The sequence below is a fragment of the Streptomyces sp. NPDC099050 genome (assembly GCF_044759865.1).
Classification (GTDB): Bacteria; Actinomycetota; Actinomycetes; order Streptomycetales; family Streptomycetaceae; genus Streptomyces.
Genome location: NZ_JBIWAE010000007.1, coordinates 66,595 through 181,177, shown reverse-complemented (window position 1 = coordinate 181,177; position 114,583 = coordinate 66,595). Strand labels below are relative to the sequence as shown.

Here is a 114,583-nt window from a genome sequence, read left to right as displayed (position 1 = left end):
GGGGACATCCTGACCTCCGCCGGGGTCGCCGCCGGCGTGGACCTCTGCCTCTACATGATCCGCCGGGACCACGGCACGGCCGTCGCCAACCGTGCCGCGCGGCTGTGCGTCGTACCGCCGTGGCGGGACGGCGGCCAGGCCCAGTACATCGACCGCCCCGTCCCCGAACCCACCGTCGCCACCACCACCGCCACCCGGGCCTGGGCCCTGGAGCGCCTCGGAGAGCCGATCGCCCTGGCCGAGCTGGCCGCCCACGCCCGGATGAGCCTGCGCACCTTCACCCGGCGCTTCCGCGACGAGGTCGGCATGACCCCGGTGCAGTGGCTCACCGGCCAACGCCTGGAAGTGGCGCGCCAGTTGCTGGAATCCAGTGACCTCCCCGTCGACCTGGTCGCCCACCGCTCCGGCTTCGGCTCGGCGAACTCGCTGCGCCAGCACATGCGTTCCGCACTCGGCATCTCGCCGATCGCCTACCGGCGCACCTTCCAGCCCGACTCGACCGCTCTCGCCCGCCCTTGATGCTCCGGCGGTGCGTTCGGCGCACCGATGACCCCGAAGGTAATCGACTCCGGGGCCACCGGCGGGCAGGATCGGATCAACAAGCCGATCCCGTACGGAAGAAGAGGCCGGAGATGACCGCCTACGCCATCGCCCACATACGCCCCGAGACCATGAACGAGGACATCCTCCGCTACATCGAGGAGATCCAGGCCACCATGGACCCCTTCGAGGGCCGCTTCCTCGTCCACGGCCGCGAAGTGGAGGTCGTGGAGGGCAGCTGGCCCGGCACGATCGTCATGATCGCCTTCCCCGACCTGGAGGGGGCCCGCGCCTGGTACGCCTCCGCCCCGTACCAGGCCCTGATCCCGCTGCGCGCCGATCACATCGCGGGCGACATCATCCTCGTCGACGGCGTCCCCGCGGACTACGACGCCTCGAAGACCGCGGCGGCCCTCCGCGAGGCGGCGGGGCTGTAGCCGATCGCCGGGACGCCCCCGCCGGGGTTCGGGGCGGGTGGGGCCGGGCGGCCGGGCCGGGGTGCGAGCATGGCGGCATGCCTACTCATCTCATCACCGGCGCCGGCTCCGGCATCGGTGCCGCCGTCGCGGCGCGGCTGCACGCCCGCGGCGACGACCTCGTCCTCCTCGCCCGCGACGCCGCCCGCGCCCGGCAGCTCACCGACCGGTACCCCGGATCGAGCGCGCTCGTCGGAGACCTCGCCGACCCCGACCGGCTGTCGTGGGCCTTCTCCAAGCAGGCGATCCCGGAGCGGATCGACTCGCTCCTGCACATCGCCGGCATCGTGGACCTCGGCCCGGTGGGGGAGCTGCGCCCCAAGACCTGGCACCAGCAGCTCAACGTCAACCTCATCGCCCCCGCCGAGGTCACCCGGCTGCTGCTGCCCACCCTGCGGGCCTCGCACGCCACCATCGTCTTCGTGAACTCCGGCGCCGGACTCGCCGCCCACGCCGAATGGAGCGCCTACGCCGCCTCCAAGCACGGGCTGAAGGCGCTGGCCGACTCGCTCCGTGCGGAGGAGAAGGAGAACGGCATCCGCGTCACCTCCGTCTACCCCGGCCGCACCGCCACCCCCATGCAGGCCAAGGTCCGCTCGCAGGAGGGCGAGGCCTACGACGCCGCCGACTGGATCGACGCCGAGTCCGTCGCGACCACCATCGTGATGGCCGTCGACCTGCCCCGCGACGCCGTGGTCAGCGACCTCACCGTCAGGCCCGGCCGATGAGCGCGAGCCGCACCGGCGGAGCCACCGGGATCGGCTCGCTCCCCGGCGGCGACGCCCGCGAGGCCGCCAAGACCGTCACCGGCTCCTTCGAGGAGTTCCCGTACCTCGCCGAGCTGCCCGCCCGGGGCCCCGGCTCGGACATGATCGGCCGGTCCCTCGGGCTGCTCGTGGACATGTACGCGCACGTCGAGCCCAGCGGCTGGCGGATCAGCGACCGCCCCGGCCGCGACAGCAAGCGGGCCCGCTCCTGGCTCGGCGAGGACCTGGACGCCCTGGAGGAGTTCACCCAGGGGTACGAGGGCCGGCTCAAGGTCCAGGCCGTCGGGCCGTGGACGCTGGCCTCCTCCCTCGAGCTGCACGGCGGCGAGGCCGTCCTCCAGGACCCGGGCGCCTGCCGGGACCTGGCCGGGTCCCTCGCGGAGGGGGTGCGCGAGCACCTGGCCGACGTCCGCAAGCGGATCCCCGGCGCCGAGATCGTCCTCCAGTACGACGAGCCCTCGCTCACCGCCGTCCTGCTCGGCCGGGTGCGCTCCGCCAGCGGCTACCGCACGTACCGCGCCGTCGACCGGCAGGTCGTCGAGGGGACGCTGCGCGAGCTGTTCGCCGTCCACGACGGAGAGGTCATCGTCCACTCCTGCGCCCCCGAGGTGCCCTTCGGACTGCTGCGGCGCGCCGGGGTCTCGGGCGTGTCGTTCGATTTCTCCTTGCTCACCGAGCGCGAGGATGACGCCATCGGGGAAGCGGTCGAAGCCGGCATGAAACTCTTCGCCGGAGTGGTGCCGGGGACCGACGGCCCGTTGTCGGACCCGGGCGGTAGCGTCATGGGTGTCAGGAAGCTCTGGCGCAGGCTGGGGCTGACCCCGGGGACTCTGGCGGAGTCCGTCGTGGTCACCCCTTCGTGCGGTCTGGCGGGCGCTTCGCCCGCCTACGCACGGGCGGTTCAGGCGCACTGCGTCAGGGCGGCGAGGTCGCTCGCCGACAACCCTGAGTGATGGATCGAGACGGGTCACGGGAGGACACGGCATGGCAGCCGAACAGAAGCAGGGCAGCGATTCGGCCGTACCGGCGGAACTGCGCGAGCAGCACGCGCTGATCGCCGAGCAGGTCGAGGAGCACCGCTTCCGGTACTACGTGAACGACCAGCCGGTCGTCAGCGACGCCGAGTTCGACAAGCTGCTGCGCTCGCTGGAAGCGCTGGAGGAGCAGTACCCGGAGCTGCGCACGCCCGATTCGCCCACCCAGAAGGTGGCCGGGGCGTACGAGACGGACTTCGCCTCCGTGGAGCACCGCGAGCGGATGCTCTCCCTCGACAACGCCTTCGACGACGAGGAGCTGGCGGCCTGGGCCGAGCGCGTGGCCCGGGACGCGGGCACCTCCGACTACCACTATCTGTGCGAGCTGAAGGTGGACGGCCTCGCCGTCAACCTCACTTACGAGAACGGCCGTCTGACCCGCGCCGCCACCCGCGGCGACGGCCGCACGGGCGAGGACATCACGCCCAACGTCCGCACCATCGCCGACATCCCCGACCGGCTGAAGGGCGACCGGATCCCCGCCCTGGTCGAGATCCGCGGCGAGGTCTACTTCCCGATGGAGAAGTTCGAGGAGCTCAACGCCCGGCTCGTCGAGGCCGAGGGCAAGCCCTTCGCGAACCCGCGCAACGCGGCGGCCGGTTCGCTGCGCCAGAAGGACCCGAAGGTCACCGCGAGCCGTCCGCTGCACATGGTCGTGCACGGCATCGGCGCCCGCGAGGGCTTCGAGATCGAGAACCAGTCGCAGGCCTACGAGTTGCTGCACGAGTGGGGCCTGCCCACCGCCCAGCACAACAAGGTGGTCTCCACGCTCGCCGAGGTCCGCGACTTCATCGTGTACTTCGGCGAGAACCGCCACTCGGTGGAGCACGAGATCGACGGCGTCGTCGTCAAGCTCGACGAGATTTCCCTCCAGGGCAGGCTCGGCTCGACCGCGCGCGCCCCGCGCTGGGCCATCGCCTGGAAGTACGCGCCCGAGGAGGTCAACTCCAAGCTGATCGACATCAAGGTCGGCGTGGGCCGCACCGGGCGCGTGACCCCGTACGCGCAGGTGGAGCCGGTGACGGTGGCGGGCTCCGAGGTGGAGTTCGCGACCCTGCACAACCAGGAGGTCGTCAAGGCCAAGGGCGTGCTCATCGGGGACACCGTCGTGCTGCGCAAGGCCGGCGACGTCATCCCCGAGATCCTCGGGCCGGTGGTCGACCTGCGGGACGGCAGCGAGCGGGAGTTCGTCATGCCCGCCGAGTGCCCGGAGTGCGGGACGCCGCTGCGGCCGATGAAGGAGGGCGACATCGACCTGCGCTGCCCCAACGGGCAGACGTGTCCCGCGCAGTTGCGCGAGCGGCTCTTCTACCTCGGTGGCCGCCAGTGTCTGGACATCGAGAACTTCGGCGCGGTGGCGGCGGCCGCGCTCACCCACCCGCTGGAGCCGGCCGAGCCGCCGCTGCGGGACGAGGGCGATCTCTTCGACCTCACCATCGAGCAGCTCCTGCCCATCAAGGCGTACGTGCTCGACCCGGACAGCGGCCTGCCCAAGCGGGACCCGAAGACCGGCGAGGAGAAGATCGTCACGGTCTTCGCCAACCAGAAGGGCGAGCCGAAGAAGAACGCCCTGTCGATGCTGGAGAACATCGCCGCCGCCAAGGACCGTCCGCTCGCCCGCATCATCAACGGCCTCTCGATCCGGCACGTCGGCCCGGTCGCGGCGGAGGCGCTGGCCCGCGAGTTCCGCTCCATCGAGCGGATCGAGCAGGCGACGGAGGAGGAACTGGCCGCCACCGACGGGGTCGGCGCGATCATCGCCGCTTCCCTCAAGGAGTGGTTCGCCGTCGACTGGCACCAGGAGATCCTGCGCAAGTGGCGGGCGGCCGGCGTCCGGATGGAGGAGGAGGGTTCCGGGGAGGACGAGGGGCCGCGCCCGCTGGAGGGGCTGACCGTCGTGGTCACCGGGACTTTGCAGAGCCACACGCGGGACGGCGCCAAGGAGGCCCTGCAGAGCCGCGGCGCCAAGGTGACCGGATCCGTCTCGAAGAAGACCTCCTTCGTCGTGGTCGGCGACAACCCCGGATCGAAGTACGACAAGGCCGTGCAGTTGAAGCTCTCCATCCTCGACGACGCCGGATTCGCCGTCCTGCTGGAGGAGGGCCCCGACGCGGCGCGCGCGGCCGCGCTCCCGGTGGACGGCGACGCCGGAGCGGAGTAGCGAAGGCGAACGGATGCGTGGCGTGCGGCCGTACGAGCGGGCGCGCGCCGGGCGCGGCCGGCGGTGGCACCGGTGGGGCCACGGCCGGTACCGGCTCCCCGAGAGGCCGGTACAAGGCTGGTGGCGGGCCCGGGACCTGTCGGATCATCGGACGGGCGGCCGGTGGGCCTGGTCCAAACTCACCCGTTCGGCGGATACCGTACTGATGAGGATGGCTGGGTCGTATTCGGGCAACCGCCGCCGACCGCTGCCCCTGGGCGCCTCCCGCGTCCTACTGTTGAGGGGTGCGCCTGTCGTGCACGGCTGCTTGACGCGTTTCCAGCCGTGATGGCACGGCATCGGGGCCATCGCGTGGCATCGGCATCGCCGGCTGTGAGAGGGACGGGCATGAAACCCACCGAAAGCGCCGACCCGTCACCAGATTTCGGCGGGGACTTCCCGTCCATGCGGACGGGCCGGCTCGGTGTCCTGGGTTCCAGGACACCGCAATCACGACCGCTCGACACCGGCGTGGGCGCGGGCCGGCCGGATCGCGGCACCGTGCTGCCCCTCGCCATCGTCGGTCTCGCCGCCGTCGTGCTCGGCGTCGGCATCGTCACCGCACTGACCAGCCGTCACGCCCTGTTCCCCGGCGGCCCGGTCGGCTGGGCGCTCGCCCTGCTCACCGGCATCATCGTCGGCCACCTCGTCGCCCTCGGCCGCGACCGGTGGTGGGGCGGCACCGGATCGGGCGCTGCCCTCACCCTCGGCGTCCTCATCCTCTACGGATGGGTCCCCGCAGGCCTGGTCTCCCTCGCCGTGGTCTCCCTCGTCGGCGCCGCCCGCAGGCACCGCTGGCGCCAGGGCCTGCTGCACGGAGCCACCGACGTCCTCGGCATCGGCGCGGGCGCCCTCGTCCTCGCCGCGTTCGGCGAGTCGCCCTCCGTCGAGGCCCCGTGGCTGCCCACCGGCTGGGAGCTCGACGCGGTCCCCGAGGTCATCCTGGTCGCCCTCGCCTACCTGCTCGTCACCCGCGTCCTGCTGTGGCTCGCCCTCGCCCCGAGCGGCGGGGGACTGCCCACGGTCGCCCGTACCGCGCTGCTGCGCCAGGCGCTGGTCGCCGTCGCGCTCCTCGGCATCGCCCCGCTGATCTGCGTGGTCGCCGAATCGCAGCCGGTGCTGCTGCCGCTGTTCGCCGTACCGCTGATCGCCCTGGACTCCACCCTGTGGATCGCCCGCGCCCGCGCCGAAGAGCAGTTGCGGGACCCGCTCACCGGACTCCCGAACCGCCAGTGGCTGCTGGAGCGCGCCCGGAGCGCCCTCGACCAGGCCGAACGTTCCGGCAACCGCGCGGCGCTGGTCCTGATCGACCTGGACCGTTTCCGTGCCGTCAACGACACCCTCGGCCACCTCGCCGGAGACCGCCTCCTCCTCCAGATAGCGGACCGGCTGCGCCAGGCCCTGCCCCCGGACGCCGAGGCGGCCCGGCTCGGCGGCGACGAGTTCGCCGTCCTCCTGCCCGTCGCCGACTCCACCACCAGCGCCCAGCGGATCGCCCGCAACCTCGTCGCCGAACTCAGCTCCCCCCTCGACCTGGACGGCCTGACCCTGGTCCTGGAGGCCAGCGCCGGCCTCGCCGTCTTCCCCGACCACGCGCTGGACGCGGAGGGACTGCTGCGCCGCGCCGACGTCGCCATGTACCAGGCGAAGCGGGACCGGACCGGAGTCGAGGTCTACGAGTCCAAGCGCGACAGCAACACCCCCGACCGGCTCGGCCTGCTGGGCGACCTGCGCAGGGCGCTGGACGCGGGCGATGTGGAACTGCACTACCAGCCGAAGGTCTGCTTCGACGGCAAGGTGGCCGGGCTCGAAGCACTGGTGCGCTGGGTGCACCCGGAGCGCGGGCGGGTCCCCCCGGACGAGTTCATCGCGATCGCCGAGACCTCCGGCCTGATGCCGCACCTGACGGAATACGTACTGGAGACCGCGCTCGCGCAGGTCGCCCGGTGGCGGGCCCAGGGCCTCAAGGTCCCGGTCGCCGTCAACGTGTCGCCGCGCGACGTCCACACCCCCGGCTTCGCGGGCGCCGTGGCCGCGCGCCTCGCCCGGCACGGGGTCCCGGCGAGCGGGCTCCAGCTGGAAATAACGGAACACGTCCTGCTGGAGGACCCGCAGCGGGCCGCCGACACGATGGCGGGGCTGACCGGCCACGGCGTCAAGATGTCCCTGGACGACTTCGGCACGGGCTACTCCTCGCTCGTCCACCTGCGGCGGCTGCCCGTCAGCGAACTGAAGATCGACCGGTCGTTCGTGGCGCGACTCGCCGTGGACGCCCAGGACGCGGAGATCGTCCGCTGCACGGTCGACCTCGCCCACTCCCTCGGCCTGCTGGTCGTCGCGGAGGGCGTCGAGGACGACGAGACGTGGGAGCGGCTCCGGGACCTGGGCTGCGACGCGGTCCAGGGCTGGCTGGTCGCCGCCGCGATGCCTCCGCAGGAGGCCACGGCATGGCTGCTGGCCCGCGGCGAGCGCGGCTGGCGGCGGCCGGCGGACATCACGGCGGAGCTCGCGGCGGAGACCGCCGCCGCGGCGGCGGCATCCCAGACGCCATGAGGTAGTGGAGGCACCGGCGCGGTACCGCCCCGCGCCGGGGGACCCGCCGTTCCCGGGGCCGGCCCCCGGAGCCCCCGGGGGTCCGGGCGCAGCCCGGGGAACGGTGGAAGGGCGGGTAGGGGACTTCGCCCCGCGCAGCGGCCGCCCGGCAGCCGGGCACGGGCTCGGGGCTCCGTACAAGCCGCCGCAGGCGGCCCCGCCGCGGAGCGGAAACCGGCCCGCGCGAAGGCTTCGTACCGCCCCGGGGGAAACCGGGGCGCCGGGCGGGGGCGGGGCCCCATAGGATTGGGCCGAAACCTACACACCCGAACCCCCAGAGGATCGCTGCATGCCTGGCATCACGCGCGAGGAGGTCGCCCACCTCGCTCGGCTGGCACGTCTGGAGCTGAAGAGCGAAGAGCTCGACCACTTCGCTGGACAGCTCGACGACATCATCGGCGCGGTCGCCCGCGTTTCCGAGGTCGCCGACCAAGACGTCCCGCCGACCTCCCACCCGCTGCCGCTGACGAACGTCATGCGCGCGGACGAGGTCCGTCCGTCGCTCACCCCCGAGCAGGCGCTTTCCGGCGCTCCCGCCCAGGAGCAGCAGCGTTTCAAGGTGCCGCAGATCCTGGGGGAGGACTAATCACCATGGCTGACATCAACAGCACCATCGACATCATCAGGCTCACGGCCGCACAGACCGCCGAGAAGATCGCCTCCGGCGAGCTCACGGCCGTCGAGGTCACCGAGGCCCACCTGGCCCGCATCGGCGCGACCGACGAGAAGATCAACGCCTTCCTGCACGTCGACCGCGAGGGTGCCCTGGCCCAGGCCGCGGCCGTCGACGCCAAGCGCGGGCGCGGCGAGAAGCTCGGCCCGCTGGCCGGCGTCCCGCTCGCCCTCAAGGACATCTTCACCACCGTCGGGATCCCGACGACCGTGGGTTCGAAGATCCTCGAAGGCTGGATCCCGCCGTACGACGCCACCCTGACGCGCAAGCTGAAGGAAGCCGACGTCGTCATCCTCGGCAAGACCAACATGGACGAGTTCGCCATGGGGTCCTCCACCGAGAACAGCGCCTACGGGCCCACCGGCAACCCCTGGGACCTCACCCGGGTCCCCGGCGGCTCCGGCGGCGGCTCCGCGGCCGCGCTGGCCGCCTTCCAGGCGCCGCTGGCCATCGGCACGGACACCGGCGGTTCCATCCGCCAGCCCGCCGCCCTCACCGGCACCGTCGGCGTGAAGCCCACCTACGGCGGCGTCTCCCGCTACGGCATGGTGGCCTTCTCCTCCTCCCTCGACCAGGGCGGCCCCTGCGCCCGTACGGTCCTGGACGCGGCCCTCCTGCACGAGGTCATCGCCGGCCACGACCCGATGGACTCCACGTCCATCGACGCCCCGGTCCCGCCGGTCGTCGAGGCGGCCCGCAACGGTTCCGTCGCCGGCATGCGCGTCGGTGTCGTCAAGCAGTTCGCCGGCGAGGGCTACCAGGCCGGCGTCGTCCAGCGGTTCACCGAGTCCGTCGCCCTCCTGGGCGAGCTCGGCGCCGAGATCGTGGAGCTGGACTGCCCGTCCTTCGACCTCGCGATGGCCGCGTACTACCTGATCGCGCCCTCCGAGTGCTCCTCGAACCTGGCCCGCTTCGACGCCATGCGCTACGGCCTGCGCGTCGGCGACGACGGCACCAAGTCCGCCGAGGACGTCACCGCGCTGACCCGCGAAGCCGGTTTCGGCGACGAGGTCAAGCGCCGCATCATCCTCGGTACCTACGCGCTCAGCTCCGGCTACTACGACGCGTACTACGGCTCCGCCCAGAAGGTCCGCACGCTCATCACGCGGGACTTCGAGAAGGCCTTCGAGCAGGTCGACGTGATCGTCTCCCCGACCACGCCCACGACCGCCTTCGCCATCGGTGAGCGCACCGACGACCCGCTGGCGATGTACCTCGCGGACTTGTGCACCATCCCGACCAACCTGGCCGGCAACTCCGCCATGTCGCTGCCCTGCGGCCTGGCTCCGGAGGACGGTCTGCCGGTCGGGCTCCAGATCATCGCCCCGGCGATGAAGGACGACCGGCTGTACAAGGTCGGTGCCGCCGTCGAGGCCGCCTTCGTCGAGCGCTGGGGTCACCCGCTGCTTGAGGAGGCTCCGTCGCTGTGAGTTCCAACACGAGTGCGCTGTCCAAGGCCAAGGGCTTCAGGAAGTCCAAGTCCGGTACGTACCTGTCGATCGGCACCACCGCTTTCGGTGCCCTCAGCGTGGTCAAGCAGGCCAGGAAGGCCCGCACCGAGAACGACACGCTGAAGCTGATCGACGCCGTCGTGTCCGCCGCCGCCGTCGTCACCGGCCTCGCGATCCTGTACCGCGAGCTGAAGCGTCTCGGCGACGACGACGTCCTGCTGGGCTGAGAGGGAATTTCCACTGTGACTGCCATTGAACTGCTGTCGTACGAGGACGCCCTCGCGTCGTACGACCCCGTCATGGGCCTCGAGGTCCATGTCGAGCTCGGCACGAAGACCAAGATGTTCTGCGGCTGCTCGACCGAGCTGGGAGCCGAGCCCAACTCGCAGACCTGCCCGGTCTGTCTCGGCCTGCCCGGCGCGCTGCCGGTCGTCAACGAGATCGGCATCGAGTCCGCCATCAAGATCGGTCTCGCGCTGAACTGCGAGATCGCCGAGTGGTGCCGCTTCGCCCGGAAGAACTACTTCTACCCGGACATGCCGAAGAACTTCCAGACCTCCCAGTACGACGAGCCGATCGCCTTCAACGGCTTCCTCGACGTCCAGCTGGAGGACGGCGAGATCTTCCGCGTGGAGATCGAGCGCGCCCACATGGAGGAGGACACCGGCAAGTCGCTGCACGTCGGTGGCGCCACCGGCCGCATCCACGGCGCGTCCCACTCGCTGCTGGACTACAACCGCGCCGGCATCCCCCTCATCGAGATCGTCACCAAGCCGATCGAGGGTGCCGGCGAGCGCGCCCCCGAGGTGGCCAAGGCGTACGTCGCCGAGCTGCGCGAGGTCATCAAGGCGCTCGGCGTCTCCGAGGCCCGCATGGACAAGGGCCAGATGCGCTGCGACGTCAACCTGTCGCTGCGCACCAGCCCCGAGGTGCCCATGGGCACCCGCAGCGAGACGAAGAACGTCAACTCGCTGCGCTCCGTCGAGCGCGCGGCCCGCTTCGAGATCCAGCGCCACGCGGCGGTGCTCTCCTCCGGCGGCTCGATCGTGCAGGAGACCCGGCACTTCCACGAGGAGGACGGCTCCACCACGGCCGGCCGCATCAAGGACAACGCCGAGGACTACCGGTACTTCCCGGAGCCCGACCTGGTCCCGATCGCCCCGGCCCGCACCTGGGTCGAGGAGCTGCGCTCCGGTCTGCCGGAGATGCCGCGCGTGCGCCGCAACCGCCTCCTCCAGGAGTGGGGCGTCACCGAGCACGACATGCAGTCGATCCTCAACGCGGGCGCGGTGGACTCCATCGTCGCCACCATCGAGGCCGGCGCCGACTCGGCCGCCGCCCGCAAGTGGTGGATGGGCGAGCTGGCGCGCAACGCCAACGAGCAGGGCGTCGTCGTCGACGAGCTGCCCATCACCCCCGTCCAGGTCGCGCGCGTAGCGGCCCTGGTGGCGGCCGGCGAGCTCAACGACAAGCTGGCCCGCCAGGTCCTCGAAGGCGTCCTCGCCGGCGAGGGCACCCCGGACGAGGTCGTCGAGAAGCGCGGCCTGAAGGTCGTCTCGGACGAGGGCGCGCTCGGCGCGGCCGTGGACGAGGCCATCGCGGGCAACGCGGGCATCGCCGACAAGATCCGCGGCGGCAAGATCGCCGCCGTCGGCGCGCTGGTCGGAGCGGTCATGAAGACCACCCGCGGCCAGGCCGACGCGGCCCGCGTCAAGGAGCTCATCCTGGAGCGCCTGGGCGTCTCGGAGTAGTTGGAGTAGTACCCACCCCGCACGCAGGCGGCCCCGCACCGGATCTCCGGTGCGGGGCCGCCTGCGTGCGGGCCCGGCGGGGCTACCGCTTGAGCTGGGGAGCGGCGATGACGGCGTGGCCGGTGTCCTTGCAGCCCGTCTCCACCCTCAGCCGCAGGCGTAGGGCCCCCTTGATGTCCAAGGACTTGGTGACCGGCTTGCCCAGGTGGACCACCTCCGAGAAGAGCGCGGGCTGATCGTCCACGGAGATACTGATTCGGGCCTGTTCCATGGTCGAGCCGTCGTCCATGCCCGCAGTGAACTCCAGCGTGGACCAGGCGCGGTTCACGTCGTACTCGGCGGTCGCACCGTAGTAGCAGCTGCCGAGGAGGGCGGCCCCGTACTCCCGCGTGTTCAACTTGGCGGAGCCGACCTCGAAGTCGTTGTCCTGTCCGACCGACGACAGCAGTGTCAGATCGGCGACGTTGGTGTCCTTCGGCACCCCCGGAGCCGAGGGGCTCGTCGAGCCCGACGGAGTGGCGGAGCTCTCGGGAGCGGAATCACTGGCGGTGGGATCCGCTGAAGCGGTCGGCGTCACGGCTGGGGACGAGGCGGCCTTGTCCCCGCCGGACGCCGTGTTCGAGTCGTCCGCGTCCTTCTTGTCTCCGAGCACCTTCATGCCGACTACCGTGCCCGCGGCCACCAGCAGCACGGTGAGCACTGCCCCGAGCACCAGCCCGGTACGCCGCTTCTTGCGCGGGGGCGGCGGCGGCTCGGGGAGCGGTTCCGTACGGGACACGGCCGCGGGCGCGGGACCGTACCCGTCGGGCACGCTCGCCTGGACCGGCGGCGGCGGGGTGTACGCCGGCTGCGCCGGGGGGCTCGCCGGGACGGTCGGAGCCGTCGTCGGGGCCGTCGCCGCCGGGGCGGACGGCTGCTGCGGCGGGGCCACCGGCTTCGGCGGGGCCGCCGCCGGGACCAGGGGAGTGGCCGGGGGCGCGGCCGGCATCGGCACCGCGTCCTGGACCACCCGCTGCGAGGTGGAGCTGGTCGTGGACACCACCGCGCGGCGGATGCCCTTCATCCAGCCCGCCAGGTTCAGCGGACGCCTCAGCGGCTCCGCGGCGTAGATGGAGGCGATCCGCTCCCGCTGCTCCGCGTCCAGCACCGCGAACTGCGGCAGCCGGAGCATGGCGTGTGCCAGCAGCTCGGGCGTCGGGGGCGGGGACTCCCCGCTCAGCAGGAAGTACGCGAGGGCCCCGAAGGCGTACCGGTCCGCGCCCGGGGTGCGCTTCCCCTCGAAGACCTCCGGCGCCGCGTAGCCCTGGGTGAACCACACCTCCGCCGTCTGGTGGTCGGCGGTCAGCTTGCTGAGGCCGAAGTCCACCAGGGTGGCCTGCCCGTGCGCGTCGACCATGACGTTGCCGGGGGACAGGTCGCCGTGGATCACCTGGCGCCCGGAGGGGGTGGCCTTCCCCGAGTGGAGCCAGTCCAGTACGTCGGCCAACTGCTCCAGCGTGCGCATCACTTCGCGCCGCTCGGCGGCCGTGGCGAGGGTCCGCTCGGCCCGCCAGTCGCGCAGGTCGAGTCCGTCGACGTGGTTCATGACCAGCACCAGGGCCCGCCCGGTCAGCGTCGAGGACTCCCCGGGCCGGTGGATCGGCGGGCCCTCGAAATGCTCCCGTACGCCCACGACGCCCGGCCGGTGGACGAAGCGCAGCAGTTCCGCCTGCTCGTTCCACTTCTGGCTGATCCGGTCGAAGAGGTCCGGGGTGATCGTGGTCTTGGAGTCGAGCACCTTCACGACGACGGGCTCGGATCCTCCCGCGAGCTCGATCTCCGCGAGATAGAGCACGGCCTCCCCGCCGCGCCCGATGGACCGGAGCAAGCGGTAGCGGTCCGCTGCCGCGTCCGGCCCGATGTGCAGATTCTGGCTGGTCAATTTCCCCCCAGCGCACAGTATTTGATGGACGCACAGTTTCCCGTGGTGCGGTTGGCGGGGTCAATGGAAATCGGAACTCGCACCCCCATCGAGACCTTCCGGGCAGGAGGTCCGGCAGACTGTGCGCGGGGAAAACGGACTCGGGGAGGGGGGCCGGTGGAGATCGGTTCGATGGTCATCGCCGCGGTGGGTGTTGCGGGCACACTGGGCGGCACGCTGCTCACCCAGCTGGGCGCGACGCGCGCGAAGCGCCGCGAGATCGAGCTCGTGCACGGTCACGACGCGGTACGCGAGAACCTGCTGCTGCGGCGCACCTGCTACGCGGGCCTCAACCGGGACGCCCGGCAGTTCACCACCGCCCTCAACCGGCACCTGCACACCATGCGGGAACGCCAGGTCGAGGACGCCGACCGGACCGTGCTCGACGCCGCGAAGGACGCCTTCCGCGACCAGTACTCCGAGGCGCAGATGATCGCCCCCGGCCCGGTCCTCACGCCCGCGACGGTGGTCAACCACGCCCTGACGGACGTATACGGACAGGTGAAGCGCCTGGAGCGGGGCGAGCCGGCCCCGGGGGAGTCGATGGAGGCGGCGGCGGAGGCCCAGCAGGGCATCTGGGGTTCGCTCCGGGTGATGCGGGCGGCCATGAGGGCCGACCTCGGAGTGCCGGACGGGGGCTGAGGCCCGCCGTACTCCGAGCGGTCAGCGGTCAGCGGGTGGCATCGCCGACGAAGGCGGCCCAGGCGGCGGGGGCCACGGTCAGCACCGGGCCCTCGGTGACCTTGGAGTCGCGGACGTGCACGGCGGCGGTGTGGGCGGCGACCTCGACGCAGTCGCCGCCCTCGCTGCCGCTGTAGCTGGACTTCCGCCAGTGGTAGGCGACTTCGAGGCAGTTGCCGCCCTCGCTGCCGCTGTAGCTCGACTTGAACCAGGTCAGTGCGTGGGTCGTCATGACTCTCCTAGCAGGTCGTCCAGCAGGCGCTTGCTGTCCTCCATGGACAGCGCCTGGTTCCGCAGGATCCCATATTTGAGAGTCAGCGGATGGACCTCCTCTGGGTCGTCCAACAGGAAGCTCACGCCCTGCCCTTCGATGTACGCGAGCTGGTCGTGGTCGCCCGTTTCCAGCAGCACCATCGGGCCGTCGAGGGCCGCGTGCGTCTCGCGCCCGGTGGCCATGATCTGGAGGCCGAGGTAGGGGAGTTCGGCCATCTCTCGCAGGTGGCGGAGCTGGGACCGAAGGACGTCAGCTCCTCCGATGGGGCGTTCGAGGATGGCCTGCTCCAGGATGAAGTGCATCATCGGCGGCCATGGCTTGCGGGCCAGCATGGACTGTCGGCCCAGACGGGTGGCCGTCTGTACTTCGATTTCCTCGGGAGTGAGCGGCGGATATAGGGAGCCGAAGACGGCCGCCGCGTACTCCGGGGTCTGGAGCAGTCCCGGGATCACCGAGTTCTGGTACGAGAACAGGCTCTCCGCATCCCGCTCGTGCGTGATGAAGTCGATCGCGAACGCCGGGTACCGCTCCCGCTTCGGGATCTTCGCGAGCGAGCTGCTCAACAGCCCGCCCGTGCCGAACAGTTCGTCGAGCGTGGCCGCCATGCGCGGCTGGAGGAGCCGGCGGCCCTGCTCCATGGAGGCGATGGTCTCGGGGTCGGTGTGCAGGTACTCGGCGAGGGTCGCCTGGGTGTAGCCCGCCTGCTTGCGGAAATGTGCGGCCATGGTGCCCAGGACTCGCCACGAGACGTTCCTTTGGGGCCTGTTGTCGTCTGCCATGACTGCGACATCCCCGGGTGGGGCGGAGCTGACGCGCCGTCGACCCGTACGGCACCCGTACAAAATCCAGAGTTCTGTAGCGATCGCTAGCTAAAGCGTGTACGGTTCTTTCTGTAGCGACCGCTACGGAAACTAGGGGGATCTCATGATCACCGCACTGACCAGCGCCTATGCCCGTACCGTCCGCAAGGAGAGCGGTGGCCCCGGCCTGCTCCTCGCCCACGGTGGAGGGGGTTCGGTCGAGTCGAACTTCGGTGCGATCCTCGATGCCCTGGCCGAGGGTCACAGTGTCGTGGGCGTGGACTATCCGGGTACGGGAGGGACCCCGCGTGCCACGGAGCCGCTGGAACTGGACGAGCTGGCCGACCAGTTGGTCGCCGCCGCCGACGCCGAGGGGCTGGAGCGGTTCGCCGTCCTCGGCTACTCCCTCGGCGGGAACGTCGCCGTGCGCATCGCCGCCCGGTACCCGCAGCGGGTCACCGCGCTCGTGCTCACGGCGAGCTTCGCCCGCGCCGGTCACCGGCTCGGCCTCATCACTGACCTCTGGGCCGAACTGGCCCGTCGCGGGGACGGCGAACTGCTCGCCCGGCTCCTCGTCCCGCTCTCCCTCAGCCCGCAGGTGCTGAAAGGGATGACAGGTGAGCAGGTGGAGGAGGCCGTACGGGCCACCGCGGCATCCTACCCGCCCGGAGGCGGGGATCACGCCGCCCTGGTGAAGGGGGCCGACCTGCGGGCCGACCTCGCGCGGATCGACGTACCCGCGCTCGTCATCGCGACCACCGCCGACCCCCTCGTACCGCTGGAGGTTCAGCGGGAGCTGGCGGACTCGCTGCCGGGCGCCCGGTGGGCGGAACTGGCCACCGGGCACCTGCCGTTCGTCGAAAACCCGGGGGAGTGGGCGGAGCTGGTCACCGGATACCTGGCGGGGCTGCCGACGGATCGCGGGTGAGTGGCCGCCCGAGGCCGGCCGCCCACCCGAGCCCGGTCGGGCCGGCCGGCCTCAGGCGCCCGTGGTGCCGTCGATGGCCTCGCGGAGGAAGTCCGCGTGGCCGTTGTGGCGGGCGTACTCGTGGATCATGTGCAGCATGAGCAGGCGCAGCGAGGCGTCCTCCTCCCACTTCTCGACCCGGACCGTCACCTCCAGGGACTCGGCGGCCTCCTCCACCGCGCGGGAGTGCTCGACCTCCGCACGCCAGGCCCCGAAGGCCTCGGCGCGGGTCGAGCCGGAGGCGTCGTAGGCGGCCTGGAAGTCGTGGGTGTCCGACCACAGGTGGGGGACGTCCGCCCCGCCGAAGGTGCGCCGGAACCAGTGCCGTTCCACCTCCGCCATGTGCCGCACGAGTCCGAGCAGGGACAGCGTGGAGGGCGGGGACGCCTGGCGGCGCAGTTCCTCGTCGGTGAGGCCCTCGCACTTCCAGGCGAGGGTGGCGCGGTGGAAGTCGAGGTACGCGCGGAGCGTCTCGCGCTCGCCCCCGGTGAGGGGAGGGGCGGTGCGGTGGGCGGATTCTGTTGCGGCCATGGCAGAGATCTTGCCCCGTTGGTCCCGGGGGGTGGAAGGCGTTCGCCCCTACTGCGTTCCGTTTTTTGTTCCTAAAGTGAACATATGCCGCCATGTCGTACCCGCATCACCCATATCCCCCACGTGAAGGCCCTCGGACCCGTGCTGCTCATCGGCATCGGAGCGGGCGTCGGAGCCGTGCTCTTCCGGTGGATGGTGATCGGGGCGACGGAGCTCCTGTCCGGCCACGCCGACTACGCGGGCACCGGCCACGCCGCCCACCCCGGCGCACGGTTCCTCGGCCCGTACTTCGTCCTGCTCGCCCCCGTCGTCGCCGGCCTCGTCTACGGCCCGCTCGTCCACCGCTACGCCCGCGAGGCCCGGGGGCACGGGGGCCCCGAGGTCATGCTGGCCGTCGCCCACAACGGCGGGAAGATCAAGGGCCGCGTCGCCGCCGTCAAATCCCTCGCCTCCGCCCTCTGCATCGGCGGCGGCGGCTCCGTCGGCCGCGAGGGCCCCATCGTCCAGATCGGCGCGGCACTCGGCTCCACCCTCGGACGCCTGCTGAAGTCCGACGAGGAGCACACCACACTGCTCCTCGCCTGCGGAGCGGCCGGCGGCATCGCGGCCACCTTCAACGCACCGCTCGCCGGCGTGGTGTTCGCGATGGAACTCATCCTCCACCGCTGGACCACCCGCACCTTCGGGTACCTCGCCCTCGCCTCCGTCACCGCCTGCGCCCTCGCCCGCGCGGTCTTCGGCGACAGGCCGTTCCTGGTCCTGGAGGCGATGCACGTGGGCCACCCCGGGCAGTACCTGCTCTTCGCCGCCCTCGGAGTCCTCGCGGGAACCGTCGGGATCGGCTTCACGCGCTTCCTCTACGTGGCCGAGGACCTGTGCGACCGGCTGTGGCGCGGCCCGGAATGGCTGCGCCCGGCGGTGGGCGGGCTGCTGCTCGGGCTGATCCTGCTGGCGCTGCCCCAGATGTACGGAGTCGGCTACCCCGTGCTGGAGGGCGCGGTCCACGGGAAGTACGCCCTGGGCCTGCTGCTGCTCCTGATGCTGGGCAAGATCCTGGCGACGAGCACCACGATGGGCATCGGCGGCTCGGGCGGGGTCTTCGCCCCGTCCCTCTTCATCGGAGCCACCCTCGGCGCCGCCTTCGGCCTGGTGACCTCCCCGGCCGACGCCCCCGCCTTCGCGCTGGTCGGCATGGCAGCGGTCTTCGCGGGCAGCGCACGTGCCCCGATCACGGCGGTGGTCATCATGGTGGAGCTCACCGGGGAGTACACCCTGATCGCCCCCTTCATGCTGGCGGTGGCCCTGGCGACGGGCGTGAGCCGCCTGCTCAGCAGGGACACGGTGTACACGCTGAAGCTGACGCGCAGGGGGATCGTGCTGGCGGCGTAGACGGCGTAGACGGCGTAGAGGATCGAGCCGAGGGCGTAAGAGGGCCTCGTCTACTCCTTCGCCCGTCTACTCCTTCGCCTCCCAGATCCAAGGCACCGTCACGCCCATCACGCCGAAGCCCAGCCGTTCCAGGATCGGCCGGCTGTCCTGCGAGGCGTCGACCTGGAGGTAGCGGATGCCCCGGTCCGCCGCCACACGGGCGCGGTGGGCCACCAGGAGGCGGTAGATCCCGCGGCCCCGCCATTGCGGGACCGTGCCACCGCCCCACAGGCCCGCGAAGGGGCTCCCCGGGCGCATTTCCATCCGGGCCGCGCTCACCGGGGTGTCGCCCGCCATCGCGACGACGGCTTCGATCGTGTCCGGCTCGTCCCTGAGCAGGTTCAGCATCAGGTCCCTGATGCGCGGGCGGTCCGAGCCGAAGGCCCGGCGGTGGGCCTCCATCATCAGGTCCACCCCGACCTCGTCGGTCACCACCCGCAGCGTGATGCCCTCCGGCGGCTCCACCGACAGGGCGGCGAGCTCCGCCACCCGCGCCACCAGCAGGGTTTCCTCGGGCTCCGCCACGAAGCCGGCGGCGCGCAGCCGGTCGCCGAGGTCGGCGGGGCGGTCGTGGCCGTACAGCTTCCACTCGAACTCCGCCGACGGGATCTCGCCCCGAGCGGCGAGCGCGGTGAAGAACGCCACCTGCTCCGCGATCGCCGCGTCCGCGGTGTGCTCGTCCAGGTCCGACCAGAGCACCGAGTTCCCTCCGGTGCCGGGCGCGATCTGCCGTACGACCGGGCCCGCCCGTTCCACGCGCGCGTCACTGGTGTCCGGCCGGGCGTCCCTGCGCATCACGGAGTCGAACTCGGCGCGCACTTCTCGCAAGTCCTCTGCATCCATCGTCATCGGGCCAGCTCACCAGCCGCCGACGGGTCCGACAACTGCATTAACCTCACCGCCGTGAGCGATCCCACGCACCCCACGCACCCCACCCCCTCCGCGCACCCCGCCGTCTACACCGGCAAGGCCGCCCCCGACGCCGCCGTCGACCGGGGCTGGCTGCTGGGGCACTTCAAGCAGCCCGGCGATCCCCGCCACAGTGAGGACGTGGAGATCAAGTGGGGCGTCCACCCCCAGGGCGAGGAGCGGGCGAGCTGGGTGCGCGGGGAGTCCCGTACGGCGTTGCAGGTACTGGTCAGCGGCCGGTTCCGGCTGGAGTTCCCCGGCCGGAGCGTCGTACTGGCAGAACAGGGGGACTACGTCGTGTGGGGACGCGGGGTCGACCACTCCTGGTACGCGGAGGAGGACTCGGTGGTGCTCACCGTGCGCTGGCCCTCGCTGCCGGGCTACCGCGCCGACGAAGAGGACGAAGAGCCCGACGGCCCATCCGGCCGGACCTCCGTTCCGAACCCCGTGTGACCATGGTCCCGCGCCTGCCCGAGCACCTGTGACGCTGCCCACGAAGGCCGCCAACGATCACGCCACGCTGCGATCGTGGAGGTGTAGACCATGTAAGCGGCGGCAGCCGCCCGCACAGCACGTCCTGCACACACAGCACGTCCCGCACGTACCGACAATTCCAGAAGTCCAGCGTTCAGTTTTCAGTGTTCACGCGTTCTTTCCGACGGGCCGTTCCCCGGTAAGGATCCGAACCACCAGGGAGCCCGTCCGTTGTCAGCCCTCGCACGCTGGTGCATGCGGCACCGACTCGTCACCGTCCTGATCTGGCTCCTCGCCTTCGGCGGGACCGCCGCCGCCGCGATCGGCGCCGGGACGGCCTTCTCCAACGACTACGAGGTCCCCGGCACCGAGTCCGCCAAGGCGCACGCCCTGCTGCGGGAAGGCTTCCACGGGCAGGGCGGCGACACCGACACCATCGTGTGGCGGGCCCCGGACGGGCAGAGCGTGCGGACGCCGGCCGTGCGGGAGCGCATGACGCGGGCCCTGGACTCCATAGCCGGGCTGCCCGGTGTCGGATCGGTCGCCGGTCCCTACGGTCCCGGCGGCGACAGCGGGGCCCGGATCAGCCCCGACGGGCGTACCGCCTACGCCGTGGTCACCTTCGACCGGCAGGCCGACTCGGTGCCCAAGGGCGAGGCGAAGGCGGTCGTCGACGCCGCGCGGAACCCGACCACCCAGGCCGACGGGCTCCAGGTCGAGCTCGGCGGGCGCGCCATCGGCCTCACCGAAGCCCCCTCCGCCCACCTTGCCGAGGTCATCGGCGTGGCCATCGCCGCGCTGGTGCTCTTCCTGGCCTTCGGCTCGCTGGCCGCCAGCCTGCTCCCCATCGCGACCGCCCTGGTCAGCGTGGGCACCGCCTACTTCGGCATCACCCTCCTCGGCCACGCGATGCCGGTCGCCGACTTCGCCCCGATGCTCGGCACCCTCGTGGGCCTCGGGGTGGGCATCGACTACGCGCTGTTCATCGTCACCCGCCACCGCAAGGGCCTGGGGCGCGGACTGCCGGTCGCGGAAGCCGCCGAGAGCGCCGTCGCCACCACCGGCCGGGCCGTGGTCTTCGCCGGGGCCACCGTCTGCATCGCGCTGCTCGGCATGCTGGTGCTCCGGCTGAACTTCCTCACCGGCGTCGCCATCGCCGCCTCCCTCACCGTGGTCCTGACCGTCGCCGCCTCGGTGACCCTGCTGCCCGCGCTCCTGTCGTACATCGACATGCGCGCGCTGTCCCGCCGCGAGCGGCGCAAGCTCGCCGCCGAGGGCCCGCGGCCCGAAGCGGTCACCGGCTTCGCCGCCCGCTGGTCGGCCTTCGTCGAGCGCCACCCGAAGCTGCTCGGCCTGGTGGCCACCGCGGTCATGGTGGTGCTGGCGCTGCCCACGCTCTCCCTCCACCTCGGCACCTCCGACCAGGGCAACAACCCGGCCACGTCCACCACCCGCAAGGCCTACGACCTGCTCGCGGAGGGCTTCGGCCCGGGGATGAACGGCCCGCTGACCGTGGTCGCCCGCCTCGGCGGGGTCGGCGACCGGGTCGCCGTGGAGGCGCTGACCGAGTCGCTCCGTACGACCAGGGGCGTGGCCGCCGCCGGACCTGCGGTCTTCAACCGCGGCGGCGACACCGCCGTCGTCACCGTCGTACCGGACTCCTCCCCGCAGTCCCGGGCCACGAGCGAACTGGTCGACAGGCTGCGCGAGGACGTCATCCCGCGCGCCGGCCAGGACACCTCCCTCCAGGTCCACGTCGGCGGCGTGACCGCCGGGTACGACGACTTCGCCGAGGTCATCGTCGGCAAACTGCCGCTCTTCGTCGGGGTGGTCATCGCCCTCGGCTGCGTGCTCCTGCTGCTGGCCTTCCGCTCCATCGGCATCCCGCTCAAGGCGGCCGCCATGAACGTGGCCGCCGTCGCCTCCTCCTTCGGAGTCGTCGTCGCGATCTTCCAGTGGGGCTGGGGCAGCGAACCGCTCGGGCTGGGCAGCGCCGGGCCGATCGAGCCCTTCCTCCCGGTGATCATGGTCTCGGTGCTCTTCGGGCTGTCGATGGACTACCAGGTCTTCCTCGTCAGCCGGATGTACGAGGAGTGGCTGGAGACGGGGGACAACAGGCGGGCGGTGCGCGTCGGCCTCGCCGAGACCAGCCGGGTGATCAACTCGGCGGCCGTCATCATGATCTCCGTCTTCCTGGCCTTCGTACTCAGCGGAGACCGGCTCATCGCCATGTTCGGCATCGCGCTCGCCGCGGCCGTCGCCCTCGACGCCTTCGTCCTGCGGACCCTCCTGGTACCGGCCCTGATGCACCTGCTCGGCGGAGCCAACTGGTGGCTCCCGGCCTGGCTGGACCGCCGGCTCCCGAAGATCAGCATCGAGCCCCCCGAGCGCCGTCCGCATGCGAAACTTCCCCTGCACCGGCCCGGCGCGGACCCCGTCACGAGCGAGGAAGCGGCCGAGCCCGCGACCAGCTCCCGGTGACCAGGCCACCCGCCGCTCGATAGCCAAGGAAGAACGCGCATGTTCTCGATAGACCTCGCCGACGACGCCCAGCTGTTCCCGCTGGAAGCCCGGCACGCGGAAGAGTTTTTCGCCCACATCGAACGCGGACGCGAGTTCATCGGCCAGTACGTCGGCTTCCCCGACCGGTCCTCCGACCTGGAGTCCGCCCGGGCCCTGCTGGCCAAGTACGCGCTCACGGCGGGGGAGGACGGCGCGCGGTTCTTCGGGATCCGCCTCGACGGCACCCTCGTGGGCGGGGTGCTCTTCCCGGCGTTCGACGCGGGCACGGGCAACTGCGAGATCGGCTGCTGGCTGGAGCCCGCCGCGGCCGGCCGCGGCCTGGTGACCAAGGCCTGCCGGGTCCTGATCGACTACGCCTTCGGTGAGCGCGGCATGCACCGCGTCGAATGGCACGCCGCCACCGGCAACAAGAAGAGCCTCGCCGTGGCCGAGCGCCTCGGCATGACCCGTGAAGGCGTCCTGCGCCAGAACCACCTGCACCGGGGCGTCCGCCAGGACACCGAGGTCTGGGCGCTCCTCGCCCACGAGTGGTCCGCGGCCCGCTCCGCGTAGGCACCCCCCGCGCCCGTGCGACGCCGCCCCGCCCCGAGTCCGTCGCGGGGCCGGGGCACGGCTGCGCACGCCGCCCGGCCGGATTCTCAGGAACCTCTCAGAAAAGCCGCCTACGGTGCCCCGCATGGACACCACCAAGACCCCCGCCCCGACCGCTCCCGAGGCGGACTCCCCGGCCGACCTGAAGAAGGCCGCCACCGACGAGACGACCGCCCCGGCCGCCGCGGACATCACCACCACCGACGAGGCCCAGGGCGAGGGACTCGCCCCGGACCTCAACGAGGAGGACGGGGAGTTCGACGAGCTCGATGCCGCGGCCGACGCGGAGCAGAGCAGTGGTGTCGCCTCCGGAGCCTCCGCGATCGTCGCCGCCGGTCTCGGCCTGATCGCCCTCAGCGGCAGCTGGACCTCCCGCGTCATCGGCGAGCGCGAGACCCTCAAGGGCCAGATCAGCTCCGCCAACGCCACCAGCACCGAGGCCAAGATCGAGGCGCTGTACGGCAACGCCTGGCAGATGACCGCCCTGGCCAACGGCGTCCTGTCGACGATCGCGCTGCTCATCGCCGTCTTCGTGCTGGCCCGTCCGGCCTTCGGTGCCCCCGGCCGCACCCTCCCCAACTGGGTGCGTTCCGTGTCCTGGGCCGCCGTCGTCGTCGCCGCCATCGGCGTGATCGCCTTCGCGTTCATGTACGTCCTCGCCCTCCCGACGGCCCCCGCCGTCTAAAACGCCTCCCGTCTCCCGTCTCCCGTCTCCCGTCTCCCGGCGGCCCGCCCGGGCCGTCCGCGCGTGCCCGGCGGCCCGCCTAAGTACCGCCTTAGGCCACCTCAGGGACCCCCGGTCCCGGCCTAAGGCCCCCCGGCTCGTACAGATGCGGCATGCTCCCGATGTGCCGGCACCCCCTGGGGCGCGAATCTTGGATCACACCGAACGAGGTGTCCGAGAAACGCGAACCAGGGAGCACGAGATGTTCGAGTACGAGATCGCCACCGCCCGCCACGACGACCTCATCCGCGAGGCCGACGCCTACCGTCTGGTCCGGGAAGCGAAGAAGGCCCGCCGCTACTCCCGGAGCCAGGAACCGGAGGGGTCGGTGAGAGGGCAGCGCGGCCGGTTCACCCGCGCCGCGTAACCCGCGGCGCGAGACCGTGCGAACCGGCACGTGATGAGAAGCGCACCGATATCCAGTGCCGACGAGCAGGGCCCCTGTGCGATGCTCGGCGGCGTGGAGACCAGATCTGTCAGCCCGGTGTTCGTCGGCCGAGCCGACGAACTGGCCGTACTCACCGACGCCCTGACGCGCGCCGCCGGCCAGGAGCCGCAGGCGCTGCTCATAGGCGGCGAGGCCGGGGTCGGCAAGACCCGCCTCACCGAGGAGTTCCTCTGCGAGGCCGACCGCCGCGGCGCGGTCGTTGCCGTCGGAGGCTGTGTGGAGATCGGGGCGGAGGGGCTTCCCTTCGCCCCGTTTTCGACCGCGCTGCGCACCCTGCACCGCCTGCTCCCCGGCGAACTGGCCGCGGCCGCCGCCGGCCAGGAGGACGAGCTCGCGCGCATCCTCCCCGAACTGGGCGAGACCCCGCGCGGCCCGCACGACGAGGAGAGCACCGCCCGGCTCTTCGAGCTGACGGCCCGGATGCTGGAACGGCTCGCCGCCGACCGCACCGTCGTCCTCGTCCTGGAAGACCTGCACTGGGCGGACACCTCCACCCGGCACCTGCTCTCCTACCTCTTCCGCGCGCTCGGCAGCGGCCGGCTCGTCGTGGTCGCCACCTACCGCGCCGACGACGTCCACCGCCGCCACCCGCTGCGCCCGCTCCTCGCGGAGCTCGACCGGCTGCGCACCGTCCAGCGCATCGAGCTGTCCCGCTTCAACCGGGCCGAAGTGCGCCGCCAGCTCGCCGGGATCCTCGCCTCGCAGCCCGACGAGGAGTTCGTCGAGTCGGTCTTCGACCGCTCCGACGGCAACGCCTTCTTCGTCGAGGAACTCGTCGCCTCCCGCGCCAGCGGCTGCCCCACCGGCCTCACCGAATCCCTGCGCGACCTGCTGCTGGTCCGCGTCGAAGTCCTCCCGGACGCCGCGCAGCGCGTCGTGCGCATCGTCGCCGAGGGCGGCTCCACCGTGGAGTACCCCCTGCTGCGGGCCGTCACCCGGCTCACCGAGGACGAACTGATCGAGGCCCTGCGCTCGGCGGTCGGCGCCAACATCCTCCTCGCCACCTCCGACGGCGACGGCTACCGCTTCCGCCACTCCCTGGTCCGCGAGGCCGTCTCCGACGACCTGCTGCCCGGCGAGCGCGCCCGCGTCAACCGCCGCTACGCCGAGGAACTCGAACAGGACGACTCGCTGATCCGCGCGGAGGAGCGGGTCATCCGCCTCGCCACCTACTGGTACTACGCCAACGACGCCGTCAAGGCCCTGCCCGCCGTGCTCGCCGCCTCGGTGGCCGCCCGCCGCCGGCACGCCTACTCCGAGCAACTTCGCCTGCTGGAGCGGGCCATGGACCTCTGGGAGGCCGTACCCGAGGAGGTGCGCGCCGAACTGCGCCCGGCGGACTACACCGAGGTCTACCCGCCCTGCGGCTGCGACCCGGCGACCACCCCGCTGCAACGCCTCGACCTGCTGGCCGAAGCCACCGTCGCGGCCCGCTTCGGCGGCGAGCGCGAACGCGCTCTGAAGCTGACCAAGACGGCCCTGCGGCTGCTGGAGGACGGCCACGACCCGCTGCGCGCCGCCTGGTTCTGGACCGAACGCTCCCGGATGATCGCCAGCCTCGCCCGCGGCGACGGCTGGGAGGAACTGGCCAGGGCGCAGGAGCTCGTCCGTGGGCTGCCCCCGTCCCAGGTGCACGCCGACGTCCTGGTCCGGGCCGCGAGCTGGGGCATGCTGCACAAACCGGGGGCCGACAACCTGGTCGCCGCCGAACGCGCCGTGGAGTACGCGCGGATGGTCGGCGCCGAGGACACTGAACTCAACGCCCGGATCACCGTCGGCAGCCTGCTCGTCGACGCCGGGGACCCCGAGCGCGGACTCGCCGAGATGCACGCGGTCAAGGACCGGGCCGCCGCACTCGGACTCGCGATGCTGGTGGCACGCGCGCACGTGAACCTCACCTCTCATCTGGAAAGCCTGGGCCGGTCCCGCGAAGCCGTGGAACTGGCCGAAGAAGGCGCCGAGCTGGTCAAGAACTCCCATCTGATGGACTCCGAGGCGTACATCCGGGGGAACCTGGCGGAGAGCCTGTACAGCCTGGGCCGGTGGGAGGAGGCCGCGACGCAGGCTCGGCGCACCCTGGCCCTCGTCAGCAGCGCCGCCCCGCGCGCCGCCGCCGTCGTACGGCTGTCCTACCTGGCCCTGGCCCGCGGCGAACTCGCCGAGGCCGCCGGCCAGCTCACCGCCGCCCGCACCCACTTCGGATCCCACGACGGCCAGCCCCAGCACCGGATCCCGCTGTTCCGCCTCGCGATCGGCGTGGCCGCGGCGGAGGGCCGGATAGCCGATGTCCGCAGCGAGGTGGCCGCCGTCGCCGAGCACGGCTTCCCGCTCGGCATCCACCGCTACGCCTGGCCGCTGCTGCTCGCCGCCGCCTCGGCCGAAGCCGAGGCCCGCGGCCTCCCGGCCGCCGAGGCGGGCCGGGAGGAGGCGCTGACGGTGCTGCGCACCGCGGCCCGGCACCTGGCCACGCCGGCCCCGGTGTGGAGCGCCCACTCCGAGTACCTCAGGGCCGAGCTGCTGCGTGCCGAGGCCCGGGACACCGTCGCGGACTGGACGGCCGTGGAAGCGGCCGTACGCCCGCTGGAGCGCCCCTACCTGCTCGCCAGGGCCCAGTACCGGCTCGTGGAGGCCCTGCTGGCCGCCGGCGGGGACCGGGAGACCGCCGCCGGGCTGCTCCAGGAGGCCTACGCCACCGCCGAGCAGCTCGGCGCCCGCAGGATCCGCGAGGACCTGGCCCTGCTCGCTCAGCGCGCCCGGCTCCCGCTCACCCCCGTGGACGCCGCCGCCCAGGCCCTGCTCGCTCCGGGCGCGGACCCGGTCGAGGCGCTGGGCCTGACCAGCCGCGAACGGGACGTGCTGCGCCTGGTCGCGGCCGGCCACACCAACCGCCAGATCGCCGAGGAGCTCTTCATCTCGCCGAAGACGGCCAGCGTGCACGTGTCGAACATCCTGGCGAAGCTCGGCGTGGCGAGCCGGGGCGAAGCCGCGGCACTGGCCCACCGGCTACGCCTCTTCGGCCCCGTCACCCAGCAGCCGGCCGGGACGCGCTGAACGAAACGTCCCCGGCCTCACCGGGCATGCCACCTAGGCCGACTCTGCCGCCGGGTGCTCCTTGGCCCGTATGAGCACCGTGCCGGAGTCCAGGTCTATCGGACCCTTTCCCGGGTCGCCGTCATTCACGTCGATCCGGGAGAGCTCCAGCCGCTTCTTCTCCTCGTCCGTGTGCCCCCGGCCCGGGCTGAACAGCTCCTCGATCATGTTGAACATCGCGTTCACCGCGCCTTTCGTTCCCCCGTCGGGGCCCGGCCCGTCGACGGCCGGTCATCCCACGGTCAGTGTCAGGATCCTGTCGTCACCGGTTTCCGGCGACCCGCGCCCGTCCGTCTCGCTCGTGACCAGCAGCAATCTGTCGCCCCCGAGGGCCACCACGGTGCGCAGCCGGCCGTATTCGCCCGTCAGGAAGGCCTCGGGCGCCGCCACCGGCTCCGTACCGGCCAGCGGAATCCGCCAGAGCCGCTGCCCCCTCAGCCCGGCCATCCAGACGGAGCCCTGCGCCCAGGCGATCCCGCTCGGCGAGGCCTCGTCGGTCTTCCACACCGCCACCGGATCGCGCATCCCCGGTCGGCCGGCCCTGCCCTCGGCCTCCGGCCAGCCGTAGTTCGCGCCGGGCTCGATCAGATTCAGCTCGTCCCAGGTGTTCTGGCCGAACTCGGCCGCCCACAGCCGCTTGTCCTTGTCCCAGGCGAGCCCCTGCACATTGCGGTGTCCGTAGGAGTAGACGACGGAGTCGGCCTCCGGATTGCCGTGCACCGGGTCCCCGTCCGGGGTCATCCGCAGGATCTTCCCGCCCAGCGACTTCTTGTCCTGGGCCAGCCCGGTGTCCCCGGTCTCGCCCGTCCCGGCGTAGAGCATCTTGTCCGGGCCGAAGGCGATCCGCCCGCCGTTGTGGATGAGCCCCTTGGGGATCCCCCGGAACACGGTGTCCGGCGCGCCCAGCTGGTTGCCCGCCGGTCTCCGCTCGTCATAGCGCAGCCGCGCGATGCGGTTGTCGGACTCGGTGGTGAAGTAGGCGTACACCATGAGGTCCGAGGCGAAGGAAGGGGACACGGCCAGGCCCAGCAGCCCGCCCTCACCGCCCGGGGCCACCCCGGGCACCTGGCCGACGGGGGTCACGGCCCCCGTGCCCACCTCGACCCGGCTGATGGTGCCCTTGTCCCGCGAGGCGACCAGCAGGTTCCCGTCGGGCAGCGGAGCCACCCCCCACGGGGACTCCAGGCCCTGCGCGGCCACGCCGGTCACCGTCACCCGGCCCTTCGCGGGCGGCCCCGAGGGCGACGCGGAGGCGGACGGTGACCCCGAGCCGCCCGGTGGCGCGGAACCGGCGGCCGAGCTCGCTGGGGTGTCGCCCGGCCGGGCCCCCGCCCCCGCGGGCGGCGAGCACCCCGCAGCCAGCAGCGCCCCGCACCCCGCCAGGGCGAAGGCCGCCAGTACCCCCCGGGCCCGCGCGCCCGGGCCGCCGTACGATCGCGCCGGCACCCGCCCTCGTGCCTGGCCTGGTGCCTGCCCTCGCGCCTGGCCTGGTGCCTGGCCTCGCGCCCGCCCTCGTTCCCGTCCTTGTCCCTGCTCTGGTCCCCGGCCCTGTCCGTTTCGCATCGCCGTACTCCCCTCCGGTCCTCCGATCGTGCCCTCACACGACTCAACAGCGCCGACCATGCCCCAAGTTCCGCCACTCGTACACTCGATCGAGTGGTTCAGGCCCCGATCGGCACCGGCAGCTCCGAGAGCTCCACCAGGTCCTCGGCGGTCAGCCGCACCTCGGCCGCCCGCGCGTTCTCCTCCGCCCACCGCGCCTGCCCGGCCCCGGGCACGGGAACCACCTGCGGCCCCTGTGCCAGCACCCACGCCAGCGCCACCTGCGCCGCCGTGACCCCGTCCCCGTGCCGCCGGGCGACCCGCCGCAGACCCGCCACGAGCACCTGGTTCGCCGCCATCGCGTACGCCGTGAACCGCGGATGCCGGGCCCGTACGTCCCCGGGCTCGAACCCCTCGCCCGGAACCAGCGTCCCGGTCAGGAACCCGCTCCCCAGCGGCATCGCCGCCAGGAACCCCACCCCCCGCGCCGCGCACCACGGCAGCAGCCGCCATGCCGCCTGCGGCGACCACACCGACAGCTCCGCCTGCACCGCGCTCACCGGGAACACCTGCTGCGCCCGCTCCAGGTGCCGGACCGTCGCCTCGTACGCCCGGTCCCCGCGCGGCCCCGCACCCGGCCCGGTGCCCGCCCCCAGCGCGCAGAAGCCCAGGGCCCGCACTTTCCCCGCGCCCACCAGCTCCGCCAGCGCGCCCCAGGACTCCTCGACCGGCACGTCCGGGTCCACCCGGTGCAGCTGGTACAGGTCTATGACGTCGGTGCGCAGCCGCCGCAGCGAGGCGTCGCAGGCCCGCCGCAGGTATCCCGGCCGCCCGTCGGCCACCACGTGCACCCCGTCGGCCCGCAGCCCCGCCTTCGCGGACACGAAGGCGTCCGGCCGGCGCTCGCGCAGCACCCGGCCGAGCAGCAGCTCGTTGGTGTAGGGGCCGTACAGATCGGCGGTGTCGAGCAGGTTCGCCCCCAGGTCGAGGGCCGTGTGCACGGCGTGCAGCGAGTCCTCGCGCCGCCTGCGCGAGGGCGCGTACGCCCCGCTCATCGGCATGCAGCCGAGGCCGATGGCACCCACCGTCAGCGCCCCCGCCCCGATCGACCTGCGCTCCACCGCGTGTCCCCCCTGGTCCTCCCCGGGCCTCGGTGGGCCTCCCGTTCCCGGCACACAAACTAACGGCTCGATCCGGATCCCCTGGCATAGCCTCCTGATCATGACTGCAGAGACCCCCGAGACCCCCGACGTCTGGCTCCCCTTCCCCGCCGAGGAGATCGAGGGCCTGCCCGATTCCTTCCGGTACCGCCACTGGGACGGCGAGGAGACCTTCCCCGCCGATCCGGCCGTCTGCGTCTTCTACGTCACCCCGTACATGAAGTCCCCGGCCGTCACCCTGCGTCCGCTGCCCGTGATGCCCCGCCTGCGGGTCGTCCAGACCCTGACCGCCGGGGTCGATCACGTCCTGGGCGGCCTCGGCGCCCTGGCCCCCGGCGTACGGCTGTGCAACGCCAAGGGCGTCCACGACGCGAGCACCGCGGAGCTCGCGCTGACCCTCGTCCTGGCCTCCCTGCGCGGGATCCCCGGCATGGTGCGAGGCCAGGACCGCGAGGAATGGCGCTTCGGGTTCTACGAGGCGCTCGCGGACAAGTCCGTACTGATCATCGGCTACGGCGCGGTCGGCGCGGCCATCGAGGACCGGCTCGCGCCCTTCGAGTGCGAGCGGATCGTCCGGGTGGCGCGGACGGCGCGCACCACGGCGCGCGGACCGGTGCACGCCCTCGCCGAACTGCCCCAACTCCTGCCCGCGGCCGACGTGGTGATCCTTTCCACACCGCTCACCGAGGAGACGAGGGGGCTCGCGGGGCCCGCGTTCCTCGGCCGCATGAAGGACGGCGCGCTGCTCGTGAACGTAGCCCGCGGACCCGTCGTCGACACCAAGTCCCTTCTGGCGGAAGTGGAGTCGGGCCGGCTGCGCGCCGCGCTGGACGTCACCGATCCGGAACCACTGCCTTCAGGCCATCCGCTCTGGCATGCTCCGGGTGTCCTGATCACGCCCCATGTGGGCGGCAGCAGCTCCGCGTTCGAGCCGCGGGCCAAGCGTCTGGTGGCCCGTCAGCTCCGCCGGTTCGCCGCCGGAGAGCCCGTGGAGAACACGGTGTTGATCACGGATTGACGCGCGGCGCGCACGCTCCGCGTTCGTCCGGATGCGCTCGGTGGGCGCAACTCCCTTGTTGGTGACGGAGCGTAGAGAAACTATGTCCCTGAGTGACGAAAGTGGTGTATCGTCCGGACCAAGGGGCTGCGCCACGAACGTCTGGCGCTGGGGAGCGATCGGACACTTTGGGGGGCGACGGGCGATGCACGGCCAATGGACGAAGGATCCGATGCGGCGAAGCCGCCGGAGGCGGCGGTGCCGGGACTGGACCGCGCCGGAACCAGCCAGCGAGGGGGACCGGTGAGCACGCCGGGGGCGGCGCTGCTGACCCGCCGGCCCCTCGCCGACGGCGGCCGCGGCAGCGGCTCGAAGGCGTTGGCGATGCAGATCCTCCTCGCGGTGGTCAGCAGCGGATACGGCGTGGGCGCCGCCCTCGGCTGGGGCTCCGAGGAACTCGCCGAAATCATGGGCGACTTCGGACTCAGCGCCGCCGGCCTGCTCGCCGCCGTCTCCTGTTTCACGTACGCCCGGGCCATCGACAGCCGGGAGCGCCCGGCCTGGCTGCTGTTCGCGTTCTCCTCGCTCATGGGCTGTTGCGGCAACGCCATCTGGGGTTGGTACGAGGTGGTCCTCGGTGAGGACGTGCCGAAGCCCTCGCTCGCCGACTTCGCCTTCCTCTGCTTCGCGCCGCCCGCCATCGTGGGCCTGCTCGTCCTCGCGAAGCGCCCGGTCACCAGGGCCGGCTGGGTCTGCCTGGGCCTCGACTCCTGGCTCATCGGCGGGTCCCTGCTCACCCTCTCCTGGAGCCTGGCCCTCGCGCACGCCGCGCGCACCGCCCAGTCCGGCGCCCCCGGCAGCGTCCCGCGCGCGGCCCTCTCGCTGGCGTACCCGCTCCTGGACATCGCGCTCGTCTCGATGGTGCTGGTGCTGCACTTCCGCCGCTCCGAGACCAACCGCTCCGCCGTGAACACCGCCATCGCGGCGCTCGCCCTGACCGTGCTGAGCGACGCGCTGTTCACCTCGCCGCTGCTCAGCGCCGAGTACCAGTCCGGCCAGCTCCTGGACGCCGGCTGGTTCGCCGGCTCCCTCCTCCTCGCGTACGCCCCCTGGGGCGCCCGCCGCCTGCACCCCGGCCCGGACCCCGCCGCCCACGGGCCCGCGCACGCCGAGCGGCCGCACAGCCGCCCCATCACCGGCTCCCTGCCCGCCCTCACCCCGTACCTCGCGGCGGCCGTCTGCACCCTCGGGATCCTCTACAACGTGGTGGACGGCCGGAAGGTCGACCGGGTCGTCGTCTTCACGGGCTGTACGGTCGTGCTCGCCCTGGTCATCCGCCAGGGCATCATGCTGCTCGACAACATCGCGCTGACCCAGGAACTGGCCCAGAAGGAGAACCACTTCCGCTCCCTGGTCCAGGGCTCCAGCGACGTCATCATGATCGCCGCGCCCACCGGCACCCTGCGCTACGTCAGCCCGGCCGCCGCCGGGGTCTACGGCCGCGAGGCGGAGGAGCTGGTCGGCACCGAGCTGGCCACCCTGATCCACCCGGAGGACCTGGGCCGCGTCGTCCACGAGGTGCGCCGCTTCCTGGCCGCGCCGCCCGCCGAGGAGCCGACCACCCGCATCGAGTGCCGGTTCAGATCGGGTGACGGCGAGTGGCTCAATGTGGAGTCCACCGTCAACCGCCACCAGGGCGGTCTCATCCTGAACAGCCGCGACGTCACCGAGCGGGTGCGGCTCCAGGCGCAGCTCCAGCACAGCGCCGAGCACGACCCGCTCACCGACCTCCCCAACCGGGCCCTGTTCACCCGCCGGGTCCGCCAGGCCCTCACCGGACGCCGGGCCGGGGACCACAGCACCGCCGTGCTCTTCATCGACCTCGACGGGTTCAAGGCGGTCAACGACACCATCGGCCACCAGGCGGGCGACGAACTGCTGATCGAGGCCGCCCGCCGGCTCCAGGACTCGGTCCGGGCCGGGGACACGGCGGCCCGCCTCGGCGGCGACGAGTTCGCCGCGCTGATCCTGGGCGACGGCGGCCGCGACCGCAGCGCCCGCGAGTACCAGGTCCACGAGATCGCCGACCGGCTGCGCACCACCCTCTCCCAGCCCTACCGGATCGCCGGGAGCGAGGTCCGGGTCGCCGCCAGCATCGGCGTGGCCTTCGCGGATCCCGGCATCACCCCTTCGGACCTGATGCGCAACGCGGATCTCGCGATGTACCGGGCGAAGGCGGGCGGCAAGGACCGGGTCGAGATGTACGCGCCCCAGATGCAGGCCGAGGTCGTCCGCAAGGCGGAGCTGGCGGGCCGGCTGCGCACCGCGCTGCACGACGGGGAGTTCGCCCTGCTGCACCAGCCCGTGGTCTCCCTGGCCTCGGGGGAGATCTCGGCCGTGGTGGCACAGGCCCGGTGGCGTTCCGCCCAGGGGATCCTGTTCACCCCCGCAGAGTTCCTGCGGGTGGCCGAGCACAGCGGGGGAGGGGTCAGCGGAGGAGGGGCCGGCGGGGGAGGGGCCGGCGAGGGCGGGCAGCCCCCCCGTGGCGCGGTCCCGGACGCCTCGCGCACCGCCGAGCTGGGGCGCTGGCTGCTGGAGGAGGCCGTCGGGCAGGCCGCCGAGCGGCACCGCGCCGGGCACGACGTCCCCGTGGCCGTACGGATGACCGCGCAGCGGCTGCTGGACCGGTCCATGCCGCTGGGCTCCGTGGAGGCCCTGCTCACCCGCAACGGGCTGCCGTCGGGCGGGCTCGTCCTGGAACTCGCCGTCTCCGACCCCAGGGTGCCCTTCGACGACCTGGAGCGCCGCCTGGCGGCCCTGCACCGGCTCGGAGTCCTGATCGCCCTCGACGGCTTCGGCAGCGGCTATGCGGCCATCAGCGCCCTGCGCAGGCTCCCCGTGGACATGCTCAAGCTCGACCGTGGCCTGGTCGAGGGGGTGGTGGAGTCCCCCCGACTGCACAAGATCACGGCTGGTCTGTTGCGGATCGCAAACGACCTCGGCATGCAGTCCGTGGCGGAGGGCGTGGATCTCCCCGAGCAGGTCATGGCGCTGCGCGCGATGGGCTGTACCCACGGGCAGGGAATGGCCTTCTCGGGTCCTCTGGACGAGTACAGGCTGCGCCGAGCGCTGGTGCGCGGTACGTTCCCAGTACCGGGCGGCGCGGCCCAACCCGCTTTGGCCGGTGGTTCGCAAGGGGGCTCGATGGTCATCCACAGAGGCTCACATAATGAGACGCCCGTCCCACCCGCTTGACATCACCCTCCCGCCGGAGGGAGGGTCAATGCCATGCGCACCCGAATTCTCGTACTTGGAAAGCGCGTCGGCTGAAGCTGGGACCAGCATGTCCCCGCTCAACGCACCCGACGCGCTCCCCTCGCTTGCCTCCCGGCACGAGGGGTTTTTTGTTGCACTGGCAACGTCGAATCTCGTAAAACCCTCCTCGTAAAACCCTCAGCTTCGAGAAGAGAATGCCGATGACCGAGCAGGCCACCGGGGCCCACCATCCGCAGCCGCGGGCCCGTTCCGGCGGACACCAGTCCGCCGCAGTTGAGCACGTCACGGGTGCGCAGTCCCTCATCCGCTCTCTCGAAGAGGTGGGGTGCGACACCGTCTTCGGCATTCCGGGCGGCTGCATCCTCCCCGCGTACGACCCGCTGATGGACTCCAAGAAGGTCCGTCACATCCTGGTCCGCCACGAGCAGGGCGCCGGCCACGCCGCGACCGGCTACGCGCAGGCCACGGGCAAGGTCGGCGTCTGCATGGCCACCTCCGGCCCGGGCGCCACCAACCTGGTGACCCCGATCGCCGACGCGCACATGGACTCCGTGCCGATCGTCGCGATCACCGGCCAGGTCTCCTCCAAGGCGATCGGCACCGACGCCTTCCAGGAGGCGGACATCGTCGGCATCACCATGCCGATCACCAAGCACAACTTCCTGGTGACCAAGGCCGAGGACATCGCCCGGACCATCGCCGAGGCCTTCCACATCGCCTCCACCGGCCGTCCCGGCCCGGTCCTGGTCGACATCGCCAAGGACGCCCTGCAGGCGAAGACCACCTTCTCGTGGCCGCCCAGCCAGGACCTCCCCGGCTACCGGCCGGTCACCAAGCCGCACGCCAAGCAGATCCGCGAGGCGGCCAAGATGATCGCCGCCGCCAAGCGGCCGGTCCTCTACGTCGGCGGCGGCGTCATGAAGGCCGGTGCGACCGCCGAGCTGAAGGTCCTCGCCGAGCTCACCGGCGTCCCGGTCGTCACCACCCTGATGGCCCTGGGCTCCATCCCGGACAGCCACCCGCAGAACGTCGGCATGCCGGGCATGCACGGTGCCGTCACCGCCGTGACCGCGCTCCAGAAGTCGGACCTGCTGATCGCGCTCGGCACCCGCTTCGACGACCGCGTCACCGGCAAGCTGGACAGCTTCGCCCCCTTCGCCAAGGTCATCCACGCGGACATCGACCCGGCCGAGATCGGCAAGAACCGCGCCGTGGACGTCCCGATCGTCGGTGACGCCCGCGAGGTCATCGCCGACCTGATCCAGGCCGTCCAGGCCGAGGCCAACGACGGCAACGCCGGCGACTACACCGCCTGGTGGAAGGACCTCAACCGCTGGCGCGACACCTACCCGCTGGGCTACGACCTGCCGGAGGACGGCACGCTCTCCCCCCAGCAGGTCATCGAGCGGATCGGCCAGCTCGCGCCCAAGGGCACCATCTACGCGGCCGGCGTCGGCCAGCACCAGATGTGGGCCTCGCACTTCGTGAACTACGAGGAGCCCCGCACCTGGCTGAACTCCGGCGGCGCCGGAACCATGGGCTACGCGGTCCCCGCCGCGATGGGCGCCAAGGTCGGCATGCCGGAGCGCACGGTCTGGGCGATCGACGGCGACGGCTGTTTCCAGATGACCAACCAGGAACTGGCCACCTGCGCGCTGAACAACATCCCGATCAAGGTCGCGATCATCAACAACGGCGCGCTGGGCATGGTCCGCCAGTGGCAGACCCTGTTCTACAACCAGCGCTACTCGAACACCGTCCTGCACGGGGACGAGACGGGCACCGACACGGCCGTCGGCTCCCAGCTCGGCGAGTCCGCCGCCCCGCGCATGGGCACCCGCGTCCCGGACTTCGTCAAGCTGTCCGAGGCCATGGGCTGCGTGGCGCTGCGCTGCGAGGACCCGGCCGACCTGGACAAGGTCATCGCCGAGGCCAACGCGATCAACGACCGCCCGGTCGTCGTCGACTTCATCGTCCACGAGGACGCCATGGTGTGGCCGATGGTCGCCGCCGGCACCTCGAACGACGAGGTCATGGCCGCCCGGGGCGTCCGCCCCGACTTCGGCGACAACGAAGACGACTGAGCCGAGAGAGCCCGAGAGAGAGAACGACTCACATGTCCAAGCACACGCTCTCCGTCCTGGTCGAGAACACGCCCGGCATCCTCGCCCGGATCGCCGCACTGTTCTCCCGACGCGGGTTCAACATCGACTCCCTCGCGGTCGGTGTCACCGAGCACCCCGACATCTCGCGGATCACCATCGTCGTGAACGTCGAGGACCTCCCGCTGGAGCAGGTGACCAAGCAGCTCAACAAGCTGGTCAACGTGCTCAAGATCGTCGAGCTGGAGCACACCAACGCCATCGAGCGCGAACTCGTTCTGGTGAAGGTCCGCGCCGACAACGAGACGCGCTCGCAGATCGTCGAGATCGTCCAGCTGTTCCGCGCCAAGACCGTCGACGTCTCTCCGGAGGCCGTCACCATCGAGGCCACCGGCGGCACCGACAAGCTGGGCGCGATGCTCAAGATGCTGGAGCCCTTCGGCATCAAGGAGCTCGTCCAGTCCGGCACGATCGCCATAGGGCGCGGCGGCCGGTCCATCACGGACCGCAGCCTGCGCGCGCTCGACCGCAGCGCCTGAGCCCGGCGGGCCGGTGACACCGGCCCGCCGGGCCCCGCCCGTCCGTTCCCGTTCCCCGTTCCTCGCTCGCTCGTATGGCGAGACCGAGAACCACGTATTCCGTTCCCCGCCGTACGGTGGGAGCAACACCAGCGCACCAAGGAGATATCCCAGTGGCCGAGCTGTTCTACGAGAACGACGCCGACCTGTCCATCATCCAGGGCCGCAAGGTCGCGGTCATCGGTTACGGCAGCCAGGGCCACGCCCACGCGCTGTCGCTCCGTGACTCCGGCGTCGACGTCGTCGTCGGCCTGCACGAGGGCTCGAAGTCCAAGGCCAAGGCCGAGGAGCAGGGCCTGAAGGTCCTCCCGGTCGCCGAGGCCGCGGCCTGGGCGAACGTCATCATGATCCTGACCCCGGACCCGCTCCAGGCCGAGATCTACGCCGCCTCGATCGAGTCGCACCTGGAAGAGGGCGACGCGCTCTTCTTCGGCCACGGCTTCAACGTCCGCTACGGCTTCATCAAGCCCCCGGCCAACGTGGACGTGGCCCTGGTCGCGCCCAAGGGCCCGGGTCACCTGGTCCGCCGTCAGTACGAGGAAGGCCGCGGCGTGCCCTGCATCGCCGCCGTCGAGCAGGACTTCACCGGTTCCGCCTTCCAGCTCGCGCTGTCGTACGCGGCCGGCATCGGCGGCACGCGCGCCGGCGTCATCAAGACCACCTTCACCGAGGAGACCGAGACCGACCTGTTCGGTGAGCAGGCCGTCCTCTGCGGTGGCGCCTCCGCGCTGGTGAAGGCCGGTTTCGAGACGCTGACCGAGGCTGGTTACCAGCCCGAGATCGCGTACTTCGAGTGCCTGCACGAGCTGAAGCTCATCGTCGACCTCATGTACGAGGGCGGCCTGGAGAAGATGCGCTGGTCGGTCTCCGAGACCGCCGAGTGGGGCGACTACATCACCGGTCCCCGCATCATCACGGACGCCACCAAGGCCGAGATGAAGAAGGTCCTCGCGGAGATCCAGAGCGGCGAGTTCGCCAACACCTGGATGGCCGAGTACAAGGCCGGTCTGCCGAAGTACAACGCGTACAAGAGCGCCGACGAGGCGCACCTGCTGGAGACCACCGGCAAGAAGCTCCGCAAGCTGATGAGCTGGGTCGACAACGACGAGAGCTGATCCGCTTCGCCGCGGGGCCGGGACGGTGCGTCCCGGCCCCGCGGCACATCGGCTCAGGCACCCGCACGAGGGCCCTGCGGAGGACCGCTTGTCCACCCTGGCCAATCTCGTGCGGGTGATCCTTCCTTACAGGCGGAATTCCCTCGCGGATCCGCCACTACACTGCTCAACACAACGCGTCAGGCCCACAGTGTCGTGCGTCTTCCACGCGGCTACCCCCCTCCACCGCCTGCGGCCGTCGGGACGGCCGTCCGCACTGGACTTGTGAGGACCCACGTGAGCTCGAAACCTGTCGTACTCATTGCCGAAGAGCTGTCGCCCGCCACTGTCGAGGCGCTCGGCCCGGACTTCGAGATCCGCCACTGCAACGGCGCCGACCGCGCGGAGCTGCTCCCCGCGATCGTGGACGTCGACGCGATCCTGGTGCGTTCCGCGACCAAGGTCGACGCGGAGGCCATCGCCGCGGCCAAGAAGCTGAAGGTCGTCGCCCGCGCCGGTGTCGGTCTCGACAACGTCGACGTCTCGTCCGCCACCAAGGCCGGCGTGATGGTCGTGAACGCCCCGACCTCCAACATCGTCACCGCCGCCGAGCTGGCCTGTGGCCTGCTCGTCGCGACGGCCCGCAACATTCCGCAGGCCAACACCGCCCTGAAGAACGGCGAGTGGAAGCGGAACAAGTACACGGGTGTCGAGCTCAGCGAGAAGACCCTCGGGGTCGTCGGCCTCGGCCGCATCGGCGTCCTGGTCGCCCAGCGGATGTCGGCCTTCGGCATGAAGATCGTCGCGTACGACCCCTACGTGCAGCCCGCGCGCGCCGCCCAGATGGGCGTCAAGATGCTGACGCTCGACGAGCTGCTCGAGGTCGCCGACTTCATCACCGTGCACCTGCCCAAGACCCCCGAGACCCTCGGTCTCATCGGGGACGAGGCCCTGCACAAGGTCAAGCCGTCCGTCCGCATCGTCAACGCCGCCCGCGGCGGGATCGTGGACGAGGCCGCGCTGTACTCGGCCATCAAGGAAGGCCGCGTCGCCGGCGCCGGCCTCGACGTGTACGCGAAGGAGCCCTGCACGGACTCCCCGCTGTTCGAGCTCGACCAGGTCGTCTGCACCCCGCACCTCGGCGCGTCCACGGACGAGGCCCAGGAGAAGGCCGGCGTCTCGGTCGCCAAGTCGGTGCGCCTCGCGCTCGCCGGCGAGCTCGTGCCCGACGCGGTCAACGTCCAGGGCGGCGTCATCGCCGAGGACGTCCGTCCCGGGCTGCCGCTCGCCGAGAAGCTCGGCCGCATCTTCACCGCGCTGGCGGGCGAGGTCGCGGTCCGCCTCGACGTCGAGGTGTGCGGCGAGATCACCCAGCACGACGTCAAGGTGCTCGAACTCTCCGCGCTCAAGGGTGTCTTCGAGGACGTCGTCGACGAGACGGTCTCCTACGTCAACGCCCCGCTCTTCGCGCAGGAGCGCGGGGTCGAGGTCCGCCTGACCACCTCCTCGGAGTCCCCGGACCACCGCAACGTGGTGACGGTCCGCGGCACCCTGTCGGACGGTCAGGAAGTCTCGGTCTCCGGCACGCTCGTGGGCCCGAAGCACCTGCAGAAGATCGTCGGCATCGGCGAGTACGACGTGGACCTGGCGCTCGCCGAGCACATGATCGTCCTGCGCTACGCCGACCGCCCGGGCGTGGTCGGCGCCGTCGGCCGCATCCTCGGCGAGGCCGGCCTGAACATCGCGGGCATGCAGGTCGCCCGCGCCGAAGAGGGCGGCGAGGCCCTCGCGGTCCTCACCGTCGACGCCGAGGCCCCGGTGAACGTCCTCGCGGACATCGCCACCGAGATCGGCGCCGTCTCGGCCCGTACGGTCAGCCTCGGCTGACGCCGCGGCAGCTGACAGAGCGAAGGGCCCGGGGGAGACCCCGGGCCCTTTCGTGTGTCCCGCCCCGTTACGCCGCCGAGTGCGCGAGCGCTTCGCCGGCCGGGGCCGGCTCCGCCGGAGCCGGGGCGGGGGCTCCGCGTCCCCGGAGCAGGGCCGCGGCGAGCAGCGCCGCCGCGAGGAGCAGGACCGTACCGCCCCAGGCCGCGTACTGCATTCCGTGTACGAAGGCCTCCCGGGCCGCGGCCAGGACCTGCCCGCCGGCCGCGCCGCCGAGCCCCTGGGCGGTGGCCACGGCCCCGCCGAGGGTCTCCCGTACGGCGGGCTCGGAACCGGCCAGGTCGGAGCGGTAGACGGCGGTGCCCAGACTGCCCAGGACGGCCATCCCGAGGGCGCCGCCGAACTCCTGGCCGGTCTCCAGCAGGGAGGCGGCGGAGCCGGCCTTCTCGGCGGGAGCGGAGCCGAGCGCCATGTCGGAGACCAGGGACATCACCGTGACGATGCCGGAGGCGAGGACCCCGGCTCCGGTCAGCAGCAGCCACAGCGAGCCGGTGTCCACCAGGCCGATCAGGGCGAACCCGGCGGCGGCGAGGACGAAGCCGCCCGAGATGACGTAGGCCCGGTCGGTCTTCTGGGCGAGGGCCGCGCCGACGGGGGCGGCGGCGCCGATGAGGACCGAGGGGGCGAGGCTCCAGAGGGCGGCTTCCAGGGTGCCCATGCCGAGCACCGACTGCAGGTACTGGGTGGTGAAGTAGGCCGAGCCCATCATGGCGAAGGCGGCGACGGTGTTCAGGCCGATGCCGGCGCCGAAGCCGCGCCCCCGGAAGAGGGTCCGGGAGACCATGGCGTCGCCGCGGGTGCGCTGGCGGCGGACGAAGAGGTACCCGAAGGCCAGACCGGCGGCGAGGCAGCCGGCGCGGAGCGGGGTGAGGCCCTCGGCGGCGATCTCCTTGAGGCCGTAGACCACCGGCAGCACGGCGGCCATCGACAGCGGCACGCTCAGCAGGTCGAAGCGGCCGGGCGCCGGGTCCTTGAACTCGGGGACCAGTACGGGGACCAGGATCAGCAGGAGCAGCATCGCGGGCACGTTGACCAGGAAGACGGAGCCCCACCAGAAGTGGTTCAGCAGCACGCCGCTCATGACCGAGCCGAGGGCGATGCCGCCGGTCATGACGCCGGACCAGATCGCGATGGCCTTGCCGCGCTGCCGCTCGTCCTGGAAGAGGTTGCGCACGAGGGCGAGCGTGGACGGCATCAGGGTGGCGCCGCCGATTCCGAGCAGGACCCTCGCCGCGATGAGCATCTCGGTGCTGGAGGCGTAGGCGGCGGCGACGGAGGCGAGTCCGAAGGCGGCCGCCCCGGCCAGCAGCAGCTTGCGGCGGCCGATCCGGTCGCCGAGCGAGCCCATCGTGATGAGCAGGCCCGAGAGGGCGAAGGCGTAGCTGTCGAAGATCCAGAGCTGCTGCGTGGCGCTGGGGTCCAGCTCCCGGGTGATGGCCGGGACGGCGAAGTAGAGGACGGAGACGTCCATCGAGACCAGGAGCAGGGGGAGGACGAGAACGGTGAACGCGGTCCATTCCCGGCGACCGGCGAGGCGTGCGGCGGGATTCTGGGGGCTCTGGGGGTCCGGGGGGCTCTGGGGGTCCTGGGGGTTCGTCATGAGCAGCAATGTACAAGCGTCATAAACGACTGTCTAGTACGTCTGTATAGAACGATTGTGTAGGACGTTTGTCTTGGACGGGTGTCTTGGCTACCGTGAAGGCATGGGACATCGCGAAGACTTGCTGGAAGGCGCCAAGAAGTGCCTGCTCGAGAAGGGTTTCGTGGGCACGACGGCCCGCGACATCGTCAAGGCCTCGGGCGCGAACCTGGCCTCGATCGGCTATCACTACGGCTCGAAGGACGCCCTCATGACGGAGGCGTTCATGGCCGTCGTCCAGGAGTGGGGTGACCGGTTCACGGGTGCGGTGAAGGGCGAGGGCGGCTCGCTGGAACGCTTCCGCTCGGTGTGGGACGGGGTGCACGCCGGGCACGAGGAGTCCGGCCCGATCTGGGCGGCCGGCATGGAGGTCGCGGTGACCCGGGACCAGGACCGGCTGCCGGAACTGCGGGCGCTGCTCGCGGCCTCGCAGGGGGAGGGGCGCAAGGGGCTGGTCTCGATGTTCACCGGCATGCCCGAGGAGGACCTGACGGAGGAGGACCTGCGGACCGCCGGCGCCTTCTACCAGGCCCTGCTGAACGGGTTCATGATCCAGTGGCTCTTCGACCCCGCGTCGGCCGCGACCCCGGCGGAACTGACCGAGGGCATGCGGCGGGCGGTGGCGGCGATGACGGCGGCCAAGGCCGGTCCGGCCTAGGTGGTGGCCGTCAGCCGTGCAGGCGGGCGGCCTTGAGGGCCATGTGCAGGAGCAGGCGGTCCTCGCCCTCGTCCAGGTCGAGGCCCGTCAGCTGCTCCACCCGGGACAGCCGGTAGTACAGGGTCTGGCGGTGGATTCCCAAGGCCGCCGCCGCGCGGCCCGCCTGGCCGGCGCAGTCCAGGAACACCTCGGCCGTCCGGGCCAGTTCGGGATTGGCCGGGCCGCGCAGGGCGCGGGCCACCGGGTCGTCCAGGGCCTCCTCGGCGACGGAGGCCAGCATGCGGTAGGGCCCGATCGCGGACCACTGCGCGACCGGCCCGAGCCGCGGCCCGGCGGCGGCGGCCCGGGCGGCGGCGGTGGCCTGCTGCCAGGCGGCGGGCAGTGCGGTGAGGGCCCGCACGGGGTCGGACACCCCGGCGGTCACTCCGGTGGCCGCCCCGGGGGCGGCTGCTTTGCCGGCGGGAGGCAAGCCCGCTGCGCCGACCGCGCGGGGCATCAGGCGGGAGATCGCCGTGAGGGCCGGAGCCAGCGGGTCCGTGCCGCGCAGGCGGATCAGGACCGCGAGGGACTGCCCCGCCGGGCCGTCACCCGGGCGGGGCTCCTGCTCGCCGGCCCCCCGCCGGGGCACCACGCACACGGCCGCCGCTCCCGGGACCGAAGCCGGGGCCTCGCCGGACCACGGGCTCACGCAGACCGCGGCGTGCGGTCCTTCGCCGCCCGGGCCGAGTGCCACCCGTAGCGCGGCCACCGCCATGTCCTGCTGCCAGCCGCGCCCGGCGGTGAGCAGCGCGAGGAACTCCCGGGACAGGTCGGCCCCCGCCCGGGCCTCCTCCGCGAGCAGCAGCCCGATCCGCTGGGCCACCTCCATGGCCGCGGCCAGCGCCTGCTCGTCGGGGCCGGGATCCTGGTCGAGGAGCCACACGTAGCCCTGGACGATCCCGCGGTAGCGCACCGGCAGGCAGATCCGCCCCCGGAAGACGCCGGCGTCCGGGGCGGCCGGGATCCTGACCGGTCCGGTGGCGCGGGCGATGCCGAAGCCCTCGAACCAGGACCGGACGGCGGTGGTCGACTGGCGGGTCAGGATCGAGCGGGTCCGTACCGGGTCCATGGCCAGATCGTCATCGCTGTCGTGCGCGCCGAAGGCGATGAGGCGGAAGTCCCGGTTCTCCAGCGTCGCCGGAGCGCCGAGCAGCGCGGAAATCTCGTCCACCAGGTCCTGGTAATCGCCTTTCACTCGCACATTCTCCCACCCCAGCAGCCGCTCTTCAGACAGATGTATGAGATCCGGGCCACGGATGCGTGACAGCTGTCGATGGCAGAGGATCGGGGAGATCCCTAGGTTTCACGGTGGTTTTACTTGCGTTTTCCTTATGGCCTCCGTCGTCCCGGCGCGGGCTGAATGTCTGCTTCTGCCCGCCCCCGTTGGAGGTACCCCGTGCTGGGTCCCGCGATCCTCGCCGCCTCGCGCAGCGACAAGATGCGCCGAATCGTCTCTGCCGCCCCGGTGACCAAGCCCGTGGTGAACCGGTTCATCCCCGGTGAGACGGTCGACCAGGTCATCCCGATCGTCGAGGACCTGACGGGCAAGGGCCTGGAGGTGACCCTCGACGTCGTCGGCGAGGACATCACCACGGTGGAGCAGTCCCACGCGGCCCGCGACGCGTACCTCGAACTCATCGGGCAGCTCGCCCACCTGGGCCTCGGCGAGACCGTCGAGATGTCGGTGAAGCTGTCCATGTTCGGCCAGGCGCTGGAAGACGGACACGAGCTGGCCCTCGCCAACGTCCGCCCGGTCGTCGAGGCCGCCGCCGCCATCGGCACCACCGTGACCCTGGACGCCGAGGACCACACCACCCTCGACTCGATGTTCGCCATCCACGAGGAGCTGCGCCGCGACTTCCCGCAGACCGGCTGCGTGATCCAGGCGTACCTCTTCCGCACCGAGGCCGACGCCCGCCGCCTGGCCGCGGCCGGCAGCCGCGTACGCATCGTGAAGGGCGCCTACAAGGAGCCCGCCGAGGTCGCGTACCAGGACAAGGCCGAGATCGACAAGGCGTACGTCCGGATCCTGAAGATCCTCATGGACGGCGAGGGCTACCCGATGATCGGGTCCCACGACCCGCGCCTGATCGCCATCGGCCAGGAGCTCGCCCGCAAGGCGGGCCGCAAGCTGGACGAGTACGAGTTCCAGATGCTGTACGGCATCCGCGGCGAGGAGCACCTGCGGCTGGCCGCCGAGGGCCACCGCATGCGCGTCTACACGGCGTACGGAACCGACTGGTACGGCTACTTCATGCGGCGCCTCGCGGAGAAGCCGGCCAACCTGCTCTTCTTCCTCCGCTCGATGATCACCAAGAACTAGGCCCTCCCACTAGCTCAAGGAGCACCCCGCATCATGGACGCTGTAACCCAGGTCCCCGTGCCGGTCAACGAGCCGGTCCACTCGTACGCCCCCGGCACCCCGGAGCGCGCGCGCCTCGAGACGCAGCTGAAGGAGCTGTCCGAGAACCCGATCGACCTCCCGATGACGATCAACGGCGTCAAGCGGATGGGCGGCGGCGAGCGCTTCGACGTCGTGCAGCCGCACGACCACAAGGCGGTCATCGGCACCTACGCGAACGCCACGAGGGCCGACGCCCAGGAGGCCGTCGACGCCGCCCTGGCCGCCGCCCCGGCCTGGCGCGCGATGTCCTTCGACGACCGCGCCGCGATCATCCTGCGCGCCGCCGAGCTGCTGTCCGGCCCGTGGCGCGAGAAGCTGGCCGCGTCCACGATGCTGGGCCAGTCGAAGACCGCGCAGCAGGCCGAGATCGACACCCCGTGCGAGCTCGTCGACTTCTGGCGCTTCAACGTCCACTTCGCCCGCCAGATCCTGGCCGAGCAGCCGGTCGCGAACTCCGCCGGCGTGTGGAACCGCAGCGACCACCGCCCGCTCGAGGGCTTCGTCTACGCGATCACCCCCTTCAACTTCACGGCCATCGCGGGCAACCTGCCGACCGCCCCGGCCCTGATGGGCAACGTGGTCGTGTGGAAGCCGTCCCCGACGCAGACCCACTCCGCCGTCCTCCTGATGGAGCTGCTGGAGGCGGCCGGCCTGCCGAAGGGCGTCATCAACCTGGTGACGGGCGACGGCATCGCCGTCTCCGACGTGGCGCTGACCCACCCCGAGCTCGCGGGCATCCACTTCACCGGTTCGACCAAGACCTTCCAGTACCTGTGGAAGACGGTCGGCACCAACATCGAGACGTACAAGTCCTACCCGCGCCTGGTCGGCGAGACCGGCGGCAAGGACTTCGTCGTCGCGCACCCGTCCGCGGACCGCGCGATCCTGAAGACCGCCCTGACCCGCGGCTCCTTCGAGTACCAGGGCCAGAAGTGCTCGGCGTCCTCGCGCGCCTACGTCCCGGCCTCGATCTGGAACGACGGCTTCAAGGAGGCCTTCGCGGCCGAGGTCGACGGCATCACCATGGGCGACGTCCGCGATCTGACGAACTTCATCGGCGCCGTCATCGACGAGCGTTCCTTCGCGAAGAACAAGGCCGCGATCGACCGCGCGAAGGCCGACCCGACCTGCGAGATCGTCGCCGGCGGCACGTACGACGACTCGGAGGGCTACTTCGTCCGCCCGACCGTCATCGCGTGCACCGACCCGGAGAACGAGGTCTTCACGACCGAGTACTTCGGCCCGATCCTCGCGATCCACGTCTACGAGGACGCGCAGTTCGACGCGATGCTCGCCCAGATGGAGTCCGTCTCGGCGTACGCCCTGACCGGCGCCGTCATCGCGCAGGACCGCTACGCGGCGGCCGACGCGATGGAGAAGCTCCGCTTCGCCGCGGGCAACTTCTACATCAACGACAAGTCGACCGGCGCCGTCGTCGGCCAGCAGCCCTTCGGCGGCGGCCGCGCCTCGGGCACCAACGACAAGGCCGGCGCGGCGTCGAACCTGATGCGCTGGACGTCGACCCGCTCCATCAAGGAGACCCTGGTGGCCCCGACCGACTACGGCTACCCCCACATGGGCTGACCCCGGCCCCACAGAACCCCGCCCCCGTTCCGGTACCCCCAAGTCCGGAGCGGGGGCGGTTTCATGTCCGCGGGCCCGCCTAGACCTCGACGATGACCTGGTCCAGGGACTTGCGGGTCAGGTCCGGGACCTCGCAGTCGTCCGACGGGTAGCCGACCGGGATGACCGCGAAGGCCTTCTCGTTCTCCGGGCGGTTCAGGACGTGGGAGAGGAAGCGCATCGGGCTCGGGGTGTGGATCAGGGCGGCCAGTCCGGAGAGGTGGAGGGCCGACAGGAGCATGCCGACCGCGATGCCGACCGACTCGTCCACGTAGTAGTGCTTGTGCTTCGTGCCGTCCTCGCCGAGCCAGTAGCGCTGCTGGAAGACCACGATCAGGGCCGGGGCGTCCGTGAGGTGGGTCTTCACGGCGTCCGTGCCGATGGGCCGCAGGGCCGCGAGCCACTCGTCGCCGAGCCGGCCGTCGTAGGAGAGCTGCTCCTCCTGCTCGGCGGCCGCGCGGATCTGCTCCCGGACGGCCGGGTCCTTGACCAGGACGAAGGTCCACGGCTGCTGGTGCGCCCCCGAGGGCGCGGTCGCGGCGCACGCGATGGCGTCCCGGACCACCTGCTCGGGCACCGGGTCGGCGGAGAAGTGGCGTACGGTCCTGCGCTCGTCCATGCGCGTGCGCAACTCGGCGGCGCGCGCGAGGGATTCCGGCGCCGGCATCCGCTCGGGGCGGTAGGGGGCGGGACGGTACGGCTGGCCGTGGATCGGGGTCCACTGCTGGGTATCGGGAGACATGGGGCGAGTCTGCCGAGCCAATGGTCCAGACCGCCAGAGCCGCGTCGGCCCAATCCGGCCGGTGGGCGATATTTCATGTCCGCATAGCGGATACGGGTGGTGGGGGGACGGCGCTCGCGAGGGGGCGGCGTACGTGTGGACGCCGCCCGGCGGTGGGGTGCTGCTCGACCCCACCGCCGGGCCGCTGTACTTCGACTGGCGCGACGGGGACGTTCTCTAGCGCTCTGGCTAGCTGCCGCTGATGCTCGGCGCGCCCGTCTCGATGTGGCCCGTGTAGCGGCGCGACCAGGTGCCGTCGGAGTCGGCGAGGACCGTGAAGTCGTACCAGCCGTTGTTGTAGGCGACGGCGTTGAAGTAGTCCTCGCGCGAGGAGTTCGCCGGCACGGTGTACGTCCACGGGCCGTCCGTGCGGTAGGCGTTCGCGCGGATCGTGAAGGTGACCGGTGAGGCGGAGGAGTTGGTCAGTTTGAGGTACAGCGCCGTCTTGCCGGTGCCCGGCTCCACCGCGAAGCGGGAGGCGACCTCGATGGACTTGCCCGCCTTCGACGCGTCGCCGATGAAGCGCCGCAGGAAGCGGTTCGGCCCGTACATCGAGATGTCGTACTTGCCGGAGCCGCTGCCCGTCCCGATGTTGAAGTAGTCCGACGAGGTGGCACCGGCGTCCACCGTGTACTGCCAGGCGGCCGTGTCCCGGTGCTGGTGCGGGTGGATCGAGAAGTGCGCCGTCTGCTTCGCCTCGGCGCCCGCGTTCGTCATCGAGAACCAGGCCAGGATCTTGCCGCCCGAGCCGAACTCGAAGCGGTCCAGGTTCCCGTTGACCTGGTACGGAACGGGGCGCGCGGGCCGGGTCCCGGCCTCCTGCGCCGGCTGCGCGTTGTCCTGCGGCACCGGGTTGGGCATCGGGCCGCAGGTCGCCTGGCCGATGACCTTGGCCGTGGACGGCAGGCCCGCGGGAACCCCGTAGACCGGGTGCGCGAAATCGAAGACGCCCGTCAGGTCGCCGGTGACCTTGCGGCGCCACGCGCTGATGTTCGGACAGTTCGCGGGGGTGCCGAGCGCGGCCGTCCACTTCTCCATGAAGCGCAGCACGGAGGTGTGGTCGAAGACTTCGGAGCTCACCCAGCCGCCGCGGGTCCACGGGGACATCACGATCATCGGGACGCGGAAGCCGAGCCCGATCGGGACGCCGTCGATGTACTCGCCCGCGGTGCCGGGCGGGGCGATCGGCGGCGGGACGTGGTCGAAGAAGCCGTCGTTCTCGTCGTAGTTGAGGAAGAGGACGGTGGAGTCGAAGACCTCGGGGTTGGCCGAGAGCGCGCGGTAGACCAGGTCCACGAAGTGCGCGCCGTCGCCGGGCGGGGCGTACGGGTGCTCGGAGAAGGCCTCGTTCGCCACGACCCAGGAGACCTGGGGGAGGGTGCCGGCGACGACGTCCGCGCGGATGGCGGCGGCGATGTCGTCGGGGGTGGAGCCGGTGACCTTGGGGACGGAGCCCATGCCGCGGTCCCACAGGGGGTTGCCGGGCTTGGCGTCCGTGAACTTCTTGAAGTAGGCGAGCCCGTTGTCCCCGTAGTTGTCCTGGGCGTTCTGGTACACCTTCCAGCTCATGCCGGCCCGCTGGAGGGCCTCCGCGTACGTCTCCCAGGTCAGCCCGGACTCCTCGCCGCCGTCCTTGCTGCCCGCGTCGATCTTGCCGCTCCACAGGAAGGTGCGGTTGGGGCCGGTCGCGCTCAGGGCGGAGCAGAAGTAGGCGTCGCAGATCGTGTAGGCGTCGGCGATCGCGTAGTGGAACGGTATGTCGCCGCGGTCGAGGTACCCGAGGGTGCGGGTGTTGCCGACGCCGGTGACGAAGTTGTCCATGCGGCCCTTGTTCCAGGCCGCGTGCTGCGAGGTCCAGCTGTGCGGGAGGTCGCCGTTGCACTGGGCGAGGGTCTCGCCGTCGACGCCGCCCACCGGCGGGGTGGAGCTGAGCTTCCACGGGTACTGGCGGCCGCCCCAGTTGGGCTGGTTGAACGTGCCCCAGCCGCCCGGGATGTTGCCGGCCGCGCGGTCACCGAAGCCGCGGACACCCTTCAGCTTGCCGAAGTAGTGGTCGAAGCTGCGGTTCTCCTGCATCAGGATCACCACGTGCTTCACGTCGGTGATCGTGCCCGACGCGGCGGCCGCGGCCGCCGAGGCCGGCGCGATCGCGGGCAGGGTCGCCCCTGCCATCAGCCCGGCGCCGATTCCCACGAATCCTCTGCGGCTGATAGGTGTCACTGGCTGCTCGCCTCCAACTCAAGTGCCCCGCTGGCACATTGACGGCAAGCGTGGCGGCAGTCGCGCCAAAGGTCTACATCCGTGCGGTAAGAAGTCGGTGAACATCCGGGTGGCTGGATTCAGACACCGATGCGTACGAGCATTTTTCCCAGATTTTCGCCCCGGAGCATGCCCCGGAAGGCCTCCACCGTGTGATCAAACCCCTGGACAACGGTGGTGTCGGCACCGATCCGGCCGCTGCGCAGATGAGGCACGAGGAAGTCCTCCAGCTCGTCCTGCAGATTGGTGTGATTGCGAACCAATACCCCTTCCAGGCGCAGCGACTTGTGTACGACCTCGAAGAGGTTGCGGGGCGCGGCGGGGGAGCGGTCGCCGTTGTACATCGAGATCCCGCCGACCCAGGCGATCCGCCCGTACTCGCGCAGCACGTCGATCGCGCCCTCCAGGTGCTCCCCGCCGACGTTGTCCACGTAGACGTCGATGCCGCCTCCGGTGGCGGCCGCCGCCCGCGCGAGCTGCTCCCCGACCGGCCCGTCGTGGTAGTCGAAGGCCGCGTCGAAACCGAGGGTCCCGGTGAGGTGGCGGACCTTCGCCGCCGAACCCGCGCTGCCGATGATCCGGCGGGCGCCGAGCAGCCGTGCGATGTGGCCGGTGGCCGTGCCGACCCCGCCCGCCGCGGCCGAGACGAAGAGGTCCTCCCCCTCGCGCAGGGCCGCGGTGCGGGTCAGGGCGGCGTACGCGGTCAGGCCGGTGCCGCCGAGGATCGAGAGGTACGCCTCCAGCGGGACGCCCGGGTGGCCGCGCAGCTTGCGGGCGCCGCCGGCGCCCAGGGTGACGAGGGCGTGGGTGCGCCAGCCCTCGCGGTGGAAGACCAGGTCGCCCTCCGCGAGGCCGGGGTCGCGGGAGGCCACGACCCGGCCCACCGAGCGGCCTTCCAGCGGGGCGCCGAGCTCGAAGCCGCCCTCGCCGCCGTCCATCAGTCCGCGGTGGTAGGGGTCCACGGAGAGCAGGAGGTTCTCCACCAGGGCCGTGCCGGGCCGCGGCTGGGGGACGGGGGTCCGCACGTAGGCGAAGTCGGAGGCGGCGGGGAAGCCGGCCGGCCGGGCGATCTGGTGGACGGCGTGAGCGGTGTTCGTGGTCATGGCCAGGACGCTAGGAGGGAATCGCCGGGCCGGGCAGAGGGTTGGGCTCATGGAAGCCGCACACCCATGAATGACGCTCATAGAACGAGGTGAGAGCCCTGTGGCCGAGCTCCTCCCGCAGGAACTGCGGGTGCTGGTGGCCGTCGCCGAGCGCGGCGGCTTCTCCGCCGCGGCCGCCTCGCTCGGCCTCACCCAGTCGGCCGTCTCGCACTCGGTGCGCGGCAGCGAGGCCAAGCTCGGCGCGGTGCTCTTCGACCGCGGCCGGACCGGGGCCTCGCCCACCCCGGCGGGGGAGCGGGCCGTCGGGCACGCCCGCCGGATCCTGCGGCTCCACGAGGTCATGGCCGCGGAGGCGCGCGGCGCGGGCCGGGCCGCCGGCCCGCCGGTGCTGGACGGCGTCCTGCGGATCGCCGCCTTCCGCAGCGCGGCCCTGCACCTGCTGCCCCCCGCCCTGGAGCGGCTCGCCGCCCGGCACCCCGGCATCCGCCCCGAGGTCCGGGTGGTGCGCGAGCTCGGCGCCGGTACGGCCGGGGAGGTGGCCGCGGGCCGCGCCGACCTCGGCATCGCGACGCTGGGCGTCGCGCAGGGTCCGCCGCCCGGTCTGCTGAGCGGGGTGCTCCTGGAGGAGGCGTACGCCCTGGTGCATCCGGCGGGACACCCCGACCCGAAGGCACTGCCCCTGATGGACTGGGACGAGAACTGCGGCTCCTACACCCGCGCCTGGTGGCGGGCGCAGGACTGGATCCCGCGGGCCACCGTCAAGGCGGAGGACGACGCGATGGTGCTGACCATGGTCGGCCGGGGGCTCGGCATGGCGATCATGCCCGAGCTGTCCCTCCGGGAGGCGACCGGAGCCGTGGACATCACCGGTCTGGGTCCGGAGGGGCCGGTGAGACGGGTGGGGTACGTCACCGCACCGGAATCCGCCGCCACTCTCGCCGTACGTGCTCTGATCAGGGAACTTCGAGCCCAGAGCGGCTGAAACCGGAGCCCGTAAAGGCGCCTTCCGGGCCGCACGGCGTCTCAGATAGTAGGAAGTCCGAGTAATTGCGGAGACATACAGCGGGAGCTGGCTTACGTTGTAGAAGCCGAACGTCTCGCCGATCCGGCGAATGGCGGTCGAGAGCGCGCGCCCGATGGCAGGCAACCCCTGCCGCGCGCCGCTCCCCGCCTCTTCCGGCGCCTTGAAGGAACCCCTCATCCGTGGCCCCGCCACGCCGTGATCTCAAGGAGTCGATCACCATGACGCACACCCCCTCCACCACCGCCCGCCGCGTCCGCCGCTCCGCCTCCGCCGACGCGGACCGCAAGAACGCCGCCGCTGCCCTGCAGCGCGCCCTCGACCGCCGCGACAACGGCGGCTCGACCGGTCACTGACCGGCGACGGGCCGGCCCGCGACCGGCCCCCGACCGGCCACTCACCGGCCCCCGACCTGCCCTGACAGGCCGCCGGCCCGCCGCCGAGCGCACCCCCGGCCCGGGACATATTGCGTCCACATGATGGACGCAATATGTCTGAGGGGTGGGACAAGGAGTACGGTTCCACCATGTCGACCAGCATCAATCTCGCAGTGATCCCCGGTGATGGCATCGGCCAGGAAGTCGTGGCTCAGGGCCTCAAGGTCCTTACCGCGGTCCTGCCCCAGGATGTGAAGCTGGAGACCAAGGAATACGACCTCGGCGCCCAGCGCTGGCACCGCACCGGTGAAACCCTCCCGGACGCGGAGCTCGAGGCCCTCAAGCACCACGACGCGATCCTGCTGGGCGCCATCGGCGACCCCTCGGTCCCGTCGGGCGTCCTGGAGCGCGGTCTGCTGCTGAAGCTGCGCTTCGCCTTCGACCACTTCATCAACCTGCGCCCGTCGAAGCTCTTCCCCAACACGGCCACCCCGCTCGCCGGCCGTCCGGAGATCGACTTCGTCGTGGTCCGCGAGGGCACCGAAGGCCCGTACACCGGCAACGGCGGCAGCCTGCGCACCGGCACCCCGGCCGAGGTGGCCACCGAGGTCAGCCTCAACACGGCCTACGGCGTCGAGCGCGTGGTCCGTGACGCGTACGAGCGCGCCAACGGCCGCCCGCGCAAGAAGCTGACGCTGGTCCACAAGAACAACGTCCTCGTCTACGCCGGTCACCTGTGGAAGAACATCTTCGACAAGGTCGGCCAGGAGTACCCCGAGGTCACCACCGACTACCTGCACGTCGACGCCGCGACGATCTTCTTCGTCACCCAGCCGGAGCGCTTCGACGTCATCGTCACGGACAACCTCTTCGGTGACATCCTCACCGACCTGGCCGCCGCCGTGACCGGCGGAATCGGCCTGGCCGCCTCGGGCAACATCAACCCGACCGGCGCCTTCCCGTCCATGTTCGAGCCCGTCCACGGCTCGGCCCCGGACATCGCCGGCACCGGCAAGGCCGACCCGACCGCGACGATCCTCTCCGTCGCCCTCCTGCTGCGCCACCTCGGCTACGAGGCCCAGGCCGCCCGCATCGAGGACGCGGTCTCCGCCGACCTCGCCGAGCGCGACGGCACCTTCCGCTCCACCGACGCCATCGGCGACGCCCTCGCCGCGCGAGTAGCCGGCTGACCCGGTAGCTCCACCTCCAGGAAGCCGCCGGGTCGCGACCACCGCACCCGGCGGCTTCTCCTGTGCGGCCCCGGGTGCCACCATCTCCTCTGGGCCGCATTCACCCCGTTTCACCGAAGCCCCCTCGCGCGCGATAATCGAACGCGAGGCCGCGGAATACGGGGAAGCTCGGACGTCCTAGTACGCCGTGAGCGCGGTCCGCCCTACAAAACCGGTGAAGGACAAGCACTCATGACGACGACGCCCACGATCGAGCTGAAGCCCTCCTCGAACCCCCTGTCCGCCGCGGAGCGCGACGCGATCCTGGCGAGCCCCGGCTTCGGCCGCCACTTCACCGACCACATGGTGACGGTCAAGTGGACCGAGGGCCGCGGCTGGCACGACGCCGAGCTGGTCCCGTACGCGCCGCTGTCGATGGACCCGGCGAACATGACCCTGCACTACGCGCAGACGATCTTCGAGGGGCTGAAGGCCTACAAGCAGCCCGACGGCACCGTCGCCACCTTCCGCCCGCAGGCCAACGCCGAGCGCTTCCAGGCCTCCGCCCGCCGGATGGCGATGCCGGAGCTGCCGACCGAGCTGTTCATCGACGCCTGCGACGCGCTGATCAAGCAGGACCGCGCCTGGGTGCCGGACTCCGGCGAGGCCTCCCTCTACCTGCGGCCCTTCATGTTCGCCACCGAGGTCGGCCTCGGCGTCCGCCCGGCCAACGAGTTCCTCTTCATCGTCATCGCCTCCCCGGCCGGCGCCTACTTCCCCGGGGGCGTCAAGCCCGTCTCCGTCTGGCTCTCCGAGGAGTACGTCCGCGCCGCCAAGGGCGGTACCGGCGCCGCCAAGACCGGTGGCAACTACGCCGCTTCGCTCGTCGCGCAGGCCCAGGCCGCCGAGCACGGCTGCGACCAGGTCGTCTGGCTCGACGCGGTCGAGCACCGCTGGATCGAGGAGATGGGCGGCATGAACCTGTACTTCGTGTACGGCGACCGGATCGTCACCCCCGAGCTCACCGGCTCGCTCCTCCCCGGCATCACCCGCGACTCCCTCCTCACCATCGCCCGCGACCTCGGCTACACCGCCGAGGAGGGCCGCATCACCACCGAGGACTGGAAGCGCGACAACGAGAACGGCACCCTGACCGAGGTCTTCGCCTGTGGTACGGCCGCCGTGATCACCCCGGTCGGCTCCGTCAAGTCGGAGCGCGCGAACTGGACCCAGGGCGACGGCGAGCCCGGCGAGGTCACCATGAAGCTCCGCAAGGCCCTCCTGGACCTCCAGACCGGCCACAAGGCCGACACCCACGGCTGGATGCACCCGCTGGGCTAGTACGCCCCGTCCCGAACGGCTCGAAGGCCCCCCGCGATACGCGGGGGGCCTTCGGGTTTTCGGATGGGAGGGGCGGCGGGAGGGGCATGGTCAGCCCTTCTCGTCCGCCTCGCCCTCGCGCTTCTTCTTGCGCTCCTGGTTCGTCCCCTCCGGGCCGAGGCCCACCGGGGCGTCACCGAAGGCGTAGACCAGGCCCGCGACTCCCTTGACGATCTTTCCCGCCACGTATGCGAGTTCTTCCACGACGCCTCCCCGTGTCGTTGGTGGCGGCCGTGTCCTGTTCGGCCACCGCTGTACGGGTAGACGCCACCGCGGGCCGAACGGTTGATCGCCGGCTCAGGCGGCCACCGGCTCCTCGACGGCCTCCGCTGCCGGGGCGGTACGGGCGGTCAGTGCCGCGTAGAGCAGGCCGCCGGTCAGGCCGGAGAGGATGAAGGAGCAGTCCACGCCGTTGGTCAGGGCCAGCAGCGGGCCCTCGTAGAACGGGGTGGTCACGGCGAGCAGGCCGACGCCCGCGCCGACGGCCCAGGAGAGGGTGGCCTGGATGTTCCAGCCGCCGCGGAACCAGTAGACCCCGCCCTTGGCGCGGTGGTTGAAGACCTGGAGGGCCTCGGCGTCGTAGCGGCCGCGGCAGCGTACGTGGCCGATGAGGGTGATCACGGCCCACGGCGTGCCGATCGCGGTCAGCAGGAGCACGAACGAGGTCATCGCGGCCTGGACGTCCCACGAGAAGGAGCCGACGAACACGAACGCGGTGGCCACGGCCGCGGCGATCACGGTGGCCGTGGTGCGGGTGGCCCTGGGGACGATGGCGTCCAGGTCGAGGCCCATGGAGTAGAGCATCAGCCCGGCGTTGCCGATCGATCCGGCCGCCGCGGCGGCCAGCAGCGGAACCAGGTACCAGAACGGCGCGGCGTCGACCAGCGGACCGGCGTACTCGGCGCCCGCCCGGGCGGCGAGCGCGGTGTAGGTGCCGAAGAGCTGCGGGATCAGCAGCCCGACGAGCAGGCCGAGCCCGGTGGACCAGAGCACCTTGCGGGAGCTGTGCCGGCGCGGGGAGACGTAGCGGGTGTAGTCGCCGAGCAGGGTGATGAAGGCGACGGGCCCGCTGAGCCCGGCCGCGACGGCGGCGAGCAGCCAGGTCGGCCAGAAGGAGCCGAGCAGGTACGCGGTGTCGGGCGGGGCGGCGGTGGTGAAGTCGGGCGCGTAGGCGAACACGCCGACGGCCAGCAGCAGCACCATGCCGATGGAGAGCACCTTGCTCATGCGCAGCAGCAGCCGGTAGCCGAAGACGGCTGCGACGACGGTGCACGCGGCGAGCACGCCGTACATCACGGCCCGGGAGAGGCCGGTGTCGGGCAGCCCGGTCAGCCGGGACAGGGTGCCGACCATCACGTCGCCGCCTATCCACAGGGTCAGCGCGGTGTAGCCGAGGGAGAGCAGCAGGCCCACCACCGAGCCGACGAGCCGGCCGCGGACGCCGAACTGGGCGCCGCTGGACGTGGAGAGGTTGGTTCCCGTGCGCAGGGAGACGAGCGCCAGCGGCGCGGTGAAGGCGATGCCGACGAGGGTGCCGGTCACGATGGCGGTGACCGACGGCCACAGCCCCAGTCCGAAGGACGGGGGCAGCCAGCCGAAGACGATCACACCGAGGCAGAGATTGGAGCCGAGGAGGATCGAGATCAGGTCACGGGGACCGCTCGTCCGTTCCTCCTCCGGGATGGTGTCGACTCCGCGCTGTTCGATGGGCATGGGGGACTCCCTTGGCAGGGCGGGGGGTGGCAATACCGTGATGGCAATGTTTGAGCGACACTCAATGTGACCTAAGCCCTGGTCTCAGGTCAATGCTTCATTGCATGCAAATGAAGAGTTAGAGTGATGCTCTAACCCATCGACTCAAAGGGTGGTGGATCGGCGTGCGGCTGACCCCTACGGAGCGCGACCGGCTGCTGCTCCGCAGCGCTGCGGAACTGGCCAGGGCCCGGCGGGCCCGCGGACTCAAACTCAACGTCCCGGAGGCCACCGCGCTCATCGCGGACACGGTCTGCGAGGCCGCGCGCGACGGCAAGCGGCTGGCGGAGGCCATCGAGGAGGCCCGCTCCGTGCTGGGTCCGGACGATGTCCTGCCCGGCGTCAGCGACGTGGTCACCGAGGTGCACGTGGAGGCCGTCTTCGACGACGGATCCCGCCTCGCGGTGGTCTCGTCCCCGATCCGGGGCGCCGTCGGCCTGGGCGAGGACGCCCCGGGCGCGGTCGTACCCGGTCCCGGCGCCCCCCAGCCGGAGCCCGCGGTCCACCTGCGCGTGCGCAACACCGCGCCGGTGCCGGTCAGCGTCACCTCCCACTTCCACTTCTTCGAGGCCAACCCGCGCCTCGACTTCGACCGCGCGGCGGCGTACGGCATGCGGCTGTGCGTGCCCGCGGGCTCCTCGGTCCGCTTCGACCCCGGCGGAGAGGCCGAGGTCGCCCTGGTCCCGATCGGCGGCGCACGCATCGCCATCGGCTTCGCCGGACTGGTGGACGGCCCGCTGGACGCTCCCGGAGCCAAGGAGCAGGCGCTGACCCGCGCCGAAGCCTGCGGCTATCTCGGTGCGACCGCCGCCCCCGACGCCAACGACCGCCCGGAAGGGACGACCGCATGAGCCGGCAGACACCCCACACGGACCACAGCGCGCACTGCGCACCCGGCAGCCGGCACATCGACCCGCACGAGTACGCCGCCGTCTTCGGTCCCCGCGCCGGCGACCGGGTCCGGCTCGGCGACTCCGGGCTGACCGTCCGCGTGGAGTCCGATGCGCAGAAGCCCGGGGACGAGTTCCTGGCCGGGTTCGGCAAGACGGCCCGCGACGGCCTGCACCTCAAGGCCGCGGCCGTCCGCGACACCTGCGACGTGGTGATCAGCAACGTGCTGGTCATCGACGCCGTACTCGGCATCCGCAAGGTCTCCATCGGCATCCGCGAGGGCCGCATCCACGCGATCGGCCGGGCGGGCAACCCCGACACCCTCGACGGGGTCGACGTCGTGGTCGGCACCGGGACGAGCATCGTCTCCGGCGAGGGCATGATCGCCACCGCCGGTGCCGTCGACACCCACGTGCACCTGCTGTCCCCGCGCATCATGGAGGCCTCGCTCGCGGCGGGCGTCACCACGATCATCGGCCAGGAGTTCGGCCCCGTATGGGGCGTCGGCGTCAACTCCCCGTGGGCGCTGAAGCACGCCTTCAACGCCTTCGACGCCTGGCCCGTCAACATCGGCTTCCTGGCCCGGGGTTCCTCCTCGGACCCGGCCCCGCTGATCGAGGCGCTCGCCGAGGGCGGCGCGAGCGGCTTCAAGGTGCACGAGGACATGGGCGCGCACACCCGCGCCCTGGACACCGCCCTGCGCGTGGCCGAGGAGTACGACGTCCAGGTCGCCCTGCACAGCGACGGCCTCAACGAGTGCCTGTCCGTCGAGGACACCCTGCGGGTGCTGGACGGCCGGACCATCCACGCCTTCCACATCGAGGGCTGCGGCGGCGGACACGTCCCCAACGTCCTGAAGATGGCGGGCGTCCCGAACGTCATCGGCTCCTCCACCAACCCGACCCTGCCCTTCGGCCGGGACGCGGTCGCCGAGCACTACGGGATGATCGTCTCCGTCCACGACCTCAAGCCGGACCTCCCCGGCGACGCCGCCATGGCCCGCGACCGGATCCGCGCGGGCACGATGGGGGCCGAGGACGTCCTGCACGACCTCGGCGCGATCGGCATCACCTCCTCCGACGCCCAGGGCATGGGCCGCGCGGGCGAGACCATCCGCCGCACCTTCGCCATGGCCGCCAAGATGAAGGGCGAGCTGGGCCCGCTGGCCGGCGACGGCGAGGGCGACGACAACGCCCGCGTCCTGCGCTACATGGCCAAGCTGACCATCAACCCGGCCATCGCCCACGGCCTGGCCCACGAGATCGGCTCCATCGAGGTCGGCAAGCTCGCCGACATCGTGCTGTGGCGCCCCCAGTTCTTCGGCGCCAAGCCGCAGCTGGTCCTCAAGTCCGGCTTCCCGGCCTACGGGGTCACCGGCGACCCCAACGCCGCCACCGACACCTGCGAACCGCTGGTCCTGGGACCGCAGTTCGGCTCGTACGGGGCCACCGCCGCCGATATCTCCGTGGCCTTCGTCTCGGCCGCCGCGGCGGCGCTGGGCAGCGACGAGATGCCGACCCGCAGGCGCCGGGTCGCCGTCCGCGGCACCCGGGGCATCGGCCCCGGCGACCTGCTCCTCAACTCCCGGGTGGGCGCGGTCGATGTGGACGCGCGCAGCGGACTCGTCTCCCTCGACGGGGAACCGCTGCGCTCCGAAGCCGCCGAGTCGGTCTCCCTCAACCGCCTGTACTTCCTGTAAGTCAGCACAGCCTTTAAGGACCCTGCCATGACCAAGCCTGCCGACGCCGGATTCCGGATGCCCGCCGAGTGGACGCCGCACGAGCGCACCTGGATGGCCTGGCCCAGCCCCAACCCCACCTTCACCAACGAGCAGGAGCTCGCCGAGGCCCGCGAGGCCTGGGGCGCCGTGGCCCGCGCGGTCCGCTCGTACGAGCCCGTGACCCTCGTCGTCTCGCCCGGTGACGCCGAGAGCGCCCGGGCCGTGGTCGGCGATGACATCGAGCTGGTCGAGCGGCGGCTCGACGACGCCTGGATGCGCGACATCGGCCCGACCTTCGTCACCAACGACGCCGGCGAGCTCGCCGCCGTCGACTGGACCTTCAACGGCTGGGGCGCCCAGGACTGGGCCCGCTGGGACCACGACTCGAAGATCGCCCGGGAGATCTCCGGCCTCGCCGGGACCCGCACCTACAGCACCGCTCTGGTCAACGAGGGCGGCGCCATCCACGTGGACGGCGAGGGCACCGTGCTCCTCACCGACACCGTGCAGCTCGGCAAGGGCCGCAACCCCGACTGGACCCGCGAGCAGGTCGAGGCCGAGATCCACGCCCACCTGGGCACCACCAAGGCGATCTGGCTCCCGTACGGCCTGGCCGGCGACTACGGCACCTACGGCACCCAGGGCCACGTCGACATCGTCGCCGCCTTCGCCCGCCCCGGCGTGGTCATGGTCCACAGCCAGCCCGACCCGGCCCACCCGGACCACGAGCGCGGCAAGACCATCGCCGCCATCCTGCGCGCCTCCACCGACGCCCGGGGCCGCCGGCTCCAGGTCGTGGAGATCCCGGCGCCGACCGTGCTGGAAGAGGACGGTGAGTGGGTCGACTACTCCTACATCAACCACTACCTGTGCAACGGCGGCGTGGTCCTGTGCGCCTTCGACGACCCGCGCGACGAGGAGGCGGCGGAGATCTTCCGCGGTCTGTTCCCCGAGCGGACCGTGACGCTCGTCGACGCACGTACGATTTTCGCCGGGGGTGGCGGTATCCACTGCATCACCCAGCAGCAGCCGAAGGTCTGACCCCGAGGGGGCGGCCGGGACGAGGAGTGGGCCATGGTGGCGGGTGAAGTACGTGCCGCGCGCAAGAACGCGCCGCCGCGCGAGGACGTACTGGTCGCCGCCATGGCCACCATCGCCGAACGCGGCCTGGACGGTCTGACCATGGCCGGCCTGGGCCGCCAGGTCGGCATGAGCAGCGGCCACCTCCTCTACTACTTCCGCACCAAGGACGAGCTCCTGCTGCAGACCCTGGAGTGGAGCGAGGCGGCGCTCGGCACCCGCCGCCGCGCCCTGCTGTCCCGCCGCGGCCCGACGCGCGAGCGCCTGCAGGCGTACGTGGACCTGTACGTGCCCGAGGGCGCCCGGGATCCGCACTGGACCCTGTGGCTGGAGGTCTGGAACCGCTCGCAGAACGCGGGACCGGCGGAGCGCGAGCGCCAGGGGGCCATCGAGGGCGCCTGGCACCGCGACCTGGTGGCCCTGCTCGCCGAGGGCATCTCGCGCGGGGAGTTCCGCCCGGTCGACCCGGACCGCTTCGCGGCCCGGCTGCGGGCCCTGCTCGACGGGTTCAGCATCCAGGTCGCCGTGGGCCTGCCCGGGATAGGGCGGGGCGACATCCTGGAGCACGTCGGAGAGTTCCTCAGCGAGGCGCTGACCCCGGGGTCCGGGGCCTGAGCAGGCGGTCCCGGCCGCCCCTCGGACGGGTGTGCCCGCATGCTGAGATTCCCGTCCACCCGCGGCATGCGGTATGGCAGACTGCCGACGTGCCTGCTCAGCTCATGATTATGGACAGCAGCGCGCCGGTCCCCAGTGGCCGCTGAGCCGCGGAAGAACTTCGCGGAGGCGGCCACCGTGCCCCAGACCCGCGCGCAGACCTCTCGCACCCGCGAGAGGTTTTTTCGTTTTCCGGCCCGAACACGCCGGAATCGGGCAGCGCGCGATGATGGGGGCAGTGGCGTCGGCCTGCCCGAGGGCGGGCATCCGGAACCACCCATCCGACAGGAGTCAGATCAGCATGACGACGACAGAGGCGACCGAGCCGACTGCGCCGGCTTCGGGCCCCGGCCCCGACGACGGGTTCCACGTCTTCGACACGACCCTGCGCGACGGTGCCCAGCGTGAGGGCATCAACCTCACGGTCGCGGACAAGCTGACGATCGCCCGGCACCTGGACGACTTCGGGGTGGGGTTCATCGAGGGCGGCTGGCCCGGCGCCAACCCGCGCGACACGGAGTTCTTCTCGCGTGCCCGCGCGGAGATCGACTTCAAGCACGCCCAGCTCGTCGCCTTCGGCGCGACCCGCCGGGCGGGCGGCTCGGCCGCCACCGACCCGCAGGTCCGCGCCCTGCTGGAATCCGGCGCCCCGGTGATCACCCTGGTCGCCAAGTCCCACGACCGGCACGTCGAGCTCGCACTGCGCACCACCCTCGACGAGAACCTGGAGATGGTCCGCGACACCGTCGCCCACCTGGTCTCCGAGGGCCGCCGGGTCTTCGTCGACTGCGAGCACTTCTTCGACGGCTACCGGGCCAACGCCGAGTACGCGAAGTCCGTCGTGCGCGCCGCCCACGAGGCTGGCGCCGACGTCGTGGTGCTCTGTGACACCAACGGCGGCATGCTGCCCGCGCAGATCGCCGCGACCGTCGCGACCGTGCTGGCCGACACCGGCGCGCGCCTGGGCATCCACGCCCAGGACGACACCGGATGCGCCGTCGCCAACACGCTGGCCGCCGTCGACGCCGGCGCCACCCACGTGCAGTGCACCGCGAACGGCTACGGCGAGCGGGTCGGCAACGCCAACCTCTTCCCGGTCGTCGCCGCGCTGGAGATCAAGTACGGCCGTACGGTCCTGCCGGCCGGCGCGCTGGCCGAGATGACCCGGATCTCGCACGCCATCGCCGAGGTCGTCAACCTCACCCCCTCCACGCACCAGCCCTACGTCGGCGTCTCCGCCTTCGCGCACAAGGCGGGCCTGCACGCCTCGGCGATCAAGGTCGACCCGGACCTGTACCAGCACATCGACCCCGCGCGGGTCGGCAACACCATGCGGATGCTCGTCTCCGACATGGCCGGCCGGGCCTCCATCGAGCTCAAGGGCAAGGAGCTCGGCGTCGACCTCGGCGGGGACCGCGCGCTGGTCTCCCGGGTGGTGGAGCGGGTCAAGGAGCGCGAGCTCCAGGGCTACACGTACGAGGCCGCCGACGCCTCCTTCGAGCTGCTCCTGCGCGCCGAGGCCGAGGGCCGGGCGCGCAAGTACTTCCGCATCGAGTCCTGGCGGGCCATCGTCGAGGACCGCCCCGACGGCACGCACGCCAACGAGGCCACGGTGAAGCTGTGGGCCAAGGGCGAGCGGATCGTCGCGACGGCGGAGGGCAACGGCCCGGTCAACGCCCTGGACCGCGCGCTGCGGGTCGCCCTGGAACGCTTCTACCCCCAGCTCGCGAAGTTCGAGCTGATCGACTACAAGGTCCGCATCCTGGAGGGCGCCCACGGCACGGCGTCCACGACCCGGGTCCTGGTCACCACGACGGACGGCGCCCGTGAATGGAACACGGTCGGCGTGGCCCCGAACGTCATCGCCGCCTCCTGGCAGGCCCTGGAGGACGCCTTCACGTACGGCCTGCTCCACGCGGGCGTGGAGCCGGCGGAGTAGTCCGCGGACGCCGTCTCGCCGCGCTCCGGCGGGGTGAGACGGCAAAGCCGATGTCCCTTATATTCCGCTAACGCAACATTTCACCCGTTCGGGTAGCGTCGTGGATATGAGGACCAGGCTTATATCCGTACGTACGGGATCGCTGCTGGCCGCTCTGCTGCTGGCGCTGTCCGCGACCGCGCTGCTGGTCGCCCCCGGGGCGTCGGCGGCCGACGGGACCACCACCGTGGCGGAGGCCCTCAAGAAGGGCCCGGTCTACGTGGACCCGCGCGCCGAGGCGCAGCTGCCGCCCGGGCAGGCGGACGCGCTCGCGAAGAAGATCAAGGACGCGGGGAAGCCGGTGTTCGTGGCGGTCCTGCCGGCCACCGCCGAGTTCCCGGCCGCGAGCGTGCTGAAGACGATCCGTACCGAGACCGGCATCACCGGGCTCTACGCGATCCGGCTCGGGGACGGCTTCAACGCCGGCGCCGACCGGGCCGTCATGCCGGACAACGCGGTCCGCAACCTCGTCGACGCCGTCAAGGCGGGCGGCGCCGCCGACGCGAGCACCGAGCTCAACAACTTCGTGGACCAGGCCCTCGCCCAGGCCAAGGGCGGGGCTCCGGCCTCCTGGGGCACCGCGAGCACCGACAGCGGGGCCCCGGTGGGCGCCCTGATCGGGCTCGGAGTGGTGGCCGCCGTCGGCGGTGGCGGGGCGTACGCGCTGGTCAAGCGCAACCGCAAAAAGAAGGAAGAGCTCCGGCGCGAGTCCATCGCCCGGCTGAGCGTGGTCGTCGACGAGGACATCACGGCCTTCGGCGAGGAGCTGGAGCGCCTCGACTTCCACCCCGGTGAACCCGGCGCCGACGACGCCATGCGCACGGACTACGAGCAGGGCCTCGACTCCTACGAGAAGGCCAAGCAGATCATGGCCTCCGTGCGGTACCCGGAGGAGGTCAAGGGCGTCACCCAGGCCCTCGAAGACGGCCGGTACGCCCTGGCCCGCCTCGACGCCCGCCGGGAGGGCCGGCCGCTGCCCGAGCGCCGCGCACCCTGCTTCTTCGACCCGCGCCACGGGCCGAGCGCCGAGGACGCCACCTGGGCCCCGGCGGGCGCGGCCGCCCGTACCGTCCCGGTCTGCGCGGCGGACGCCGTCCGGCTGCGCGACGGCCAGGACCCGGCGGTCCGCACCGTCGACACCGAGCACGGTCCGCGCCCCTACTACGACGCCGGCCCGGCGTACGGTCCCTGGGCCGGCGGCTACTTCGGCGGCGGCATCCTGCCCGGCCTGCTCATGGGCACGATGCTCGGTTCGATGATGTCCAGTCCGGCCTACGCCTCCGACTTCGGCGGCGGCAACGGCTTCGACGGGGGAGGCGGCGGTTTCGACGGGGGCGACGTCTCCGGGGCCGACTTCAACCCGTCCGACTTCGGCGGCGGGGACTTCGGCGGCGGAGGGGGCTTCGACGGCGGCGGCGGGTTCGGCGGGGGCGACTTCTAGCCGCCCCCCGGACCCGCCCGCCCCGGGGTCGCGCCGCGCGTCAGGCCTGCTTGATCGCCGAGATGTCGAAGGTCAGCTTCACCTTGTCGCTGACCATCACGCCGCCGGTCTCCAGGGCCGCGTTCCAGGTCAGGCCCCAGTCGGAGCGCAGGATCTCGGCGGAGCCCTCGAACCCGACGCGCTCGTTGCCGTAGACGTCGGTGGCCGAGCCGCCGAACTCCAGGTCGATGGAGAGCGGGCGCGTGACGTCCTTGATGGTCAGCTCGCCGGTGATGCGGTACTTGTCGCCGCCGAGCTGCCGCGCCTCGGTGGAGCGGAAGGTCATCAGCGGGAAGGTCTCGGCGTCGAAGAAGTCCCCGGAGCGCAGGTGGCCGTCTCGGTCACCGATGCCGGTGTCGATGGAGGCGATCTTCACCTCGATGGACGCGGTGGAGCGGGACGGGTCGGCGCCGTCCAGGTGCAGGGCGCCCTCGTGCTCGGCGAAGGTGCCGCGCACGTTGGTGACCATCGCGTGGCGGACGGTGAACCCGATGCTGCTGTGGGAGGCGTCGATGACGTAGTCGCCGGTGAGCGCGGCGAGGGCCGGGTCCACGTCGAGGGTGGCGACGGCGGTCGTGGTGGTGTCCTGGGCGCGGCGGTTGAAGAGACCCATGGCTGCTTCTCCTTGGTAGAGGTGCCGCTGGAAGTCCGGCACTCGATGATTCGTTGAACTTTCAACAAGAACGACGCTAGACCCATTCCGTTCAAATTTCAACCTCCCACGCTCTTGTCGGCGGCTTGGATGCCTTGACGGCATCTTGGTGACGCCTTGGCGGCCACTTGGCGGGAAGATTTGTGGAAACCCCACAAAGGACCAACGTCCTGCCTGGTGGGACGCACTGCTCCCCCAGTGGTTCTGTCCGGCCCGGACAGCGGAAGACACCTGACACTGTGCGGATTCGACGGAGGGTTTTTCCGGTCCGGCTTCGTAAGGTCATTACATGACCGTTGTGGACCAGATTCCGAGCGAGCCGACGGACGCCCGCGGACGCGTGGCCGAGCTGCACGACCTGCGCGAGCAGGCGCGCCGCGGCCCCAGTGACCGGGCGACCGAAGCGCAGCATGCCAAGGGCAAGCTCACCGCCCGCGAGCGGATCGCGTTGCTGCTCGACGAGGGTTCCTTCAAGGAGGTCGAGCAGCTGCGCCGCCACCGGGCGACCGGGTTCGGCCTCGAGGCCAAGAAGCCCTACACCGACGGTGTCATCACCGGCTGGGGCACGGTCGAGGGCCGTACGGTCTTCGTCTACGCGCACGACTTCCGCATCTTCGGCGGCGCCCTGGGCGAGGCCCACGCCACGAAGATCCACAAGATCATGGACATGGCCATCGCGGCCGGTGCCCCGCTGGTCTCCCTCAACGACGGCGCCGGCGCCCGCATCCAGGAGGGCGTCTCCGCGCTCGCCGGCTACGGCGGCATCTTCCAGCGCAACACCAAGGCCTCGGGCGTCATCCCGCAGATCTCGGTGATGCTCGGCCCCTGCGCCGGCGGCGCGGCCTACTCCCCGGCACTGACGGACTTCGTGTTCATGGTCCGGGAGACCTCGCAGATGTTCATCACCGGCCCGGACGTGGTCCGCGCGGTGACCGGCGAGGAGATCACCCAGAACGGCCTCGGCGGCGCGGACGTGCACGCCGAGACCTCGGGCGTGGCGCACTTCGCGTACGACGACGAGGAGACCTGCATCTCCGAGGTCCGCTACCTCATCACGATGCTGCCCTCCAACAACCGCGAGAACCCGCCGGTCCACGAGACCAGCGACCCGGCGGACCGCCGCTCCGACGTCCTGCTCGACCTCGTGCCCGCCGACGGCAACCGCCCGTACGACATGCTCAAGGTCATCGAGGAGCTCGTCGACGAGGGCGACGTCCTGGAGATCCACGAGCGCTGGGCCCGCAACATCATCTGCGCCCTCGCCCGGATGGACGGCCAGGTCGTCGGCATCGTCGCCAACCAGCCCGGCCACCTCGCGGGCGTCCTGGACATCCACGCCTCCGAGAAGGCGGCGCGCTTCGTCCAGCTCTGCGACGCCTTCAACATCCCGATCATCACCCTCCTGGACGTCCCCGGCTTCCTGCCGGGCGTCGACCAGGAGCACGGTGGCATCATCCGCCACGGCGCGAAGCTGCTGTACGCGTACTGCAACGCGACCGTCCCGCGGATCTCGCTGATCCTGCGCAAGGCCTACGGCGGTGCCTACATCGTCATGGACTCCCAGTCCATCGGCGCCGACCTCACCTACGCCTGGCCGACCAACGAGATCGCCGTGATGGGCGCCGAGGGCGCCGCCAACGTCATCTTCCGCAAGCAGATCGCGGACGCCGAAGACCCCGAGGCCATGCGCGCGCGCATGGTCAAGGAGTACAAGGCCGAGCTGATGCACCCCTACTACGCGGCCGAGCGAGGCCTCGTCGACGACGTCATCGACCCCGCCGAAACGCGCGAGGTCCTCGTCGCCGCCCTCGCGATGCTCCGCAACAAGCACGCCGATCTGCCGTCGCGCAAGCACGGCAACCCGCCCCAGTAGAGACGTGAGAGGAGAACCGCCACCGATGAGCAACGCGAACGGCACCCTGCTGAAGGTCGAGAAGGGCAACGCCGAGCCCGAGGAGCTGGCCGCGATCACCGCGATCCTGCTCGCCCGCGCCGCCGCCACCCCCGAGTACGCCCCGGCCACCGCCGTCGGCTCCCAGGCCGGCTGGCGCCGCCTGGAGCGCACCCCCGGCTTCCGCGGCCCGCGCAGCTGGCAGGGCTAGTACACGAAGCCCCGCGGGCACCACGCGAAGAAGCCCCCCGCACTCCTCGGAGTGCGGGGGGCTTTCGCGTACGACCGTGGGGCCGGGCGCGCGGGCCGGGGACGGCTACCGCAGGCGGGCCATCAGGGCGTGCTCGACGAGCGTGATGAGCGCGCTCTTGGCGTCCGCGCGGTGGCGGGCGTCGGTGGTGATGATGGGTGCGTCCGGGCCGATCTGCAGGGCCTCGCGGACTTCCTCCGGGGTGTACGGCTGGTGCCCGTCGAAGCCGTTGAGGGCGATGACGAAGGGCAGGCCGCTGTTCTCGAAGTAGTCGACGGCGGGGAAGCAGTCGGCGAGACGGCGGGTGTCGACGAGGACGACGGCGCCGATCGCGCCGCGCACCAGGTCGTCCCACATGAACCAGAAGCGGTCCTGACCGGGGGTACCGAAGAGGTACAGGATCAGGTCCTGGTCGAGGGTGATGCGGCCGAAGTCCATGGCGACCGTGGTGGTCGTCTTGTCCCCGGTGTGGGTCAGGTCGTCGATGCCGGCGGAGGCACTCGTCATGACGGCCTCAGTGCGCAGGGGGTTGATCTCGGAGACGGCGCCGACGAACGTGGTCTTGCCCACGCCGAAGCCACCCGCCACCACGATCTTCGCGGAGGTGGTGGAGCGAGGAGCCGCTCCGCCGTTAGAGCTTGCGAAGTCCACTGAGCACCCTTTCGAGCAGTGTCACGTCTGGCTGGCCGCCGGCGGACTCGTCGCCGCCGGGCTGGTGGATGGCGACGAGGCCCGCCTCCGCCAGGTCGGCGACGAGGATCCGGGCTACGCCAAGAGGAATGGAAAGAAGTGCCGAGATCTCCGCGACGGATTTGATCTCCTGGCACAGGAGGCAGATGCGCTGGTGCTCGGGCAACTGCCCTTGCAGCCGCGCGGGATCGGCCGTCGTGCTGACCAGTGCCTCGATGGCGAGCTGGTAGCGCGGACGGGTCCGGCCACCGGTCATCGCGTACGGGCGCACCAGCGGGTTGTGCGCCTGAGGAGCCGGCGGGCGCCCGCCGCGCGGAGGCTGCTGCGGGGGCCGGTAGGACTGCCCGGGCTGCTGCTGCGGGCTGCCGTACGGCTGCTGCGGCTGCTGGTAGGGCTGCCGCTGGTACGGCTGCCCGGAGGCGGGGTCGTGCTCCGGCGCGGGCCGGTTGCTGGGAGCGGAAGGGAAGTTGAAGCGGTTCTGGTCGTGCCCACCCTGCGGCTGCTGCGCGCCGCCATAGGGATGTCCTCCGGGTGTTGTCACGTTTCCTCCTCCGACTCCAAGTACGCAGTACTCCCTGTGGAACCGCGCCACCGCACCCTATGGTGCAGTGACGCGAAACGCACTGCCTGTCTGCTAGTTGAGAAGTCCGCCCTGCAGTTCCGCGCGCAGGTCCGGGGTGAGGACGCTGCCGGCGCGGTCCACGAGGAGGGCCATCTCGTACCCCACGAGGCCGATGTCGCACTCGGGGTGCGCGAGCACCGCGAGCGAGGATCCGTCGGAGACGGACATCAGGAAGAGGAATCCGCGGTCCATCTCCACCACGGTCTGGTTGACGGCGCCGCCCTCGAAGATGCGCGAGGCACCCGCGGTGAGGGAGGTCAGCCCGGAGGCCACCGCGGCGAGCTGGTCGGCCCGGTCGCGGGGGAAGCCTTCGGACATAGCCAGAAGGAGGCCGTCGGCGGATACCACCACCGTGTGAGACACCCCTGGGGTGTTGTCCACGAAGTTGGTGATCAACCAGTTCAGGTTTTGCGCCGCCTGGCTCATCGCGCTCACACTAACGCTCCTGGTCATAGCTGTTACTTGACTGCTCGGATCCCGCGTTGCGGCCCTGCTGGACACCGCGTCGCAGGTTGCTCAACCTGCCACGGATGTCCTCCGGGGCCCGGGAGACCTCGGGGCCTCCCTGCGGCGTCGTCTCCGCAGCGCCCTCGACCAGGTTGGCCTTGGGCACGCGCCGGGGGAGACCGGAGGGGGTGACCCCGCCGGCCTTCGGCTCACGGAGCTTCGCGGCCTGCTGCCAGCGCTCGTCGTTGTTCGAGCGCCAGTCGGCAGGGCCTTCCGCTTCCCCGGAAGCCTTCTCCGGCGCCGCGGGCTGCTGCTGACGCTGCGGCCGCTGCTCGAAGAGGGATCCGGAGGACTCCGCTTCCTGCTGTCCCGGCCGCTGCTGCGGCTGGCTGCCGCGTCGCGGCAGGCCCGCCCCGGTCACCTGGTGGCCGGCGTCGGCGGTGGCGCCCGGACGGTCGAAGCCTACGCGTTCCGGGGCCGGTTCGGGAGCGACCGGTGATTCCGATTCGGTCCCGTAATCCTGCTGGTAGGAGCCCGAGTAGGTGTTCTGCTGGGGCCACTCCGCAGCGGTGGAACGGGAATCGTACCCGCCGTCGTAGGCCGGGGTTTCCTGTCGCTGATCCGTGTACCCGGGTTCCGGATACGCGTACTCCTGCTGGGTGTACGCGTCGTATCCCTGCCCGGCCTGAGCGGATTCGTAACCGAGGTTGTAGCCCGTGGCGGGCTGCTGCTCGTAGCCCTGGTACGGCTGGTACGCGTGCTCCGGCTGCGGTTCCGGATACTCCGCCGCGGGCGCTGCGGACTCGTCGTACGCCGCTTGCGGCTGCGGGTAGCCGACCTGCGCCTCCAGCGCGGCCCGGCGCTCCTCACGGCCCAGCGACCGGCCGACCGGGTCGGCGGCGGGCTCCTCGAAGCCCGGCTGGTCGGCCCGGTGGACCTCGTAGCGGGAGTCGTCGAAGCCGAGCTCGGCGGCCGTGCGCAGCGGGGCCGGCTGCTGGCTCTGCTGGCGCGGGATCATCTGGGACACGGTGAAGTCGTCCGCCGGGATCTCCTCGCCACCGCCACCGTGGGTGATGGCGTCGGGGAGCATGACCAGCGAGGTGGTGCCGGCCGCTTCGCCCGAGGGGCGCAGCTGGACGCGGATGCTGTGCCGGTCGGCCAGCCGGCCGACCACGAACAGACCCATGCGCTGCGAGATCGCGGCGTCCACGGTCGGCGGGTTGGCCAGCTTGTGGTTGATGTCCGCGAAGTCCTCGGCCGTCAGGCCGATTCCCTTGTCGTGGATCTCGACCATCACGCGGCCGTCGGGCAGACGCGTCGCGGTGACCCGGACCTTGGTCTGCGGGGAGGAGAAGGTGGTGGCGTTCTCCAGCAGCTCGGCGAGCAGGTGCACGAGGTCGGTCACGGCCTGGCCGTGGATCTCGGCCTCGGAGACGCCCGACAGCTCGACGCGCTCGTACTGCTCCACCTCGGAGGAGGCGGCGCGCAGGACGTCGACGAGCGGGACCGGCTGGTCCCAGCGGCGGCCCGGCTCCTCGCCCGCGAGGATGAGGAGGTTCTCGCCGTTGCGGCGCATGCGGGTGGCCAGGTGGTCCAGGCGGAAGAGGTTCTCCAGCTGGTCCGGGTCGGCCTCGTTGTTCTCCAGCTCGGTGATCAGGGTCAGCTGGCCCTCGATCAGCGACTGGTTGCGCATGGAGAGGTTCGTGAAGATCGCGTTGACGTTGCCCCGCAGGAGGGCCTGCTCGGCGGCGAGCCGGACGGCCTCCCGGTGGATCTGGTCGAAGGCGCGGGCGACCTCGCCGATCTCGTCCTGGGAGTCGATCGGGATCGGCACCACCCGGGTGTCGACCTTGCCCGGGTCGGTGCGCGAGAGCTGGTCGACGAGCATCGGCAGGCGCTGCTCGGCGACGTCGAAGGCGCCGTTGCGCAGCCGGCGCATCGCGCGGCCCATCTGGCGGGCCATCATGCCGGCCAGGATGAAGGCGGCGAGCAGGGCCACGACCACGATGGCGCCGGTCAGGATGGCGTCGTTACGGGCCTCGTCGGAGACGGTTCCGGCGTCCTTGAGGGCCTTGCCGAGGAGTTCCTTCTCGAGCTCGGCGTAGCCGTCGAACTTGGCGGTGGCCGCGGCCTGCCACGCCTGCGGGGTGGTGCCGTCCTGCGCGAGCTTGGCGGGCTTCTCGCCGCTGGCTATCGCCTCGGTCATACCGGTGAGCGCGGAGCCGTTGACCACCGGCGGGGCGCGGAAGACGGTGCCCGCCTGCTCGGCCGCCTGCTTGGCGGCGGCGAGCTTGGTGGCGCCCTCCTCGGACTTCTTGCCCATGATCTCGCGCAGCCGCGCGACGTCCTCGTCGGTGCCGGCGGCGACGTACTCGCCGATGGCGATCTCTTCGAGGTACGCGTACGAGGAGAAGGCGACGAGCTGGGCCTTGCGGATGTCCTCGATCGCGCTCGGCCGGACCAGCAGGTGCGTGCCCACCGAGCGCTGCAGCGAGTTCGCGGCCTTGGACAGTTCGAGCGCGTAGACCATGCGGCCGTACGAGGTCACGTTGCCGGTGCCGAGGCCCAGCTCGTTGGAGAACTGCATGAGGTAGTGCTGGACCAGCACGTACCCCTCTTCGGTCGGGATCGGTCCCAGAGACCTGGGGAGGGCCTTCTTCGGCGTCTCGAACTGCGCCGCGTAGGCCGTCTTGCGGACCTGCTCCAGCTTCGGCTCCTCCTGGCGGAAGAGCTCCAGACGGCGTTCCAGGCCCTGGCCCTCGGGCAGGTCCTTCGCGGCCTCGGCGAACTTCGCCTTGGCCGCGTCGGTGGCGGCGTAGGCCTCCAGCACGGGCTCGGATTCGCGCTGGCCCCTGAGCAGGGGATCGGCCGTCAGGTCGCGCTCGTTCAGCAGCGCCTGGCCGTACTCGGCGGCGGCCTGGACGATGACCGCGGTCTTCTCGGCGTCCTTGGCCTCGTCCCAGGTGTCGATCGAGCCCTTCACCTGGAAACCGCCCATGACCAGTCCGACCAGGACCGGGACGAGGAGGATGGCGTTCAGACGGGTCGGCACGCGCCAGTTGCGGGGCGAGAACCTGCTGGTGCTGCCGGCGCTCACGGATGGTTCCACGGGTACGTCAAAGGATGACGCGGCCGCGCGCGGCGGCGGGGTGAAGTTGCCGCGCGCGGGTTCATCCGCGGGGCTCGAGTTGCTTCGCCTCACTCGACCAACAACCTCTCGGCGGTGCTACTAGCTAGTTCGTTGAATTCCAGCACGGTTAACGGCCGTGTTCCAAACAGTTGAAATCGGCCATTCCTAGAGCCTTATGTCCCACATAAATCGGACATAAAGAGCGTCCTGCGGCAAAAGCGGGGCCAGTTGTGAGCGCAGTGACACCGGACGAACGCACCGTGTCGCCAACTAATGCCAATTCTCTGTCGAAACGTTATGAACGAAGGGGGCGGGCCGTGTCGCATGACACAGCCCGCCCCCTCAGAACCGGCCGATGAGGCCCTCGTCGTGCGGCGCCCCTACGTGAACCGTTACTTGAGCCGCGCCATCAGGGCGTGCTCGACGAGCGTGATGAGCGCGCTCTTGGCGTCCGCGCGGTGGCGGGCGTCGGTGGTGATGATGGGTGCGTCCGGGCCGATCTGCAGGGCCTCGCGGACTTCCTCCGGGGTGTACGGCTGGTGTCCCTCGAAGCCGTTGAGGGCCACGACGAACGGCAGACCGCTGTTCTCGAAGTAGTCGACGGCCGGGAAGCAGTCGGCCAGGCGCCGCGTGTCGACGAGGACGATCGCCCCGATCGCGCCGCGCACCAGGTCGTCCCACATGAACCAGAAGCGGTCCTGGCCCGGGGTACCGAAGAGGTACAGGATCAGGTCCTGGTCGAGGGTGATGCGGCCGAAGTCCATGGCGACCGTGGTGGTCGTCTTGTCCCCGGTGTGGGTCAGGTCGTCGATGCCCGCGCTCGCGGACGTCATCACGGCCTCGGTGCGCAGCGGGTTGATCTCGGAGACGGCGCCGACGAACGTGGTCTTGCCCACGCCGAAACCACCCGCCACCACGATCTTCGCGGAGGTGGTGGAGCGAGGAGCCGCTCCACCGCTAGAGCTTGCGAAGTCCACTGAGCACCCTTTCGAGCAGCGTTACATCCGGCGTGCCGCCGGCCTCTCCATTGCCCGGCTGGTGGATGGCCACCATGCCGGCCTCCGCCAGGTCGGCGACGAGGATCCGTGCGACGCCGAGCGGCATGTTGAGCAGTGCGGAGACCTCCGCGACAGACTTGACCTCACGGCAGAGGGTGCAGATGCGCTGGTGCTCCGGGAGCAGCCCGGACAGGTGCATCGGATCGGCCGTGGTGCTGACCAGGGCCTCGATGGCGAGCTGGTAGCGCGGTCGGGTCCGGCCACCGGTCATCGCGTACGGACGAACCAGCGGCTGGTCGCCTTCCGAGTACGAGTCTCCGTACTGATCGGAATAGGCGGGGGGCGGGGTCATTGATCCTCCGGGCTGGACAGCAGTGGTCAGCGTGCCGTCTGACGGGGCGGCCGGTGGGGGGACGGTATGACGGCCTGATGGCGGTACTGGGTTCCGGGGCCGCGGCCCCGGTCCCCCGGCCGGCAGTACCGTCCGGCCGGGAGAGCGGCAGTCAGATGAGCAGGCTTCCCTGCAGTTCCGCGCGCAGGTCCGGGGTGAGGACACTGCCGGCGCGGTCCACGAGGAGGGCCATCTCGTACCCCACGAGACCGATGTCGCACTCGGGGTGCGCCAGTACGGCCAGCGAGGATCCGTCGGAAACCGACATCAGGAAGAGGAATCCGCGGTCCATCTCCACCACCGTCTGGTTGACGGCACCGCCCTCGAAGATGCGGGACGCACCCGCGGTGAGGGAGGTCAGCCCGGAGGCCACCGCGGCGAGCTGATCGGCCCGGTCGCGGGGGAAGCCTTCGGACATGGCCAGAAGGAGGCCGTCGGCGGAGACCACCACGGTGTGGGACACCCCGGGGGTGTTGTCCACGAAGTTGGTGATCAACCAGTTCAGGTTCTGTGCCGCCTGGCTCATCGAACTCAACTATCGCTCCTGCTGGTAAGTGGGGTCGACGTGGTAATTGCCGGTGGCCGGGCCGGTGGTGCCGGCCTGCCGTCCCTGCTGGATACCGCGTCGGAGGTTGGTGAGACGGCCTCGGACATCGTCCGGGGACCGCGAAACCTGGGGGCCGGCCTGTGCTTCGGCCTGCTGCTGCGCGGTGCCGGCCACGAGGTTCGCCCGTGGGACCCGGCGGGGCAGACCCGACGTGGTGATGCCGCCGGCGGCGGGCTGGCGCACGCGCTCGGCCTGCCGCATCAGCTCGTCGTTCGGCGAGGAGCGCCAGCTCACGGTCGGCACGGCGCCGGTGGCCGTCTGCGCGGACTCCGCCGGAGCCTGCTCCGCGCCGCGCTGCGGCAGCTGGTGCTGCTGCGGGCGCTGGGGGGCGACGGGAGCCGGAGCCGCCGGGGCGGACTGCTGCGCCTGCTGGGGCACCGCCGGTACCTGCGCTGGGGCCTGACCGGCCTCCTGGCGGAACCAGTTCGACTCCAGCGTGTCGAAGATCGGGCTGCGACCCTCACCGCTCGGACCGGCCGGGGGCAGCGCCTCCGGACGGGGCGCCTGCGGCAGCCGCGGAGCCTCGGCGCGCGCAGGCGGTACGGGGGCGTAGTCGCCCTGGGGCTGCGGAGCCTGGCCGGGCTGGGCGAAGCCGCCGACACCGGGGCCGCCGGGCCGCTGGGCCTGGAAGTCCTGGCGGGCGAACTGGCCGGTGGAGGCCGGGTCGCCGAACTCGGGACGGGCGAACTGCCCCGTGGAGGCCGGGTCGCCGAACTCCGGACGGGCGAACTGGCCCGTGGCGCCGTTGTCGTGGCCGCCGGAGCCGCCGGCCTGCGGGGCCGGGGCGTTGAAGTCGGGGCGGGGGAACTCGGATGTGGAACCGGGGCCCGACAGCTCGTCGTGGCCGCGCGGTACGTCGTGACCGCGCTGGCCCGCGCCCCACGAGGTGGTCTGGGGCATCGCGGAGGGTCCGCCACCCGCGCCCGGGAGCTCCGGACGGGGCGCGCCACCGCGCGGCGGCAGCTGCGGCTGGGGACCGCGCGCGGCCGGGCCGCCGGGCTGCTGCCGACCCGGCTGACCCTGCTGCTGCGGAGCCTGCTGCGGGGGCTGCTGCCCCGGCTGACCCTGCTGCGGACGCTCGAAGCCGTTGCCCTGCGGGAAGCCGCCGGGACCGGATGCCGTGGGGACGCCGACCGGAGGACGGGCCTGCGGACCGCCGAAGCCGCCCTGGCCGCCGGGACCCGAGACCGGGCCGCGGCCCGGCAGCGGGGCACCCGAACCGAAGGCGCTCTGCGTCTGGCCGCCGGGGCCCTGCTGCTGCGGGGGCCGTCCGCCCTGCGGGCCGCCCTGCGGGCCGCCCTGCGGGCCGGGGCCCTGGGGAAGACCGCCGGGGGCCCCGTCGCGGCCCGGCAGGGCCGCGCGCTGGTTGCCGGCGGAAACCTGGCCGCGCTGCGGGCCGGCGCCCACGGGGGGACGCGCGCCGGGAGCCGGGACCGAGCCCTGTGCGCCGGGACCGCCCTGACCGGGGGCGCCGGGAGACCCCTGACCGCCCTGGCCGGGCATCGGAGCGGGCTTCTTGCCGCCCTGGGCCACGTCCACCGGCAGCATGACGAGGGCCGTCGTACCGCCCGAGTCGGAGGGACGCAGCTGGATGCGGATGCCGTGTCGCAGGGACAGGCGGCCGACCACGAACAGACCCATGCGCCGGGAGACGGAGACGTCCACGGTGGGCGGCGCCGCGAGCCGCTCGTTGATCGCGGCGAGGTCCTCGGGGGAGAGGCCGATGCCGGTGTCGTGGATCTCGACGAGCACGCGGCCGTCGGGCAGCGCGTGACCGGTGACCTTCACCTTGGTCTGCGGGGAGGAGAACGAGGTGGCGTTCTCCAGCAGCTCGGCGAGCAGGTGCACGAGGTCGTTGACGACGCGGCCGGCGACGTCGGTGCCGGGCACCGACGAGAGTTCGATGCGCTCGTACTGCTCCACCTCGGACGCCGCGGCACGGAGCACGTCGACGAGCGGGACGGGGCGGGTCCACCGGCGGCCCGGCTCCTCGCCCGCGAGGACGAGGAGGTTTTCGCCGTTACGGCGCATGCGGGTCGCGAGGTGGTCGAGCTTGAAGAGCGAGGACAGCTGGTCCGGGTCGGCCTCGCGCGACTCCAGCTCGGAGATGAGCGAGAGCTGGCGCTGGATGAGGCCCTGCGAACGCCGCGAGAGGTTGGTGAACATCGCGTTGACGTTGCCTCGCAGGAGGGCCTGCTCGGCGGCGAGGCGGACGGCCTCGCGGTGCACGTCGTCGAAGGCCGCGGCCACCTGGCCGATCTCGTCGCGGGTGTGCAGACCGACGGACTCCACCGTCGTGTCCACGTCCTGCGGGTCGGACTCGGACAGCTGCTTGACGAGCTCGGGCAGCCGGTCCTGGGCGACGCGGGTCGCGGTGTCCTGGAGGCGGCGCAGCGAGCGGATCATCGAGCGGGCCATGACGAAGGCGCCGACGAGGGAGACACCGAGGACGAGGAGGATCAGCGCACCGTTGATGAGGGCGTCGCGCTGCGACTCGTTCTTGAGCTCGCGGGCCTTCTGCTCCATGTCCTCGAGCAGGGTGAGCTCGATGACCTTCATCGCCTGGAGCTTGGTGTCGTCGGCGTCGTACCAGTCCATCCAGGACCGGGGCTTCTCCTTGACGAACTGGTCCTTGTTCGCGAGGACTCGGCGGGCGTAGCCGTCGGCGTTGCCGATCTCCTGGTTGCCGTCACCGAGCGAGGCGAGGAGCTCCTCGGGCTTGCCCTGGTAGGCCAGCTCGAAGGTCTTCTGCGCCTGCTCCTCGCTGTTCTGCGCGGAGCGGGCGTACAGCCGGTCGTTCTCGGTGAGGTTGCCGGGCACGGAGGGGTCGGCGGGGAGCGCGGCGGCGATGACCGCGCGCTGGATCGAGGCGTACTCCTTGGCGGAGGAGAACGCGGCCAGCGCACGGGTGCGCTTGATCATCTCAGGGTTCGAGGTGGCCTGGGCCATGTCCTGCGAGAGCGAGAGCAGCGAGACGACCAGCGCGTTGTACTCGGTGACGGTCTGCTGGGCACCGTTCTGGTACGCGTTCTTGCGGATCTCTTCGAGGTTGTTGAGCCCGTGTGCGATCTGCAGGATGTTGTTGCGGATCGACCGGAGCGTCTCGTCGTCGCCCTCCGCGACGTCGACCTTGTCGGTCGCGGCGGCGAAGGACCGGACGGCGGAGTCGGTCGAGTCGCGGACGCCCTGCACCAGGGTGCTGGTCTTGCCCGACTTGTCGACGGACAGCGGGCCGGCGGAGTTGTCACGCTCGGCCTGGAGCATGGCGGCCAGGTTGGTGGCCTGCCGGGTCATCGTCGTCAGCAGCTGCATGTGCTCCAGCTGCGCGATGTCGTTGAGCGAGTCGTTGATGCGGAAGCCACCGAGGGTGGTGGCGGCGACGACCGGCAGGGTCAGCAGCGACACCAGTCGCGTGCTGATGCGCCAGTTCTGCATGGCCAGACGGGAACCGGACCCACGCGGGGTCTGGGGTATCGCGACGTCGCGGCCGCCCGACTCGTCGTCGGCCTTGGAACCGCCCTTGGGCTTGGCACGGCCCTTGGGCTTCACCGCGGCGGAGCCGTCGGGGCCCCCGCCCTCGACAGCCGGCCCGCGGTTCTGGGCGTGCTGGGGCGAGGAGCCACGGTCGGTCCCGCCGCGCGGGTCCTGCTCCGGCGCGGCTTCCCCACGGCCCTGACGGGCCTGGGGAGACCCCTTGTCATCCCTCTTGAATCGTCCCTGCACTAGCGTCGCAACCTCTGGACCAGGCGTCCCGCCGGGCGACCGGTGGGACGGTGTCGAGTCGTGGGGCAATGCGCCCCATGGTGGTCGTCGGTGACCGGCGCGTCTCCCTCTCCGTTGCCGCCGCGCTCGGCGCTGTCTCGCGCCACCTGCGCGCCGGCTGATTCCCGCGGCGGTCCCGCGAATTCCAGCACAGAGGCGGATCTCCAACAAGGTGCGAGTCCCGGCCTGGACAGTCGGTCACGTCCGGTGACGTCCGCACTACCCGACGTGCGGGCCAATTCATATGGAATCGGACTTACGCCGCCCAAACCTCGCGCCTGACAAGCTGTCCCAGTCGCGATGATCGGGAGCGGAATGGCGCATTCAGTGGCGCAATGTCCGCTTTGGGGGGTGGAATTGACTGCCCGTTATGCCCGTAATGCCTGGTCGCTGGTGAGCAAACTCACATAGCCGTGGCCATTACTTCCCGGTTCGGCGGGGGATTCAGATGTTTAGCCTTGAGCTTTACAGGCTTGCCGCGAGCGACAAGCGGCACTCCGAAGGCATCCCGGCGGCGCCCGCCGCCACCATCCGACCTAGTGAGCCGAGGGCTTCGCACTCCGATGAAGACGACGATGATGTTCCGCAACATAGCCAACCCGCGCCGCACCACCCTCGCGCACCTCAAGGACGCCGAGGAGCTGCAGGCCGTACAGGTCCCGGAGCACACCGTCGAGCTGCCGACCCAGACCGCGAACCCGCGCCGCACCGTCCTCATGGACGCGCCCGTCGCCGCCGCGCAGTAAAGGGTCCGTCCGGCGAAAGCCGCGCGAAGCGTCGGCCCCGACCGCGTTAGCCTGGAGTCCGCAGACTCCAGCCAGCGGAAATACAGAGGGGCAGACGCAACACGTGCGCATCGCCAGGTTCTCGATCGACGGCAATGTCGCGTTCGGCGCGGTCGAGGGCAACCCTGCCCCCGGCGCCGAAGGTGAGCTCGTCCTCGACATCATCAAGGGCATCCCGTTCGCGGACTTCGAGCTCTCGGGCACGAAGGTCCCGCTGAACAAGGTCCGGCTGCTCCCGCCCGTGCTCCCGAACAAGATCGTGGCCATCGGCCGCAACTACGCGGAGCACGCGGCGGAGCTCGGTAACACGATCTTCGACAGTGAAGGCCGTCCGGACGCCCCCATCACGTTCTTCAAGCCCTCCACCTCGGTGGTCGGCCCGGGCGACCCGATCGCGTACCCGTCCTTCTCCCAGGACCTCCACCACGAGGCGGAGCTCGCCGTGGTCATCGGCCGCATGTGCCGCGAGGTCCCGCGCGAGCGCGTCAAGGACGTCATCCTCGGCTACACCTGCGCCAACGACGTCACCGCGCGCGACGTGCAGCAGCGCGAGAAGCAGTGGGCCCGCGCCAAGGGCTTCGACAGCTCCTGCCCCCTCGGCCCCTGGATCGAGACGGACCTCGACCCCAGCGACCTGACCATCCAGTGCACCGTCAACGGCGAACAGCGCCAGCTCGGCCGCACCAGCGAGATGGTCCGCTCCATCGAGGACCTCATCGTCCACATCACCGAGGCCATGACCCTCCTCCCGGGCGACGTCATCCTCACGGGGACCCCGGCCGGAGTCGGCCCCCTGAACGTCGGCGACGAGGTCGCCGTCACCATCGAAGGCATCGGCACTCTCACCAACAAGGTGATCAAGCGTGGCTAACGCGACCCCCCGCGTACGTTTCTGTCCGTCCCCGACCGGCAACCCCCACGTGGGTCTGGTCCGCACGGCCCTCTTCAACTGGGCGTTCGCCCGCCACCACGGCGGTACGTTCGTCTTCCGCATCGAGGACACCGACGCGGCCCGCGACTCCGAGGAGTCCTACGGCCAGCTGCTCGACTCGCTGCGCTGGCTCGGCTTCACCTGGGACGAGGGCCCCGAGGTCGGCGGCCCGCACGCCCCGTACCGCCAGTCCGAGCGCATGGACATCTACAAGGACGTCGCGCGGAAGCTCCTCGACGGCGGTTACGCGTACCACTGCTACTGCACCACCGAGGAGCTCGACGCCCGTCGCGCCGCCGCCCGGGCCGCCGGCAAGCCCTCCGGATACGACGGCCACTGCCGCGAGCTGACCACCGTCCAGGTCGAGGCGTACGAGGGCGAGCACCGCGCCTCCATCGTCCGCTTCCGGATGCCCGACGAGCCGATCACCTTCACGGACCTGGTCCGCGGAGAGCTGACCTTCACCCCGGACAACGTGCCGGACTTCGGCATCGTCCGGGCCAACGGCGCCCCGCTCTACACGCTCGTCAACCCCGTCGACGACGCGCTGATGGAGATCACGCACGTCCTGCGCGGCGAGGACCTGCTCTCCTCCACCCCCCGCCAGATCGCCCTGTACAAGGCGCTGATCGAGCTGGGCGTCGCCAAGACCACCCCCGCCTTCGGCCACCTGCCGTACGTGATGGGCGAGGGCAACAAGAAGCTCTCCAAGCGCGACCCCGAGGCCTCGCTCAACCTGTACCGCGAGCGCGGCTTCCTCCCCGAGGGCCTGCTGAACTACCTCTCGCTGCTCGGCTGGTCCTTCTCCAAGGACCAGGACATCTTCTCGATCGAGGAGATGGTGGCGAAGTTCGACATCCCGGACGTCAACGCCAACCCGGCGCGCTTCGACCTCAAGAAGGCCGAGTCGATCAACGCCGACCACATCCGGCTGCTCGACCCGAAGGCCTTCGCGGACGCCTGCGCCCCGTGGCTGCGGGCCCCGCACGCCAACTGGGCGCCCGAGGACTTCGACGCCGCCGCCTGGGAGCGCATCGCGCCGTACGCCCAGACCCGCGTCACGGTCCTGTCCGACATCACGGACAACGTCGACTTCCTGTTCCTGAAGGAGCCCGTCGAGGACCAGGCCTCGTGGGACAAGGCGATGAAGGGCGACCCGGAGGCCCTTCTCACCACGGCCCGCGAGAACCTCGCCGCGGCGGACTGGTCCGACCCCGAGTCCCTCAAGCAGGCGGTCCTGACCGCCGGCGAGGCCCACGGCCTCAAGCTCGGCAAGGCGCAGGCCCCCGTCCGCGTGGCCGTCACCGGCCGCACGATCGGCCTGCCCCTCTTCGAGTCCCTCGAGATCCTGGGCAAGGACCGCTCCCTGTCCCGCATCGACGCGACCCTGGCGAAGCTCGCGGCCTGACCCGCACCTCCCCGTAGGGGCGGCAGCCGACCCGGCTGCCGCCCCTACGGCGTCGTCACGGACTTCTCCGTCGTGCCCCCGGCGGACGGGACCCCGGCGTAGGGTCGGCCGCATGGCGATCCGTGCGGTGCTGTGGGACATCGACGACACGCTCTTCGACTACACCGGGGCCGACCGGGCCGGGCTCACGGCGCACCTGGTCGCCGAGGGGCTCGCGGAGCGGTACGGGGCTCCGGCCGAGGCGCTCGCGCTGTGGCGGCGGATCACCGACCGGCACTGGGAGCGGTTCGCGGCCGGCCAGGGCACCTTCCAGGGGCAGCGCCGGGACCGGGTGCGCGAGTTCCTCGGGGAGCCCGCGCTGACCGACGCGCAGGCCGACGACTGGTTCGGACGGTACGTGGGGCACTACACGGCCGCCTGGGAGCTTTTCCCCGACGTCGTGCCGGTACTGGACGCCCTGGCGGGCGGCTACCGCCACGGGGTGCTCACGAACTCCTCCGTGGCCAACCAGGACCCCAAGCTGCGCCACCTCGGCCTGCGCGAGCGCTTCGAGGTCCTGGTGTGCGCCGTGGAGCTGGGCGTCAGCAAGCCCGAGGCGGGCGCCTTCCTGGCGGCGTGCGCCGAGATGGGCCTGGAACCGGGGGAAGTCGTCTACGTGGGGGACCAGCCCGAGATCGACGCGCGCGGCGCCCGGGACGCCGGACTCACGGCCGTATGGCTCGACCGCGACGGATCGCGCGGCCCCGGGCCCGAGGGCGTGCACCGGATCGCCGGACTCGACCGGCTCCCGCAGGTGCTGGCCGGGGATACCCGTTTTGGAGCACGGTCAGGCATCCGGTAATGTTCTTTCTGCGCCGCCCGAGCGGGCCGAAAGGCCGGGCCGGAGGCGCTAACCGAACGAAAGCCCCTCAGGGTCTTGAGTTTTGGTGGGCTATAGTGTAATTGGCAACACGAGGGTTTCTGGTTCCCTTATTCTAGGTTCGAGTCCTGGTAGCCCAGCGCAGTTCAGTAGTGACGCAGTGCTTGCCCCCGTTGTGTAGCGGCCTAGCACGCCGCCCTCTCAAGGCGGTAGCGCCGGTTCGAATCCGGTCGGGGGTACAGATCCTTCCCGCGAGATCTCCAGGGTCGCACCCGGATGTTTTGATGCAGGATCGCTAGGGCCCCCGTTGTGTAGCGGCCTAGCACGCCGCCCTCTCAAGGCGGTAGCGCCGGTTCGAATCCGGTCGGGGGTACGGTGTCTAGCTGGTCTAGACCTTTGGGCTATAGTGTAATTGGCAACACGAGAGTTTCTGGTTCTCTTATTCTAGGTTCGAGTCCTGGTAGCCCAGCGCAGTACCGCAGTGAAGCTAGCCCCCGTTGTGTAGCGGCCTAGCACGCCGCCCTCTCAAGGCGGTAGCGCCGGTTCGAATCCGGTCGGGGGTACGCACAGAAGAGGCCCTCCGCGTTCATCGCGGAGGGCCTCTTCGCTATGTCCGGGCGTCCGGGCGTCCGGGTGTCCGGGTGTCCCGACGGGGCGGAACCGGGCCGAGAAGTACGGGCCCGGCGGCGCGTGTGTGCGGACGTGTGCGGCGTCTCACGCGCCCCCGGGCCCGGGGGAGTGGTGGGTGAACAAGGGGAGTTCAGCTGGAGCGGCGCAGGGCCTCCGTCAGGCGGGCGGCCGCGTCGATGACGGCCTGGGCGTGCATGCGCCCCGGGTGGCGGGTCAGGCGCTCGATCGGCCCGGAGACCGAGACGGAGGCCACCACGCGGTTCGAGGGGCCGCGTACGGGCGCCGAGACGGAGGCAACACCCGGCTCCCGCTCGCCGATCGACTGCGCCCAGCCGCGACGCCGTACGCCCGAGAGCGCCGTCGCCGTGAAGCGCGCGCCCTGCAGCCCGCGGTGGAGCCGCTCGGGCTCCTCCCAGGCCATCAGGATCTGCGCGGCCGAGCCGGCCTTCATCGGGAGCGTGGAGCCCACCGGGACGGTGTCCCGCAGGCCCGACAGCCGCTCGGCGGCCGCCACGCAGATGCGCATGTCGCCCTGACGCCGGTAGAGCTGCGCGCTCTCGCCCGTAACGTCCCGGAGGTGGGTGAGCACCGGTCCGGCCGTGGCCAGCAGGCGGTCCTCGCCGGCCGCGGCGGCGAGCTCCGCCAGCCGCGGTCCGAGTATGAACCGGCCCTGCATGTCCCTCGCCACCATCCGGTGGTGTTCCAGTGCCACGGCAAGGCGATGTGCCGTGGGTCGTGCGAGCCCTGTCGCCGCGACCAGCCCGGCGAGGGTGGCCGGACCGGACTCCAGTGCGCTCAATACCAGAGCTGCCTTGTCGAGAACGCCGACGCCGCTAGAGTTGTCCATGAAACGATATTCGCGTCTCACACTGTGAAACGCAAGTTCAATTTTTCCAAGAACCAGCGAGTCTGTATGTGCGGGTCCACGAACCACTGGGTCCGAGCCGTCGTCCGGGACGTGGGGTACGGGCGGTCAGGCGCACGAGATCTCTATCAAGCGCCGGCACAACCGGCCGGCCGGAGGGAAAGCGATGGGTAGGACACTCGCGGAGAAGGTCTGGGACGACCATGTCGTCCGGCGCGCCGAAGGCGAGCCCGACCTCCTTTTCATCGATCTGCACCTGCTGCACGAGGTGACCAGCCCGCAGGCCTTCGAAGGGCTGCGTCAGGCCGGCCGCAAGGTCCGACGCCTCGACCTCACCATCGCGACCGAGGACCACAACACCCCCACCATCGACATCGACAAGCCGATCGCGGACCCGGTCTCCCGGGCCCAGCTGGAGACGCTGCGGTCGAACTGCGCCGAGTTCGGCGTCCGCCTGCACTCGCTGGGCGACGTCGAGCAGGGTGTCGTCCACGTCGTGGGACCGCAGCTGGGTCTGACCCAGCCGGGCACCACGGTGGTCTGTGGTGACTCGCACACCTCCACGCACGGCGCCTTCGGCGCGCTGGCGTTCGGCATCGGTACCAGCCAGGTCGAGCACGTGCTGGCGACCCAGACGCTGCCGCTGGCCCGCCCCAAGACGATGGCGATCACCGTCACCGGCGCGCTGGCCGACGGCGTCACCGCCAAGGACCTGATCCTGGCGATCATCGCCAAGATCGGCACCGGCGGCGGCCAGGGCTACATCCTGGAGTACCGCGGCGAGGCCGTCGAGCAGCTGTCGATGGAAGCCCGCATGACCATCTGCAACATGTCGATCGAGGCCGGCGCCCGCGCGGGCATGATCGCCCCCGACCAGACCACCTTCGACTACCTCCAGGGCCGCGACCACGCCCCCGTGGGCGAGGACTGGGACGCGGCGGTCGCGTACTGGAAGACCCTGCGCACCGACGACGACGCCGTCTTCGACGCCGAGGTCGTCATCGACGGCACCACGCTGTCGCCGTTCGTCACCTGGGGCACCAACCCGGGCCAGGGCGCACCCCTGTCGGCGAACGTCCCCGACCCGGCTTCGTACGAGGACGCTTCGGAGCGCAACGCCGCCGAAAAGGCCCTGGAGTACATGGGGTTGACCGCCGGGCAGCCGCTGCGCGACATCAAGGTCGACACCGTCTTCGTAGGTTCCTGCACCAACGGCCGCATCGAGGACCTGCGCGCCGTCGCCGGGATCATCGGGGGCCGCAAAGTCGCCGACGGCGTACGGATGCTGGTCGTCCCGGGCTCGGTGCGCGTCGCGCTCCAGGCCGTCTCCGAGGGCCTGGACAAGGTCTTCAAGGATGCCGGCGCCGAATGGCGGCACGCGGGCTGCTCGATGTGTCTGGGCATGAACCCCGACCAACTGGCGCCCGGTGAGCGCTCCGCGTCCACCTCCAACCGCAACTTCGAGGGCCGGCAGGGCAAGGGCGGGCGCACCCACCTGGTGTCCCCGCAGGTGGCCGCCGCCACCGCGGTACTGGGCCACCTGGCCTCGCCCGCCGACCTGGCAGGGTCGTCCGCCGCTACCGCGCCCGCAGGAGTCTGAGAACGATGGAAGCCTTCACCAAGCACACCGGCCGGGCCGTCCCGCTGCGCCGCAGCAACGTCGACACCGACCAGATCATCCCGGCCCACTGGCTGAAGAAGATCACCCGCGACGGTTTCGAGGACGGGCTCTTCGAGGCCTGGCGCAAGGACCCGGAGTTCATCACCAACCGCCCCGAGCGCGCCGGCGCGACCGTTCTGGTCGCCGGTCCCGACTTCGGTACGGGTTCCTCGCGCGAGCACGCCGTCTGGGCCCTGCAGAACTTCGGCTTCAAGACGGTCATCTCCTCCCGCTTCGCCGACATCTTCCGCGGCAACTCGCTGAAGAACGGTCTGCTGACCGTGGTCCTGCCGCAGGAGACCGTCGAGCAGCTGTGGAAGCTGACCGAGGCCGACCCCACCGCCGAGATCACGGTCGACCTGGTCGACCGCCAGGTCCGAGCCGAAGGCGTCGTAGCGGAGTTCGAACTCGACGACAACGCTCGCTGGCGGCTGCTGGAGGGCCTGGACGACATCTCCCTCACCCTTCAGAACGAAGCGGACATCTCCACGTACGAAAGCGTTCGGCCGGCCTTCAAGCCGCGCACGATTCAGGCGTGATTCCAGCCTGAGCAGCGCTTATTCGCCTTAGGGTGATCACATAGGCAACACTGTGCCCCCTGCCATCCGGCAGGGGGCACAGTCGTGTGTTGAGGCCCCGTGAGGCGACAACTCGCCCCAGATGGCACAATCTGTGCATGGAACGCGACAGTCAACTTGAGCTCTACGGACTTGTCGCCGACCGATTGAAAGAAGCACACACAAGGGTGCGCACACTGCAAGTCCCGGAGGGCGTAAGGATGGCGCTGTCCCGGAAGCTGTTGGTCGTCACGGCCGTGGCGAAGCATGATCTCGCCGACGCGGCAAGGCGCCTGGACAGGTTGATGAAGGACCTCGACGAGGGTCGATTCCCTGAAGGCGACTGATGCGAAGGAACTCCGTAACGGCCTACAACGTTGCGGCACTAGGGTGATAAGCCCGTTTCGTGTTTGATTTGCGGTATATATCCGCCTAACGTGCGAAATAAGCTTGAACACATTCGTTCTGGCGAAGTCTCCGAAGGGGAAGACGTTGAACAAGGCGCAGCTCGTAGAAGCGATTGCCGACAAGCTGGGCGGCCGTCAGCAGGCCGCGGACGCCGTCGACGCGGTACTGGACGCCATCGTCCGTGCGACCGTCGGTGGCGACCGGGTCTCGGTCACGGGCTTCGGCTCGTTCGAGAAGGTCGACCGCCCGGCCCGCTACGCCCGCAACCCCCAGACGGGTGAGCGCGTCCGGGTCAAGAAGACCTCTGTTCCCCGCTTCCGCGCGGGCCAGGGCTTCAAGGACCTGGTCAGCGGCACCAAGAAGCTGCCCAAGGGCGGCGAGGTCTCGGTGAAGAAGGCGCCCAAGGGAAGCCTCACCGGTGGCGCTTCGGCGACGGTCAAGAAGGCCGCCGCGAAGAAGGCCGCACCCGCCAAGAAGGCGGCTGCCGCGGCCAAGACCACGGTCGCGAAGAAGGCCACGGCCAAGAAGGTCACCGCCACCGCCAAGAAGACGGTCGCCAAGACCGCCGTGGCGAAGAAGGCCTCCCCGGCGGCGAAGAAGACCACCGCCACCGCGAAGAAGGCCGCCCCCGCGGCCAAGAAGACCACCGCCACCGCGAAGAAGACCGCCCCGGCGGCCAAGAAGGCCACCGCGGCGACGAAGGCGCCCGCCAAGAAGACGGCGACGCGCAAGGCCACCGCGAAGAAGACCACCGCCCGCAAGACCAAGTAGGGCAACGAGTCACACACGCCGGGCCGGTTTCCCCACCGTGGGGAAACCGGCCCGCGGTGCGTACGGGAGCGGCCGGGGTCGGTACGGGAGCGGCCGGGGTCAGAAGGTCTGCAGCGTGACCAGGGTGATCCGCAGGCCCGCGCCCTCGCCGTCCGTCTCGATCCGGACCCGCTGCCCGGGGCGCAGCAGCCGCAGGCCGCCCGCGTCGAACGCAGGGGCCTCGAAGGGCACCGGGGTGCCGTCGTCCAGCAGCACACTGCCGCTGCGGGTCTGGGTGTCGTACGTGTACGCGGTCGCCTGCATACGGGCACTGTATCGGGCCGTATGGCGCCCCACGCCGAGGGCCAGGGCCGTCCGCAGATCCGCCCCCGTGTCCACGTCCCGGCGGATGCTCTCGACGCCCGCGAGGGCCATTTCCACCGCACCGGAGGCCGAATGCCGGGCCCGCGAGGAGCCGCCGAACGAGGGCGCCAATTCCACGTCCGGAGCAGCGGAAAGCAAGGTAGTCCCGATTCCCGCCGCATCCGCCAGAAATGCCCTGGGAAATGCCGAAGCGGTTTCGAGCACGCGTAGCAATTCGGGTGGCCGCAGCGCCGGCAGATCCGCGTTCATCGCGGCCACCGCCGCCCGCGGCCTGCCCGCCCGTATCTCCCGCGCCCCGTGGGCCAGTGCCGCGTTGAGTCCGGCCGCGGGGGAGTCCGGCACGATCCGGGCCCCCAGCCGCGCCAGTTCCGCGCCGGCCGCGGGATCGTCCGTGACGACCACCACATCCGCGACCGCGGCGCAGGCCAGCGCCCCGGCGACGGTGTCCAGCGCGAACGCCAGGGCGAGCCCCGGCCGGGACGCCCCGACGGCCGCCGCGAGGCGGCTCTTGGCCACCGCGAGCGGTTTCAGCGGGACCACCAGACTCCAGACGGCGTTCGTGACGGACCCCTTCCCTCCGGCACGCTCGCGCGCCGCTCAGACCATGTGCGGGTCATGGCCGGGTCATGCGGAGCCCCATTGTCACCTCATGCCGGTCGACCCGGGGTCTGGTCAGGGTGTCCGGGGCGTACGGTGTTCTCGACAGAGACCGGACCCGGGGCCACACTTGTCCGGCCCAGAGGCGCCCAAGCCGCGCACCGGTCCAAGAGGAAGGTGTCCGAGTGTCCCGCCGCAGAATCGGCTTCTGGTACCGCCTTGCGGCGGCCATCGCGAAACCGCCGCTGGTAGTGCTCTTCAGGCGGGACTGGCGGGGAATGGAACACATTCCGACCGAGGGCGGATTTATCACCGCCGTCAATCACAACTCGTATCTGGACCCGCTGTCCTACGCGCACTTCCAGTACAACACCGGCAGGGTGCCCCGATTGCTCGGCAAGGCGGCCCTCTTCGAGGTCCCCATTGTCGGAGCGATCCTGCGCGGCTCCGGCCAGATCCCCGTCTACCGGGAGTCCACCAACGCCCTGGACGCATTCCGGGCCGCCGTGGACGCGATCGAGCGCGGCGAATGCGTGGCCTTTTACCCGGAAGGCACCCTCACCCGGGATCCGGACATGTGGCCGATGGCCGGCAAGACCGGTGCCGCCCGGGTGGCGCTGATGACCAGGGCCCCCGTCATTCCGGTGGCCCAGTGGGGCGCGAATCTCGCGATGCCGCCCTACGCCAAGGAGAACAGGGTCCGCCTGTTCCCGCGCAAGACCCTCCAGGTCCTCGCCGGGCCGCCCGTGGACCTCTCCGCGTACTACGACCGGGAACCCACCCCGGACGTGCTCAGGGAGGCCACCGAAGTCATCATGGCGGCCATCACCGGGCTGCTGGAGGAACTGCGGGGCCAGAGTGCGCCCGCGCAGCCGTACGACCATCGCAACGCCAGGGCGCAGCAGCGGCGCAAGGCCGCAGGGGAGGGCAACAAGTGACAGGTCCCGTGAAGGCAGCCGTATTCGGAACCGGCTCCTGGGGCACGGCCTTCGCCATGGTCCTCGCCGACGCCGGCTGCGAGGTGGTCCTGTGGGGCCGCCGCCAAGAGCTCGTCGACGCCATCAACGGCACCCGGACCAACCCGGACTACTTCCCCGACATCGAACTCCCCGCGAACATCCGCGCCACCAGCGACCCGGCCGAGGCCGCGCGCGGCGCCGACTTCACGGTCCTCGCCGTCCCCTCGCAGACCCTGCGCGGCAACCTCGCCGCCTGGGCCCCGCTGCTGGCCCCCGAGACCGTGCTCGTCTCCCTGATGAAGGGCGTCGAACTCGGCACGGCCAAGCGGATGAGCGAGGTCATCGCAGAGGTGGCCAAGGTCCCCGCCGACCGCGTCGCCGTCGTCACCGGCCCCAACCTGGCCCGCGAGATCGCCGCCCGGCAGCCCGCCGCCTCCGTGGTCGCCTGCACCGACGAAGCCGTGGCCCAGCGCCTCCAGGCCGCCTGCCACACCCCGTACTTCCGCCCGTACACGAGCACCGACGTCATCGGCTGCGAGCTCGGCGGCGCGGTCAAGAACGTCATCGGCCTCGCCGTCGGCATCGCGGACGGCATGGGCCTCGGGGACAACACCAAGGGCTCGCTCATCACCCGCGGTCTCGCCGAAGCCACCCGCCTGGGCCTGGCGATGGGCGCTGATCCGCTCACCTTCTCCGGCCTCGCGGGCCTCGGCGACCTCGTCGCCACCTGCTCCTCGCCGCTCTCCAGGAACCACACCTTCGGCACCAACCTCGGCCGCGGGATGACCCTGGAGGAGACCATCGCGGTCACCAAGCAGACCGCCGAGGGCGTCAAGTCCTGCCAGTCCGTGGCCGATCTGGCCCGCCGCCACGGGGTGGACATGCCGATCACCGACACGGTCGTCGACATCGTCCACCACGGCAAGCCCACCCTGGTCGCGCTCAAGGAACTCATGGGACGCAGTGCCAAACCGGAACGGCGCTGACTGCTTTCCGGACGCTTGACCGGGTACCCTCGTGGCGATATGAGCAGCGAGAACCTCCCCCAGACCCCTGAGCAGCAGGGCCGCAAGCCCCGCGTGGCCGTCGTGTTCGGCGGCCGCAGCTCGGAACACGCCATCTCGGTCGTCACCGCGGGCGCCGTCCTGCGCTCCATCGACCGCTCCAAGTACGAGGTGCTGCCCATCGGCATCACCACGGACGGCCGATGGGCGCTGACCGCCGACGAGCCCGCCCGGATGGCCATCTCCGGCGGCGAGCTCCCCAACGTGGGGCAGCTCGCCGATTCCGAGGACGGCACCGTCGTGCTCTCCGTGGACCCGGCCAGCCGCGAGGTCGTCTACACCGAGCCGGGCGCCGTTCCCAAGGCGCTGGGCGAGGTCGACGTGGTCTTCCCCGTCCTGCACGGCCCGTACGGCGAGGACGGCACCCTCCAGGGCCTCCTGGAGCTGTCCGGCATCCCGTACGTCGGCTCGGGCGTCCTCGCCTCGGCCGTCGGCCAGGACAAGGACTACATGAAGCGGGTCTTCACGTCCTTCGGGCTGAAGGTCGGCCCGTACGTGACCATCCGCCCCCGCGAGTGGGAGAACGACCGCGAGGGCGCCCTCGCCCGCATCGCGGGCTTCGCCGGCGAGCACGGCTGGCCGCTGTTCATCAAGCCCGCCCGCGCCGGCTCCTCGATCGGCATCACGAAGGTCGACGAGCCCTCCGGGCTGGAATCCGCGATCCGCGAGGCCCGCCGCCACGACCCGAAGATCATCGTGGAGGCGCTGCTGCGCGGCCGCGAGATCGAGGTCGGAGTCCTGGAGTTCGAGGACGGTCCGCGCGCGAGCGTGCCCGCCGAGATCCCGCCGGTCTCCAGCCACGACTTCTACGACTTCGAGGCCAAGTACATCGACTCCGCCTCCGGACTCGTGCCCGCCCCGCTCACCCCGGAGCAGACCGCCGAGGTCCAGAAGCTCGCGATCGAGGCCTTCGACGCCGCGTCCTGCGAGGGCCTGGTGCGCGCCGACTTCTTCCTCACGGAGGACGGCGCCTTCGTCATCAACGAGATCAACACGATGCCGGGCTTCACGCCGATCTCCATGTACCCGCGCATGTGGCAGGAGTCGGGCATCGAGTACCCGGAGCTGGTGGACCGCCTGATCCAGGCCGCTCTGCGCCGCTCCACCGGACTGCGCTAACCCCGTATCGAGCCCAAAGCCCCGCACGCGGACGAGGACCGCCCGCCGCCCCTCGGATGAGGAGGGCGGCGGGCGGTCCTCGTCCGCGCGGGCGGGTCCGGGAGCGTCAGTACGAGGAGATGCCCACCGGAACGGTCTTGGCGATCGCGGCGGACAGGCCCACCAGCATCCCCGCATCCGTGGCATGCTCCTTGTCGACCCGGACCTCCGTGTACGCCAGCCGACTCCCGGTGGTGAACCGGAAGCCGCCGTCGTCCAGCTGCTCCAGGAGCCAGCCGACACCGTTCACGTCGACGCCCTCCTGCTTCTCGTCCAGCATCTTCGCGGGCCGGGGGATACCGCACCGCAGTACGATCGCCGAGCCACCCCATGCGGCGGTCAGGTCCGACTGCGGCAGTGCCGGGGTCCGGGCCAGCGAGACCACCGTCGCGGGAAGCTCTTTGTGCAGCGCCGCACAGAGGTCCGCGACATCGGCGGGCGGAGCGGGCGGCGGATCCACCCGGGCCTCGGAACCACCAGGGGAACAGCCCGCGACGGCCGCCGAGGCGGCCAGCGCGGCCAGCGCGGCGAGCAGAGAGAAGGGCCGGCGGTGTCGTGACATCACCGGCCAAGAGTAGACGGGGGCTACAGATGGACGACCGGGCAGGTCAAGGTGCGGGTGATCCCCTCCACCTGCTGGACCTTGGCCACGACCATGCGACCGAGGTCGTCCACGGTGTCGGCCTGGGCGCGCACGATCACGTCGTAGGGGCCGGTCACGTCCTCGGCCTGGATCACCCCCGCGATCTGCGCGATGGACTCGGCGACGAACGACGCCTTGCCCACCTCGGTCTGGATGAGGATGTACGCCTGTACCACGGAACCTCCAGGGCGGCCACGAGGATCATTTCCCCTACCCTTCGGGTGGGCCCGGGGATGACGGGTGGGCCCGGGGAAGAAGGGACGCCACGGTACCGCGTCACCGAGCGCCGCGGGGAGACCCGCGGGTCCGGCGGCGCGCAGAGCGGGGCGTACGGAGAGCAGAAGTTGACGTATCTGTTGACGGTACCCAGAGCTGTGACGGCTCGCGACCGCAAGCGGACTGGGCAAGAAGGGGCACAGCGATGAAGGGCACTGTGGGCGAGCTGGGGGAGTTCGGGCTCATTCGGGAGCTCACCTCACGGCTCACCACCACCCCGGCGGTCCGGGTCGGCCCGGGCGACGACGCCGCGGTGGTGTCGGCCCCCGACAGGCGGGTCGTGGCGAGCACGGACATCCTGCTGGAGGGCAGGCACTTCCGGCGCGACTGGTCCACGGCCTACGACGTCGGCCGCAAGGCCGCCGCGCAGAACCTCGCCGACATCGCCGCCATGGGCGCGGTGCCGACGGCCCTGCTGCTCGGCCTCGTCGTCCCGGCCGAGCTGCCGGCCACCTGGCCCACCGAGCTGATGGACGGCATCCGCGACGAATGCCAGGTCGCCGGCGCGGCCGTGGTCGGCGGCGACGTGGTCCGCGGCGACGTCATCACCGTGGCCATCACCGCGCTGGGCGACCTGCGCAACCACGAACCGGTGCTGCGCTCCGGCGCCCAGCCCGGCGACGTCGTGGCCGTGACCGGCTGGCTCGGCTGGTCCGCGGCCGGCTTCGCGGTGCTCTCGCGGGGCTTCCGCTCGCCGCGCGCCTTCGTCGAGGCCCACCGCCGCCCCGAGCCGCCGTACCACGCGGGCCCCGCAGCCGCCGGACTCGGCGCCACCGCCATGACCGACGTCAGCGACGGCCTGATCGCGGACCTCGGGCACATCGCCGAGGCCAGCAAGGTACGGATCGACCTGCGCTCGGCGGCCGTCGACATCCCGACGCAGATGCACGACATCGGGCAGGCCGTCGGCGTGGACCCGCTCCAGTGGGTCCTCACCGGGGGAGAGGACCACGCGATCGTGGCCACCTTCCCGCCGGACGTGAAGCTCCCGGCCCGCTGGAAGGTCATCGGCGAGGTACAGAACCGCTCCGCGCTGCCCCAGGTGACCGTCGACGGCGCCCCCTGGGCCTCCACGGGCGGCTGGGACCACTTCGGCGGTGACGCGGCCGCCGAGGAGACCGCGCGATGAGCGGTTCCCCCGGCTTCCCCGGCGCCCCCGGCTTCCCCGCCGCCCCCGGTTCCACGGGCACCGCCCCGGCCCGCCCGCACCCGCCGCTGTGCCTGACCGTCGCCGGATCCGACTCCGGCGGCGGCGCGGGCATCCAGGCCGACCTCAAGACGATGCTGGCGCTCGGGGTCCACGGGATGAGCGTGGTGACCGCTGTGACCGCGCAGAACTCGCTGGGCGTCAAAGGGGTCTGGGAACTGCCCGCCGAGGCCGTGCGGGGCCAGTACAGGGCCGTGGTGGACGACATAGGCGTCCAGGCGGTGAAGACGGGAATGCTGTCCTCCGCCGCCCTCGTGGAGGCCGTGGCCGAGCTGCTCGCCGCGACCGCCGTCCCGGCGGTGGTGGACCCGGTCGGCGTCTCCAAGCACGGGGACGCCCTCCTCGCGGCCACCGCGCTGGACGCCGTACGGGGAGAGCTGCTGCCCCGGGCCACCGTGGCCACGCCGAACCTGGACGAGGTGACCCAGCTCACCGGAGTCGTCGTGGAGACCGAGGACGACATGCGCCGGGCCGCCGACGCGGTCCTCGCGTACGGGCCCGAGTGGGCGCTGATCAAGGGCGGCCACCTCGCCGCCCACGGGGGCGAGGCCGTGGACCTCCTGACGGACGGCGCCGACGAACGCTGGCTGCGCGCCCCCCGCCACGACAACCGGCACACCCACGGCACCGGCTGCACGCTCGCCAGCGCGATCGCGGCGGGCCTGGCCAAGGGCCGGACCGTCCCGGAGGCCGTCACCGAGGCCAAGGAGTACGTCACCGGCGCCATCGCCACCGGGTTCTCCCTGGGCGCGGGCATCGGACCGGTGGACCACGCGTGGCGGTGGCGCTGAAACGCCCGTGCTGAAACGCCTGTAGGGCCTGTTCCACCCCGTACATGTACGGGGTGGAACAGGCCCTACAGGTTTGATCATGTTCGATCAGGCAAAGCAAGAGGCCGGTCCACCAGGTGGACCGGCCTTCTCAGCAACCGGAAAGGGCTGCGCTACGACGGAAGGCGTCAGCGCGAGACCTTGCCGGCCTTGATGCACGAGGTGCAGGCGTTGAGGCGCTTCGGCGTCCCATTGACCACGGCACGGACACGCTGGATGTTCGGGTTCCAGCGACGCGAGGTGCGGCGGTGCGAGTGGGAAATGCTGTTGCCGAAGCTCGGCCCCTTGGCGCAAACGTCGCAGTTGGCAGCCACAGGTCACTCCAAAGACTTCAGATGCACTTACAGTGAATCCCGGCGCACCGGTATCAGAGATCTGAAGTGGTTTGCCGGGGGGAATGGCCCGACTCTCATCGGGCAACCGGAGCAGCATACAACGCCTGCCTCGGTCCAAGAAAACTACCATGTTCCCGGCCGCCCCCGCCCCGGGGTCCCGCCGTCCCGGCAGTCCTTCGTTACCCTGCGGTGAACCCTGGCCCGCACAAGGAGGAACGCCCGGTGGCGCACCAGCCTCAGCCGTACCCCCTGAACGCCGAAGCGGTACGCACCTGGAGCTCGCTGGCCCTGGCCGCACTGGGCCGGGCCCGCGAGGACATCGACGCGATCAACGTCTATCCCGTGGCCGACGCGGACACCGGCACCAACCTCTACCTGACCGCCGAATCTGCCGACCGCGAGCTCGCGGACCTCCTCGCCGGAGTGACGGACGGCACAGCCGGAGCCTCCCTCCCCGAAGCCGTACGGGCCTTCGCGCACGGCGCCCTGATAGGCGCCCGGGGCAACTCCGGGACGATCCTCGCGCAGCTGCTGCGCGGAGTGGCCGACGTACTCGGTGACGAACCCGCCGGACGCGATCCCGCGCGGCTGCTCGCGCAGGCGCTGACCCGGGCCGCCGAAGAGGCGTACCGGGCCGTCGCGCACCCGGTCGAGGGCACCATGCTCACCGTCGCCACCGCCGCCGCCAGGGCCGCGGAAGCCGCCGCCGGAACGGTCGCCGACGTGGCCGGGGCCGCCTACGACGGAGCCCGCGCGGCCCTCGCCGAAACCCCGGGCCAGCTGGCCGCGCTGGGGCGGGCCGGGGTCGTCGACGCCGGGGGCTGCGGGCTGGTCGCCGTACTCGGGGCCCTGTGGCAGGCGCTGTCCGGGCGGGAACCGGCCCCCGAACCGGTACGCGGCCGGGCCGTGCCCGTACCGAGCACGCAGGAGCCCTGCGCCGAGGAGCACGGCGGACCCGCCTACGAGGTGATCTACCTGCTGGAGGCCGCCGAGACGGAGGTCGACCGGCTGCGCACCCGGCTCGACTCCCTCGGGGACTCCCTCGTGGTGGTCGGCGGCGACGGGCTGTGGAACGTCCACGTCCACGTCGACGACCCCGGCGCGGCCGTGGAGGCCGCTGTGGTCGCCGGGCGGCCGTACCGCATCCGCATCACGCACTTCGGCGACGAACGCCGCCGCGCCCGCGGCGAGCGCTCCCAGCGCGCGGTCGTCGCCGTGGTCCAGGGCGAGGGACTGGCCGGGCTCTGCGGAGAGGCGGGCGCCACCACCGTGCTCGCCCGGCCCGGGGAACCGCCGGCCGTCGCCGAACTGGCCGACGCCATCCGCGAGGCGCACGCCCGCGAGGTCGTCCTGCTCCCCAACGGCGCCGAACTGCGCGTGGTTGCGGCCGCCGCCGCCCAGCAGGCACGGGCCGAAGGCGTACGGGTCGCCGTGATCCCCACCCGCTCCGAGGTCCAGGGCCTGGCCGCCCTCGCCGTGCACGACCCGGACGGCACCTTCGACGAGGACGTGGTCGCCATGACGGCGGCCGCCGGAGCCACCCGCTACGGCGAACTCGCCGTCGCCGAACGGCAGTCCTTCACCTCGGCCGGGATCTGCCAGGCCGGCGACGTGCTCGGCCTCATCGACGGCGACATCGCCGTCATCGGCACGGGCCTGGCCGAGACCGCCGAGGCGGTCCTCGCCCGCATGCTCGGATCCGGCGGCGAACTGGTCACCCTCGTCCTGGGCCCCGAGGCGCCGGACGCGCTGGCCGAGCGCCTGGAGGCGTACGTCCAGCACGGCCACCTCGCCGTCGACACCGTCACCTACCAGGGCGGGCGCGGGTCCGCACCGCTGCTCATCGGGGTGGAATGAGCGGCACGGCCGGGGAAGAATCCCCGGCCGACGCCCTGCGGTTACCGCTTCCACACCTCTCGGCCGGGGCCGAGATCGACCCCATGGTGTGCAGTGACTCCGCCACCAGGTGGCTTCTCCCTCGACCCCACGGGGTCTTGAGACGGTCAAGCCCTGACCGCTGCCCGAGGGCAGAACACAGACGGTAGTACGTCCGAACCGAGCGGCGCCGCCACAGGCCCGGTCTTCACTCGCAGGGGGGAAGATGGACCACGTGCCCGCGCTCGACGAAGACCTCAAGAAGACCCTCGGCCCCGCCACCGCGAAGGTGCTGGCCGAGCAGCTCGGCCTGCACACGGCCCTGGACCTGCTCCACCACTACCCCCGGCGGTACGCGGAGCGCGGCGAGCTGACCTCGCTGGCCGAACTCGCCGACCAGATCGACGAACACGTCACGGTGGTCGCGCAGGTCGCCGACGCGCGCCTGCTGACGTACCAGGGCAGCCGGGGCGGCGGAAAGCGCCTCGAAGTCACCATCACCGACGGCAGCGGACGGCTCCAGCTCGTCTTCTTCGGGTCCGGCGTCCACAAACCGCACAAGGAACTGCTGCCCGGCAGCCGCGCGATGTTCGCGGGCAAGGTCGGGATGTTCAACCACAAGCTCCAGCTCGCCCACCCCGCCTACGAGCCCCTCGGCGAGGACGCCTCCGACCGGGACGCGGCCGCCGCCTTCGCGAGCCAGCTCATCCCGATCTACCCGGCCTGCGCGAAGCTGGAGTCCTGGAAGATCGCCAAGTGCGTGGACGCGGTGCTCCCCACGGCCCAGGAGGTCGTCGACCCGCTGCCGCCCGCCCTGCGCGAGGACCGCGCACTGGTCCCGCTCACCGAGGCCCTGCTGAAGATCCACCGCCCGGTCACCAAGGCCGACATCGAGGACGCCCGAGGCCGCCTCAAGTGGGACGAGGCCTTCGTCCTCCAGGTCGCCCTGGCCCGCCGCCGGCACGCCGACTCCCAGCTCCCGGCCGTACCCCGCCGCCCCACCCCCGGCGGCCTCCTCGAATCCTTCGACGCCAAGCTCCCCTTCACCCTCACCGAGGGCCAGCGGACTGTCTCGAAGGAGATCTTCGACGACCTCGCCACCGACCACCCCATGCACCGCCTCCTCCAGGGCGAAGTGGGCAGCGGAAAGACCATGGTGGCCCTGCGGGCCATGCTCGCCGTCGTCGACTCCGGCGGACAGGCCGCCATGCTCGCCCCCACCGAGGTGCTCGCGCAGCAGCACCACCGGTCCATCACCGAGATGATGGGCGAGCTCGCCGAGGGCGGGATGCTCGGCGGCTCCGACCGGGGGACCAAAGTCGTCCTGCTCACCGGCTCGATGGGGATGCCCGCCCGCCGTCAGGCGCTGCTCGACCTGATCACCGGCGAGGCCGGCCTCGTGATCGGCACGCACGCGCTCATCGAGGACAAGGTCCAGTTCCACGACCTCGGCCTGGTCGTCGTCGACGAACAGCACCGCTTCGGCGTGGAACAGCGCGACGCCCTGCGCTCCAAGGGCAAGCAGCCCCCGCACCTGCTCGTCATGACCGCCACCCCGATCCCGCGCACGGTCGCCATGACCGTCTTCGGCGATCTGGAGACCTCCGTACTGGACCAGCTCCCCGCCGGCCGCTCCCCGATCGCCACCCACGTGGTGCCCGCCAAGGACAAGCCGCACTTCCTGGCCCGGGCCTGGGAGCGGGTCCGCGAGGAAGTGGAGAACGGCCACCAGGCGTACGTGGTCTGCCCGCGCATCGGCGATGGCGAGGACGAGAACGGCAAGGGGGCCAAGGGAGCCGCAGCCAAGAACGCGAAGTCCGCCGCCGCCAAGAAGAAGGCGGCGGCCGAGGAGGACGGCGACCGGCGGCCCCCGCTCGCGGTGCTGGAGATCGCCGAGCAGCTCACCCGGGGCCCCCTCGCCGGGCTCTCCGTCGAGGTCCTGCACGGGCGGATGGACCCCGCCGACAAGGACGACGTCATGCGCCGCTTCACCGCCGGCGAGGTCAAGGTGCTGGTCGCCACCACCGTCATCGAGGTCGGCGTGAACGTCCCCAACTCCACCGTCATGGTCATCATGGACGCGGACCGCTTCGGCGTCTCCCAGCTCCACCAGCTCCGCGGCCGCGTCGGCCGCGGCTCCGCCCCGGGGCTCTGCCTGCTGGTCAGCGAGATGCACGAAGCCAGCCCCGCCCGCGCCCGGCTCGCGGCCGTCGCCGCCACCCTGGACGGCTTCGAGCTCTCCCGCATCGACCTGGAGCAGCGCCGCGAGGGCGACGTGCTCGGCCAGGCCCAGTCCGGTGTCCGCTCCAGCTTGCGGATGCTCGCGGTCATCGAGGACGAGGAGGTCATCACCCAGGCCCGGGAGGAGGCCACCCGCGTGGTCGCCGCCGACCCCGAGCTCACGGAGCTGCCGGGGCTGCGGACCGCACTGGACGCCCTGCTGGACACCGAGCGGGAGCAGTACCTGGAGAAGGGGTGACCGGCACGGTGACGGGCACGACCTATCGTGGAACACCTGCACCACCCGTTGCCCCGCTCACCGAAGGACCCCAGATGACCCGCGTGATCGCCGGAAGCGCCGGCGGGCGACGCCTCGCCGTACCGCCCGGCACCGGCACCCGCCCGACCTCGGACCGGATGCGCGAAGGACTCTTCTCCACCTGGGAGTCGCTGCACGGAGTGGAGGGGGCCCGCGTCCTCGACCTCTACGCCGGTTCCGGCGCCGTCGGCCTGGAAGCGCTCTCCCGCGGCGCGGCCCACGCGCTGCTGGTCGAGCCCGACGCCAAGGCCGCCAAGGCGATCAAGGACAACATCACCTCGGTCGGCCTGCCCGGCGCCGAATTCCGGTCCGGCAAGGCCGAGCAGATCGTGGCCGGCGCCGCGCACGGGGACCCGTACGACATGGTCTTCCTGGACCCTCCGTACGAGGTCGAGCACGCACACCTCTGCGAGATCCTCCTCACACTCCGGTCCAATGGCTGGCTCACCGGCGACGCGCTCGTCACCGTGGAGCGCAGGACCCGCAGCGGGGCCTTCCCGTGGCCGGACGGCTTCGAGCCGCTGCGCTCCAGGAAGTACGGCGAGGGCACCCTTTGGTACGGTCGCGCCGCCTCCACCAGCGAAGAGTCATGAAGCCCGCACCCGGGAACGAGGGAATGCAGTTGCGCCGCGCCGTCTGTCCGGGGTCGTTCGACCCCATCACCAACGGACACCTCGACATCATCGGCAGGGCCTCGCGGCTCTACGACGTGGTCCACGTCGCCGTGATGATCAACCAGTCCAAGCAGGGGCTCTTCACCGTCGAGGAGCGGATCGAGCTGATCCGCGAGGCCACCGCCGACTACGGCAACATCGTGGTCGAGTCCTTCCACGGACTCCTCGTCGACTTCTGCAAGCAGCGGGAGATCCCGGCCATCGTCAAGGGCCTGCGCGCCGTCAGCGACTTCGACTACGAGCTGCAGATGGCCCAGATGAACATGGGGCTGTCCGGCGTCGAGACGCTCTTCGTCCCGACCAACCCCACCTATAGCTTCCTGTCCTCCTCCCTGGTCAAGGAAGTGGCGGCCTGGGGCGGCGACGTCGCCCACCTGCTGCCCGCACACGTGCACGCCGCGCTGCTGGAGCGGCTGCCCCGGCGCTGACCCCGGCCGCCTCGGCCCCCTGACCGGGAGTCAGCCGGTGTCGGCTCCCGGGCCGGTGGCCTTACAGTCGTCCCGTCCGTCTCGGGAACCGCCCGGGGCCGAGAGAGTGCGAGCACCCATGGACGTGCAGAAGAAGCTCGACGAGATCGTCGCGGCCGTCGGCAGCGCCCGGTCCATGCCCATGTCGGCCTCGTGCGTGATCAACCGCGCCGAGCTGCTCGCCCTCCTCGAAGAGGTACGGGGAGCCCTGCCCGGTTCGCTCGCCCAGGCCCAGGAGCTCATCGGCGGCCGGGAGCAGATGGTCGAGGAGGCCCGCCGCGAGGCCGACCGGATCATCGAGTCAGCGCACGCCCAGCGCGGTTCGCTGATCTCCGACACCGAGGTCGCGCGGCGCTCCCAGGAGGAGGCGGACCGGATCCTGGCGGAGGCCCGCCGGGAGGCGGACGAGGTCAAGGCCGAGGCCGACGACTACGTCGACAGCAAGCTCGCGAACTTCGAGGTCGTGCTCACCAAGACCATCGGCTCGGTGGACCGGGGCCGCGAGAAGCTGCTCGGCCGCGGGGCCGGGCTCGACGAGCAGGGCTACCCCGACGCCGAGGCGCCCGAGCGCAGCCACGACCCGGAGACGCAGCGGCAGCAGGCGGACGCGTACGTGGACACCAAGCTCGCCACCTTCGAAGCGGTGCTCTCCAAGACCCTGGAGGCCGTCGGCCGGGGCCGGCAGAAGCTGCTGGGCCGCGTGGCCACCGACGACCTCGGCGCGCACATGGCCGCCCAGGACGCCGCCGGCTCCAACCAGTCGCGCTCCTCCAGCGACGCGGACTTCCTGGCGGGGCTGGCCGAGCCGCAGGCCCCGCTGATCCCCGCACAGGCGCAGCCGGAGCCGCAGCCCTCGTACGACGCGTACTCCTACCAGCAGCCCGTCCAGCAGGACGCGTATGCCTACCAGGACCCGTACGCCGGCTACCAGCAGCAGCCCCTGCAGCCCCAGCAGCAGCCCGACCCGTACGCGGTCTCGTACGAGCAGCAGCAGCCCGACCCCTACGGCGGCTACCAGCAGCAGCCCGTGCAGGACCAGCAGGCGGCTCTGGACGAGACCAGCTTCTTCGACACGAGCATGATCAATCTGGACCAGCTGCGCCAGTACGAGCAGGGGCGCTGAGCCCGTCCGGAACCTGGATTGGGCTCAGGGCGACGCGGCGGGTATCCTGGCTCTTCGGTCGCGCGTATGCACCGCGATCCATGCTGCCCCCACGTGGCGGAAATCTTGATCTTCAGCAGTCTCCAGTGATTTTGTGAAAGCGGGAACAGCCCTGAACACCCACCTCGACCACCGCAATCCTCTCGTGTTCGACACGCACGAGCTGGGTCGGCGTCCTGGTGCCATGCTGCGGCTGTCCCGCGAGATCGCGGCGCCGGCGGACCTCGGTCTCGCCGGTGTCATCGGAGTGCCCCAGGGCAACAAGCTGAACCTCAAGCTCCGCCTGGAGTCGGTCATGGAAGGGGTGCTTGTCACAGGCACCGTCCGTGGCTGGGCGACCGGGGAATGCGTAAGGTGTCTGGAGGCCGTCGAGCGTGAGCTCAAGGCGGAGTTCCAGGAGATGTTCTCGTACCCTGACGCCGACGACCGGATCCGCTCCAAGGCGGAGCCGGCCGACGACGCCGAGGACGACGAGGACACACTCTTTCTCGAGGACGGCTTGTTCGACCTCGAATCCGTGCTGCGCGATGTGGTGGTGCTCGCACTGCCGCTGCAGCCGGTGTGCCGGGAGGATTGTCTCGGACTGTGCCCCGATTGCGGGCTCAGCCTGAACGACGACCCGGACCACCATCATGACGCCGTCGACATCCGTTGGGCGGCACTGCAGGGACTCGTCACCGATCAGGGCGTCGAGAAGGACAATATGAGCGGCACTGCCTCCGACGGAGTTCAGGGCGCCGCCGAGAAGCAGGAGAAGTAGCCGTGGCTGTTCCGAAGCGGAAGATGTCGCGCAGCAACACGCGCCACCGCCGGTCGCAGTGGAAGGCTGCGGTCCCCACCCTGGTTTCGTGCGAGCGTTGCCAGGAGCCGAAGCTCCAGCACATTGCGTGCCCGAGCTGCGGCACCTACAACAAGCGCCAGGTCCTCGAGGTCTGAGCGGCTGGTGAGAGGCGCAATGTCTGAGCTGTCCAACGCTGAGAAGCAGGCAGACAGTAAGAACGCGGCCTCGTCCCACGTGCTTCTGGAAGGGCGGCTCGGGTATCGACTCGAGTCCGCCCTTCTGGTGCGTGCGCTGACCCACCGCTCGTACGCGTACGAGAACGGCGGTCTGCCCACCAACGAACGCCTGGAGTTCCTCGGGGACTCCGTGCTGGGCCTGGTGGTCACGGACACGCTGTACACGACCCACCCCGATCTGCCGGAAGGCCAACTGGCCAAACTGCGGGCCGCGGTAGTCAACTCGCGTGCACTTGCCGAAGTCAGCCGCGGGCTCGAGCTCGGCTCCTTCATCCGGCTCGGCCGGGGCGAAGAGGGCACGGGCGGCCGGGACAAGGCCTCCATCCTCGCCGACACCCTTGAAGCGGTGATCGGCGCGGTCTACCTCGACCAGGGTCTCGACGCGGCCTCGGAGCTGGTTCACCGGCTCTTCGACCCGCTCATCGACAGGTCCTCGAACCTCGGTGCCGGCCTGGACTGGAAGACCAGTCTCCAGGAGCTCACGGCCGCCGAAGGTCTCGGGGTGCCCGAATACCTGGTCACCGAGACCGGCCCGGACCACGAGAAGACCTTCACCGCCGCCGCGCGCGTCGGTGGGACCTCTTACGGCACCGGTGTCGGGCGCAGCAAGAAGGAAGCGGAACAGCAGGCGGCCGAGTCCGCGTGGCGCGGTATCAGTACCGCGGCGGGCGAGCAGACCTCGGCGGCCGCCGGATCCTCGGCCGCTCCGGCCGAGGGCGACGGGACCCAGACTCCCGCCGATCCGGCGCCGGATGCCTGACCCCGTTCTTCCGGGAACTCCCCGCCCCGCCACCTGCTCCGGCAGGCGGCGGGGCGGACCCGTTTGCGGGCGGGCCCATCGGGTCCGGGCAGGCCCGGCACGCCCGGTAGGCTCGGCGGCAGCGCCCCGATCCGCACTCCCTCCGGAGGACCCCCGTGCCCGAGCTGCCCGAAGTCGAAGTGGTGCGGCGAGGGCTCGAGCGCTGGGTGGCCGGGCGGACCGTCACGGCCGTCGAGGTCCTCCACCCGCGCGCCGTACGCCGGCACGAGGGCGGCGGCGCCGACTTCGCGGCGCGGCTCACGGGGGAGACCTTCGCGGTACCGAGGCGGCGCGGCAAGTACCTGTGGCTGCCGCTGGAGGAGCGGGAGCACTCGGTGCTCGGGCACCTCGGAATGAGCGGGCAGCTCCTCGTGCAGCCGGAGGGCGCCCCCGACGAGAAGCACCTGCGCATCCGGGTGCGGTTCGCCGACGACGCCGGGACGGAGCTGCGCTTCGTCGACCAGCGGACCTTCGGCGGGCTGTCGCTGCACCCGTGCGTCCCCGACAGCGCGGAGGGGCTGCCCGAGGTCATCGCGCACATCGCGCGGGACCCCCTGGATCCACTGTTCGACGAAACGGCCTACCACCTGGCGCTGCGCGCCAAGCGCACCACCGTGAAGCGGGCACTGCTCGACCAGTCGCTGATCAGCGGGGTCGGCAACATCTACGCGGACGAATCGCTCTGGCGCGCCAAGCTGCACTACGAGCGCCCCACGGCCACGCTCACGCGCCCCCGGAGCACGGAACTCCTCGGCCACGTCCGCGACGTCATGAACGAGGCGCTCGCCGTCGGCGGCACCAGCTTCGACAGCCTCTACGTCAACGTCAACGGCGAGTCCGGCTACTTCGACCGCTCGCTCGACGCCTACGGCCGGGAGGACGAGCCCTGCCGGCGCTGCGGTACTCCGATGCGGCGCAGGCCCTGGATGAACCGGTCGAGCTACTTCTGCCCGCGCTGCCAGCGGCCCTCGCGCGTGGCGTCGTAGGCGGACCTGGAAGAGAGCACCACGGGCATGCTGCCCTCCAGCAGCCCGATGAGCGCGTCCACGCGCTCCGCGACCGATACGCCGAACGGGGTCAGCTCGTAGTCGACCCGGGGCGGGTTGGTCGGCTGGGCCTCCCGGTTGACGATGCCGTCGCGCTCCAGCGCGTGCAGGGTCTGGGAGAGCATCTTCTCGCTTATGCCGTCCACCCGGCGGCGCAGCTCGTTGAACCGGCACGGCCCCTTGGACAGGGCGCCGACGGTGAGGCTTCCCCAGCGACCCGTGACGTGTTCCAGCGTCTCGCGGGACGGGCACGAGCGAGCAAACACGTCGAATGCGCGGAATGCTTCGGAGGCCTGTTCGGGCACGCCGTCACCCTCGGTATCGCTACACCCTGAAGTCTGCATGGTTTCAGCCTACTACTGCGCAGCGCCAGCCATCCAGATTGCGCTTTCAAAAAGTTAGTGGTTACCTCGGTGTCGTTGCATCACGCCGCACAGCGCCGTGTACCCCACGGTGTTTTCCGAGGGAGACCGTCTTGTCCGCAACCACGTACACCCCCGTCGTCTCGATCGCCTACCACTCCGGCTACGGCCACACCGCCGTGATCGCCGAGGCGGTCAAAGCCGGCGCCGTCGACGCCGGTGCGACCGTGCACCTGATCAAGGTCGACGAGATCGACGACGCGCAGTGGGAGCTGCTGACCGCGTCGGACGCGATCGTTTTCGGTGCCCCGACCTACATGGGCACCGCTTCCGGTGCCTTCCACGTCTTCGCCGAGGCCACCTCGAAGATCTGGTTCGTGGCCGGCTGGCAGGACAAGGTCGCCGCGGGCTTCACCAACTCCGGCTCCAAGTCCGGAGACAAGGGCAACACCCTCGATTACTTCCAGACCCTGGCCTCGCAGCACGGCATGAGCTGGGTCAACCTGGGCCTGAAGCCGGGCTGGAACTCCAGCACCGGTTCCGAGAACGACATCAACCGTCTCGGCTTCTTCGACGGCGCCGCCGCCCAGTCCAACGGTGACCAGGGCCCCGAGTTCGTCCACAAGGCCGACATCGCCACCGCCGAACACCTCGGCGCCCGCGTCACCGAGCAGGCCCGAGTCCTGCTCGCGGGCCGCGCCGCCCTGGCCTCCGCCTGACGCCGGAGCCGGGTTCCGTTGCCGTGGCCGCTGCTGGAACCCGCTGCTAGAAGCCGAAGTCCTGGGTCCACCAGGGGCCGCCGGCGGCGTTGTACACGCCGATGCCCAGGGTGCGGAACTCGCAGTTGAGGATGTTGGCCTTGTGGCCCGGGCTGTTCATCCAGGCCTTCATCACGGCCGCCGCGTCACCCTGGCCGCGGGCGATGTTCTCGCCGCCCATCCCCGATATGCCGGCCTTGGTGGCGCGGTCCCACGGGGTGTTGCCGTCGGGGTCGGTGTGGTCGAAGAAGCCCCGGACGGCCATGTCCTTGCTGAAGGCCCCGGCCAGCGCCGCCAGCGGCGGGTTAGCCCGGACGGCGACGCAGCCTGCCTGTGCGCGCTCCTGGTTCACCAGGGCGAGCACGGCACTCTCCTCGGCGGAGTGGCCCGCAGAGGTGGGCGGGGCCGCGGGGGCTGAGGGCTTCGGCGGGGAGGGCTTGGGCGGGGAGGGCTTCGGCTTCGGCTTCACCGGGGTCGGGGTGGGGCTCGCCTCCGGGGTCTTCGCCGCCTTCGTGGAGGGGGAAGGCGAAGGAGAAGGGGAGGCCGACGGGGAAGGAGAGGCGGAGGGCGTCGGGGAGGCGGACGGGGTGCTCGCTCCCGAGGGGGCCCGGCCGGAGAGGTTGGCGAGGCCGCCCTGCTGCTCCAGTGCGCTCTGGGTGCTCGGCGAGACCGGAGTCTTGGCCTGGGCGTCCGCGGTCTTCGCGTCGGAGCCCGCGCTCGTGACCCCTACGTAGGGGAAGGCGGAGCCGACGGGTACGAAGCCCGTGGTGACGGCCGCCGTGCCGAGGGCCACGGCCACGGATGCGCCGAGGAGACCGCCCCGCAGGGCGGCGCGGCGCTTGCCGCCGGGGCGCGGCGCGGCGTGGAGTCGGTGGCGTCCCATCCTGGCTCACCTTCCTGGGGTTCGGGTCAACGCTTCAAGATCAACCTTTACTCACCCAAATGGGTGAGCTCATTGCTGCGCGACTGTACGCCATGGCGGCAGGGGGTGAGGTGACCCGGATTTGTTTGCCCGGTTAGCGTTCAGGCATGAACGAAGACGTGCGGATGACCGCCTGGGTGCGCGGCCGTGTACAGGGAGTGGGCTTCCGTTGGTTCACCAGGGCGAACGCCATGGAGATCGGCGGACTGATCGGCTTCGCGCTCAACCTGGACGACGGGCGAGTACAGGTGGTGGCCGAAGGTCAACGTGAGAATTGCCACCGGCTCCTGGAGTGGCTCCACGGCGCCGACACGCCCGGGAACGTGGACGGGGTGACAGAGATCTGGGGCACACCGCGCGGCGGTTACAACGGGTTCGCGATCCGGTGAGCGATCGACTGATCATGTACTGAACACATCGCCGGATGGTCCGCATGTGGTCGGAACTGCGCATTCGTCGCCGACGCGTTGCCGGGGCGACGGATCCGTGGAAGGCTCGGAGACGAGGATGATCTCCACGCCCCTTGCGGGGGCCGGGATGCCCGCCGATACGGGGCGTGATCGTGTTGACCGTCAAACTTTTTGGTGAGACGCTGGAAGCCCCGCGCACCTGAGCTGTTTGGCAGTGCTGGCAGTACACAGTGTCAGCCAAAGATCGATGCAGTGACTGACAGTTGCTGCCGGACATCCGCGGGTGCGATTCCCTCACGACCCACACCGCTTCGGTCGGTCACTCAGTGTGGAGGACCATCCATCATGGCAAAGGCGCTTCTCGGTTACGTCGGCGGTTCCGACCCGCGACTCCTCGCCGAGATGCGACGGCTTCAGCAGCGCGTCCAGGACCTCGAGTCCGAGCTCGGACGAATCCAGTCCGAAAACGACGCTCTGAACGCGGCCGCCGCACAGCACGGAGACTCGCTGCTTGACAGCATCGACCTCGACGTACCCCAGGCGGAGCCTGCGCTCACCTGATCCGCGCTCCCTCGTCGCTCGATCAACGGAACCGCATGATCTGCAAGGGACGCTTCGGCGTCCCTTCTTTCTTTCCGTCCTTCCCTCCTCTGCTTTCCCCCGCCTTTCCCACCTCGGACAAGGCCGCCGGGCGGCGTTGCGCCAGGTGGGGGGCTCCTTCCTTTAGCGTCTGATGTGCCCTGCACCTTCATGGGCGAAACCGAACGCGAAAGGTAGAGTCCGGCGGCGTGCACCTCAAGTCCCTGACCCTGCGCGGCTTCAAATCATTTGCTTCCGCGACCACCCTGCGCTTCGAGCCGGGCATCACCTGTGTCGTGGGCCCCAACGGCTCCGGCAAGTCCAATGTGGTGGACGCGCTCTCCTGGGTCATGGGCGAACAAGGGGCCAAGTCCCTGCGCGGCGGGAAGATGGAAGACGTCATCTTCGCCGGCACGACCGGCCGCCCCCCGCTCGGCCGCGCCGAGGTCTCGCTCACCATCGACAACTCCGACGGCGCGCTGCCCATCGAGTACGCCGAGGTCACCATCACGCGGATCATGTTCCGCGGCGGCAGCAGCGAGTACCAGATCAACGGCGACACCTGCCGCCTCCTCGACATCCAGGAGTTGCTCTCCGACTCCGGCATCGGCCGCGAGATGCACGTCATCGTCGGACAGGGCCAGCTGGACTCCGTCCTGCACGCCGATCCGATGGGCCGCCGCGCCTTCATCGAGGAGGCGGCCGGGGTGCTCAAGCACCGCAAGCGCAAGGAGAAGGCGCTGCGGAAGCTGGACGCGATGCAGGCCAACCTCGCGCGCGTGCAGGACCTGGGCAACGAACTGCAGCGGCAGCTGAAGCCCTTGGGGCGGCAGGCGGCGGTGGCCCGGCGGGCGGCCGTCATCCAGGCGGACCTGCGGGACGCGCGGCTGCGGCTGCTCGCCGACGACCTCGTCACGCTCAAGGGCGCCCTCGACGCGGAGATCGCGGACGAGGCGGCGCTGAAGGAGCGCAAGGAGGCGGCCGAGGCGCAGCTCGCGGCGGCGGTGCGGCGGGAATCCGAACTGGAAGAGGCCGTACGGGAACTCGCGCCCCGGCTCCAGCGGGCACAGCAGACCTGGTACGAGCTGTCGCAGCTCGCCGAGCGCGTACGCGGGACGGTGTCCCTGGCGGATGCCAGGGTCACCTCGGCGTCGGCGCCGGCAGAGGAGGACCGGCGCGGCCGGGACCCGGAAGACATGGAGAAGGAGGCCGCGCGGATCCGCGAGCAGGAGGCGGAACTGACGGCCGCACAGGAGGCGGCCGCGCGGGCGCTGGAGGACACCGTCGCCCACCGGGCCGAGCTGGAGCGCTCGCTGGCCGACGAGGAACGGCGGCTACGGGACGTGGCGCGGGCGATCGCCGACCGGCGCGAGGCGCTGGCGCGACTGACGGGCCGGCTCGGCGCGGCCCGCTCCCGCGCGGGCGCCGCCCAGGCGGAGATCGACCGGCTGGTGCTGGCGCGGGACGCGGCGCGGGCACGGGCGGAGGAGGCGCGCGAGGAGTACGAGTCGCTGGCGCAGGAGGTCGGGGAGGAGTCCCCGGGGGCGGCCGAGGGCGCGGCCGGCTCCGGGCCGGGGGAGTACGAGGAGGCACGGGCCGAGCTGGCGGCGGCGGAGGCCGGACTCGGCGAGACCCGGGACGCGTTGGCCGCGGCGGAGCGGTCGCGGGCGGCGGTGTCGGCGCGACGGGACGCCCTGGCGATGGGGCTGCGCCGCAAGGACGGTACGGCCGAGCTGCTCGCGGCGCGGCTGGAGGGGCTGCTCGGGCCGGCGGCGCAGCGGCTGTCCGTGACCCCGGGGTACGAGGTGGCGGTGGCGGCCGCGCTGGGTGCGGCGGCGGACGCGGTGGCCGTCACGTCGACGGCGGCGGCGGCCGGGGCGATCCGGTACTTGCGGGACGGGGACGCGGGGAGGGCCGCGTTCCTGATCGCGCCGGTCGCCTCCGGCGGTTCGGGGGTCGGGGCCGGAGTGCCGAGCCAGGCCCCGGCGCCGGGTTCGGGCCCGGGCCCGGGTTCGGGTTCGGCTCAGGCCCCCCGCGCGGGCTCGGCTCAGGACCAGGACCAGGACCAGGACTCGGTCCGGACCGGCGAGGCGACCCGGGGTTCGGACCCGGGAACCGGTGTCGGGTCGGCCGGCGGGGTCGGGCCGGGGGTTGCTTTCCCCCACCCCGCCCCTTCCCGAAACCGGGGCTCGGCCCCGGACCCCGAGGCGCAAGCGCCGGCGGGGCTGGCCGCCCCGACGCCCGAGGCGCAAGCGCCGGCAGGGCTGGCCGTCCTGACCCCTGCGGCCCAGGCGCCGGCGGGGCTGGTCGCCCCGACGCCCGAGGCGCAAGCGCCGGCGGGGCCGTCCGCCCTGACCCCTGCGGCGCAGGCGCCGGCGGGGCCGGGCGTGTCGGGCTCCGGGTCTCAGGTGCGGGTGGACGGGGCGGTCGGTGCCGCGGGGCTCGTGCGGGGGGACGCCGAGGTCGTGCGGGCCGTGGCCTGGGTGTTGCGGGACTTCGTCGTCGTCGGGGGGCTCGACGAGGCCGAGGCTCTCGTTGCCGCGCGGCCCGAGCTGGTGGCCGTGACCGCCGAGGGGGACGTGCTCGGAGCGCACCTCGCGCACGGCGGGTCCGCCGGGGTGCCCAGCCTGATCGAGGTGCGGGCCGCCGTCGACGAAGCCGCGGCGGAGCTGGCCCGGCTGGACGGCCGGTGTCTGGTGCTGGCGGGGGAGAAGGCGGACGCGGACGCGCGCCGGGTGGCGGCCGGGGCCCGGGTCGAGGAGCTCGGGGAGCTCCGGCGGGCCGCCGAGCGGGCGCGGGCCGGGGTAGCGCAGCAGCTCGGGCGGCTCGCCGGGCAGGCGAAGGGGGCGCTGGGCGAAGCCGAGCGCGCGGCCGCGGCCGCAGCCACGGCGCAGGATGCGCTGGAGCAGGCGCTGGCCGACGTAGAGGAGTGCGCGGAACGGCTCGCCGTCGCCGAGGAGATGCCCGCGGAGGAGGAGCCGGACACCTCGCGCCGGGACCGGCTCGCGGCCGACGGGGCGAACGCCCGGCAGACCGAGATGGAGGCCCGGCTGCAGCTCAGGACCCATGAGGAGCGGGTGAAGGGGCTCGCGGGCCGGGCCGATTCCCTCGACCGCGGGGCCAGGGCCGAGCGGGAGGCCCGGGCCAGGGCCGAGCGCCGCCGGGAACGGCTGCGGTACGAGGCGCGGGTGGCCGGGGCCGTCGCCGACGGAGCCCGCCAGCTGCTGGCGCACATCGAGGTGTCGCTGACCCGCGCCGTCGAGGAGCGCACGTCCGCCGAGTACGCGAAGGGCGTGCGTGAGCGGGAGCTGGACGAGGCCCGGGGGCTGGGCCGGGGCCTGAAGGGCGAGCTCGACAAGCTCACGGACTCCGTGCACCGCGGCGAGGTGCTCGGCGCCGAGAAGCGCATGCGCATCGAGCAGGTGGAGGGCCGTGCGCTGGAGGAGTTCGGGATGGCGGCGCAGGGGCTCGTCGCCGAGTACGGGCCCGACCAGCCGGTGCCGCCGAGCCCGTCGGTGGACGGGGAGGAACCGGATCCGGAGGCCGGGCCGGAGCCCTTCGTGCGCGCCCGGCAGGAGAAGCGGCTGAAGGCGGCCGAACGGGCCTACCAGCAGCTCGGCAAGGTCAACCCGCTGGCGCTGGAGGAGTTCGCGGCGCTGGAGGAGCGGCACAAGTTCCTCAGCGAGCAGCTGGAGGACCTGCGCAAGACCAGGGCCGACCTCCTTCAGGTCGTGAAGGAGGTCGACGAGCGGGTCGAGCAGGTCTTCACGGAGGCCTACCGGGACACGGCCCGTCAGTTCGAGGGGGTGTTCTCGCGGCTGTTCCCCGGCGGCGAGGGCCGGCTGATCCTGACGGATCCGGACAACATGCTCACCACGGGCATCGACGTCGAGGCCCGGCCGCCGGGCAAGAAGGTCAAGCGGCTGTCGCTGCTCTCGGGCGGCGAGCGCTCGCTGACCGCCGTGGCCCTGCTGGTCTCCATCTTCAAGGCACGGCCCAGCCCGTTCTACGTGATGGACGAGGTCGAGGCCGCGCTCGACGACACCAACCTGCAGCGGCTGATCCGGATCATGGAGGAGCTGCAGGAGAGCTCACAGCTGATCGTGATCACGCACCAGAAGCGGACGATGGAGGTCGCCGACGCGCTCTACGGGGTCTCGATGCAGGGCGACGGGGTATCCAAGGTCATCAGCCAGCGCCTGCGGTGACGGTGAGCCCGGTTGCGCCCGGATGAGGCCGGATGAGCCCGGATATGCCCGGCTGCGGCTGGATGCGGACTGGTGTGGCCGGGCCGATGCGGGGCACGTGCGCTCCGATGGCCTCGCCGGGTGGTGCCCGATCTTGACCTGTGTGCCACTGGGAGGGATCACACCCTCAGCCCGCCCACGCCTCAGCCCGCCCACCCCGAAGCCGGCACGCAGGAGCGCACCTTGAGCAGCAGCACGACGCCGCCCCAGGCCTCAGGCGGCGGTCACGTATCGCAGCCCGACCACCTCGGGCACGTCATCTTCATCACCGCGGCCGCCGCCATGGGCGGATTCCTCTTCGGCTACGACAGCTCCGTCATCAACGGCGCCGTCGAGGCCATCCGCGACCGCTTCGACGTCGGCTCCGGCACGCTCGCCCAGGTGATCGCGGCCGCGCTGATCGGCTGCGCCCTCGGCGCGGCCACCGCCGGCCGCATCGCCGACCGGATCGGCCGGATCCGCTGCATGCAGATCGCCGCAGTCCTCTTCACCGCGAGCGCCATCGGCTCGGCCCTGCCGTTCGCCCTCTGGGACCTGGCCGCCTGGCGCGTCATCGGCGGCTTCGGCATCGGCATGGCCTCGGTGATCGGCCCGGCCTACATCGCCGAGGTCTCCCCGCCCGCGTACCGCGGCCGGCTCGCCTCCTTCCAGCAGGCGGCCATCGTCATCGGCATCGCCATCTCGCAGCTGGTCAACTGGGGCATCCTGAACCTCGCCGACGGTGACCAGCGCGGCAAGGTCGGCGGCCTCGAGGCGTGGCAGTGGATGCTCGGCGTCATGGTCGTACCGGCCGTGCTCTACGGACTGCTCTCCTTCGCCATCCCCGAGTCCCCGCGCTTCCTCGTATCGGTCGGCCGCATGGAGAAGGCCAAGACGGTCCTGCGGGAGGTCGAGGGAGAGGGCATCGACGCCGACGCCCGCGTCCGCGAGATCGACAGCGCCATCCACTCGGAGCAGAAGTCCACCTTCAAGGACCTCCTCGGCGGCGGCTTCGGATTCCTGCCGATCGTCTGGATCGGCATCGGCCTCTCCGTCTTCCAGCAGCTCGTCGGCATCAACGTGATCTTCTACTACAGCTCCTCGCTGTGGCAGTCGGTCGGCATCGACCCGAGTTCCTCGTTCCTGTACTCCTTCGAGACCTCGGTCGTGAACATCGTCGGTACGGTGATCGCGATGGTCTTCGTGGACCGCATCGGCCGCAAGCCCCTCGCGCTCATCGGGTCCGTGGGCATGGCGATCTCCCTCGGGCTCGCCGCCTGGGCCTTCTCGTACAAGGACACCAGCGGCGGCGACATCGCCCTGCCGCACACGCAGGGTCTCGTGGCCCTCATCGCGGCCAACTGCTTCGTGCTCTTCTTCGCCCTGTCCTGGGGCGTGGTGGTCTGGGTCCTGCTCGGCGAGATGTTCCCCGGCCGGATCCGCGCCGCGGCCCTCGGCGTGGCGGCCGCCGCCCAGTGGATCGCCAACTGGGTCATCACCGTCTCGTTCCCGACGCTCTCGGACTGGAACCTGTCCGGCGCGTACGTCATCTACGCGGTCTTCGCCGTGCTCTCGATCCCGTTCATCCTCAAATGGGTGCCGGAGACCAAGGGCAAGGCGCTGGAGGAGATGGGCTGACCACCCCCGCCGACGGCCCCCCTCCCGCGGCTGCCCCGTTTCAGTCCTTGAGGCGGGGCAGCACCTGTTCGCACAGCAGCTGCAGGCTCCGCCAGCCCTCGTCCACGGGCATCCCGCCGCACAGCGGGTGCAGCACCAGGTTCCCCGCCTCGCCGGCGCCGCGGGCGTACGCGACCGCCTCGTCCGGGGTCAGGATGCGGTACACGCCCTCGGCGCGCAGCTCCGCCACCGTGTGCGCGCCCGACCGCACGGCGCTGCGGATGTCCTTGGACTGCCAGGAGGCGTACATCCCGGCCTCGTGCAGGAACCGCTCGCCGTACTGGTCCCACGCCCGGTCCGGGTCCTCGGCGATGTGCAGCAGCGGGGTCTCGGCCGCCGGCATCATGCAGAAGCCCTCCGTGCCGTACTCCGCGAGCTTCGCGTTGTAGTACGCCTCCAGTTCGGGCAGGTGCGCGCTCGGGAAGAACGGCAGCCCCAGGCGGGCCGCGCGGCGGGCCGCCGCCTCCGAGCTGCCGCCGACCAGGAGCAGCGGGTGCGGCTGGGTGAAGGGCCGCGGGGTGACCCGTACGGTGCGGCCGCGGAACTCGAAGGGTTCGCCGGTCCACGCCTTCAGCAGGGTCTCCAGCAGCTCGTCCTGGAGCTTGCCGCGCCGGCCCCACTCCACGCCGTGCTGCTCGTACTCCTCGGGCCGGTAGCCGATGCCCGCCACCGTGACGAGGCGGCCGCCGCTCAGCAGGTCCAGTACCGCGATGTCCTCGGCCACCTTCAGCGGGTCGTACAGCGGGCCGATGATCGCCGAGACGGTGACGGCGATCCGGCGGGTGGCACCGAAGACCGCGCCCGCGAAGGCGAAGGGGGAGGGCAGCCAGTTGTTGTCGGTGCCGTGGTGCTCCTCGGTCTGGATGGTGTCGATCCCGCGGTCGTCCGCGTACTTCGCCATCTCCAGTGCGGCCTTGTAGCGGGCGGAGAGGGTTTCCGGGGTGCCGTTCGGGTCGATGAGGTTGAACCGGGCCACGGTGATGGGCATGGAGAAGTCCCCCTTCGCCGGAGGTGGGTGGGCGGGCGAAGGGGGACGTTAGCTGACGTCGCGTCAGTTGGACAGGGATTCGGCGGGGACCCGTTCCCGCGCCGGGGCCTCGGGGGCCTCGGGGCTCTGCGGCGCCGCCGGGGTGCGCGGCAGGGTCGCGTACAGCAGGGCCGAGGTGACGATGCCCGCCGCCCAGCCCAGGCCGTTCTGCCCGACCCACGTGGTGGCCAGCGGACCGCTGAACCAGTCGACCTTCGTGAACAGCAGGCCCACCACCAGGGCCAGGCCCCAGGCGGTCATGGCCTGCCAGACGAAACCGCCCCGGTACCAGTACGCGCTGGTCCGCGTGGTGTCCAGGAGCCCCGCCCCGTCGTAGGACGTGCGGCGCAGCATGTCCACGCCGAAGACGCCGATCCACGCGGAGAAGGCCACGGCCAGCAGGGTCAGGAAGGAGATGAACGAGCCGAAGAAGCTGGTCGCGACCACCATCAGCAGGAAGCCGAAGACCAGGCTGATGATCGCGTTGACGCTGACCGCCGCCGCGCGCGGGACCTTGATGCCGAGGGTCTGGGCGGTGAAGCCCGCCGAGTACATGGACATCGAGTTGATGAGCAGCATGCCGATGAGGGCGATCAGCAGGTACGGGACCGCGATCCAGATCGGCAGCAGTTCGCCGATGAAGGACACCGGGTCCTGCGCGGTGGCCAGGTCGGGGGTGGCGACGGCCATCACCGCGCCCATGAGCACCATCGGGATCACCACGACGGCCGCGCCGCCGATGGTCGCGCCGACCATGCCCTTGGCGGAGGCGGTACGGGGCAGGTAGCGGGTGAAGTCAGGGCCGGAGGGGACCCAGCTGATGCCGCCGGCCGCGATGGTGCCGATGCCCGCGATCATCATCGCGGTGGAGCCGGCGGGCTTGTCGAAGACGGCGGACCAGTCGGTCTCCGCGATCAGATAGCCGAGCACGAGCACGCTGAAGGCGCCGAAGAGGTACGTGGACCACGTGGAGCAGACGCGCAGCGCGTTGATGCCGAGCCCGGAGACCAGGAAGGTGCAGCCGACGAAGAAGAGCAGGGTGACGACGATGAGCGCGGTGTTCTTCTTGATGCCGAAGACCAGGTCCAGGACGGTCAGGACGGCGTAGGCGCCGCTGACCGCGTTGATGGTCTCCCAGCCCCAGCGGGCGACCCAGATCAGGGCGCCGGGGAAGAGGTTGCCGCGCTGGCCGAAGACGGCCCGGGAGAGCGCCATGCCGGGGGCGCCGCCGCGCTTGCCCGCGATGGATATGAGTCCGACGATCCCGTAGGAGACGACGGGGGCGGCGATCGCGACGACGAGCACCTGCCAGATGTTCAGCTTGTTGAAGATGACGAGACCGGCACCCATGGTCAGCAGCAGCACGCTGATGTTGGCGGCGACCCAGGTCGGGACGAGCTCGCGGACCCGCCCGCGGCGCTCGGCGTCCGGGACGGGCTCCAGGCCGCGCGACTCGACGGTGGTCTCGGCAGGCATAGGTGTACTCCGTGGGGGAGGCGGGGCGTGGGGGGACTGCTCATCATCGTAGATTCGCAACAAAAAGCACAAATAGAGGCCTATTGCCCTGTGTGATGCCCCAAGAGTCATGGGTTGTCGCGGCCCACTGCATGGGCCGCGCCAACCCACGGGCGCCCCCCCCCCCCACCACCCCCAAACCCAAAATGGGGGGGTGGGGGAACCCCCCCCCAACACAGAACCCCCCCCCCCGCCCC

Annotated in this window: 98 protein-coding genes, 5 tRNA genes and 2 pseudogenes (1 of these 105 cut by a window edge); 72 read left to right on the top strand and 33 right to left on the bottom strand. The window is 71.3% G+C overall.

All coding sequences use genetic code 11. The annotated features are described in order from the left end of the window. The 10 genes from ACIQV3_RS14650 to gatB form a co-directional block, all read left to right on the top strand. A protein-coding gene (locus tag ACIQV3_RS14650) for a GlxA family transcriptional regulator (protein ID WP_403712745.1) crosses the window boundary here: on the top strand, window positions 1–519 show its 3' portion. 462 nt of this gene lie to the left of the window's left edge; 519 of the gene's 981 nt are visible here — the last part of the coding sequence; its start codon lies off the left edge, out of view; the stop codon is at window positions 517–519. Window positions 520–632: 113 nt separating this feature from the next. Continuing rightward, window positions 633–977, top strand: coding sequence for a DUF1330 domain-containing protein (locus ACIQV3_RS14645; protein ID WP_403712744.1), 345 nt, complete (start codon window positions 633–635; stop codon window positions 975–977). 77 nt (window positions 978–1,054) lie between these two features. Beyond that, window positions 1,055–1,744, top strand: coding sequence for an SDR family oxidoreductase (locus ACIQV3_RS14640; RefSeq protein WP_403712743.1), 690 nt, complete (start codon window positions 1,055–1,057; stop codon window positions 1,742–1,744). Next, window positions 1,741–2,736: a methionine synthase gene (locus ACIQV3_RS14635; RefSeq protein ID WP_403712742.1), complete on the top strand. Its 996-nt coding sequence runs from the start codon at window positions 1,741–1,743 to the stop codon at window positions 2,734–2,736. Before ACIQV3_RS14640 ends, ACIQV3_RS14635 begins: the two co-directional genes overlap by 4 nt. Before the next feature lie 31 nt (window positions 2,737–2,767). Beyond that, window positions 2,768–4,978, top strand: coding sequence for an NAD-dependent DNA ligase LigA (gene ligA, locus ACIQV3_RS14630; RefSeq protein WP_403712741.1), 2,211 nt, complete (start codon window positions 2,768–2,770; stop codon window positions 4,976–4,978). Window positions 4,979–5,365: 387 nt separating this feature from the next. Next, window positions 5,366–7,570 (top strand): putative bifunctional diguanylate cyclase/phosphodiesterase, encoded by a 2,205-nt coding sequence (locus tag ACIQV3_RS14625; protein ID WP_403712740.1) that lies wholly within the window; start codon window positions 5,366–5,368, stop codon window positions 7,568–7,570. 328 nt (window positions 7,571–7,898) lie between these two features. Continuing rightward, window positions 7,899–8,195, top strand: coding sequence for an Asp-tRNA(Asn)/Glu-tRNA(Gln) amidotransferase subunit GatC (gatC, locus tag ACIQV3_RS14620; protein ID WP_007266718.1), 297 nt, complete (start codon window positions 7,899–7,901; stop codon window positions 8,193–8,195). Between the two features lie 5 nt (window positions 8,196–8,200). After that, window positions 8,201–9,712, top strand: coding sequence for an Asp-tRNA(Asn)/Glu-tRNA(Gln) amidotransferase subunit GatA (gene gatA / locus ACIQV3_RS14615; RefSeq protein WP_403712739.1), 1,512 nt, complete (start codon window positions 8,201–8,203; stop codon window positions 9,710–9,712). Continuing rightward, window positions 9,709–9,960 (top strand): hypothetical protein, encoded by a 252-nt coding sequence (locus tag ACIQV3_RS14610; protein ID WP_403712738.1) that lies wholly within the window; start codon window positions 9,709–9,711, stop codon window positions 9,958–9,960. The genes gatA and ACIQV3_RS14610 overlap by 4 nt, the downstream gene beginning before the upstream one ends. 15 nt (window positions 9,961–9,975) lie before the next feature. Then, a complete protein-coding gene (gatB, locus tag ACIQV3_RS14605; RefSeq protein ID WP_403712737.1) occupies window positions 9,976–11,484 on the top strand; it encodes an Asp-tRNA(Asn)/Glu-tRNA(Gln) amidotransferase subunit GatB in 1,509 nt (502 codons plus the stop codon). An 82-nt stretch (window positions 11,485–11,566) separates the two neighbouring features. Here gatB and ACIQV3_RS14600 read toward each other — a convergent pair whose 3' ends face one another. Next, window positions 11,567–13,405 carry a protein kinase gene (locus ACIQV3_RS14600; RefSeq protein ID WP_403712736.1) on the bottom strand — a complete coding sequence of 613 codons (1,839 nt, stop codon included), beginning with the start codon at window positions 13,403–13,405 and terminating at the stop codon, window positions 11,567–11,569. A gap of 156 nt (window positions 13,406–13,561) precedes the next feature. Here ACIQV3_RS14600 and ACIQV3_RS14595 point away from each other — a divergent pair, with 156 nt between their 5' ends. Next, complete coding sequence (locus tag ACIQV3_RS14595) at window positions 13,562–14,086, top strand: hypothetical protein (RefSeq protein WP_403712735.1); 525 nt, start codon at window positions 13,562–13,564, stop codon at window positions 14,084–14,086. Window positions 14,087–14,114: 28 nt separating this feature from the next. Here the strand turns inward: ACIQV3_RS14595 and ACIQV3_RS14590 are convergent, their stop codons facing one another. Both ACIQV3_RS14590 and ACIQV3_RS14585 read right to left on the bottom strand, forming a co-directional pair. Further along, complete coding sequence (locus ACIQV3_RS14590) at window positions 14,115–14,357, bottom strand: DUF397 domain-containing protein (RefSeq protein WP_403712734.1); 243 nt, start codon at window positions 14,355–14,357, stop codon at window positions 14,115–14,117. Then, window positions 14,354–15,124, bottom strand: coding sequence for a Scr1 family TA system antitoxin-like transcriptional regulator (locus ACIQV3_RS14585; protein WP_403712733.1), 771 nt, complete (start codon window positions 15,122–15,124; stop codon window positions 14,354–14,356). The genes ACIQV3_RS14590 and ACIQV3_RS14585 overlap by 4 nt, the downstream gene beginning before the upstream one ends. Window positions 15,125–15,323: 199 nt before the next feature. On the opposite strand from ACIQV3_RS14585, the gene ACIQV3_RS14580 reads away from it, so the two are divergent. After that, window positions 15,324–16,127, top strand: a complete 804-nt coding sequence (locus ACIQV3_RS14580; protein ID WP_403712732.1) for an alpha/beta fold hydrolase — start codon at window positions 15,324–15,326, stop codon at window positions 16,125–16,127. Between the two features lie 51 nt (window positions 16,128–16,178). Here the strand turns inward: ACIQV3_RS14580 and ACIQV3_RS14575 are convergent, their stop codons facing one another. After that, entirely contained in the window at window positions 16,179–16,697 is a 519-nt protein-coding gene (locus ACIQV3_RS14575; protein WP_403712731.1) for a DinB family protein, read from the bottom strand. An 84-nt stretch (window positions 16,698–16,781) separates the two neighbouring features. Between ACIQV3_RS14575 and ACIQV3_RS14570 the strand changes: the two are divergent. After that, a pseudogene (locus tag ACIQV3_RS14570) lies at window positions 16,782–18,077 on the top strand (chloride channel protein); the annotation flags it as partial. A gap of 75 nt (window positions 18,078–18,152) precedes the next feature. On the opposite strand, the gene ACIQV3_RS14565 reads toward ACIQV3_RS14570, so the two are convergent. Further along, a complete protein-coding gene (locus ACIQV3_RS14565; RefSeq protein ID WP_403712730.1) occupies window positions 18,153–18,974 on the bottom strand; it encodes a GNAT family N-acetyltransferase in 822 nt (273 codons plus the stop codon). 54 nt (window positions 18,975–19,028) lie between these two features. On the opposite strand from ACIQV3_RS14565, the gene ACIQV3_RS14560 reads away from it, so the two are divergent. The 6 genes from ACIQV3_RS14560 to ACIQV3_RS14535 all read left to right on the top strand — a co-directional run bounded on the left by ACIQV3_RS14560 (window position 19,029) and on the right by ACIQV3_RS14535 (window position 26,845). Next, the gene (locus ACIQV3_RS14560; protein WP_403712729.1) at window positions 19,029–19,487 is read left to right on the top strand and encodes a signal peptidase I; all 459 of its coding nucleotides are present in this window, start codon (window positions 19,029–19,031) and stop codon (window positions 19,485–19,487) included. A 252-nt stretch (window positions 19,488–19,739) separates the two neighbouring features. After that, on the top strand, window positions 19,740–21,989 hold the full coding sequence (locus ACIQV3_RS14555) for an MMPL family transporter (protein ID WP_403712728.1): 2,250 nt from the start codon (window positions 19,740–19,742) through the stop codon (window positions 21,987–21,989). Between the two features lie 39 nt (window positions 21,990–22,028). Then, window positions 22,029–22,583: a GNAT family N-acetyltransferase gene (locus tag ACIQV3_RS14550; protein ID WP_403712727.1), complete on the top strand. Its 555-nt coding sequence runs from the start codon at window positions 22,029–22,031 to the stop codon at window positions 22,581–22,583. Between the two features lie 124 nt (window positions 22,584–22,707). Then, window positions 22,708–23,307, top strand: a complete 600-nt coding sequence (locus tag ACIQV3_RS14545; RefSeq protein ID WP_403712726.1) for a hypothetical protein — start codon at window positions 22,708–22,710, stop codon at window positions 23,305–23,307. Between the two features lie 241 nt (window positions 23,308–23,548). Then, entirely contained in the window at window positions 23,549–23,713 is a 165-nt protein-coding gene (locus tag ACIQV3_RS14540; protein ID WP_403712725.1) for a hypothetical protein, read from the top strand. A gap of 81 nt (window positions 23,714–23,794) precedes the next feature. Then, window positions 23,795–26,845 (top strand): helix-turn-helix transcriptional regulator, encoded by a 3,051-nt coding sequence (locus ACIQV3_RS14535; protein ID WP_403712882.1) that lies wholly within the window; start codon window positions 23,795–23,797, stop codon window positions 26,843–26,845. A 33-nt stretch (window positions 26,846–26,878) separates the two neighbouring features. On the opposite strand, the gene ACIQV3_RS14530 is transcribed toward ACIQV3_RS14535, so the two are convergent. From ACIQV3_RS14530 to ACIQV3_RS14520, 3 genes are all read right to left on the bottom strand, one after another. Next, window positions 26,879–27,061: a DUF6191 domain-containing protein gene (locus tag ACIQV3_RS14530; RefSeq protein WP_403712881.1), complete on the bottom strand. Its 183-nt coding sequence runs from the start codon at window positions 27,059–27,061 to the stop codon at window positions 26,879–26,881. 54 nt (window positions 27,062–27,115) lie between these two features. Further along, window positions 27,116–28,447, bottom strand: coding sequence for a PQQ-dependent sugar dehydrogenase (locus ACIQV3_RS14525; protein ID WP_403712724.1), 1,332 nt, complete (start codon window positions 28,445–28,447; stop codon window positions 27,116–27,118). Window positions 28,448–28,545: 98 nt separating this feature from the next. Next, a complete protein-coding gene (locus ACIQV3_RS14520; protein WP_403712723.1) occupies window positions 28,546–29,547 on the bottom strand; it encodes an aldo/keto reductase in 1,002 nt (333 codons plus the stop codon). Window positions 29,548–29,647: 100 nt separating this feature from the next. On the opposite strand from ACIQV3_RS14520, the gene ACIQV3_RS14515 reads away from it, so the two are divergent. The 6 genes from ACIQV3_RS14515 to serA all read left to right on the top strand — a co-directional run bounded on the left by ACIQV3_RS14515 (window position 29,648) and on the right by serA (window position 39,520). Further along, entirely contained in the window at window positions 29,648–30,604 is a 957-nt protein-coding gene (locus ACIQV3_RS14515; RefSeq protein WP_403712722.1) for a 2-hydroxyacid dehydrogenase, read from the top strand. 282 nt (window positions 30,605–30,886) lie between these two features. Continuing rightward, window positions 30,887–33,838: a putative bifunctional diguanylate cyclase/phosphodiesterase gene (locus ACIQV3_RS14510; protein WP_403712721.1), complete on the top strand. Its 2,952-nt coding sequence runs from the start codon at window positions 30,887–30,889 to the stop codon at window positions 33,836–33,838. A gap of 215 nt (window positions 33,839–34,053) precedes the next feature. Continuing rightward, window positions 34,054–35,943 (top strand): acetolactate synthase large subunit, encoded by a 1,890-nt coding sequence (locus ACIQV3_RS14505; protein WP_403712720.1) that lies wholly within the window; start codon window positions 34,054–34,056, stop codon window positions 35,941–35,943. Window positions 35,944–35,975: 32 nt separating this feature from the next. Beyond that, on the top strand, window positions 35,976–36,500 hold the full coding sequence (gene ilvN / locus ACIQV3_RS14500; RefSeq protein WP_243337813.1) for an acetolactate synthase small subunit: 525 nt from the start codon (window positions 35,976–35,978) through the stop codon (window positions 36,498–36,500). A 152-nt stretch (window positions 36,501–36,652) separates the two neighbouring features. Then, window positions 36,653–37,654, top strand: a complete 1,002-nt coding sequence (gene ilvC, locus ACIQV3_RS14495) for a ketol-acid reductoisomerase (RefSeq protein ID WP_403712719.1) — start codon at window positions 36,653–36,655, stop codon at window positions 37,652–37,654. 276 nt (window positions 37,655–37,930) lie between these two features. After that, window positions 37,931–39,520: a phosphoglycerate dehydrogenase gene (gene serA / locus ACIQV3_RS14490; RefSeq protein ID WP_403712718.1), complete on the top strand. Its 1,590-nt coding sequence runs from the start codon at window positions 37,931–37,933 to the stop codon at window positions 39,518–39,520. Window positions 39,521–39,587: 67 nt separating this feature from the next. Here serA and ACIQV3_RS14485 read toward each other — a convergent pair whose 3' ends face one another. Further along, on the bottom strand, window positions 39,588–41,177 hold the full coding sequence (locus ACIQV3_RS14485) for an MFS transporter (RefSeq protein ID WP_403712717.1): 1,590 nt from the start codon (window positions 41,175–41,177) through the stop codon (window positions 39,588–39,590). A 103-nt stretch (window positions 41,178–41,280) separates the two neighbouring features. Between ACIQV3_RS14485 and ACIQV3_RS14480 the strand changes: the two genes are divergently transcribed. Further along, a complete protein-coding gene (locus ACIQV3_RS14480) occupies window positions 41,281–41,874 on the top strand; it encodes a TetR/AcrR family transcriptional regulator (protein ID WP_403712716.1) in 594 nt (197 codons plus the stop codon). Between the two features lie 10 nt (window positions 41,875–41,884). Here the strand turns inward: ACIQV3_RS14480 and ACIQV3_RS14475 are convergent, their stop codons facing one another. Then, a complete protein-coding gene (locus ACIQV3_RS14475) occupies window positions 41,885–43,108 on the bottom strand; it encodes a PucR family transcriptional regulator (protein WP_403712715.1) in 1,224 nt (407 codons plus the stop codon). Between the two features lie 201 nt (window positions 43,109–43,309). On the opposite strand from ACIQV3_RS14475, the gene ACIQV3_RS14470 reads away from it, so the two are divergent. Next, window positions 43,310–44,236 carry a proline dehydrogenase family protein gene (locus ACIQV3_RS14470; RefSeq protein WP_403712714.1) on the top strand — a complete coding sequence of 309 codons (927 nt, stop codon included), beginning with the start codon at window positions 43,310–43,312 and terminating at the stop codon, window positions 44,234–44,236. Window positions 44,237–44,269: 33 nt separating this feature from the next. Next, window positions 44,270–45,901, top strand: coding sequence for an L-glutamate gamma-semialdehyde dehydrogenase (gene pruA, locus ACIQV3_RS14465; RefSeq protein ID WP_403712713.1), 1,632 nt, complete (start codon window positions 44,270–44,272; stop codon window positions 45,899–45,901). Window positions 45,902–45,980: 79 nt separating this feature from the next. Here the strand turns inward: pruA and ACIQV3_RS14460 are convergent, their stop codons facing one another. The 3 genes from ACIQV3_RS14460 to ACIQV3_RS14450 form a co-directional block, all read right to left on the bottom strand. Then, on the bottom strand, window positions 45,981–46,682 hold the full coding sequence (locus ACIQV3_RS14460; protein ID WP_403712712.1) for a nitroreductase family protein: 702 nt from the start codon (window positions 46,680–46,682) through the stop codon (window positions 45,981–45,983). Window positions 46,683–46,910: 228 nt separating this feature from the next. Beyond that, entirely contained in the window at window positions 46,911–48,941 is a 2,031-nt protein-coding gene (locus tag ACIQV3_RS14455) for a phosphocholine-specific phospholipase C (RefSeq protein ID WP_403712711.1), read from the bottom strand. Between the two features lie 119 nt (window positions 48,942–49,060). After that, complete coding sequence (locus ACIQV3_RS14450; protein ID WP_403712710.1) at window positions 49,061–50,083, bottom strand: NADP-dependent oxidoreductase; 1,023 nt, start codon at window positions 50,081–50,083, stop codon at window positions 49,061–49,063. Window positions 50,084–50,183: 100 nt separating this feature from the next. Here ACIQV3_RS14450 and ACIQV3_RS14445 point away from each other — a divergent pair, with 100 nt between their 5' ends. The 4 genes from ACIQV3_RS14445 (at window position 50,184) to ACIQV3_RS14430 (ending at window position 53,991) form a co-directional block, all read left to right on the top strand. Then, the gene (locus tag ACIQV3_RS14445) at window positions 50,184–51,065 is read left to right on the top strand and encodes a LysR family transcriptional regulator (RefSeq protein WP_403712709.1); all 882 of its coding nucleotides are present in this window, start codon (window positions 50,184–50,186) and stop codon (window positions 51,063–51,065) included. Between the two features lie 260 nt (window positions 51,066–51,325). Then, window positions 51,326–51,460, top strand: coding sequence for a hypothetical protein (locus ACIQV3_RS14440; protein ID WP_266881296.1), 135 nt, complete (start codon window positions 51,326–51,328; stop codon window positions 51,458–51,460). Between the two features lie 170 nt (window positions 51,461–51,630). After that, window positions 51,631–52,671 (top strand): 3-isopropylmalate dehydrogenase, encoded by a 1,041-nt coding sequence (locus ACIQV3_RS14435; protein ID WP_250742445.1) that lies wholly within the window; start codon window positions 51,631–51,633, stop codon window positions 52,669–52,671. 231 nt (window positions 52,672–52,902) lie between these two features. Next, window positions 52,903–53,991 carry a branched-chain amino acid aminotransferase gene (locus ACIQV3_RS14430; RefSeq protein WP_403712708.1) on the top strand — a complete coding sequence of 363 codons (1,089 nt, stop codon included), beginning with the start codon at window positions 52,903–52,905 and terminating at the stop codon, window positions 53,989–53,991. A 90-nt stretch (window positions 53,992–54,081) separates the two neighbouring features. Here ACIQV3_RS14430 and ACIQV3_RS14425 read toward each other — a convergent pair whose 3' ends face one another. Together ACIQV3_RS14425 and ACIQV3_RS14420 are read right to left on the bottom strand one after the other, a co-directional pair. Next, complete coding sequence (locus ACIQV3_RS14425; protein ID WP_403712707.1) at window positions 54,082–54,234, bottom strand: hypothetical protein; 153 nt, start codon at window positions 54,232–54,234, stop codon at window positions 54,082–54,084. Window positions 54,235–54,327: 93 nt separating this feature from the next. Then, window positions 54,328–55,743 (bottom strand): cytosine permease, encoded by a 1,416-nt coding sequence (locus ACIQV3_RS14420; protein ID WP_403712706.1) that lies wholly within the window; start codon window positions 55,741–55,743, stop codon window positions 54,328–54,330. Window positions 55,744–55,907: 164 nt separating this feature from the next. On the opposite strand from ACIQV3_RS14420, the gene ureA reads away from it, so the two are divergent. The 6 genes from ureA (at window position 55,908) to ACIQV3_RS14390 (ending at window position 63,546) form a co-directional block, all read left to right on the top strand. Continuing rightward, window positions 55,908–56,633 carry an urease subunit gamma gene (gene ureA, locus ACIQV3_RS14415; RefSeq protein ID WP_403712705.1) on the top strand — a complete coding sequence of 242 codons (726 nt, stop codon included), beginning with the start codon at window positions 55,908–55,910 and terminating at the stop codon, window positions 56,631–56,633. Beyond that, a complete protein-coding gene (locus ACIQV3_RS14410) occupies window positions 56,630–58,372 on the top strand; it encodes an urease subunit alpha (RefSeq protein WP_403712704.1) in 1,743 nt (580 codons plus the stop codon). Before ureA ends, ACIQV3_RS14410 begins: the two co-directional genes overlap by 4 nt. Before the next feature lie 27 nt (window positions 58,373–58,399). Further along, on the top strand, window positions 58,400–59,434 hold the full coding sequence (locus ACIQV3_RS14405) for an agmatine/peptidylarginine deiminase (protein WP_403712703.1): 1,035 nt from the start codon (window positions 58,400–58,402) through the stop codon (window positions 59,432–59,434). A 33-nt stretch (window positions 59,435–59,467) separates the two neighbouring features. Next, a complete protein-coding gene (locus ACIQV3_RS14400; RefSeq protein WP_403712702.1) occupies window positions 59,468–60,088 on the top strand; it encodes a TetR/AcrR family transcriptional regulator in 621 nt (206 codons plus the stop codon). Window positions 60,089–60,428: 340 nt separating this feature from the next. Further along, window positions 60,429–62,066 carry a citramalate synthase gene (cimA, locus tag ACIQV3_RS14395; RefSeq protein WP_403712701.1) on the top strand — a complete coding sequence of 546 codons (1,638 nt, stop codon included), beginning with the start codon at window positions 60,429–60,431 and terminating at the stop codon, window positions 62,064–62,066. Window positions 62,067–62,172: 106 nt separating this feature from the next. Then, window positions 62,173–63,546 (top strand): hypothetical protein, encoded by a 1,374-nt coding sequence (locus ACIQV3_RS14390; protein WP_403712700.1) that lies wholly within the window; start codon window positions 62,173–62,175, stop codon window positions 63,544–63,546. Between the two features lie 40 nt (window positions 63,547–63,586). On the opposite strand, the gene ACIQV3_RS14385 is transcribed toward ACIQV3_RS14390, so the two are convergent. Continuing rightward, entirely contained in the window at window positions 63,587–64,198 is a 612-nt protein-coding gene (locus ACIQV3_RS14385; protein ID WP_403712699.1) for a YceI family protein, read from the bottom strand. 328 nt (window positions 64,199–64,526) lie between these two features. Here ACIQV3_RS14385 and ACIQV3_RS14380 point away from each other — a divergent pair, with 328 nt between their 5' ends. After that, window positions 64,527–66,110 (top strand): acyl-CoA carboxylase subunit beta, encoded by a 1,584-nt coding sequence (locus ACIQV3_RS14380; RefSeq protein ID WP_243337765.1) that lies wholly within the window; start codon window positions 64,527–64,529, stop codon window positions 66,108–66,110. Between the two features lie 25 nt (window positions 66,111–66,135). After that, window positions 66,136–66,339 carry an acyl-CoA carboxylase subunit epsilon gene (locus ACIQV3_RS14375; RefSeq protein WP_403712698.1) on the top strand — a complete coding sequence of 68 codons (204 nt, stop codon included), beginning with the start codon at window positions 66,136–66,138 and terminating at the stop codon, window positions 66,337–66,339. 105 nt (window positions 66,340–66,444) lie between these two features. Here ACIQV3_RS14375 and ACIQV3_RS14370 read toward each other — a convergent pair whose 3' ends face one another. The 8 genes from ACIQV3_RS14370 to ACIQV3_RS14335 all read right to left on the bottom strand — a co-directional run bounded on the left by ACIQV3_RS14370 (window position 66,445) and on the right by ACIQV3_RS14335 (window position 76,986). Continuing rightward, window positions 66,445–67,029, bottom strand: coding sequence for an ATP/GTP-binding protein (locus ACIQV3_RS14370; RefSeq protein WP_007266770.1), 585 nt, complete (start codon window positions 67,027–67,029; stop codon window positions 66,445–66,447). Continuing rightward, window positions 67,010–67,609, bottom strand: a complete 600-nt coding sequence (locus ACIQV3_RS14365) for a DUF742 domain-containing protein (protein WP_403712697.1) — start codon at window positions 67,607–67,609, stop codon at window positions 67,010–67,012. Before ACIQV3_RS14365 ends, ACIQV3_RS14370 begins: the two co-directional genes overlap by 20 nt. A 93-nt stretch (window positions 67,610–67,702) precedes the next feature. Continuing rightward, window positions 67,703–68,116, bottom strand: coding sequence for a roadblock/LC7 domain-containing protein (locus ACIQV3_RS14360; RefSeq protein ID WP_243337850.1), 414 nt, complete (start codon window positions 68,114–68,116; stop codon window positions 67,703–67,705). 10 nt (window positions 68,117–68,126) lie between these two features. Then, entirely contained in the window at window positions 68,127–71,339 is a 3,213-nt protein-coding gene (locus tag ACIQV3_RS14355; protein ID WP_403712696.1) for a nitrate- and nitrite sensing domain-containing protein, read from the bottom strand. Between the two features lie 320 nt (window positions 71,340–71,659). Beyond that, entirely contained in the window at window positions 71,660–72,244 is a 585-nt protein-coding gene (locus tag ACIQV3_RS14350; protein WP_385229961.1) for an ATP/GTP-binding protein, read from the bottom strand. After that, window positions 72,225–72,617 (bottom strand): DUF742 domain-containing protein, encoded by a 393-nt coding sequence (locus tag ACIQV3_RS14345; protein WP_243337752.1) that lies wholly within the window; start codon window positions 72,615–72,617, stop codon window positions 72,225–72,227. Before ACIQV3_RS14345 ends, ACIQV3_RS14350 begins: the two co-directional genes overlap by 20 nt. A 151-nt stretch (window positions 72,618–72,768) precedes the next feature. Next, window positions 72,769–73,182 (bottom strand): roadblock/LC7 domain-containing protein, encoded by a 414-nt coding sequence (locus ACIQV3_RS14340; protein WP_008739864.1) that lies wholly within the window; start codon window positions 73,180–73,182, stop codon window positions 72,769–72,771. Between the two features lie 9 nt (window positions 73,183–73,191). Then, window positions 73,192–76,986, bottom strand: a complete 3,795-nt coding sequence (locus tag ACIQV3_RS14335) for a nitrate- and nitrite sensing domain-containing protein (protein WP_403712695.1) — start codon at window positions 76,984–76,986, stop codon at window positions 73,192–73,194. A gap of 602 nt (window positions 76,987–77,588) precedes the next feature. On the opposite strand from ACIQV3_RS14335, the gene ACIQV3_RS14330 reads away from it, so the two are divergent. The 9 genes from ACIQV3_RS14330 (at window position 77,589) to ACIQV3_RS14290 (ending at window position 81,571) form a co-directional block, all read left to right on the top strand. Beyond that, window positions 77,589–77,771, top strand: coding sequence for a hypothetical protein (locus ACIQV3_RS14330; protein ID WP_403712694.1), 183 nt, complete (start codon window positions 77,589–77,591; stop codon window positions 77,769–77,771). Window positions 77,772–77,874: 103 nt separating this feature from the next. Further along, entirely contained in the window at window positions 77,875–78,681 is an 807-nt protein-coding gene (locus tag ACIQV3_RS14325; protein WP_403712693.1) for a fumarylacetoacetate hydrolase family protein, read from the top strand. Next, on the top strand, window positions 78,674–80,149 hold the full coding sequence (gltX, locus tag ACIQV3_RS14320) for a glutamate--tRNA ligase (protein ID WP_403712692.1): 1,476 nt from the start codon (window positions 78,674–78,676) through the stop codon (window positions 80,147–80,149). The genes ACIQV3_RS14325 and gltX overlap by 8 nt, the downstream gene beginning before the upstream one ends. Before the next feature lie 112 nt (window positions 80,150–80,261). Next, window positions 80,262–80,990 carry an HAD family hydrolase gene (locus ACIQV3_RS14315; protein ID WP_403712691.1) on the top strand — a complete coding sequence of 243 codons (729 nt, stop codon included), beginning with the start codon at window positions 80,262–80,264 and terminating at the stop codon, window positions 80,988–80,990. 86 nt (window positions 80,991–81,076) lie between these two features. Then, a tRNA-Gln gene (locus ACIQV3_RS14310) sits at window positions 81,077–81,148 on the top strand. A gap of 26 nt (window positions 81,149–81,174) precedes the next feature. After that, window positions 81,175–81,247: transfer RNA gene (locus ACIQV3_RS14305), tRNA-Glu, on the top strand. A gap of 61 nt (window positions 81,248–81,308) precedes the next feature. Beyond that, window positions 81,309–81,381, top strand: a tRNA-Glu gene (locus ACIQV3_RS14300). Window positions 81,382–81,405: 24 nt separating this feature from the next. Then, a tRNA-Gln gene (locus tag ACIQV3_RS14295) sits at window positions 81,406–81,477 on the top strand. A gap of 21 nt (window positions 81,478–81,498) precedes the next feature. After that, window positions 81,499–81,571: transfer RNA gene (locus tag ACIQV3_RS14290), tRNA-Glu, on the top strand. Window positions 81,572–81,768: 197 nt separating this feature from the next. Here the strand turns inward: ACIQV3_RS14290 and ndgR are convergent. Next, window positions 81,769–82,485, bottom strand: coding sequence for an IclR family transcriptional regulator NdgR (ndgR, locus tag ACIQV3_RS14285; RefSeq protein WP_112450208.1), 717 nt, complete (start codon window positions 82,483–82,485; stop codon window positions 81,769–81,771). A 184-nt stretch (window positions 82,486–82,669) separates the two neighbouring features. Here ndgR and leuC point away from each other — a divergent pair, with 184 nt between their 5' ends. From leuC to ACIQV3_RS14265, 4 genes are all read left to right on the top strand, one after another. Beyond that, window positions 82,670–84,103 (top strand): 3-isopropylmalate dehydratase large subunit, encoded by a 1,434-nt coding sequence (gene leuC, locus ACIQV3_RS14280; RefSeq protein ID WP_403712690.1) that lies wholly within the window; start codon window positions 82,670–82,672, stop codon window positions 84,101–84,103. Between the two features lie 5 nt (window positions 84,104–84,108). Beyond that, the gene (gene leuD / locus ACIQV3_RS14275) at window positions 84,109–84,702 is read left to right on the top strand and encodes a 3-isopropylmalate dehydratase small subunit (protein WP_403712689.1); all 594 of its coding nucleotides are present in this window, start codon (window positions 84,109–84,111) and stop codon (window positions 84,700–84,702) included. A 137-nt stretch (window positions 84,703–84,839) separates the two neighbouring features. Continuing rightward, window positions 84,840–85,067, top strand: coding sequence for a hypothetical protein (locus ACIQV3_RS14270; RefSeq protein WP_243337737.1), 228 nt, complete (start codon window positions 84,840–84,842; stop codon window positions 85,065–85,067). A 145-nt stretch (window positions 85,068–85,212) separates the two neighbouring features. Continuing rightward, entirely contained in the window at window positions 85,213–85,899 is a 687-nt protein-coding gene (locus tag ACIQV3_RS14265; RefSeq protein WP_403712687.1) for an HU family DNA-binding protein, read from the top strand. A gap of 306 nt (window positions 85,900–86,205) precedes the next feature. Here ACIQV3_RS14265 and cofC read toward each other — a convergent pair. Continuing rightward, window positions 86,206–86,805: pseudogene (gene cofC / locus ACIQV3_RS14260) on the bottom strand (2-phospho-L-lactate guanylyltransferase); the annotation flags it as partial. A 239-nt stretch (window positions 86,806–87,044) separates the two neighbouring features. On the opposite strand from cofC, the gene ACIQV3_RS14255 reads away from it, so the two are divergent. Genes ACIQV3_RS14255 through ACIQV3_RS14245 form a run of 3 tightly spaced genes read left to right on the top strand, consistent with a single transcriptional unit; the run spans window position 87,045 to window position 90,001 of the window. After that, window positions 87,045–87,797 (top strand): lysophospholipid acyltransferase family protein, encoded by a 753-nt coding sequence (locus ACIQV3_RS14255; protein WP_403712686.1) that lies wholly within the window; start codon window positions 87,045–87,047, stop codon window positions 87,795–87,797. Next, a complete protein-coding gene (locus tag ACIQV3_RS14250) occupies window positions 87,794–88,804 on the top strand; it encodes an NAD(P)H-dependent glycerol-3-phosphate dehydrogenase (protein ID WP_403712685.1) in 1,011 nt (336 codons plus the stop codon). Before ACIQV3_RS14255 ends, ACIQV3_RS14250 begins: the two co-directional genes overlap by 4 nt. Before the next feature lie 39 nt (window positions 88,805–88,843). Next, window positions 88,844–90,001 carry a D-alanine--D-alanine ligase family protein gene (locus tag ACIQV3_RS14245; RefSeq protein ID WP_403712684.1) on the top strand — a complete coding sequence of 386 codons (1,158 nt, stop codon included), beginning with the start codon at window positions 88,844–88,846 and terminating at the stop codon, window positions 89,999–90,001. Between the two features lie 106 nt (window positions 90,002–90,107). On the opposite strand, the gene ACIQV3_RS14240 is transcribed toward ACIQV3_RS14245, so the two are convergent. After that, entirely contained in the window at window positions 90,108–90,602 is a 495-nt protein-coding gene (locus ACIQV3_RS14240; protein ID WP_403712683.1) for a DUF3515 domain-containing protein, read from the bottom strand. 23 nt (window positions 90,603–90,625) lie between these two features. Beyond that, window positions 90,626–90,859, bottom strand: coding sequence for an Lrp/AsnC ligand binding domain-containing protein (locus tag ACIQV3_RS14235; RefSeq protein WP_112450218.1), 234 nt, complete (start codon window positions 90,857–90,859; stop codon window positions 90,626–90,628). A gap of 245 nt (window positions 90,860–91,104) precedes the next feature. Between ACIQV3_RS14235 and ACIQV3_RS14230 the strand changes: the two genes are divergently transcribed. Both ACIQV3_RS14230 and thiD read left to right on the top strand, forming a co-directional pair. After that, window positions 91,105–92,088, top strand: coding sequence for a thiamine-phosphate kinase (locus ACIQV3_RS14230; protein WP_403712682.1), 984 nt, complete (start codon window positions 91,105–91,107; stop codon window positions 92,086–92,088). Then, complete coding sequence (gene thiD, locus ACIQV3_RS14225; protein ID WP_403712681.1) at window positions 92,085–92,957, top strand: bifunctional hydroxymethylpyrimidine kinase/phosphomethylpyrimidine kinase; 873 nt, start codon at window positions 92,085–92,087, stop codon at window positions 92,955–92,957. The genes ACIQV3_RS14230 and thiD overlap by 4 nt, the downstream gene beginning before the upstream one ends. Window positions 92,958–93,124: 167 nt before the next feature. On the opposite strand, the gene rpmB is transcribed toward thiD, so the two are convergent. After that, entirely contained in the window at window positions 93,125–93,310 is a 186-nt protein-coding gene (rpmB, locus tag ACIQV3_RS14220; protein ID WP_073911113.1) for a 50S ribosomal protein L28, read from the bottom strand. A 243-nt stretch (window positions 93,311–93,553) separates the two neighbouring features. Between rpmB and ACIQV3_RS14215 the strand changes: the two genes are divergently transcribed. The 9 genes from ACIQV3_RS14215 to mutM all read left to right on the top strand — a co-directional run bounded on the left by ACIQV3_RS14215 (window position 93,554) and on the right by mutM (window position 102,850). Further along, window positions 93,554–95,188 (top strand): DAK2 domain-containing protein, encoded by a 1,635-nt coding sequence (locus ACIQV3_RS14215; protein WP_403712680.1) that lies wholly within the window; start codon window positions 93,554–93,556, stop codon window positions 95,186–95,188. A gap of 244 nt (window positions 95,189–95,432) precedes the next feature. Beyond that, on the top strand, window positions 95,433–97,685 hold the full coding sequence (recG, locus tag ACIQV3_RS14210; RefSeq protein WP_403712679.1) for an ATP-dependent DNA helicase RecG: 2,253 nt from the start codon (window positions 95,433–95,435) through the stop codon (window positions 97,683–97,685). A 74-nt stretch (window positions 97,686–97,759) separates the two neighbouring features. Continuing rightward, window positions 97,760–98,338 carry a 16S rRNA (guanine(966)-N(2))-methyltransferase RsmD gene (rsmD, locus tag ACIQV3_RS14205; protein ID WP_403712678.1) on the top strand — a complete coding sequence of 193 codons (579 nt, stop codon included), beginning with the start codon at window positions 97,760–97,762 and terminating at the stop codon, window positions 98,336–98,338. A gap of 29 nt (window positions 98,339–98,367) precedes the next feature. Beyond that, window positions 98,368–98,847, top strand: a complete 480-nt coding sequence (gene coaD, locus ACIQV3_RS14200; RefSeq protein WP_403712879.1) for a pantetheine-phosphate adenylyltransferase — start codon at window positions 98,368–98,370, stop codon at window positions 98,845–98,847. A gap of 118 nt (window positions 98,848–98,965) precedes the next feature. Then, window positions 98,966–100,009: a cell division initiation protein gene (locus ACIQV3_RS14195; RefSeq protein ID WP_403712677.1), complete on the top strand. Its 1,044-nt coding sequence runs from the start codon at window positions 98,966–98,968 to the stop codon at window positions 100,007–100,009. 151 nt (window positions 100,010–100,160) lie between these two features. Then, window positions 100,161–100,808 (top strand): DUF177 domain-containing protein, encoded by a 648-nt coding sequence (locus tag ACIQV3_RS14190; RefSeq protein WP_266882269.1) that lies wholly within the window; start codon window positions 100,161–100,163, stop codon window positions 100,806–100,808. A gap of 2 nt (window positions 100,809–100,810) precedes the next feature. Beyond that, window positions 100,811–100,984: a 50S ribosomal protein L32 gene (gene rpmF, locus ACIQV3_RS14185; RefSeq protein ID WP_003965982.1), complete on the top strand. Its 174-nt coding sequence runs from the start codon at window positions 100,811–100,813 to the stop codon at window positions 100,982–100,984. 19 nt (window positions 100,985–101,003) lie between these two features. Beyond that, window positions 101,004–101,825 (top strand): ribonuclease III, encoded by an 822-nt coding sequence (rnc, locus tag ACIQV3_RS14180; RefSeq protein WP_403712676.1) that lies wholly within the window; start codon window positions 101,004–101,006, stop codon window positions 101,823–101,825. Window positions 101,826–101,980: 155 nt separating this feature from the next. Further along, window positions 101,981–102,850: a bifunctional DNA-formamidopyrimidine glycosylase/DNA-(apurinic or apyrimidinic site) lyase gene (mutM, locus tag ACIQV3_RS14175; protein WP_403712675.1), complete on the top strand. Its 870-nt coding sequence runs from the start codon at window positions 101,981–101,983 to the stop codon at window positions 102,848–102,850. Here the strand turns inward: mutM and ACIQV3_RS14170 are convergent. After that, window positions 102,805–103,254, bottom strand: a complete 450-nt coding sequence (locus ACIQV3_RS14170; RefSeq protein WP_403712674.1) for a winged helix-turn-helix transcriptional regulator — start codon at window positions 103,252–103,254, stop codon at window positions 102,805–102,807. The two genes, mutM and ACIQV3_RS14170, sit on opposite strands and share 46 nt — an antisense overlap. A 131-nt stretch (window positions 103,255–103,385) precedes the next feature. Here ACIQV3_RS14170 and ACIQV3_RS14165 point away from each other — a divergent pair, with 131 nt between their 5' ends. After that, complete coding sequence (locus ACIQV3_RS14165; RefSeq protein WP_403712673.1) at window positions 103,386–103,991, top strand: flavodoxin family protein; 606 nt, start codon at window positions 103,386–103,388, stop codon at window positions 103,989–103,991. Window positions 103,992–104,037: 46 nt separating this feature from the next. Here the strand turns inward: ACIQV3_RS14165 and ACIQV3_RS14160 are convergent, their stop codons facing one another. Further along, on the bottom strand, window positions 104,038–104,913 hold the full coding sequence (locus ACIQV3_RS14160; RefSeq protein ID WP_403712672.1) for a CAP domain-containing protein: 876 nt from the start codon (window positions 104,911–104,913) through the stop codon (window positions 104,038–104,040). Between the two features lie 146 nt (window positions 104,914–105,059). Here ACIQV3_RS14160 and ACIQV3_RS14155 point away from each other — a divergent pair, with 146 nt between their 5' ends. From ACIQV3_RS14155 to ACIQV3_RS14140, 4 genes are all read left to right on the top strand, one after another. After that, window positions 105,060–105,341: an acylphosphatase gene (locus ACIQV3_RS14155; protein WP_403712671.1), complete on the top strand. Its 282-nt coding sequence runs from the start codon at window positions 105,060–105,062 to the stop codon at window positions 105,339–105,341. 366 nt (window positions 105,342–105,707) lie between these two features. Further along, window positions 105,708–105,923 carry a hypothetical protein gene (locus ACIQV3_RS14150; protein WP_030227372.1) on the top strand — a complete coding sequence of 72 codons (216 nt, stop codon included), beginning with the start codon at window positions 105,708–105,710 and terminating at the stop codon, window positions 105,921–105,923. A gap of 227 nt (window positions 105,924–106,150) precedes the next feature. Beyond that, window positions 106,151–110,149: an AAA family ATPase gene (locus ACIQV3_RS14145; protein ID WP_403712670.1), complete on the top strand. Its 3,999-nt coding sequence runs from the start codon at window positions 106,151–106,153 to the stop codon at window positions 110,147–110,149. A 222-nt stretch (window positions 110,150–110,371) separates the two neighbouring features. Beyond that, window positions 110,372–111,805, top strand: a complete 1,434-nt coding sequence (locus ACIQV3_RS14140) for a sugar porter family MFS transporter (protein WP_403712669.1) — start codon at window positions 110,372–110,374, stop codon at window positions 111,803–111,805. A 40-nt stretch (window positions 111,806–111,845) separates the two neighbouring features. Here ACIQV3_RS14140 and ACIQV3_RS14135 read toward each other — a convergent pair whose 3' ends face one another. Continuing rightward, window positions 111,846–112,832, bottom strand: coding sequence for an LLM class flavin-dependent oxidoreductase (locus ACIQV3_RS14135; RefSeq protein ID WP_385370385.1), 987 nt, complete (start codon window positions 112,830–112,832; stop codon window positions 111,846–111,848). 63 nt (window positions 112,833–112,895) lie between these two features. Further along, a complete protein-coding gene (locus ACIQV3_RS14130) occupies window positions 112,896–114,347 on the bottom strand; it encodes a cytosine permease (protein ID WP_403712668.1) in 1,452 nt (483 codons plus the stop codon). Window positions 114,348–114,583: the final 236 nt, after the last annotated feature.

Coding starts and splice junctions, on each gene's coding strand:
- ACIQV3_RS14645 (WP_403712744.1), top strand. CDS start 633: ATGACCGCCTACGCCATCGCCCACATACGCCCCGAGACCATGAACGAG.
- ACIQV3_RS14640 (WP_403712743.1), top strand. CDS start 1,055: ATGCCTACTCATCTCATCACCGGCGCCGGCTCCGGCATCGGTGCCGCC.
- ACIQV3_RS14635 (WP_403712742.1), top strand. CDS start 1,741: ATGAGCGCGAGCCGCACCGGCGGAGCCACCGGGATCGGCTCGCTCCCC.
- ligA (WP_403712741.1), top strand. CDS start 2,768: ATGGCAGCCGAACAGAAGCAGGGCAGCGATTCGGCCGTACCGGCGGAA.
- ACIQV3_RS14625 (WP_403712740.1), top strand. CDS start 5,366: ATGAAACCCACCGAAAGCGCCGACCCGTCACCAGATTTCGGCGGGGAC.
- gatC (WP_007266718.1), top strand. CDS start 7,899: ATGCCTGGCATCACGCGCGAGGAGGTCGCCCACCTCGCTCGGCTGGCA.
- gatA (WP_403712739.1), top strand. CDS start 8,201: ATGGCTGACATCAACAGCACCATCGACATCATCAGGCTCACGGCCGCA.
- ACIQV3_RS14590 (WP_403712734.1), bottom strand. CDS start 14,357: ATGACGACCCACGCACTGACCTGGTTCAAGTCGAGCTACAGCGGCAGC.
- ACIQV3_RS14585 (WP_403712733.1), bottom strand. CDS start 15,124: ATGGCCGCACATTTCCGCAAGCAGGCGGGCTACACCCAGGCGACCCTC.
- ACIQV3_RS14580 (WP_403712732.1), top strand. CDS start 15,324: ATGATCACCGCACTGACCAGCGCCTATGCCCGTACCGTCCGCAAGGAG.
- ACIQV3_RS14575 (WP_403712731.1), bottom strand. CDS start 16,697: ATGGCCGCAACAGAATCCGCCCACCGCACCGCCCCTCCCCTCACCGGG.
- ACIQV3_RS14565 (WP_403712730.1), bottom strand. CDS start 18,974: ATGACGATGGATGCAGAGGACTTGCGAGAAGTGCGCGCCGAGTTCGAC.
- ACIQV3_RS14550 (WP_403712727.1), top strand. CDS start 22,029: ATGTTCTCGATAGACCTCGCCGACGACGCCCAGCTGTTCCCGCTGGAA.
- ACIQV3_RS14545 (WP_403712726.1), top strand. CDS start 22,708: ATGGACACCACCAAGACCCCCGCCCCGACCGCTCCCGAGGCGGACTCC.
- ACIQV3_RS14540 (WP_403712725.1), top strand. CDS start 23,549: ATGTTCGAGTACGAGATCGCCACCGCCCGCCACGACGACCTCATCCGC.
- ACIQV3_RS14535 (WP_403712882.1), top strand. CDS start 23,795: ATGCTCGGCGGCGTGGAGACCAGATCTGTCAGCCCGGTGTTCGTCGGC.
- ACIQV3_RS14530 (WP_403712881.1), bottom strand. CDS start 27,061: ATGTTCAACATGATCGAGGAGCTGTTCAGCCCGGGCCGGGGGCACACG.
- ACIQV3_RS14525 (WP_403712724.1), bottom strand. CDS start 28,447: ATGCGAAACGGACAGGGCCGGGGACCAGAGCAGGGACAAGGACGGGAA.
- ACIQV3_RS14515 (WP_403712722.1), top strand. CDS start 29,648: ATGACTGCAGAGACCCCCGAGACCCCCGACGTCTGGCTCCCCTTCCCC.
- ACIQV3_RS14505 (WP_403712720.1), top strand. CDS start 34,054: ATGCCGATGACCGAGCAGGCCACCGGGGCCCACCATCCGCAGCCGCGG.
- ilvN (WP_243337813.1), top strand. CDS start 35,976: ATGTCCAAGCACACGCTCTCCGTCCTGGTCGAGAACACGCCCGGCATC.
- ACIQV3_RS14485 (WP_403712717.1), bottom strand. CDS start 41,177: ATGACGAACCCCCAGGACCCCCAGAGCCCCCCGGACCCCCAGAGCCCC.
- ACIQV3_RS14480 (WP_403712716.1), top strand. CDS start 41,281: ATGGGACATCGCGAAGACTTGCTGGAAGGCGCCAAGAAGTGCCTGCTC.
- pruA (WP_403712713.1), top strand. CDS start 44,270: ATGGACGCTGTAACCCAGGTCCCCGTGCCGGTCAACGAGCCGGTCCAC.
- ACIQV3_RS14460 (WP_403712712.1), bottom strand. CDS start 46,682: ATGTCTCCCGATACCCAGCAGTGGACCCCGATCCACGGCCAGCCGTAC.
- ACIQV3_RS14450 (WP_403712710.1), bottom strand. CDS start 50,083: ATGACCACGAACACCGCTCACGCCGTCCACCAGATCGCCCGGCCGGCC.
- ACIQV3_RS14440 (WP_266881296.1), top strand. CDS start 51,326: ATGACGCACACCCCCTCCACCACCGCCCGCCGCGTCCGCCGCTCCGCC.
- ACIQV3_RS14435 (WP_250742445.1), top strand. CDS start 51,631: ATGTCGACCAGCATCAATCTCGCAGTGATCCCCGGTGATGGCATCGGC.
- ACIQV3_RS14430 (WP_403712708.1), top strand. CDS start 52,903: ATGACGACGACGCCCACGATCGAGCTGAAGCCCTCCTCGAACCCCCTG.
- ACIQV3_RS14420 (WP_403712706.1), bottom strand. CDS start 55,743: ATGCCCATCGAACAGCGCGGAGTCGACACCATCCCGGAGGAGGAACGG.
- ACIQV3_RS14410 (WP_403712704.1), top strand. CDS start 56,630: ATGAGCCGGCAGACACCCCACACGGACCACAGCGCGCACTGCGCACCC.
- ACIQV3_RS14405 (WP_403712703.1), top strand. CDS start 58,400: ATGACCAAGCCTGCCGACGCCGGATTCCGGATGCCCGCCGAGTGGACG.
- ACIQV3_RS14400 (WP_403712702.1), top strand. CDS start 59,468: ATGGTGGCGGGTGAAGTACGTGCCGCGCGCAAGAACGCGCCGCCGCGC.
- cimA (WP_403712701.1), top strand. CDS start 60,429: ATGACGACGACAGAGGCGACCGAGCCGACTGCGCCGGCTTCGGGCCCC.
- ACIQV3_RS14390 (WP_403712700.1), top strand. CDS start 62,173: ATGAGGACCAGGCTTATATCCGTACGTACGGGATCGCTGCTGGCCGCT.
- ACIQV3_RS14385 (WP_403712699.1), bottom strand. CDS start 64,198: ATGGGTCTCTTCAACCGCCGCGCCCAGGACACCACCACGACCGCCGTC.
- ACIQV3_RS14380 (WP_243337765.1), top strand. CDS start 64,527: ATGACCGTTGTGGACCAGATTCCGAGCGAGCCGACGGACGCCCGCGGA.
- ACIQV3_RS14375 (WP_403712698.1), top strand. CDS start 66,136: ATGAGCAACGCGAACGGCACCCTGCTGAAGGTCGAGAAGGGCAACGCC.
- ACIQV3_RS14360 (WP_243337850.1), bottom strand. CDS start 68,116: ATGAGCCAGGCGGCGCAAAACCTGAACTGGTTGATCACCAACTTCGTG.
- ACIQV3_RS14345 (WP_243337752.1), bottom strand. CDS start 72,617: ATGACCCCGCCCCCCGCCTATTCCGATCAGTACGGAGACTCGTACTCG.
- ACIQV3_RS14340 (WP_008739864.1), bottom strand. CDS start 73,182: ATGAGCCAGGCGGCACAGAACCTGAACTGGTTGATCACCAACTTCGTG.
- ACIQV3_RS14330 (WP_403712694.1), top strand. CDS start 77,589: ATGAAGACGACGATGATGTTCCGCAACATAGCCAACCCGCGCCGCACC.
- ACIQV3_RS14315 (WP_403712691.1), top strand. CDS start 80,262: ATGGCGATCCGTGCGGTGCTGTGGGACATCGACGACACGCTCTTCGAC.
- ndgR (WP_112450208.1), bottom strand. CDS start 82,485: ATGGACAACTCTAGCGGCGTCGGCGTTCTCGACAAGGCAGCTCTGGTA.
- leuC (WP_403712690.1), top strand. CDS start 82,670: ATGGGTAGGACACTCGCGGAGAAGGTCTGGGACGACCATGTCGTCCGG.
- leuD (WP_403712689.1), top strand. CDS start 84,109: ATGGAAGCCTTCACCAAGCACACCGGCCGGGCCGTCCCGCTGCGCCGC.
- ACIQV3_RS14270 (WP_243337737.1), top strand. CDS start 84,840: ATGGAACGCGACAGTCAACTTGAGCTCTACGGACTTGTCGCCGACCGA.
- ACIQV3_RS14245 (WP_403712684.1), top strand. CDS start 88,844: ATGAGCAGCGAGAACCTCCCCCAGACCCCTGAGCAGCAGGGCCGCAAG.
- ACIQV3_RS14240 (WP_403712683.1), bottom strand. CDS start 90,602: ATGTCACGACACCGCCGGCCCTTCTCTCTGCTCGCCGCGCTGGCCGCG.
- ACIQV3_RS14230 (WP_403712682.1), top strand. CDS start 91,105: ATGAAGGGCACTGTGGGCGAGCTGGGGGAGTTCGGGCTCATTCGGGAG.
- thiD (WP_403712681.1), top strand. CDS start 92,085: ATGAGCGGTTCCCCCGGCTTCCCCGGCGCCCCCGGCTTCCCCGCCGCC.
- recG (WP_403712679.1), top strand. CDS start 95,433: ATGGACCACGTGCCCGCGCTCGACGAAGACCTCAAGAAGACCCTCGGC.
- rsmD (WP_403712678.1), top strand. CDS start 97,760: ATGACCCGCGTGATCGCCGGAAGCGCCGGCGGGCGACGCCTCGCCGTA.
- ACIQV3_RS14195 (WP_403712677.1), top strand. CDS start 98,966: ATGGACGTGCAGAAGAAGCTCGACGAGATCGTCGCGGCCGTCGGCAGC.
- rnc (WP_403712676.1), top strand. CDS start 101,004: ATGTCTGAGCTGTCCAACGCTGAGAAGCAGGCAGACAGTAAGAACGCG.
- ACIQV3_RS14170 (WP_403712674.1), bottom strand. CDS start 103,254: ATGCAGACTTCAGGGTGTAGCGATACCGAGGGTGACGGCGTGCCCGAA.
- ACIQV3_RS14160 (WP_403712672.1), bottom strand. CDS start 104,913: ATGGGACGCCACCGACTCCACGCCGCGCCGCGCCCCGGCGGCAAGCGC.
- ACIQV3_RS14155 (WP_403712671.1), top strand. CDS start 105,060: ATGAACGAAGACGTGCGGATGACCGCCTGGGTGCGCGGCCGTGTACAG.
- ACIQV3_RS14150 (WP_030227372.1), top strand. CDS start 105,708: ATGGCAAAGGCGCTTCTCGGTTACGTCGGCGGTTCCGACCCGCGACTC.
- ACIQV3_RS14135 (WP_385370385.1), bottom strand. CDS start 112,832: ATGCCCATCACCGTGGCCCGGTTCAACCTCATCGACCCGAACGGCACC.
- ACIQV3_RS14130 (WP_403712668.1), bottom strand. CDS start 114,347: ATGCCTGCCGAGACCACCGTCGAGTCGCGCGGCCTGGAGCCCGTCCCG.